The 114,385-nt window shown below is 45.9% G+C and carries 115 protein-coding genes, 1 pseudogene and 1 riboswitch (2 of these 117 cut by a window edge); of the genes and pseudogenes, 52 read left to right on the top strand and 64 right to left on the bottom strand.

The genetic code is table 11. The features are described from left to right. On the bottom strand, window positions 1-215 hold the 5' portion of the coding sequence (locus tag A3Q3_RS0110210; RefSeq protein ID WP_025223558.1) for an oxidative damage protection protein. It extends 58 nt beyond the left edge of the window; 215 of the gene's 273 nt are visible here — the first part of the coding sequence; its start codon is at window positions 213-215; the stop codon falls past the left edge of the window. A gap of 88 nt (window positions 216-303) precedes the next feature. Here A3Q3_RS0110210 and A3Q3_RS0110215 point away from each other — a divergent pair, with 88 nt between their 5' ends. Continuing rightward, on the top strand, window positions 304-705 hold the full coding sequence (locus A3Q3_RS0110215) for a diacylglycerol kinase (protein WP_020183492.1): 402 nt from the start codon (window positions 304-306) through the stop codon (window positions 703-705). Window positions 706-709: 4 nt separating this feature from the next. On the opposite strand, the gene A3Q3_RS0110220 is transcribed toward A3Q3_RS0110215, so the two are convergent. Beyond that, the gene (locus A3Q3_RS0110220) at window positions 710-1,615 is read right to left on the bottom strand and encodes a LysR family transcriptional regulator (RefSeq protein ID WP_020183493.1); all 906 of its coding nucleotides are present in this window, start codon (window positions 1,613-1,615) and stop codon (window positions 710-712) included. A gap of 105 nt (window positions 1,616-1,720) precedes the next feature. Between A3Q3_RS0110220 and A3Q3_RS0110225 the strand changes: the two genes are divergently transcribed. Further along, window positions 1,721-2,728 (top strand): zinc-binding alcohol dehydrogenase family protein, encoded by a 1,008-nt coding sequence (locus tag A3Q3_RS0110225; RefSeq protein WP_020183494.1) that lies wholly within the window; start codon window positions 1,721-1,723, stop codon window positions 2,726-2,728. A 20-nt stretch (window positions 2,729-2,748) separates the two neighbouring features. After that, window positions 2,749-3,534 (top strand): SDR family NAD(P)-dependent oxidoreductase, encoded by a 786-nt coding sequence (locus A3Q3_RS0110230; protein ID WP_020183495.1) that lies wholly within the window; start codon window positions 2,749-2,751, stop codon window positions 3,532-3,534. Window positions 3,535-3,572: 38 nt separating this feature from the next. On the opposite strand, the gene A3Q3_RS0110235 is transcribed toward A3Q3_RS0110230, so the two are convergent. The 7 genes from A3Q3_RS0110235 to A3Q3_RS0110265 form a co-directional block, all read right to left on the bottom strand. Next, window positions 3,573-5,627 (bottom strand): TonB-dependent receptor, encoded by a 2,055-nt coding sequence (locus A3Q3_RS0110235; protein WP_020183496.1) that lies wholly within the window; start codon window positions 5,625-5,627, stop codon window positions 3,573-3,575. Window positions 5,628-5,686: 59 nt separating this feature from the next. Continuing rightward, complete coding sequence (locus A3Q3_RS13880; RefSeq protein WP_020183497.1) at window positions 5,687-5,998, bottom strand: hypothetical protein; 312 nt, start codon at window positions 5,996-5,998, stop codon at window positions 5,687-5,689. 128 nt (window positions 5,999-6,126) lie between these two features. Further along, the gene (locus tag A3Q3_RS0110245; protein WP_020183498.1) at window positions 6,127-7,560 is read right to left on the bottom strand and encodes a UbiA family prenyltransferase; all 1,434 of its coding nucleotides are present in this window, start codon (window positions 7,558-7,560) and stop codon (window positions 6,127-6,129) included. Window positions 7,561-7,562: 2 nt separating this feature from the next. Beyond that, on the bottom strand, window positions 7,563-7,937 hold the full coding sequence (locus tag A3Q3_RS0110250; protein WP_020183499.1) for a hypothetical protein: 375 nt from the start codon (window positions 7,935-7,937) through the stop codon (window positions 7,563-7,565). Window positions 7,938-7,951: 14 nt separating this feature from the next. Continuing rightward, window positions 7,952-9,187 carry a glycosyltransferase family 39 protein gene (locus tag A3Q3_RS13885; RefSeq protein ID WP_157355103.1) on the bottom strand — a complete coding sequence of 412 codons (1,236 nt, stop codon included), beginning with the start codon at window positions 9,185-9,187 and terminating at the stop codon, window positions 7,952-7,954. Window positions 9,188-9,306: 119 nt separating this feature from the next. After that, the gene (locus A3Q3_RS0110260) at window positions 9,307-9,657 is read right to left on the bottom strand and encodes a DOPA 4,5-dioxygenase family protein (RefSeq protein WP_020183501.1); all 351 of its coding nucleotides are present in this window, start codon (window positions 9,655-9,657) and stop codon (window positions 9,307-9,309) included. Continuing rightward, the gene (locus A3Q3_RS0110265) at window positions 9,629-9,844 is read right to left on the bottom strand and encodes a hypothetical protein (protein ID WP_198288916.1); all 216 of its coding nucleotides are present in this window, start codon (window positions 9,842-9,844) and stop codon (window positions 9,629-9,631) included. Before A3Q3_RS0110265 ends, A3Q3_RS0110260 begins: the two co-directional genes overlap by 29 nt. Window positions 9,845-10,081: 237 nt before the next feature. On the opposite strand from A3Q3_RS0110265, the gene A3Q3_RS0110270 reads away from it, so the two are divergent. Then, on the top strand, window positions 10,082-11,104 hold the full coding sequence (locus A3Q3_RS0110270; protein ID WP_020183503.1) for a catalase family peroxidase: 1,023 nt from the start codon (window positions 10,082-10,084) through the stop codon (window positions 11,102-11,104). A 57-nt stretch (window positions 11,105-11,161) separates the two neighbouring features. On the opposite strand, the gene A3Q3_RS0110275 is transcribed toward A3Q3_RS0110270, so the two are convergent. From A3Q3_RS0110275 to dapF, 4 genes are all read right to left on the bottom strand, one after another. Further along, window positions 11,162-11,746 (bottom strand): superoxide dismutase, encoded by a 585-nt coding sequence (locus A3Q3_RS0110275; RefSeq protein WP_020183504.1) that lies wholly within the window; start codon window positions 11,744-11,746, stop codon window positions 11,162-11,164. A gap of 113 nt (window positions 11,747-11,859) precedes the next feature. Next, entirely contained in the window at window positions 11,860-12,741 is an 882-nt protein-coding gene (gene xerC, locus A3Q3_RS0110280) for a tyrosine recombinase XerC (RefSeq protein WP_020183505.1), read from the bottom strand. A 16-nt stretch (window positions 12,742-12,757) separates the two neighbouring features. Then, a complete protein-coding gene (locus A3Q3_RS0110285; RefSeq protein ID WP_020183506.1) occupies window positions 12,758-13,399 on the bottom strand; it encodes a DUF484 family protein in 642 nt (213 codons plus the stop codon). Window positions 13,400-13,435: 36 nt separating this feature from the next. Next, window positions 13,436-14,266 (bottom strand): diaminopimelate epimerase, encoded by an 831-nt coding sequence (dapF, locus tag A3Q3_RS0110290; protein WP_020183507.1) that lies wholly within the window; start codon window positions 14,264-14,266, stop codon window positions 13,436-13,438. Between the two features lie 179 nt (window positions 14,267-14,445). Between dapF and metK the strand changes: the two genes are divergently transcribed. The 5 genes from metK (at window position 14,446) to metF (ending at window position 19,855) form a co-directional block, all read left to right on the top strand. Further along, window positions 14,446-15,609 carry a methionine adenosyltransferase gene (gene metK, locus A3Q3_RS0110295; protein WP_020183508.1) on the top strand — a complete coding sequence of 388 codons (1,164 nt, stop codon included), beginning with the start codon at window positions 14,446-14,448 and terminating at the stop codon, window positions 15,607-15,609. A gap of 96 nt (window positions 15,610-15,705) precedes the next feature. Next, complete coding sequence (locus tag A3Q3_RS0110300) at window positions 15,706-16,941, top strand: HD-GYP domain-containing protein (RefSeq protein ID WP_020183509.1); 1,236 nt, start codon at window positions 15,706-15,708, stop codon at window positions 16,939-16,941. Window positions 16,942-16,993: 52 nt separating this feature from the next. Continuing rightward, a riboswitch (S-adenosyl-L-homocysteine riboswitch) is annotated at window positions 16,994-17,067 on the top strand. Between the two features lie 85 nt (window positions 17,068-17,152). Beyond that, window positions 17,153-18,562, top strand: a complete 1,410-nt coding sequence (gene ahcY, locus A3Q3_RS0110305; RefSeq protein ID WP_020183510.1) for an adenosylhomocysteinase — start codon at window positions 17,153-17,155, stop codon at window positions 18,560-18,562. Between the two features lie 75 nt (window positions 18,563-18,637). Further along, window positions 18,638-18,985: a phage holin family protein gene (locus A3Q3_RS0110310; protein ID WP_020183511.1), complete on the top strand. Its 348-nt coding sequence runs from the start codon at window positions 18,638-18,640 to the stop codon at window positions 18,983-18,985. Between the two features lie 36 nt (window positions 18,986-19,021). Continuing rightward, entirely contained in the window at window positions 19,022-19,855 is an 834-nt protein-coding gene (gene metF / locus A3Q3_RS0110315) for a methylenetetrahydrofolate reductase [NAD(P)H] (RefSeq protein WP_020183512.1), read from the top strand. A gap of 74 nt (window positions 19,856-19,929) precedes the next feature. On the opposite strand, the gene A3Q3_RS0110320 is transcribed toward metF, so the two are convergent. Genes A3Q3_RS0110320 through A3Q3_RS0110330 form a run of 3 tightly spaced genes read right to left on the bottom strand, consistent with a single transcriptional unit; the run spans window position 19,930 to window position 22,653 of the window. Then, window positions 19,930-20,403 carry a DUF494 family protein gene (locus tag A3Q3_RS0110320; protein ID WP_020183513.1) on the bottom strand — a complete coding sequence of 158 codons (474 nt, stop codon included), beginning with the start codon at window positions 20,401-20,403 and terminating at the stop codon, window positions 19,930-19,932. A gap of 54 nt (window positions 20,404-20,457) precedes the next feature. Beyond that, on the bottom strand, window positions 20,458-21,582 hold the full coding sequence (gene dprA / locus A3Q3_RS0110325; RefSeq protein WP_020183514.1) for a DNA-processing protein DprA: 1,125 nt from the start codon (window positions 21,580-21,582) through the stop codon (window positions 20,458-20,460). A 9-nt stretch (window positions 21,583-21,591) separates the two neighbouring features. Continuing rightward, window positions 21,592-22,653, bottom strand: coding sequence for a LysM peptidoglycan-binding domain-containing protein (locus A3Q3_RS0110330; protein ID WP_025223576.1), 1,062 nt, complete (start codon window positions 22,651-22,653; stop codon window positions 21,592-21,594). Between the two features lie 145 nt (window positions 22,654-22,798). Between A3Q3_RS0110330 and def the strand changes: the two genes are divergently transcribed. The 7 genes from def (at window position 22,799) to A3Q3_RS0110365 (ending at window position 30,688) form a co-directional block, all read left to right on the top strand. Continuing rightward, window positions 22,799-23,314: a peptide deformylase gene (def, locus tag A3Q3_RS0110335; protein WP_020183516.1), complete on the top strand. Its 516-nt coding sequence runs from the start codon at window positions 22,799-22,801 to the stop codon at window positions 23,312-23,314. Window positions 23,315-23,398: 84 nt separating this feature from the next. Continuing rightward, window positions 23,399-24,322 carry a methionyl-tRNA formyltransferase gene (gene fmt, locus A3Q3_RS0110340; RefSeq protein ID WP_020183517.1) on the top strand — a complete coding sequence of 308 codons (924 nt, stop codon included), beginning with the start codon at window positions 23,399-23,401 and terminating at the stop codon, window positions 24,320-24,322. An 80-nt stretch (window positions 24,323-24,402) separates the two neighbouring features. After that, complete coding sequence (htpX, locus tag A3Q3_RS0110345) at window positions 24,403-25,266, top strand: zinc metalloprotease HtpX (protein WP_020183518.1); 864 nt, start codon at window positions 24,403-24,405, stop codon at window positions 25,264-25,266. A gap of 136 nt (window positions 25,267-25,402) precedes the next feature. Next, the gene (rsmB, locus tag A3Q3_RS0110350; RefSeq protein WP_020183519.1) at window positions 25,403-26,695 is read left to right on the top strand and encodes a 16S rRNA (cytosine(967)-C(5))-methyltransferase RsmB; all 1,293 of its coding nucleotides are present in this window, start codon (window positions 25,403-25,405) and stop codon (window positions 26,693-26,695) included. Next, window positions 26,673-27,233 carry a DUF4390 domain-containing protein gene (locus A3Q3_RS0110355; RefSeq protein WP_020183520.1) on the top strand — a complete coding sequence of 187 codons (561 nt, stop codon included), beginning with the start codon at window positions 26,673-26,675 and terminating at the stop codon, window positions 27,231-27,233. The genes rsmB and A3Q3_RS0110355 overlap by 23 nt, the downstream gene beginning before the upstream one ends. Before the next feature lie 6 nt (window positions 27,234-27,239). Further along, entirely contained in the window at window positions 27,240-29,372 is a 2,133-nt protein-coding gene (locus A3Q3_RS0110360) for an ATP-binding protein (RefSeq protein ID WP_020183521.1), read from the top strand. 53 nt (window positions 29,373-29,425) lie between these two features. After that, the gene (locus A3Q3_RS0110365) at window positions 29,426-30,688 is read left to right on the top strand and encodes a sigma-54 dependent transcriptional regulator (RefSeq protein WP_020183522.1); all 1,263 of its coding nucleotides are present in this window, start codon (window positions 29,426-29,428) and stop codon (window positions 30,686-30,688) included. 4 nt (window positions 30,689-30,692) lie between these two features. Here the strand turns inward: A3Q3_RS0110365 and xth are convergent, their stop codons facing one another. Together xth and A3Q3_RS0110375 are read right to left on the bottom strand one after the other, a co-directional pair. Beyond that, window positions 30,693-31,460, bottom strand: coding sequence for an exodeoxyribonuclease III (gene xth / locus A3Q3_RS0110370; RefSeq protein ID WP_025223583.1), 768 nt, complete (start codon window positions 31,458-31,460; stop codon window positions 30,693-30,695). A gap of 135 nt (window positions 31,461-31,595) precedes the next feature. Further along, window positions 31,596-31,865 carry a hypothetical protein gene (locus A3Q3_RS0110375; RefSeq protein WP_232418407.1) on the bottom strand — a complete coding sequence of 90 codons (270 nt, stop codon included), beginning with the start codon at window positions 31,863-31,865 and terminating at the stop codon, window positions 31,596-31,598. A gap of 228 nt (window positions 31,866-32,093) precedes the next feature. On the opposite strand from A3Q3_RS0110375, the gene A3Q3_RS14180 reads away from it, so the two are divergent. Both A3Q3_RS14180 and A3Q3_RS0110385 read left to right on the top strand, forming a co-directional pair. Then, entirely contained in the window at window positions 32,094-32,813 is a 720-nt protein-coding gene (locus A3Q3_RS14180) for a phosphatase PAP2 family protein (RefSeq protein WP_020183525.1), read from the top strand. An 82-nt stretch (window positions 32,814-32,895) separates the two neighbouring features. Then, on the top strand, window positions 32,896-33,552 hold the full coding sequence (locus tag A3Q3_RS0110385) for an HAD family phosphatase (protein ID WP_025223586.1): 657 nt from the start codon (window positions 32,896-32,898) through the stop codon (window positions 33,550-33,552). On the opposite strand, the gene tmpT is transcribed toward A3Q3_RS0110385, so the two are convergent. Beyond that, window positions 33,549-34,193, bottom strand: a complete 645-nt coding sequence (tmpT, locus tag A3Q3_RS0110390) for a thiopurine S-methyltransferase (RefSeq protein ID WP_020183527.1) — start codon at window positions 34,191-34,193, stop codon at window positions 33,549-33,551. The genes A3Q3_RS0110385 and tmpT overlap by 4 nt on opposite strands. A gap of 132 nt (window positions 34,194-34,325) precedes the next feature. Between tmpT and A3Q3_RS0110395 the strand changes: the two genes are divergently transcribed. Both A3Q3_RS0110395 and A3Q3_RS0110400 read left to right on the top strand, forming a co-directional pair. Further along, window positions 34,326-34,730 (top strand): helix-turn-helix domain-containing protein, encoded by a 405-nt coding sequence (locus A3Q3_RS0110395; protein WP_020183528.1) that lies wholly within the window; start codon window positions 34,326-34,328, stop codon window positions 34,728-34,730. A 121-nt stretch (window positions 34,731-34,851) separates the two neighbouring features. Beyond that, on the top strand, window positions 34,852-35,604 hold the full coding sequence (locus A3Q3_RS0110400) for a hypothetical protein (RefSeq protein WP_020183529.1): 753 nt from the start codon (window positions 34,852-34,854) through the stop codon (window positions 35,602-35,604). Window positions 35,605-35,772: 168 nt separating this feature from the next. On the opposite strand, the gene A3Q3_RS0110405 is transcribed toward A3Q3_RS0110400, so the two are convergent. From A3Q3_RS0110405 to A3Q3_RS0110470, 14 genes are all read right to left on the bottom strand, one after another. Continuing rightward, entirely contained in the window at window positions 35,773-37,806 is a 2,034-nt protein-coding gene (locus A3Q3_RS0110405; RefSeq protein ID WP_020183530.1) for a M3 family metallopeptidase, read from the bottom strand. 135 nt (window positions 37,807-37,941) lie between these two features. Further along, entirely contained in the window at window positions 37,942-38,280 is a 339-nt protein-coding gene (locus tag A3Q3_RS0110410) for a DUF4870 domain-containing protein (protein ID WP_020183531.1), read from the bottom strand. A 48-nt stretch (window positions 38,281-38,328) separates the two neighbouring features. Further along, window positions 38,329-40,077, bottom strand: a complete 1,749-nt coding sequence (gene ptsP / locus A3Q3_RS0110415) for a phosphoenolpyruvate--protein phosphotransferase (protein WP_020183532.1) — start codon at window positions 40,075-40,077, stop codon at window positions 38,329-38,331. Further along, the gene (locus A3Q3_RS0110420) at window positions 40,078-40,347 is read right to left on the bottom strand and encodes an HPr family phosphocarrier protein (RefSeq protein WP_020183533.1); all 270 of its coding nucleotides are present in this window, start codon (window positions 40,345-40,347) and stop codon (window positions 40,078-40,080) included. 18 nt (window positions 40,348-40,365) lie between these two features. Further along, window positions 40,366-40,785: a PTS sugar transporter subunit IIA gene (locus A3Q3_RS0110425; RefSeq protein WP_020183534.1), complete on the bottom strand. Its 420-nt coding sequence runs from the start codon at window positions 40,783-40,785 to the stop codon at window positions 40,366-40,368. Between the two features lie 27 nt (window positions 40,786-40,812). After that, window positions 40,813-41,676, bottom strand: coding sequence for an RNase adapter RapZ (gene rapZ, locus A3Q3_RS0110430; RefSeq protein WP_020183535.1), 864 nt, complete (start codon window positions 41,674-41,676; stop codon window positions 40,813-40,815). Beyond that, on the bottom strand, window positions 41,677-42,627 hold the full coding sequence (gene hprK, locus A3Q3_RS0110435; RefSeq protein ID WP_020183536.1) for an HPr(Ser) kinase/phosphatase: 951 nt from the start codon (window positions 42,625-42,627) through the stop codon (window positions 41,677-41,679). A gap of 14 nt (window positions 42,628-42,641) precedes the next feature. Beyond that, window positions 42,642-42,986, bottom strand: a complete 345-nt coding sequence (gene hpf, locus A3Q3_RS0110440) for a ribosome hibernation-promoting factor, HPF/YfiA family (protein WP_020183537.1) — start codon at window positions 42,984-42,986, stop codon at window positions 42,642-42,644. Window positions 42,987-43,158: 172 nt separating this feature from the next. Continuing rightward, complete coding sequence (locus A3Q3_RS0110445) at window positions 43,159-44,703, bottom strand: RNA polymerase factor sigma-54 (protein WP_020183538.1); 1,545 nt, start codon at window positions 44,701-44,703, stop codon at window positions 43,159-43,161. A 14-nt stretch (window positions 44,704-44,717) separates the two neighbouring features. Beyond that, a complete protein-coding gene (lptB, locus tag A3Q3_RS0110450) occupies window positions 44,718-45,440 on the bottom strand; it encodes an LPS export ABC transporter ATP-binding protein (RefSeq protein WP_020183539.1) in 723 nt (240 codons plus the stop codon). A 12-nt stretch (window positions 45,441-45,452) separates the two neighbouring features. Then, a complete protein-coding gene (gene lptA, locus A3Q3_RS0110455; RefSeq protein ID WP_020183540.1) occupies window positions 45,453-46,082 on the bottom strand; it encodes a lipopolysaccharide transport periplasmic protein LptA in 630 nt (209 codons plus the stop codon). 9 nt (window positions 46,083-46,091) lie between these two features. Further along, complete coding sequence (gene lptC / locus A3Q3_RS0110460; RefSeq protein WP_020183541.1) at window positions 46,092-46,814, bottom strand: LPS export ABC transporter periplasmic protein LptC; 723 nt, start codon at window positions 46,812-46,814, stop codon at window positions 46,092-46,094. 12 nt (window positions 46,815-46,826) lie between these two features. Continuing rightward, the gene (gene kdsC / locus A3Q3_RS0110465) at window positions 46,827-47,357 is read right to left on the bottom strand and encodes a 3-deoxy-manno-octulosonate-8-phosphatase KdsC (RefSeq protein ID WP_020183542.1); all 531 of its coding nucleotides are present in this window, start codon (window positions 47,355-47,357) and stop codon (window positions 46,827-46,829) included. Beyond that, window positions 47,357-48,364 (bottom strand): SIS domain-containing protein, encoded by a 1,008-nt coding sequence (locus A3Q3_RS0110470; protein ID WP_020183543.1) that lies wholly within the window; start codon window positions 48,362-48,364, stop codon window positions 47,357-47,359. Before A3Q3_RS0110470 ends, kdsC begins: the two co-directional genes overlap by 1 nt. 185 nt (window positions 48,365-48,549) lie before the next feature. On the opposite strand from A3Q3_RS0110470, the gene A3Q3_RS0110475 reads away from it, so the two are divergent. Both A3Q3_RS0110475 and A3Q3_RS0110480 read left to right on the top strand, forming a co-directional pair. Further along, a complete protein-coding gene (locus A3Q3_RS0110475) occupies window positions 48,550-50,526 on the top strand; it encodes a monovalent cation:proton antiporter family protein (protein ID WP_020183544.1) in 1,977 nt (658 codons plus the stop codon). Window positions 50,527-50,538: 12 nt separating this feature from the next. Beyond that, window positions 50,539-51,561, top strand: a complete 1,023-nt coding sequence (locus A3Q3_RS0110480) for an FAD-binding oxidoreductase (protein WP_020183545.1) — start codon at window positions 50,539-50,541, stop codon at window positions 51,559-51,561. A 76-nt stretch (window positions 51,562-51,637) separates the two neighbouring features. Here A3Q3_RS0110480 and A3Q3_RS0110485 read toward each other — a convergent pair whose 3' ends face one another. The 10 genes and pseudogenes from A3Q3_RS0110485 to A3Q3_RS13905 form a co-directional block, all read right to left on the bottom strand. Next, a complete protein-coding gene (locus tag A3Q3_RS0110485) occupies window positions 51,638-52,318 on the bottom strand; it encodes a tetratricopeptide repeat protein (protein ID WP_020183546.1) in 681 nt (226 codons plus the stop codon). Between the two features lie 323 nt (window positions 52,319-52,641). Then, complete coding sequence (locus A3Q3_RS14185) at window positions 52,642-53,007, bottom strand: hypothetical protein (protein ID WP_020183548.1); 366 nt, start codon at window positions 53,005-53,007, stop codon at window positions 52,642-52,644. A gap of 68 nt (window positions 53,008-53,075) precedes the next feature. Further along, the gene (locus tag A3Q3_RS14425) at window positions 53,076-53,330 is read right to left on the bottom strand and encodes a hypothetical protein (RefSeq protein WP_157355107.1); all 255 of its coding nucleotides are present in this window, start codon (window positions 53,328-53,330) and stop codon (window positions 53,076-53,078) included. Window positions 53,331-53,479: 149 nt separating this feature from the next. Further along, window positions 53,480-54,289 (bottom strand): GIY-YIG nuclease family protein, encoded by an 810-nt coding sequence (locus A3Q3_RS0110500; protein ID WP_020183549.1) that lies wholly within the window; start codon window positions 54,287-54,289, stop codon window positions 53,480-53,482. Window positions 54,290-54,364: 75 nt separating this feature from the next. Beyond that, window positions 54,365-54,865 (bottom strand): hypothetical protein, encoded by a 501-nt coding sequence (locus tag A3Q3_RS13900; protein WP_020183550.1) that lies wholly within the window; start codon window positions 54,863-54,865, stop codon window positions 54,365-54,367. Between the two features lie 116 nt (window positions 54,866-54,981). Next, window positions 54,982-55,539, bottom strand: a complete 558-nt coding sequence (locus A3Q3_RS0110510; RefSeq protein WP_020183551.1) for a hypothetical protein — start codon at window positions 55,537-55,539, stop codon at window positions 54,982-54,984. A 57-nt stretch (window positions 55,540-55,596) separates the two neighbouring features. After that, window positions 55,597-55,941 (bottom strand): hypothetical protein, encoded by a 345-nt coding sequence (locus A3Q3_RS0110515; protein ID WP_020183552.1) that lies wholly within the window; start codon window positions 55,939-55,941, stop codon window positions 55,597-55,599. A gap of 116 nt (window positions 55,942-56,057) precedes the next feature. Continuing rightward, window positions 56,058-56,390 carry a hypothetical protein gene (locus A3Q3_RS0110520; RefSeq protein ID WP_025224451.1) on the bottom strand — a complete coding sequence of 111 codons (333 nt, stop codon included), beginning with the start codon at window positions 56,388-56,390 and terminating at the stop codon, window positions 56,058-56,060. A 73-nt stretch (window positions 56,391-56,463) separates the two neighbouring features. Continuing rightward, complete coding sequence (locus A3Q3_RS0110525; protein WP_020183554.1) at window positions 56,464-56,913, bottom strand: hypothetical protein; 450 nt, start codon at window positions 56,911-56,913, stop codon at window positions 56,464-56,466. Window positions 56,914-57,147: 234 nt separating this feature from the next. Further along, window positions 57,148-57,345 (bottom strand): annotated as a pseudogene (locus A3Q3_RS13905) (cyclic pyranopterin monophosphate synthase MoaC); the annotation flags it as partial. A gap of 275 nt (window positions 57,346-57,620) precedes the next feature. On the opposite strand from A3Q3_RS13905, the gene A3Q3_RS0110535 reads away from it, so the two are divergent. The 4 genes from A3Q3_RS0110535 to A3Q3_RS0110555 all read left to right on the top strand — a co-directional run bounded on the left by A3Q3_RS0110535 (window position 57,621) and on the right by A3Q3_RS0110555 (window position 61,597). Next, on the top strand, window positions 57,621-58,511 hold the full coding sequence (locus tag A3Q3_RS0110535) for a hypothetical protein (RefSeq protein ID WP_020183556.1): 891 nt from the start codon (window positions 57,621-57,623) through the stop codon (window positions 58,509-58,511). A gap of 93 nt (window positions 58,512-58,604) precedes the next feature. Next, window positions 58,605-59,324: a hypothetical protein gene (locus A3Q3_RS0110540; RefSeq protein WP_020183557.1), complete on the top strand. Its 720-nt coding sequence runs from the start codon at window positions 58,605-58,607 to the stop codon at window positions 59,322-59,324. Between the two features lie 233 nt (window positions 59,325-59,557). Continuing rightward, window positions 59,558-60,403 carry a nucleotidyltransferase domain-containing protein gene (locus tag A3Q3_RS0110545; RefSeq protein ID WP_020183558.1) on the top strand — a complete coding sequence of 282 codons (846 nt, stop codon included), beginning with the start codon at window positions 59,558-59,560 and terminating at the stop codon, window positions 60,401-60,403. Window positions 60,404-60,446: 43 nt separating this feature from the next. Beyond that, window positions 60,447-61,597, top strand: a protein-coding gene (locus A3Q3_RS0110555; RefSeq protein WP_369751682.1) for an IS3 family transposase whose coding sequence is annotated in 2 segments (ribosomal slippage) — window positions 60,447-60,684 and window positions 60,684-61,597 — 1,152 coding nt in all. Because the reading frame shifts where the segments join, the coding sequence is not laid out codon by codon here. A gap of 112 nt (window positions 61,598-61,709) precedes the next feature. On the opposite strand, the gene A3Q3_RS0110560 is transcribed toward A3Q3_RS0110555, so the two are convergent. Next, on the bottom strand, window positions 61,710-62,669 hold the full coding sequence (locus A3Q3_RS0110560) for a hypothetical protein (RefSeq protein WP_020183559.1): 960 nt from the start codon (window positions 62,667-62,669) through the stop codon (window positions 61,710-61,712). Window positions 62,670-62,820: 151 nt separating this feature from the next. On the opposite strand from A3Q3_RS0110560, the gene A3Q3_RS0110565 reads away from it, so the two are divergent. Continuing rightward, on the top strand, window positions 62,821-63,591 hold the full coding sequence (locus A3Q3_RS0110565; protein WP_020183560.1) for a hypothetical protein: 771 nt from the start codon (window positions 62,821-62,823) through the stop codon (window positions 63,589-63,591). 122 nt (window positions 63,592-63,713) lie between these two features. Here A3Q3_RS0110565 and A3Q3_RS0110570 read toward each other — a convergent pair whose 3' ends face one another. Together A3Q3_RS0110570 and moaC are read right to left on the bottom strand one after the other, a co-directional pair. Next, entirely contained in the window at window positions 63,714-64,703 is a 990-nt protein-coding gene (locus A3Q3_RS0110570) for a site-specific integrase (RefSeq protein WP_020183561.1), read from the bottom strand. A gap of 79 nt (window positions 64,704-64,782) precedes the next feature. After that, entirely contained in the window at window positions 64,783-65,259 is a 477-nt protein-coding gene (gene moaC / locus A3Q3_RS0110575; protein ID WP_020183562.1) for a cyclic pyranopterin monophosphate synthase MoaC, read from the bottom strand. Between the two features lie 113 nt (window positions 65,260-65,372). Here moaC and A3Q3_RS0110580 point away from each other — a divergent pair, with 113 nt between their 5' ends. From A3Q3_RS0110580 to ahpF, 4 genes are all read left to right on the top strand, one after another. Further along, complete coding sequence (locus tag A3Q3_RS0110580; protein ID WP_020183563.1) at window positions 65,373-66,872, top strand: M48 family metalloprotease; 1,500 nt, start codon at window positions 65,373-65,375, stop codon at window positions 66,870-66,872. 2 nt (window positions 66,873-66,874) lie between these two features. Further along, a complete protein-coding gene (soxZ, locus tag A3Q3_RS14670) occupies window positions 66,875-67,639 on the top strand; it encodes a thiosulfate oxidation carrier complex protein SoxZ (protein WP_020183564.1) in 765 nt (254 codons plus the stop codon). Between the two features lie 185 nt (window positions 67,640-67,824). Beyond that, on the top strand, window positions 67,825-68,388 hold the full coding sequence (ahpC, locus tag A3Q3_RS0110590; RefSeq protein WP_020183565.1) for an alkyl hydroperoxide reductase subunit C: 564 nt from the start codon (window positions 67,825-67,827) through the stop codon (window positions 68,386-68,388). A 142-nt stretch (window positions 68,389-68,530) separates the two neighbouring features. Beyond that, the gene (gene ahpF, locus A3Q3_RS0110595; RefSeq protein ID WP_020183566.1) at window positions 68,531-70,114 is read left to right on the top strand and encodes an alkyl hydroperoxide reductase subunit F; all 1,584 of its coding nucleotides are present in this window, start codon (window positions 68,531-68,533) and stop codon (window positions 70,112-70,114) included. A 324-nt stretch (window positions 70,115-70,438) separates the two neighbouring features. Here the strand turns inward: ahpF and A3Q3_RS13910 are convergent, their stop codons facing one another. The 4 genes from A3Q3_RS13910 to A3Q3_RS0110615 all read right to left on the bottom strand — a co-directional run bounded on the left by A3Q3_RS13910 (window position 70,439) and on the right by A3Q3_RS0110615 (window position 74,660). Next, window positions 70,439-71,074: an SEL1-like repeat protein gene (locus A3Q3_RS13910; protein WP_020183567.1), complete on the bottom strand. Its 636-nt coding sequence runs from the start codon at window positions 71,072-71,074 to the stop codon at window positions 70,439-70,441. A gap of 151 nt (window positions 71,075-71,225) precedes the next feature. Beyond that, window positions 71,226-72,872 (bottom strand): NAD(P)/FAD-dependent oxidoreductase, encoded by a 1,647-nt coding sequence (locus A3Q3_RS0110605; protein WP_020183568.1) that lies wholly within the window; start codon window positions 72,870-72,872, stop codon window positions 71,226-71,228. A gap of 63 nt (window positions 72,873-72,935) precedes the next feature. Further along, entirely contained in the window at window positions 72,936-73,541 is a 606-nt protein-coding gene (locus tag A3Q3_RS0110610; protein ID WP_020183569.1) for a DnaA ATPase domain-containing protein, read from the bottom strand. A gap of 12 nt (window positions 73,542-73,553) precedes the next feature. Next, the gene (locus A3Q3_RS0110615; RefSeq protein WP_020183570.1) at window positions 73,554-74,660 is read right to left on the bottom strand and encodes an AI-2E family transporter; all 1,107 of its coding nucleotides are present in this window, start codon (window positions 74,658-74,660) and stop codon (window positions 73,554-73,556) included. 88 nt (window positions 74,661-74,748) lie between these two features. On the opposite strand from A3Q3_RS0110615, the gene purM reads away from it, so the two are divergent. The 6 genes from purM (at window position 74,749) to A3Q3_RS0110645 (ending at window position 80,850) form a co-directional block, all read left to right on the top strand. After that, window positions 74,749-75,798, top strand: coding sequence for a phosphoribosylformylglycinamidine cyclo-ligase (purM, locus tag A3Q3_RS0110620; protein ID WP_020183571.1), 1,050 nt, complete (start codon window positions 74,749-74,751; stop codon window positions 75,796-75,798). An 82-nt stretch (window positions 75,799-75,880) separates the two neighbouring features. Beyond that, a complete protein-coding gene (locus A3Q3_RS0110625; RefSeq protein ID WP_020183572.1) occupies window positions 75,881-76,597 on the top strand; it encodes a DUF3108 domain-containing protein in 717 nt (238 codons plus the stop codon). After that, the gene (locus tag A3Q3_RS14195; RefSeq protein WP_020183573.1) at window positions 76,590-77,735 is read left to right on the top strand and encodes a DUF3108 domain-containing protein; all 1,146 of its coding nucleotides are present in this window, start codon (window positions 76,590-76,592) and stop codon (window positions 77,733-77,735) included. The genes A3Q3_RS0110625 and A3Q3_RS14195 overlap by 8 nt, the downstream gene beginning before the upstream one ends. Beyond that, complete coding sequence (locus A3Q3_RS0110635; RefSeq protein ID WP_020183574.1) at window positions 77,732-79,057, top strand: RsmB/NOP family class I SAM-dependent RNA methyltransferase; 1,326 nt, start codon at window positions 77,732-77,734, stop codon at window positions 79,055-79,057. Before A3Q3_RS14195 ends, A3Q3_RS0110635 begins: the two co-directional genes overlap by 4 nt. Window positions 79,058-79,060: 3 nt before the next feature. After that, window positions 79,061-80,302 carry a dicarboxylate/amino acid:cation symporter gene (locus A3Q3_RS0110640; RefSeq protein WP_026361879.1) on the top strand — a complete coding sequence of 414 codons (1,242 nt, stop codon included), beginning with the start codon at window positions 79,061-79,063 and terminating at the stop codon, window positions 80,300-80,302. 11 nt (window positions 80,303-80,313) lie between these two features. Beyond that, window positions 80,314-80,850, top strand: coding sequence for a GNAT family N-acetyltransferase (locus A3Q3_RS0110645; RefSeq protein ID WP_020183576.1), 537 nt, complete (start codon window positions 80,314-80,316; stop codon window positions 80,848-80,850). A 19-nt stretch (window positions 80,851-80,869) separates the two neighbouring features. Here A3Q3_RS0110645 and A3Q3_RS0110650 read toward each other — a convergent pair whose 3' ends face one another. The 3 genes from A3Q3_RS0110650 to ampD form a co-directional block, all read right to left on the bottom strand. Then, a complete protein-coding gene (locus A3Q3_RS0110650; protein ID WP_020183577.1) occupies window positions 80,870-83,977 on the bottom strand; it encodes an efflux RND transporter permease subunit in 3,108 nt (1,035 codons plus the stop codon). Between the two features lie 151 nt (window positions 83,978-84,128). Beyond that, on the bottom strand, window positions 84,129-85,214 hold the full coding sequence (locus A3Q3_RS0110655; protein ID WP_020183578.1) for an efflux RND transporter periplasmic adaptor subunit: 1,086 nt from the start codon (window positions 85,212-85,214) through the stop codon (window positions 84,129-84,131). A gap of 9 nt (window positions 85,215-85,223) precedes the next feature. Beyond that, window positions 85,224-85,787, bottom strand: a complete 564-nt coding sequence (ampD, locus tag A3Q3_RS0110660) for a 1,6-anhydro-N-acetylmuramyl-L-alanine amidase AmpD (RefSeq protein ID WP_020183579.1) — start codon at window positions 85,785-85,787, stop codon at window positions 85,224-85,226. Between the two features lie 81 nt (window positions 85,788-85,868). On the opposite strand from ampD, the gene A3Q3_RS0110665 reads away from it, so the two are divergent. Continuing rightward, window positions 85,869-86,873: a sodium:calcium antiporter gene (locus tag A3Q3_RS0110665; protein ID WP_020183580.1), complete on the top strand. Its 1,005-nt coding sequence runs from the start codon at window positions 85,869-85,871 to the stop codon at window positions 86,871-86,873. A 22-nt stretch (window positions 86,874-86,895) separates the two neighbouring features. Here A3Q3_RS0110665 and A3Q3_RS0110670 read toward each other — a convergent pair whose 3' ends face one another. The 3 genes from A3Q3_RS0110670 to A3Q3_RS0110680 are packed head-to-tail and all read right to left on the bottom strand — an operon-like array spanning window position 86,896 to window position 90,171. After that, the gene (locus tag A3Q3_RS0110670; protein ID WP_020183581.1) at window positions 86,896-88,293 is read right to left on the bottom strand and encodes a sigma-54 dependent transcriptional regulator; all 1,398 of its coding nucleotides are present in this window, start codon (window positions 88,291-88,293) and stop codon (window positions 86,896-86,898) included. Window positions 88,294-88,301: 8 nt separating this feature from the next. Next, window positions 88,302-89,930, bottom strand: a complete 1,629-nt coding sequence (locus A3Q3_RS0110675) for a nitrogen regulation protein NR(II) (protein ID WP_020183582.1) — start codon at window positions 89,928-89,930, stop codon at window positions 88,302-88,304. Between the two features lie 13 nt (window positions 89,931-89,943). Next, window positions 89,944-90,171 carry a PP0621 family protein gene (locus tag A3Q3_RS0110680; RefSeq protein WP_020183583.1) on the bottom strand — a complete coding sequence of 76 codons (228 nt, stop codon included), beginning with the start codon at window positions 90,169-90,171 and terminating at the stop codon, window positions 89,944-89,946. Window positions 90,172-90,298: 127 nt separating this feature from the next. Here A3Q3_RS0110680 and A3Q3_RS0110685 point away from each other — a divergent pair, with 127 nt between their 5' ends. The 4 genes from A3Q3_RS0110685 (at window position 90,299) to A3Q3_RS0110700 (ending at window position 92,321) form a co-directional block, all read left to right on the top strand. Further along, on the top strand, window positions 90,299-90,886 hold the full coding sequence (locus A3Q3_RS0110685) for an RNA polymerase sigma factor (protein WP_020183584.1): 588 nt from the start codon (window positions 90,299-90,301) through the stop codon (window positions 90,884-90,886). Next, window positions 90,883-91,287 carry a DUF3619 family protein gene (locus A3Q3_RS0110690; protein ID WP_020183585.1) on the top strand — a complete coding sequence of 135 codons (405 nt, stop codon included), beginning with the start codon at window positions 90,883-90,885 and terminating at the stop codon, window positions 91,285-91,287. Before A3Q3_RS0110685 ends, A3Q3_RS0110690 begins: the two co-directional genes overlap by 4 nt. Further along, on the top strand, window positions 91,260-91,832 hold the full coding sequence (locus A3Q3_RS0110695) for a DUF3106 domain-containing protein (RefSeq protein ID WP_020183586.1): 573 nt from the start codon (window positions 91,260-91,262) through the stop codon (window positions 91,830-91,832). Before A3Q3_RS0110690 ends, A3Q3_RS0110695 begins: the two co-directional genes overlap by 28 nt. Before the next feature lie 84 nt (window positions 91,833-91,916). Continuing rightward, on the top strand, window positions 91,917-92,321 hold the full coding sequence (locus A3Q3_RS0110700) for an RDD family protein (RefSeq protein WP_026361881.1): 405 nt from the start codon (window positions 91,917-91,919) through the stop codon (window positions 92,319-92,321). Window positions 92,322-92,337: 16 nt separating this feature from the next. Here A3Q3_RS0110700 and lptG read toward each other — a convergent pair whose 3' ends face one another. Together lptG and lptF are read right to left on the bottom strand one after the other, a co-directional pair. After that, window positions 92,338-93,426 (bottom strand): LPS export ABC transporter permease LptG, encoded by a 1,089-nt coding sequence (lptG, locus tag A3Q3_RS0110705; RefSeq protein ID WP_020183588.1) that lies wholly within the window; start codon window positions 93,424-93,426, stop codon window positions 92,338-92,340. An 8-nt stretch (window positions 93,427-93,434) separates the two neighbouring features. Beyond that, entirely contained in the window at window positions 93,435-94,544 is a 1,110-nt protein-coding gene (lptF, locus tag A3Q3_RS0110710) for an LPS export ABC transporter permease LptF (RefSeq protein WP_020183589.1), read from the bottom strand. Between the two features lie 83 nt (window positions 94,545-94,627). On the opposite strand from lptF, the gene A3Q3_RS0110715 reads away from it, so the two are divergent. The 3 genes from A3Q3_RS0110715 to A3Q3_RS0110725 are packed head-to-tail and all read left to right on the top strand — an operon-like array spanning window position 94,628 to window position 97,880. Beyond that, window positions 94,628-96,115 (top strand): leucyl aminopeptidase, encoded by a 1,488-nt coding sequence (locus A3Q3_RS0110715; protein ID WP_020183590.1) that lies wholly within the window; start codon window positions 94,628-94,630, stop codon window positions 96,113-96,115. A gap of 38 nt (window positions 96,116-96,153) precedes the next feature. Then, complete coding sequence (locus A3Q3_RS0110720) at window positions 96,154-96,582, top strand: DNA polymerase III subunit chi (protein WP_020183591.1); 429 nt, start codon at window positions 96,154-96,156, stop codon at window positions 96,580-96,582. A 38-nt stretch (window positions 96,583-96,620) separates the two neighbouring features. Further along, a complete protein-coding gene (locus A3Q3_RS0110725) occupies window positions 96,621-97,880 on the top strand; it encodes a hypothetical protein (protein WP_020183592.1) in 1,260 nt (419 codons plus the stop codon). 37 nt (window positions 97,881-97,917) lie between these two features. On the opposite strand, the gene gcvH is transcribed toward A3Q3_RS0110725, so the two are convergent. Further along, window positions 97,918-98,298, bottom strand: a complete 381-nt coding sequence (gene gcvH / locus A3Q3_RS0110730; RefSeq protein WP_020183593.1) for a glycine cleavage system protein GcvH — start codon at window positions 98,296-98,298, stop codon at window positions 97,918-97,920. Between the two features lie 188 nt (window positions 98,299-98,486). Here gcvH and A3Q3_RS13920 point away from each other — a divergent pair, with 188 nt between their 5' ends. Continuing rightward, the gene (locus A3Q3_RS13920) at window positions 98,487-99,575 is read left to right on the top strand and encodes a serine hydrolase (RefSeq protein ID WP_051086425.1); all 1,089 of its coding nucleotides are present in this window, start codon (window positions 98,487-98,489) and stop codon (window positions 99,573-99,575) included. A gap of 138 nt (window positions 99,576-99,713) precedes the next feature. Here A3Q3_RS13920 and topA read toward each other — a convergent pair whose 3' ends face one another. Beyond that, on the bottom strand, window positions 99,714-102,344 hold the full coding sequence (gene topA, locus A3Q3_RS0110740; RefSeq protein ID WP_020183595.1) for a type I DNA topoisomerase: 2,631 nt from the start codon (window positions 102,342-102,344) through the stop codon (window positions 99,714-99,716). Window positions 102,345-102,455: 111 nt separating this feature from the next. Then, entirely contained in the window at window positions 102,456-103,367 is a 912-nt protein-coding gene (gene ttcA / locus A3Q3_RS0110745; protein WP_020183596.1) for a tRNA 2-thiocytidine(32) synthetase TtcA, read from the bottom strand. 198 nt (window positions 103,368-103,565) lie between these two features. On the opposite strand from ttcA, the gene A3Q3_RS0110750 reads away from it, so the two are divergent. Then, complete coding sequence (locus tag A3Q3_RS0110750) at window positions 103,566-105,890, top strand: bifunctional diguanylate cyclase/phosphodiesterase (RefSeq protein WP_020183597.1); 2,325 nt, start codon at window positions 103,566-103,568, stop codon at window positions 105,888-105,890. 16 nt (window positions 105,891-105,906) lie between these two features. Here A3Q3_RS0110750 and A3Q3_RS0110755 read toward each other — a convergent pair whose 3' ends face one another. Further along, complete coding sequence (locus tag A3Q3_RS0110755) at window positions 105,907-106,677, bottom strand: pteridine reductase (protein WP_020183598.1); 771 nt, start codon at window positions 106,675-106,677, stop codon at window positions 105,907-105,909. 39 nt (window positions 106,678-106,716) lie between these two features. On the opposite strand from A3Q3_RS0110755, the gene A3Q3_RS0110760 reads away from it, so the two are divergent. Both A3Q3_RS0110760 and trmB read left to right on the top strand, forming a co-directional pair. Further along, entirely contained in the window at window positions 106,717-107,886 is a 1,170-nt protein-coding gene (locus A3Q3_RS0110760) for a class I SAM-dependent methyltransferase (RefSeq protein ID WP_020183599.1), read from the top strand. Window positions 107,887-107,899: 13 nt separating this feature from the next. Then, window positions 107,900-108,622: a tRNA (guanosine(46)-N7)-methyltransferase TrmB gene (gene trmB, locus A3Q3_RS0110765; protein ID WP_088178164.1), complete on the top strand. Its 723-nt coding sequence runs from the start codon at window positions 107,900-107,902 to the stop codon at window positions 108,620-108,622. Here the strand turns inward: trmB and yihA are convergent. Beyond that, window positions 108,581-109,222 (bottom strand): ribosome biogenesis GTP-binding protein YihA/YsxC, encoded by a 642-nt coding sequence (gene yihA / locus A3Q3_RS0110770; protein ID WP_020183601.1) that lies wholly within the window; start codon window positions 109,220-109,222, stop codon window positions 108,581-108,583. The two genes, trmB and yihA, sit on opposite strands and share 42 nt — an antisense overlap. A gap of 112 nt (window positions 109,223-109,334) precedes the next feature. Between yihA and A3Q3_RS0110775 the strand changes: the two genes are divergently transcribed. The 3 genes from A3Q3_RS0110775 to ccsB all read left to right on the top strand — a co-directional run bounded on the left by A3Q3_RS0110775 (window position 109,335) and on the right by ccsB (window position 113,226). After that, a complete protein-coding gene (locus A3Q3_RS0110775; protein WP_020183602.1) occupies window positions 109,335-109,991 on the top strand; it encodes a cytochrome c in 657 nt (218 codons plus the stop codon). Between the two features lie 161 nt (window positions 109,992-110,152). Further along, complete coding sequence (locus A3Q3_RS0110780) at window positions 110,153-112,060, top strand: cytochrome c biogenesis protein ResB (protein ID WP_026361882.1); 1,908 nt, start codon at window positions 110,153-110,155, stop codon at window positions 112,058-112,060. 20 nt (window positions 112,061-112,080) lie between these two features. After that, the gene (ccsB, locus tag A3Q3_RS0110785; RefSeq protein WP_020183604.1) at window positions 112,081-113,226 is read left to right on the top strand and encodes a c-type cytochrome biogenesis protein CcsB; all 1,146 of its coding nucleotides are present in this window, start codon (window positions 112,081-112,083) and stop codon (window positions 113,224-113,226) included. 21 nt (window positions 113,227-113,247) lie between these two features. Here the strand turns inward: ccsB and A3Q3_RS0110790 are convergent, their stop codons facing one another. After that, window positions 113,248-114,385: the 3' portion of a HAMP domain-containing sensor histidine kinase gene (locus A3Q3_RS0110790; protein WP_152604026.1), read on the bottom strand. The gene runs 593 nt beyond the window's last position; 1,138 of the gene's 1,731 nt are visible here — the last part of the coding sequence; its start codon lies beyond the right edge, outside the window; it ends in the stop codon at window positions 113,248-113,250.

Below are 114,385 nucleotides of genomic sequence, written 5' to 3' on the forward strand. Positions count from 1 at the left end.
TTTTCTGTTTGCTCGGATAAATACTTACGTGCGGAAGGGTCTGCTAAACTCAAGCGGTTCTCGTTCACCAGCATGGTTTGTTGCTTGAGCCAGGCGGCCCATGCTTCTTTGGAAACTTGCAGGTAAATACGTTTTCCAAGCTCACCCGGGTAGGGAGGGAAGTCCATTCCATCCAAATCTTTACCTAACTTAATACAATGTACTGTGCGTGCCATGTTGTGCCCTAACTGATTACGATTCATCACAAAACAATATGATAACGCATGTTAAAATAGCAGGATAACTTTTTGACCATATGATGCCATGAACGACTCAAATTCTAACTCTACCAGCCACCAAGAAAGTCCTTTTAAAGGTAAAACTGGTTTGCGCCGCTTGTTGAATGCCTTTGGTTACTCACTCGATGGCTTTAAGGCAGCTTTTAAGCATGAGGATGCATTCAGGCAAGAAGTATTTTTAGCGTGTGTGCTGATCCCACTGGCTTTGTATTTGAGCCACGAGCCATTACATCGCGCTTTGATGATCGGCAGTGTTTTTTTAGTGTTAATCGTCGAGTTGCTCAACTCTGCGGTTGAAGCGGTAGTGGATAGAGTTTCCATTGAGCGCCATGAACTGGCTAAACGTGCCAAGGATATTGGCAGCGCTGCGGTGTTCATCGCACTGCTCAATACTGTGGTGGTTTGGGGTTTGGTGTTACTAGGCTAGGTGATTAGTCGTTGGCCAAATACGCTTTAAACGCATTGTTTAAATAATCTAATAAGGCATGCGCTGCCGGCATCGTGCTCACACGTTGTGCGGTGATAAAGTGCAGTGGCACAGGCTCCGCGGCATAATCTTCTAGTGCGAGGATTAGTTTGCCAGCGCGCACATCGTCCAAGACATCGAGCTTGGATTTATAGGCAATACCTTCGCCGTCTACCGCCCATTGACGCACCATATCTCCATCGTCCGATACCTTATTGCCACTGACCGTGGCAACATATTTATCATTGGCTTGTGCAAACTGCCATTTGTTGTGCACTACATTATTCAGCATAAAACATAAGCAAGTGTGCTGTGAGAGATCCTCTGGCTGCAAAGGCTTTCCATGCTGGTTAAAATACTCTGGTGAAGCACACACCACACGGTGGTTATCCGCGACAAGAGGGATGGCATATAAGCCGGAGTCACTAGGCGTGCCGTAGCGTATCGCCACATCCACCGGCATTTTGTATAAATCGAAGATGCGGTCACTCGGCATCATCTTGATTTCCAACTTGGGGTGTAAGCGCTGAAATGCATTCATGGCACTCCGCAACATGCCGCGCCCTAAGTCTGAAGGCATGGAAATGGATAATCGGCCACTGATTTCCCCTTGTTTCAGCGCAATCGCAGACTCACCTTGTTTGATTGCTTGCAGCGCAGCCTTGGCATGTTCTAAATATAGTTGACCGGCCTGCGTCATGCTTAAACTTCTGGTAGTGCGTACAAATAGTGTCGTGTTTAAGCTTTGTTCCAAGCGTTTAATCGCTATGCTCGCTACAGCAGGACTAATTTCCAGCGATTTGCTGGCTGCTGAAAATCCCCCGTGTTCGGCAACACGTACAAAGATTTGAATGTCATCTAGTCTTACCATACGATGTGATTATCAAAAAAATATTGAAAGTAAATTCGATAATACCATGTTTATTGTTAATAATTTAAGCCGTAGAATGCACGAACATATAGGAAAGGATGCGGTATGAAAGCGGTTGGCTATTATCAAAACCGAGCAATCACAGAAGCGGATGCGCTGGTGGATTTGGAACTGCCAATGCCACATGCGGAGGGGCATGACGTATTGGTGGAAGTGAAAGCTATCTCAGTCAATCCGGTGGATACCAAAGTCAGAAAAGGCATGGCGCCAGAGAGCGGAGCTGCGAGAATATTGGGCTGGGATGCTACTGGCGTGGTGGCATCCGTAGGCAGTGAGGTCATCCAATTTAAGGCGGGTGATCGCGTCTGGTACGCAGGGTCACTTGCCAGAGCTGGTAGCAATAGTGAGTACCAATTGGTGGATGAACGCATTGTGGGCCATATGCCTAAGTCACTGAGTTTTGCAGAGGCGGCCGCTTTGCCATTGACCAGCTTAACCGCTTGGGAGCTTTTGTTTGATCGATTAGAAGTGCAACGCGCGCAGAGACCAGCATCGTTGCTGGTAATTGGTGCATCCGGTGGGGTCGGCTCAGTATTGGTACAGTTGGCTAAGCAGCTCACATCGCTGACGATTATTGCCACAGCTTCAAGGCCGGAGAGCACTGCATGGTTGCAAAGCATTGGTGCGCATCATGTCATCAATCATCATCAGAATATGCAAAGCCAGCTGGCGGCACTTGACATCACCGCCGTGGATTATGTGATTAGCCTGAATAAAACGGATCAGCACTTTGCGCAAATCGTGGAAATCATTCAACCGCAAGGCAAGTTTGCCTTAATTGATGACCCAGAATTGTTTGATGTGAGAAAACTCAAACGTAAAAGTGTGTCCTTACATTGGGAGTTGATGTTCACGCGCGCGTTGTTTAATACGCACGATTTGATCAGACAGCAAGAGATATTGAATCAGGTTGCGCAATATGTCGATCAAGGTCTCATCAAGACGACACTTAATCAACACTTAGGGCGTATCAATGCGGCGCATCTGAAACAAGCGCACGCCTTGCTAGAAAGCCAGCAAGTGATTGGCAAGATTGTATTAGAAGATTTTTAATTTAAATAAGGAAAATACGTATGGACTTACAACTTAAAGGAAAGCGCGCATTGGTCAGCGGTTCTACAGCAGGCATTGGTTATGCCATCGCCGTGGCACTGGCAAAAGAAGGTGCACACGTCATCGTCAATGGTCGTACACAGGCAGCTGTCGATAAAACGATCGAGAGTATTCGCCAAACCACAGGACAAACTGTACAAGGCTATGCTGGCGACCTAACACAGGCGAGTGTGGCCAATGCATTATTGGCGGCTTATCCCCAAGTGGATATTTTGGTCAATAATCTGGGCATTTTTGAACCCAAAGCCTTTGAAGAAATCCCGGATGAAGACTGGACACGTTTCTTTGACGTGAACGTGTTGAGTGGCGTGCGTTTGGCGCGTCAGTATTTGGCGGGGATGAAGCAAGCAAACTGGGGGCGTGTTATTTTTATCTCCAGCGAGAGTGGCGTGCAAATTCCGGCAGAGATGATTCATTACGGCATGACCAAGTCTGCACAAATCGCAGTGGCCAGAGGGTTGGCCGAAGCGGTAGCCGGTACCGGTATTACCGTGAATAGTGTATTGCCGGGCCCGACCAAATCACGCGGCGTGGAAGATTTTGTAGATGCGTTGGCGGCAGGCAAGTCGTTCGAAGCGTTTGAGCAAGAGTTTTTTGACAAGGTGCGCCCAACTTCGCTCATTAAGCGTTTTGCCACGCCGGAAGAGGTCGCTGCGATGGTGACTTATATTGCTAGTCCACTCGCGTCAGCCACTACGGGGGCTGCGCTTAGGGTAGATGGTGGTGTAATTAAGAGTGCGTTTTAAAGCGCAGAGGGCGTGATGCCCTCTGCAATGCGATGAGATTAGAAGTCTGCCCGTACGCCCATCAGTAGTGAGCGCTCACCTGCAGGTGAAATGTCTTTCAAGAACGAGGCGTGTTCGCGAATCTCTTGGTTGAGTAAATTGTTGGCCTTGGCAAATAATTCCACATGCGTTTTTACCGGTAGCTTATAGGTCAACAAGGCAGACACATTGGTGTAGCCATCCGTGGCTAACTCATTGTCTGCCGTGTTGTTTTGTTTAAATGCGTGCAAGACATCAATACGTGCGCTGAAGCTGCTAAATGCATATTGCAGGCCAGTGCCTAAACGTAATGGTGCAATGCGTGGCAGGTAGTCATTAGTATGCGTTTCTTTGGCGTGCACATAGTCACCACGCACTAGCCATTGCAGGTGATCGGTCAGTGTAAATTTTCCTTCCGCCTCTAAACCTTTAAACACGGCGGGCACTGCACGGAACTGGGCTTCTGGTAAGAACTCACCCGGTTCGACTTCGATATCGTTCCCCGTGCTGAATAGGCCGATGAAATTGCTGAAGCGTGTGTAGTAAGCGCCAATGCTAAAGCTATGCAAACTATTTTTCCAGCGTAATTGCGCATCCACGCCGTTGGAGCGTTCGACATCAAAATTGGTATTGCCTACCTCAAATTGACCGGTCGCTACGTGCGCGCCGTTGGCGTATAGCTCGAAATAACTGGGTGCACGCTCATTGTGCGAAAGATTGCTGGTCACAGACCATTGTTCATTCAAGCTATATAACCCGCCCAAAGCAAAGCTGTGCGGGTTAAAGCTATTCTCCTGCCCAGCACCAAAGTTGGCATTGGTTTTAGAATCTACCGTGGTATGGCCCAGACGACCACCAAACGTGATTTTATGTTTGGCTTCTGCAGTGCCTAGTGGTAGTTCTTCATACACATAAAGTGCTTTGTTTTGCGTGTTCACGCTGGGCACAAACGCCTCTTCGCCAAGCGCCTCAAAATTAGTGTTGCTAAATTGGTAGCCAATCACGCCGTTTAATCCAGCAATCGGCGCATGTCCCGCTTCAAAACTTCCCTCAATGCCGCGATTTTTGAAAGTGGTGCCAATCTCACCATCTTCCAGTTCGCTATGCTCATAATCGGTATGTGCCAAGCGGAACTTCACGCGGTGAACGACAGGGCCTAGGTCGGTAAACTCGCTGGCGATGTCCCAACGTTGGCTTTGCATATCAATGCGCACCGCTTCTTCCGCCACCACGCCGTAGTTATTATTGAGTGTAGAGACGGAGGCGCCGATATAGCCATTGTCAAAGGTCAATGCTGCACCCAACGCTGCGCCATCGCCATCGGCACTACTATTCACAAGCTTGCCCTTGTTTTCACGAGGCGTACCATCGGCCTCACTTTTGCGGCGGGATACAGCAAAGCCGGGAATATCCAAATCATCGGTCTTGCGATTGTATACATCGGCATGAATGGCAAATTGACCGTTACCAGCATCCACGACTGCGGCTGCATTGCGTGTGCTGTCAGCCCCTCCGAATCTTGCTTCGGCACGTCCGGTCACACCGTCTAGTTGCTCCTTGGGAATGCGATGATCAATCGCATTGACTACGCCACCCACCGCGCTACCACCGTAGAGCAAAGCAGCTGGCCCACGCACTACATCAATTTGTTCGATAATCAGCGGGTCTATTCCTACCGCATGATCAAAACTAAGGCTAGATGCATCCAATACACCAATACCATTTTGCATAATGCGTACGCGCTCGGCATCCAAACCGCGGATCACTGGCCGTGAGGCATTGGGCCCAAACTGCGTAGCGGTCACACCGGGAATACCGTTGAGCGTTTCACCTAGGGTACCCTCACGGCGTAGGCTCAGCTCACGGCCATTGAGTACAGAGACTGGCACCACTAGCTCATCTGAAGCCACCCCCAGCGGATTGCCTGTCACAGGAATACTCTCCAAATGAATGGCATTAGCGTCATCGGCGAGTGCGGCATGACTAATCAGACAACTCACAATCAGTGGTATGGATTTTAATTTTAAAGCAGTGGGTGCGACATGAGCACGCGTATAGGGTGAGTTTGGCAACATTGAAACATCCTCAAATAAATAGCAGAAAGCCAACCAATTTTGGTTGGGAGCATTAAGATTTAATTGAGATAAACAGGGGGTGCGCGGGCGCGATAAGTGGCAGGTGCAGTGGATAGATGCGGTTGGACAAATGCGACAGCAAGCTGAAACGTTGCCTGCAACAAGGGAATAGTAAATGTGTGTACCAATGTGCCAGCTGCGGATTGTGCATAGGCTAAACACTGGCTACATTGATCCGGGCTTGTGTGCTGATCGGGTAGTGTCTGTTGTGTAGTATTGCTGAAATGGCTGATTTCATGCGTAGCTGCGCCTATTTGCGTGAATGCAAATAGGACAACGAGTACGACATGAAGGACTAGCTTATGCAACATAATTGCATTTTAGCAGGAGAATGCTCAGATTCAAATAGGGAAAGTGAGAATGAATAAGGCTACCCTGAGGTAGCCTTATTCATTACAAAGTTAGAGCAGTCTAATTGCTAGCGTCAGATAACCTAGTATTAGGCGAATAATGCGGCGGCAAAAATAATGGCGGAGAGTGCAATCACCGTGAGGCTTTGCCAGTCTTTGGCGGCAAACACCACTGGGTCATCATCTACCTGACCACGGTGCGCTTTCATCCACATACGGCTGGTCCAGTAAAGAATAATGGCCGGAATCAGCCATAGCCACATGGTGTTGGGGTACATTTGGCTGGTTTCTGGGCTATTGATATACAGTGCCAAAATAAGTACCGAACCTAAGCCAGCACTTACTCCAATTGCCATCAGCACAGGTAAGTCTTCAACCGAGTAGCCACGGCCGGCTGGTTCCTTTTTATTGGCTTGTAGCGTAATCAGTAGCTCCGAGTAGCGTTTGACCATCGCCAAACTTAGGAAGATAAACATTGAGAATGCCAGCAACCAAAATGAAGGCGTAATGTTGGTGGCGGCAGCGCCGGCAATAATGCGCATGGTATATAGCCCGGCCAACATCATCACATCCACAATGACTTGCCGTTTTAAGCGGATAGAGTAAGCCAGTGTCATCACAAAATAGGCCAACAGCACTAACATAAACTGCATGGGCAATAAGTAAGCAATCGCAAAAGCCAGAGCCAGCAAAGCCGGTACCATCAATATACCTTGCCAGAGTGGAATAGTGCAGGCTGCAAAAGGACGTTTGCGCTTACGGATATGCTGTCGATCTGATTCTAGATCAAGTAAATCGTTGAGCACATAGACGGCAGAGGCACATAGGCTAAATGCCACAAACGCAAGGCCAACTTGCGCTAAGCCTTGGATAACGCTCAGTTGATGGGCCGCTAATAATGGGACGACAATGAGCAGGTTTTTAAGCCATTGGTGTACGCGTAAAGCGCGCACATAGACTAGCAGGCCGGCAGATTTGGGTTGAATATGCGCAACAACGGGTATAGTCTGTTTGGCTAATTGCTGCACTAAATGTTGCTGTGCGGAAACTACGATGGCACCGGAGGTGTGAGCCCACACTTGCATGTCTACCTGCGTATCTCCTGCGTATTCAAAGCCTTTTTCGCCAAACAATTTAACCAAGTGATCCGCTTTGCGATGACCGGAGAGATTGACTGTTTGTGAGGTGCCGATCACTTGATCGAAACAGCCTAAATGGTCGGCAATGCCATCTGCCCATACTTGTGGCGAGGCAGTCGCCAGCACCGTTGTTCTGCCCGCAGCTCGCGCATCCACTGCCAATTGCACCACTTCGTCTCGGTAAGGCAGTGTGGCCCAGTTAAATTCTACTTTTTCGGCAATGCGGTTTTTTAAATAGGCCTTGCCTTTGAGTAACCAAAAAGGCAGAAATAGCAAACCGATAGGATATTGTTTGAGCATAAGAAAAAACGCTTCATACAGTAGATCCGTTGCGATCAGCGTACCGTCGCAATCAACGCATAAAGGGTGCTTATTGTTATTCATGTTTATCCTTGTGCCATGATGGCGACGCCAAGCGCAATACATAAAGTGCCAATGACCTTAGCGGTGCTGAGCACTTCACCATTAATAAAAAATGCCAGTAGCATGGTGACCACAAAGCCCAAGCCCACAAATGGGTAGGCAAAACTCACATCAACTCTAGCCAGTACCAATAGCCAAACCGCAGCACTGGCAAAATACAGCGTCAATCCGCCAATCACATACAGGTTGCTACAAATAGACTTGAACATGGCAAGGCTATCTCCCAATTGAATGGTGGCCAGTACGTTGGGGCTGCTCATGCCTGTTTTGAGCACAATTTGTGCGATAGACGAAAGCAGAACACTGCATAGAATAAGAAGGATCAGGGTGGTGCTCATGTCGGAAAGCTTTCTCATAAAGTTGGGGTATTCAATAGAGGTGGGGAATGTCTGCGTTTAAGGATTTGCTCAATGGCATAGGCTGCAAAAATGGCAATAAACGGGTCAAGTGGCAAATGGTATCGATCCTGTGCCACGGTGAATATGGGGAGAACAAAGAAAAAAGCGCTGACCGCGAATAGCACATGGTGCCAAGGCAAGGGTTTGCGCTTGCATAGGTAATAGAAGCCCAAGAGCGCGCAGCTTATCATCAGCCACCAATATAAGGTGGATAGCAGCTTGAGTACGAGCAGGCTGGTGCTATTCAGATGCTTATATAAATCGCCGTTCCAAACAATGCCGATTGTCTCAGATTTATACGTAGTGATCGCCCGTTTCACCATCAGCTGCAAATAACTGAGCGGATTATGTGCGATGAAATCGACGGCTTGTTGCTTAAAATAACGGTCTCTTGCGACTTCATTCTCAAAGGCAATTTCGGGCAGTTCCATGTAGCCGCCATTGGATTGCGGGTTGTTGCCCATCCATAGATTGACCCCACCATTGGCTGAGACCAGTACAAACTGGTGAAATAAAGTATGGTTACGATACACCCAAGGCGCGAACAGGATGGCGGCAGTGATCACTGCGATTGCGCCATGCACAATAGCATGCCGTAGTTTTTCGCCTGAAAACCAGCTGAGCGCTGGGAATAGAGCCAACAAGGGTAGCGCAGTGGGGCGAATATACGTGGCGGCACAAATGCATGCACCCCACAGAATTGCCCGAAAGGTCGGTTGGAGTTGTTTGGAGCCCCATACATAAATAGCGGCCAGAATAAAGAAAATAAAAATAAGCTCACTGGCCAGAATGGTCGTAAACTCAATCAGGATAGGCCAACATGCAATGAAGATGGCAGTGAGGTTGGCTGCGACTTTACTTAAATAACGTGCTGCAATGGCATGTGCTAACCAGACAATGGCCGTACCAATCACAAGATTAAACAGTACGATAGGCAAGAACGATTTGCCAAACAAGAAGTAGAGTGCGGCATAGATGGCTGAAGTGCCGACTGGCCAATACACAGTAAGGTTGCCTGCCGGAAAAGCATAACCGTTGCCTGATGCAATACTATGTGCAAATGCGTTATACAGGTAAGAATCGGCGACAGGATCTACTGCCACTAAAAATGCCCATACAGCACGCACTACAAAAGCAATGATGCAGATTGACAGTATGTTAAATCGAGCAAGGCTATTGAACGCAGTCATGCAATACATGAGTCTGGAAGAGTTAATAAGAGATTAACAAATTTTTACGCCCATTTGTTGTTCTCTCGCGCAATCTATGTAGATTTTGTACGATTTCCCCCCAAATGGGGAGGGTGTGCTTACCGCAATACCTCAAGTTTAAGTGGTAGCGGGGTGCCCAGCCATTTTGCCTCTGCCGTATGTGCCAGATAATCATCTGCCAATAATGGGTGAATCAGCACAGATAGGCCTTGCCGTAAGGTGTCTATGCTGGCCATGGCGTAGTTGATGCAATCTGCGGGTATATGCAGCTCAAACATAGGTTTGGGGTGTGGCCCAATCGACATGGGAATGAGCTGGCCGCGGTAAGTCAGCTGCGGAATATCTTGGATAATCTGTTCACGCACTTGGGCTGCCAGCACTGTTTGCTGTATATCAAAGTAAACATGGGCATGAAACGTGTTAATCGCGTAAGTGGTTGTCTTTTGCATAAACTTGCTTCAACAGGGCGCGGCCCTGTATTCCTATCAGTAGACCGATGAATATTGCCAGCATGGCATACATCATGGTGAACAATACCTCATTGTAGGTTTGTCTATCAATACTATCCGCATAATTAAACAGCGCGATGATGCATAAGGCCAAACCAATCAGCGTGGCCCATGTGGCGATGAGCAAACATAGCAGGCCGAAAAACTTTTTAAGTCGACAATTGTGGATGTGATGGTAATGGGGAAGCATGGCGCAAGAACTTAACGATGCATGGCAAGATGACTTGATGAAAAGATAGTCAGCTAGTGTAGACCCATGACTAGACCATTGAACACACGCATGACACGATGTTTTGTAAAAAATTATTGATATACTTACTCATCAGCCATTGTTATCGTTTAAACATCACTCAAGGAGCCCGTCATGATCTTGCATCAAAAAGCCGTATTTAAGTTTATTGTGGCCGCATATTGTGTTTCAAGTATCAGTTTAAGTGTGGCGGGTGAGGCCATACCCGAGAGCAGCAAGCCGGTTACGGAGCAGCTAGTCAATACGCTGACTAAGTTATCTGGCGGCCCACATGCAGGCTATCGTGCTAATCATGCAAAAGGCTTGGTGGTCAAAGGCGAGTTCACGCCTGCAACATCCGCCGCTAGCGTGACGAAAGCGGTGCATTTGCAAAGTGCAGCTACGCCAGTGATTGTGCGTTTTTCCAACGCTACAGGCGTGCCTAATATCCCGGATGCCGACGGCAATGCTTTTCCCAAAGGGATTGCCATACGTTTTCAATTGGCCGATGGTAGCTATACCGATATCGTGAGTATTTCTGTCAATGCTTTTCCTGCCGCTACGCCAGAGGATTTTTTAGGCTTACTCAATGCGGTGGCCGCGTCCGGTCCAGAGGCAGCCAAACCAAGCCCGGTAGAACAGTTCTTGGGAAGCCATCCGGCAGCGTTAAAGTTCGTCACGACACCTAAACCTGCGCCAGTGAGTTTTGCCACACAAGCGTTTTATGGCGTGAATGCGTTTAAATTTACCAATGCCAAAGGCGAGGTGAGCTATGGCCGCTATCGCATAGAACCCATCAATGGACAGCAATTTTTGAGTAAGACAGAGCAAGAGAAAGCTGCACCGGATTATCTGATGCAAGAGCTCCCAGCTAGATTAATGAAAGAGGCCGCGAGTTATCGTATTTCTGTGCAGCTGGCCGATGCGGGTGACGAAGTGAACAACGCCACTGTCATTTGGCCTGATACTAGACGTGTGGTGGAGTTGGGCACGCTGACTATCCGTGCGGTGGATCCGGACGGCAAGACCTTTGAAAAAAACAATATGTTCAATCCGCTTGTATTGGTAGATGGCATTGAGCCAAGTGCCGACCCTATCTTGCTAGCGAGGCCATCGGCATACGCAGTCAGTTATGGCCGTAGGTTGAGTGGGCAATAATCAGTATGCAATAAAAAAGGCGCTACAGAGCGCCTTTTTTATCATTCACTTTACAGATTAAGCAGCAAAATTAGCAGCAGCAAAATCCCAGTTCGCTAATGAAGCTAAGAATACTTCAACGAACTTAGCACGCGCATTGCGGTAATCAATGTAATAAGCGTGTTCCCACACATCAATGGTCAATAATGCGGTATCGCCAGTCGTCAATGGTGTGCCAGCTGCGCCGGTGTTGACGATGTCTACTGAGCCATCGGCTTTTTTCACTAACCATGTCCAGCCAGAACCAAAATTGCCTACGGCTGAAGCTTGAAATGCTTTTTTGAACTCGTCAAAAGAGCCCCATTTTTTGTTGATCGCATCGGCCAATGCGCCAGTAGGTGCGCCGCCACCGTTTGGTGTTAAGCTGCTCCAAAAGAAGGTGTGGTTCCAGATTTGTGCAGAATTGTTATAGATGCCGCCGGAAGATTTTTTGATGATGTCTTCCAAGCTGCTGTTTTCAAACTCTGTGCCTTTGATCAGGTTGTTCAAATTGGTGACATAAGTTTGGTGGTGCTTACCGTAGTGAAACTCTAAAGTTTCTTCTGAAATATGCGGCGCTAAAGCATTTTTAGCATAGGGCAGTGCTGGTAGTGTATGTTCCATGGTTTTTTTCCTAACAGGTTAAAAATTATTATTGGCACGTCTGAATGGTCACGTCTTAATCATATAGATGCGCCCAATGGGTGACAGTTTCAAGGCCTAAATCAAATTTTTATTCATTTCTTTTTCGCGCGCGGGTGTGCGGCGTCATACACCTTGGTGAGATGTTGGTAATCTAAATGCGTATAGACCTGCGTGGTGCTGATGTTGGCGTGCCCAAGCATTTCTTGCACTGCACGCAAATCTCCACTGGATTGCAATACATGTGTGGCAAAGCTGTGACGTAACATATGCGGATGCACGGCAGTATGTAAGCCTTGTTTAATCGACCAGGCTTTCATGCGGTATTCAATATTACGTCCAGAAATACGTCGGCCTTGCTTGCTGATAAACACCGCTTTTTCGCTGGGGTTGCGCATGAGCATGCTGGCGCGCAGTGGCAGCCAAGTTTGAATGGCCTGCGCGGCATGTGTGCCTATGGGCACGATGCGCGTTTTATTGCCCTTACCTGTGACCAGTACCGTGCCTTCAGAAAAGTCGATATGGTCGATATTCAATCCAACCAACTCGCTCAAGCGCAGCCCGGAAGAATAAAACAACTCCAAGATGGCATGGTCACGTTGGCTTAGGACATCATCCTCTTGAATATCCACCAGTTTAGTGGCTTGCTCAATGGATAGTGCTTGCGGTAGCGTTTTGGGGGATTTCGGCGCGCGCATGCCAATCACTGGGTTATGCTTAAATTGATGGCGTTGTACTAAGTAATCAAAGAAACCGCGCCAGCTGGACAACATGCGGGCAATGCTTTTGCCGCCGAGCCCTTTGCCGTGCAATGTGGCCACGTATTTGCGCACTTGTGCTACTTGTATGCTGCTCAATGCGCTAGGCTGGCTAAGTGACAGTAACTGCTGAATGTCACGCGCATAGTTGTTGCGCGTGTTGTCGCTCAAGCCGCGCTCAAAATGTAGAAAGTCTAGGTATTGATTGAGGTAATCCAATGTTGATGAATATAGTTTAATTGATATAGCGTAATAGGGATGCGCTCACCAACTCACCTATACGAGATAAAAACAGCGTGCCCATACCTGGGTAGAAGCGGGTTGCATTGGCGCTCGGTAATACCAATACGCCAAACGTGTCTTTGCCGCGCATCGGAATAATCGCGATAGAGGCAGGCGGCTCGCTAAACCAGCCTGCAATATCCACACTGGGCATGGGGCCACAATAAGGCTGCGATAAATCTTTTGCCCAGTTTTTCAAGGCGTCGTCCGCCACGATAAAAGCGCTGATGCTATCTGCCAACAGGCTAGAGCTAGACCAAAGCTTGAGCTGGCTGTCAGGTAAGTCAAAGTAATCACGTAAATAAGCCGTCAGATGTGCGTTTAATTGCTCAAAATTGGGCGCGCCCAACAAGCCAATGGTGAGCCTGTGCACTTTGTCGGCAGTCGCTTCATTTTCTTCCGCATTCAAAATCAATTCCGTGAATTTAGATTCCAGAATGCGGATTTTGTCGCGTTGTGCCAATTGCTGGCGTTGTGCTAGCGAAATCGCGCCTTCGCCATGCGGGCTGGGCAAAAAGATTTCGGCGAGCAAATGCGCGTTGTGCTCAAAAAACTCTGGGTGCGCTTTTAAATAGGCTTTGATTTCATTTTCCATACGTGACTTTCTGGTGCTTAAGTTAAATATTATGCGTTAAATATTGATTTCGCCATCGAATACGATTTCTGCGGGGCCGGTCATCATCACAGGTTTTCCTTCACCCTCCCAAGCAATGTTGAGATTGCCGCCCCGGGTGTTGACCAGTACCGGAGAGGACAGTAAGCCAAGCTGAATGCCACTCACAGCGGCAGCACATGCACCGGTGCCGCAGGCCAAGGTTTCGCCACTGCCACGCTCATACACCCGTAAGTTGATTTCATGTGGACTTACGACTTGCATAAATCCAGCATTCACGCGTTGTGGGAAACGCGGATGCGCTTCGATTTGCGGGCCATACTCAGCCACAGGGGCTGAGTTCACATCGTTCACGACCGTCACCGCATGGGGGTTGCCCATGGAGACTGCGGATATCTGTATCTCCGCTTGTGCCAGCGCTAGCGGGTACAAGGTTTGTTGTGCAGCTGCGTCAAATGGAATTTGCGCGGGCGCAAATTTTGGTGCGCCCATGTTCACGGTCACTTGGCCATCGTCTTGCAGTTTGAGCGTGATCACACCACTGGCAGTTTCGACCGTGATTTCATGTTTTTTCGTTAAATGCTTATCCACTACAAAACGCACAAAACAACGTGCACCATTGCCGCATTGCTCTACTTCGCCACCATCGGCATTAAAAATGCGATAACGGAAATCGACATTGGGCGTAGCGGTTTTCTCTACCATCAGTAATTGATCGCAACCCACGCCAAAGTAACGATTAGCGATGTGTCGGATTTGTGCTGCAGTGAGTGAAATGGGCTGGGTATAACTGTCAATTACAACAAAATCGTTGCCAGCGCCCTGCATTTTTGTAAAGTTAAGTTTCATATTGCCGATGATAGTGCATAGTGTTGCGTGGAAGTTAGCACGCCCGTACAAAATAATTTTTATGGGGTGCGAACTTAATTTCCACTACAATACCAAATTCGTTGTCCTGATGCACTTGCTTTAGCCTTTAGTCGGTGCGTCATTTCAAACTTTTTTTATTTATATTTTCAAGGCGCATCATGACTCAATATCTTTTTACTTCCGAATCTGTTTCTGAAGGCCATCCAGACAAGCTGGCTGACCAAGTATCCGACAGCATTTTAGACGCAATTTTAGCGCAAGACCCTACCGCACGTGTCGCTGCGGAAACCCTCGCCAATACTGGTTTAGTAGTGTTGGCCGGTGAAATTACTACCACAGCCAATGTGGATTACATCAAAGTAGCACGCGATGCGATAAAACGCATTGGTTACGACAATACTGAATATGGCATTGATTACAAAGGTTGCGCCGTGCTGGTGGCGTATGACAAACAATCGCCCGACATTGCACAAGGCGTGGATAACGCTAACGACGACCCGTTAGACCAAGGTGCCGGTGACCAAGGCCTGATGTTTGGCTATGCCGTGAATGAAACACCACAATTAATGCCATTACCGATTTGGCTCAGTCACCGCATTATGGAACGCCAAGCGCAGTTGCGTAAAGATGGCCGTTTGCCATGGTTGCGTCCGGATGCCAAATCACAAGTGACTATCCAGTATGTTGATGGCAAACCACATAAAATCGATACGGTCTTGGTATCCACACAACATGCGCCAGAAATGACGCTGGAAGCCATTCGCGAAGCAACCATTGAAGAAATCATCAAGCCCATGTTGCCGCAAGAGCTGATTAAAGGCGAAATCAAATATTTGGTGAATCCAACCGGTCGATTTGTGGTGGGTGGCCCGCAAGGGGATTGCGGTTTAACTGGCCGCAAAATCATTGTGGATACTTACGGCGGCGCAGCGCCACACGGTGGCGGCGCATTCTCGGGTAAAGACCCTTCTAAGGTAGACCGTTCTGCTGCTTATGCTGGGCGCTATGTGGCTAAAAATATTGTCGCAGCGGGGTTGGCTGATAAGTGCTTGGTGCAAGTGAGCTATGCGATTGGTGTAGCACAACCGACCAGCGTGATGGTGGAGACTTATGGCACAGGCAAGGTTTCTAACGAAGTATTGACTGCGTTGGTGCGCGAGCACTTTGATTTGCGCCCGAAAGGCATCGTCAAAATGTTGGATTTACTACGCCCTATCTACGCAAAAACCGCAGCCTATGGCCATTTTGGTCGTGATGAGCCAGAGTTTACATGGGAAAGCACGGATAAAGCTGCAGCGCTTAGGGCAGCGGCTGGTTTGTAAAGAATTTACACTCTTTTTAAGTGAGATAAAGGGGGCTTTTTAGCCCTCTTTTCTTTGCATCTAAGGCTTTGTTTTTAAGTAAAAATGCTACTTACTATGCTTAAGACCATTCCTACAAATCAAGTGATCGTTGGTATGCATATCCATGCGCTCAAAGGTGCGTGGGTAGACCATCCTTTCTGGAAAACCAAGTTTATCCTGGACGATATTCAGGACTTGAAAAAGTTGCAGGCCAGTATCATCAAGGAAGTGGTCATCGATACATCCAAAGGATTGGATGTGCCTGAAGTCCATTCAGCCGAAGTCGTCAATATTGACCAAGCCGAATCGACAGTGCAGATAGAAACGGTGTCTGCAAAAGAGGCTGTGGCGACTAAGATTGAAAAAAACGCGATTGAAGTAGAGTTGCTGCAAGCGTCAAAAATAATTAAAGAATCTAAGCGTGCAGTCGCTTCCATGTTTAAAGATGTGCGATTAGGTAAAGTGGTGGATTCCACAGCGGTAATACCTTTGGTAGAAGAAATTGCGGCCTCCATTAAACGTAATGAGGGCGCACTCATTAGTCTGGTCCGGTTGAAAACACAGGATGACTATACGTATATGCATTCGGTGGCCGTTTGCGCCATGATGACAGCATTAGCAAAAGAATTGGGTTTGGGTGATACGGAAATCAGGCAAGCGGGGTTAGCTGGTTTAATGCATGACATTGGCAAAGCGGCAATACCACTGGAGGTGTTGAATAAGCCAGGGGCGCTGACAGAGCAAGAGTTTAATTTGGTCAAATTACATCCGGAAAAAGGGCATGCATTTATGCTGCATGCGCAGATAGAAGACGATGTAAGTTTAGATGTTTGCTTGCATCATCATGAAAAAATCGATGGTTCCGGTTACCCCAAGCAGCTAAAAGGCGATCAAATTAGCATATTTGCCAAGATGGGAGCGGTGTGCGATGTGTATGATGCGGTGACATCTAACCGACCTTACAAGGATGGTTGGGAACCTGGGGTCTCGCTCCAACGTATGGCACAATGGAAAAATCATTTTGACGAAACCGTATTCAAAGCCTTTGTAAAAAGCGTCGGTATTTATCCCATCGGTTCGGTAGTGCTACTTAAGTCCGGTCGTTTAGCAGTGGTGATTGATCAATCGCCAAAAACACTGTTGCAGCCGATAGTGAAAGTGTTTTTTTCTACTAAATCTAGAGCACGTATTCAAATTGAGATTGTCGATCTATCCAAACCCAGTGCCATGGATGAGATTGTGGGTCACGAGTCTGCGCATACATGGGGAATTGATGATGTGCATGAACTTTGGACGCCGGTGGACGCCTAACTTGGTAACGCTTGGGTTTTGGCAAATAATTGATTTAACGATATAATGTTGTCCTTCTGAGGAACGCTGCGAGAGCAATTCCCAAGCTCCCAGGCTCAGAGATGTTGTAAACGGCGTTCACTTTTAATCACTGTGCGAGCACGGAATATAAAGGTGAGCGTAGGCCTCCAGATTGTTTCCTTGCTCAGTTTTCATTCATTTAAGGAAGATTATGAATACTGTAGCTGACTTCAAAGACTATGTAATTGCAGACTTAAGCCTAGCAGGCTGGGGTCGCAAAGAAATTGCGATTGCCGAAACCGAAATGCCAGGCTTAATGGCGATTCGCGAAGAGTACGCAAAAGCGCAACCGCTTAAAGGTGCGCGTATTACTGGCTCATTACACATGACCATTCAAACCGCAGTGTTGATCGAAACACTGAAAGACTTAGGCGCCGATGTACGTTGGGCTTCTTGCAACATCTACTCCACACAAGACCACGCAGCAGCGGCCATTGCAGCAACAGGCACACCTGTGTTTGCGGTCAAAGGTGAATCACTAGAAGAGTATTGGGATTACACCCATCGTATTTTCGAGTGGACCGATGGTGGCTACACCAACATGATTCTGGATGACGGCGGCGATGCGACATTATTATTGCATCTTGGTACGCGTGCGGAGAAAGATTTGTCCGTAGTGGCGAATCCAACCTCAGAAGAAGAAATCTGCCTGTTCAATAGTATTAAAGCCAAGCTGAAAACAGATCCAACTTGGTATTCCACACGTTTAAGCCAAGTCAAAGGCGTGACGGAAGAGACGACGACAGGCGTACATCGTTTGTATCAAATGCATAAAGAAGGTAAGTTGGCTTTCCCTGCGATTAACGTGAATGATTCTGTCACCAAGTCTAAATTCGACAATTTATATGGCTGCCGCGAATCATTGGTCGATGGCATCAAACGTGCCACCGATGTGATGATTGCCGGTAAAGTGGCAGTGGTAGCGGGCTATGGCGACGTAGGTAAAGGTTCTGCCCAAGCATTGCGTGCTTTGTCTGCACAAGTGTGGGTGACTGAGATTGATCCAATTTGTGCGCTACAAGCGGCGATGGAAGGCTATCGCGTAGTGACCATGGATTACGCGGCTGAGCATGCCGATATTTTTGTGACGGCAACAGGTAACTACCATGTGATTACCCATGCCCATATGGCAAAAATGAAAGACCAAGCCATCGTATGTAATATTGGCCATTTCGATAATGAAATTGATGTTGCCTCACTCGAAAAATATCAGTGGGACGAAATCAAACCACAAGTAGACCATGTGATTTTCCCGGACGGCAAACGCATTATCTTGTTGGCAAAAGGACGTTTGGTTAACTTGGGTTGCGGTACAGGTCACCCAAGCTATGTGATGAGCTCCAGCTTTGCCAACCAAACTATTGCGCAGATTGAGCTATTTACGCAAACAGCCCAATATCCAGTAGGTGTGTATACCTTGCCTAAACATTTGGATGAAAAAGTGGCCGTACTACAGTTGAAAAAACTCAATGCGCAATTGACAACGTTGACCGATCAACAAGCGGCGTATATCGGCGTGGCAAAAACCGGCCCTTATAAACCAGACCACTATCGCTACTAATATCACATGTAGCTGCTAGAAAAAGTGGTGTAGTCAGTGCTACACTGGCTGCACCATTATCTTTGGGAGTGTGTGATGTTGAAGCTATTAATTGGTTGGGTGCTCAGCGGGTTAGCTTTAATGGGTGTGACGTACATCGTACCCGGTATTCAGGTAGCCAGTTTTACCACGGCGCTGATTGCGGCAGCAGTGATAGGCTTGGTCAATATGTTAATTAAGCCGATTTTGGTGGTGTTAACCTTACCTGTAACTATCCTGACGCTGGGGCTGTTTATCTTTGTGATTAACGGCATTTTATTTTGGGCTGTCGGTCATTTTCTGGATGGCTTTGTCGTCAAAACCTTAATGGCTGGCATTATCGGTGCGCTCGTTTACAGTGTGATTTCATGGATATTGAGTGCCATTGTGATCGATAAAGATTGAACAGTTTAAAGATTAAATAGATAAAGATTAGAAAAAGTGAATCAGCCTGTTGCTTATAGTTTTGAATTTTTTCCGCCCAAGACCGCGGAAGGTATTGCCAATTTGCGCGAAGCGAGAAAATCGCTTGCGCAGTTTAAGCCGGAGTTTTTCTCGGTGACTTTTGGGGCGGGTGGTTCTACGCGTGACCGCACCATGGATACCGTGTTTGAAATCCAAGACGAAGGCTATGCGGCTGCACCGCATATCTCCTGTATTTCCTCAAGCAAAGAAGAGATACGTGAGTTGCTCAGCGCGTACCAAGCCAAAGGCATTAAACGTTTGGTGACCTTGCGTGGCGATGTGCCCTCGGGCGAAGTCAGTGCGGGCGATTTTAGATACGCCAACGAGTTGGTCGCGTTTATTCGCCAAGAAACTGGCGACTGGTTTCATATCGAAGTCGCTGCATATCCTGAGTTTCATCCAGAAGCACAGTCTGCTGCCAAAGATATTGCCAACTTTAAACGCAAAGTAGAGGCGGGTGCTGATTCAGCCATTACACAATATTTTTATAATGCGGATGCCTACTTTCGTTTTTTAGAAGCCTGTGAACAAGCACATATTGATGTGCCTATTGTGCCGGGCATTATGCCAATTTATAACTACACGCAACTTGCACGCTTTTCTGGTGTGTGTGGTGCAGAAATCCCGCGCTGGTTGCGCTTACGATTGGAAGCTTATGGCGATGATATGGCTTCATTACGGGCTTACGGTGCAGATGTAGTGACTGAGATGTGCGATAAGTTGATTACATCCGGGGTAAAAAATATGCATTTTTATACCTTGAATCAAGCCGGTACCATTAGCAAAATCATTCAAAACTTGCATGGCTGATGTAGATAAGTCATTTGTTTTAGAAAATAAAAAAACCTAGCTAAGCTAGGTTTTTTTACGCATCAATTAGTTTATTACTGTAGGGTTAATCCCTTTGGGTTGAACACAGCGTCTTCAACAAACAAATAGTCTTTCTTGCGGCTATCATTCCACAGCACCATCATGGTAATCCAGCGAATCTCTTCAATGCTGATGTGTTGATTTTTGAGCGCTAGGGCGCGATCAATCACTAAATCGCGTTCATTCGGTTTAATGACACCGGCGCGCTCCAAAAAGCTTAGAAACCCAAAGCTCTCTGTATCAATTCTCTCAAGCTCATGTTCAACGTAGACGCGGAACGAAGAGGGGTTGGATAAATATTGATGGTAAGGCTGGCTGATTAAACAGCGCAATTGTTTGTACCAATCAAAAGCCCCCACAATGTCGTGATGATCAAAGCCGGCTTGTGATAGCTCTTGCGCTAGAAAGTCTTCCTCAATATCCATGGTATGGATTTGAGGCTGTGTTCCAAAATAATTTTGAAACATAAAAATTAACACTTCTAACATGTTATCTCCTCTAATAATCCATTATCATTGTGCTGGCGGTTATATGTGTTGTGATCAAACAAGACGTTGAAACTTTCCCCCATGTAGCGGCGATATTTTCCCATCTAATTCCAGTAACGTTAGCATCGTGGAAAGCGCGCTGACAGTCAAGCCGGTAGCAGTCAGCAATACATCAAAATGAATAGGATCAACCCCCATGGAATCCAGCACTGTATTGGCTTCTGGGGATGCATTAGCCCGTTCGGGTAGTGACCCGATTGGGCTAGTATTAAAGTGCGGTTGCAGCGGCAAAATCGGCTGAATTTCACTGAGAATATCTTCCGTCGATTCCACGAGTTTGGCACCTTGTTTAATCAGCTGGTGACAACCTTTGGCTACTGGTGAATGAATGGAGCCCGGAATCGCAAACACTTCCCGTCCTTGTTCTGCTGCTTGCCTAGCTGTGATGAGTGATCCACTGTCTAGATTGGCTTCAATCACTAGACAGCCTATGCTGAGTCCGCTAATAATGCGATTTCTTCTAGGAAAGTTCTGTGCCTTGGATGGCGTACCCAATGGAAATTCTGAAATGATAAGCCCGCGATTGACAATACGGTGCGCTAAATCGCGGTGTTTGGCTGGGTAAACAATATCTAGACCGGTGCCGACTACCGCAATGGTAGGTGCGTTGGCTTTGAGTGCGCCACGATGGGCCGCCCCGTCAATGCCTAATGCCATGCCACTCACAATACACAAGCCATGGCGGCTTAGGTTTTCGGCAAAGTCTTCCGCATTTTTTTCGCCTTGTGGGGTTGCATTGCGGCTACCGACCACCGCCAAACATGGCAGACTCAAGCAATCTGGCTGGCCTTTTGCGTACAATAGCGCGGGTGGGTTGGCAATCTCCAATAACGCTTTAGGGTAAATGCTATCCGCGAGAGTGATGAGGTGGTTGCCGGGTTGCGAGAGCCACTCTAATGTAGGGGCAATGGTTGCTTCATCTACGCCAGCACAGATGGCAGCAGTGATGTTGTCGCTGACGATGTGACGGAGTTGCGATCGGCTTGCGGCAAACACGTTTGCAGGCGTACCAAACTGACTAAGTAGCTGACACAGCGTGGCGCTACCCACGCCATCAATTAAACTTAAAGCAACCCACTGTGCTACGTCTGGCTCAATATGGACAGAGGCTTCTGGCACGTTTATAACTTATGGAGTATGTACCGTATCTAATGTATAAATCGCATCGGACGTTTGCATAATCAGCCCGTAGGAAACGCGATCAAACGTTCTAAATACCATCACCAAACCCACGCGCTCATCAGGCAATTGCACTTCATCGGGTTTGAGTTTGGCTTTTTTATCGACAGGTTTGGATTTGTCTTCTTTATATTCCGGATCTTTGATGATGCGGCCATGGCGGCTAACCGCCAATACGTGACCATCCTCTACACCGTCTTTACTACCCAAGTTAATGGATACCACGGTTTCTGGGCCAGCTTCTGCTACACCGCCGTAGATTCTAAGAATACGACCTTTTACTTCAGATTCTGGCGCGTGTGGAATGAAGCTTTCTTTAAAGCCTTCTGATGCCACGACTAAACGGTCTTTGGTAAAAATCTCTTCTTTGGCTTTGACAATATTACCGGAGGCTGGCTTGCCGAATTTGGTAATACGGGTGTCTCCTAGATAAATCGCTTCCGTGCCTAGTACTTCATTGGTGTCAGGGTCTTTGAGCACATCGCCAGGGCGGTAAATATTCCAAAACGTTTTATCGGCTTCTTCTAAATTATTGATATATATGCGTGTGCCTGGACTTAGAATGAGGCGGTTGTCTTGTGCGCCGATGATGCGTGGGGCAGTATCCAGCTCATCGTTCTCAATTAACAAAGGCTGACTTAAGAACGGGCCGATGATATTCGGTGGAATGGTGTAAATCGCTTCTTTTTCTAGGGGTTCTTCCACCACGCCAGGCTCTAATGTTACAGTTTGACGTAGTAATTTGAATTCCGGACTACCGTTAGATGTGTCTAGTACAACTACATCGCCTGGATAAATCAAATGCGGATTTTTAATTTCCGTACGATTCATTTTCCACACTTTTGGCCATTGCCAAGGGTCTTTTAAAAACTTGCCGGAAATGCCCCATAGCGTATCGCCTTTTTTGACGACATAACGTTCTGGGTGGTTTTTTTGTAGTGTAATTTCGTCTGCATGAACAGATAAGCATAAACAACTTAGACTCAGCAGCGTTATAATAGAACGAAACATACAGTTGACCTCGGTCAAAATGAGCGGAAAAATCCGCGAAGTTGCATTAAATTTATCACGTAATTCATTCAACAATCAAGCTTTTTTGGCAAATGCAATAGCATCCAAATGGCGGCTGTTGATATAAAGACAACACTTTTAGTTTATGGCGCTATTATCAATACTTAATTACCCAGATCCACGTCTGCATACCGTGGCAAAACCAGTGACAGTGTTTAACGCGGATTTAAAGCGTTTGGTGCAAGATATGCGTGACACCATGTACGATGCCCCCGGCATCGGATTGGCTGCAACGCAGGTGGATAGGCATATCCAATTGATTGTGATTGATACCAGTAAAGAGCAAGATGACTTGCTGGTACTCATTAATCCTAAAATTGTTGCGCAAAGCGGCACACAAACCTACGAAGAAGGCTGTTTGTCGGTGCCCGGCATTTATGAAACGGTGACGCGTGCAGAGAAAGTTACAGTTGAAGCACAAAACGTAGAGGGGGAGCGCTTCACGTTAGAAGCTGAAGGCTTGCTCAGCGTATGCGTTCAGCATGAAATGGATCACCTAAAAGGTAAAGTGTTTGTCGAATACCTTTCTCCACTGAAACGTAATCGTATTAAGAATAAAATGGTAAAACATGCGCGTGAGATCACGCGCAATAACTACTAGCTAGGCTATATCCACTACGCCTCAACGTTGGACAAGCTGATGGCCATCCGTATCAAAAAATAAGTCATCTTTAAGGTAAGCGCTATGAACATTATTTTTGCAGGCACACCGGAATTTGCAGTGCCTGCATTGGCCTCATTGATTGCTGCTGGGCATCGTATTGTGATGGTGCTCACGCAGCCGGACCGTCCTGCAGGTAGGGGTATGCAGCTGCGTGCTAGTCCAGTGAAACAGTTGGCATTGCAACATCAGCTCAATGTGTTTCAGCCTGCGTCACTTAAACCAGCAGAAGTACAGGCACAGATTGCGGCATTGCAAGCTGATGTGATGATTGTGGCGGCTTATGGGTTGATTATTCCAACGCCAGTATTGGCGATGCCATCCAAAGGTTGCTACAACATTCACGCGTCACTGCTGCCAAGATGGCGCGGCGCGGCGCCGATTCATCGTGCGATTTTGGCTGGTGATGTGGAAACCGGGGTCACCATTATGGAGGTGGTGCCTGCATTGGATGCTGGCGCGATGGTGAGTAAAGGCACAGTGCCAATTACCGAGCGCGATACCACGCAGACGTTACACGATGCCTTGAGTGAGCAAGGCGCAGCGTTGATGGTCGATGCCATGCAGACATTAGAGCAAACCGGCAAGCTTGCGGCCACACCGCAAGATGAAGCGCTAGTGACCTATGCGCACAAGCTGGAAAAAGCGGAGTCAGCCATCGATTGGACGCAAACAGCAGAGGCGTTGTCACGTCAAGTGCGTGCATTTAATCCTTTTCCCGTAGCCAGTGCACAGTTTAGAGGCGAGACGTGCCGAATCTGGTTTGCCACCTCTCGTGACGGCAAGGCTGCACCGGGCGAGATCGTTGCCTTGGGCGACTACATTAGTGTTGGCTGTGGGGATGGTTTGCTCGATATTGCTGAGTTGCAAATGCCGGGTGCAAAACGCCAATCTGCACAGCAATTTATTCAAGGACAGCATGTCAAACTAGGCGAAATGTTTAGCTAATGCTATTGAAACTCACGAAGTGGACAGCATATTAGTGCTAAGAGTAACTCGACAGTAGTTGCGGACTTAAGGAGAAAGCAATGTTTGGTAATTGGATGAAGACCTTTGCGCTGATGGCAGCGATTGTGGCGCTGTTTGGTAGCGTAGGCGCTGCCATGGGTGGGGCTGGCGGCATGATGATCGCACTATTATTGGCGGCTGCCATGAATGTATACGCCTATTGGTTTAGCGATAAAGCCGTGTTGAAAATGTATGGGGCGATGGAAGTCACGCCCGACAATACCCAATTTAGAAACTACTACAGCATGGTAAAAGAGCTGGCAGAACATGCTAGTTTGCCAATGCCTAAAGTGTATGTAATCAATGAATCGCAACCCAATGCATTTGCCACCGGCCGTAACCCGGAAAATGCAGCGGTAGCAGCCACCACCGGTATTATGCAAATATTGAGTGAACGTGAGTTGCGTGGTGTCATGGCGCACGAGCTAGCGCACGTTAAAAATCGCGATACCTTAATCTCCACAATCTCTGCGACCGTAGCGGGGGCAATCTCGTCTATAGCGCAGTTTGGCATGATGTTTGGTGGTGGCCATAACGCCAATGGCGAGCGTAATGTGAACCCGATTTTAGGCATTTTGATGATGTTTTTAGCGCCTTTGGCAGCATCATTGATTCAAATGGCGATTTCACGCGCGCGCGAATTTGAGGCAGACAGAATGGGCGCAGAGATTAGCCGCGACCCTAAATCATTGGCCAGTGCACTGCAAAAAATTCATCATTATGCGCATCAAATCCCCAATGAGACGGCAGAAGCGCACCCAGAAACCGGGCAAATGATGATTATCAATCCACTTTCTGGCGGTAGCTTGAGAGGCTTATTTAGCACCCACCCGCAAACCGAAGACAGAATTGCAAAATTGATGGCATTGGCAAATCAATATTAGTTTTTAACGGCGCGTAACAAGCTGTGTAAAAAGGCGATGGAGACATCGCCTTTTTTATTGTCAATTGCGCAATAGCGCGCCTAGCAACAAGGGAATCAAGTAAAATCAACGCTCTTTAACATGTAAAGCTTATTCTGTGTATATCGCCCAACAAATCTCAGCCAATGCGGTGCATCAAGTGTTATCTGGTAAAAATCTAACACTGGCATTGCCATTGGCGCAGCAGCGCTTTACACAGGCTACGCCACAACAGCGTGGCGCCGCGGCTGATTTAAGTTATGGCACATTGCGTTTTTATGGTGAGTTGGAGATTTATCTGAATCAGCTCTTAGATAAACCGCTGGCCGATGGGCATGTGCATGCGTTGCTGTTGGTGGCGTTGTATCAGTTATTGCATGATAAAGCGGATGATTTTACGGTGGTCAATCAAGCGGTTAAAGCGGCTAGCTATGCAAAGCCTAAATGGGCCAAAGGCTTGGTGAATGGGGTGCTGCGTAATTTCTTGCGCCAACAAACAGCGCTGATGCCAAAGGTGATGCAGCATGAGGTCGCACAGTATGCCTACCCACAATGGTGGATTAATAAGCTTAAACAACAATATCCGCAAGATTGGCAGGCCATGCTTCAGGTTGGCAATATGCATCCACCCATGACCTTGCGCGTGAACCGGCGCAAAATCACCACGGCGGACTATGTGCAATTACTAGATCGACATGGTATTCAAGCCCAACAAATAGGCAGTTTTGCTGTGAGGCTAGACCGACCGATGGCCGTGGGCGATATCCCTGGTTTTAATGAAGGTGTGGTCTCGGTGCAAGATTACGGGGCACAATTGGCGCCGCATTTATTAGATATCAGTGCTGATATGCGTGTGTTGGACGCATGTTGTGCACCGGGTGGCAAAACCGGACATGTGTTGGAGTTTGCAGATGTGCAGCTGACTGCGCTGGATAATGATGCGAGCCGTTTAGATAGGGTGGCGAGTAACTTGCAGCGTTTATCGCTGAATGCCACGTTAAAAGTGGGGGATGCAGCCAATGCCAAAGGCTGGTTTGATGGGCAGTTGTTTGACCGCATTTTAGCCGACGTGCCTTGCAGCGCATCTGGTATTGTACGGCGCCATGTGGACATTAAATGGCTTCGCCGCGAGGCAGATATTGTCTCATTCACGCAACAGCAGTCGGCAATTTTGTTGAATTTGTGGCAAATGTTAGCAAAAGGCGGCAAATTGCTTTATGTTACATGTTCGGTCTTTGATGAAGAAAATCAACAACAAATTGACGCATTTTTACGACAACATGTAGATGCAAAGCAGTTGCCGGTTCGTGTAGAAAGCAATCTTGATGAGCACATGCGATGTTTAAATGGTCAGTTAATTCCTAGCCCGTTACATGACGGATTGTTTTATGCGCTTTTGCAAAAAATTTAGTATTTTTTTTAGCCTGCTCGCCGTATCTTGGTATGCGTTTGCTGCCGCCAATAGCATCAATGTAAAAAGCGCAGAATTAACTTTTTCTGAAGACGTTATTCTTCTCAATGCCGATTTTGATATCAGCTTTGGACCATCGATTGAAGAGGCGATTAATAAGGGTGTTCCGCTCACTTTTTTAGTGGAATTTCAAATTGTAGAGCCGCACCAATATTGGTTTGATGATGAGATTGTCACTGTCAGCAAGCCCATTCAACTAAGTTACCATGCACTGACACGACAGTATTTGGTCAGCTACGATGTGCATCAAAAGTCGTTTGAATCGCTACACGAAGCGCGTCAGCAGCTAGCGGTGGTGCGAGACTGGCGTGTGGCTGTGAAAAGCCAGCTAGAAAAAAGCGAATTCTACCGGGCAGCTTTGCTGATGCGTTTGGATAAAGGCAAGTTGCCTAAAGCGATTCAAGTGGATGCGATTAGTTCTGAAAATTGGAACCTAGCATCTCCTATTTATTCTTGGCCGGTCAAAGACCTCAAGTAGGGCGCCATGCGGTTTATTATTTTCATTAGCATCGGCATGAGTTTAGTGCTGCTGTATTTGCTTTCTGTTGCAAGTTCTAATACCTCCATCTCTGGGGATTACTACAAATATCTGCTTTACATTAACATCGCGCTGGCTATTTTGTTGGTAGGGGTGATTGGTTTTCAGGTGTGGCATTTGTATAAAAATGCAAAGGCTAAGGTGGTTGGTAGCCGCCTAAACCTAAGGCTGCTCACTGCGTTTGCACTCATGGCTATTTTGCCTGGGATGGTGGTGTATTTAGTCTCGGTAAATTTTCTTACGCGCTCCATTGAATCTTGGTTTAATGTAAAAGTAGAGTCTGCGCTGGATGGCGGCCTGAGTTTAGGGCAGCGTGCTTTGGATATTATGTTGGTCGATATCGAAGAAAAAGCAGAGAACATGGCAACCAGCCTTGCGTTCCAGCCCACGCGTGCACATTACGCGGTACTGAACGATTTGCGCGAAAAGTCTGGGATTCAAGAGGCCGCGTTATTGACACCGCAAGGCGGTATTTTATCTGTCTCCAGTGGGGATCCTAGTAGCTTCTTACCGGAGCTGCCGAGTATTCCCCAGCTCAGACAGGCGCAGCGTCGTATCTACGGCAAGATTGAGCCTATCCCAGGTAAAGGCTTGTATATGCGCGTGCTCGCCCCTGTGGAATTGCAGGGGATGACCAGCGAAACGCGTATTTTGCAGTTATTGCAGCCGGTGCCGAAAGCTTTATCAAATACTGCAGAAGCGGTGCAAGAGGTTTATCAGGATTACCAAGAGCTGTCTTATAGCCGTGGCTCGCTTAAAGATGTGTTTGCACTGACCTTGACCATGGTGTTGATGCTGGCCATGCTATCTGCTTTGGCCATCGCCTTTTTGTTGAGTCGGCGTTTGTCTCAGCCCATCAGTGTGCTGGCAGAAGGTACACGTGCCATTGCCAGTGGAGATTACAGCAATGTGTTGCCACAGTTTGGTAACGATGAGCTAGGGGTGTTGGTGAAGTCATTCAACAGCATGACGCGCCAATTAGACGATGCCACTAAGGCCACCGAGCAGAACCGTATTCGGGTAGAGGCGGCGCGTGCCTACTTAGAAACCATTTTGGCGCATTTGTCCTCCGGCGTATTGGCCATTAATGCACAATTTGAACTGCGCACTTTTAATCACACCGCTACCAATATTTTGGGCATTGATTTAGTCCCCTTTGAGAATCGCGCCTTTTCGGAAATCACTGCGCAACACCCATTTTTACAAGAGTTTGTAGAGATGGTCAGCGTACATTTTGAAGACACAAAACAAAAAGAGTTAGCCAGATTAGAGCTGAATCGCCAAATTGAAGTCACCGGTAATCACGGCAAGCAATATATTCTGGTGCGTGCAACACGTTTGCCAGCCGGTACCGGAAACGGGTTTGTAGTGGTATTTGATGATGTGACGACCATGGCGCAAGCGCAGCGTGACGCAGCTTGGGCAGAGGTGGCACGTAGATTGGCACATGAAATTAAAAACCCACTCACGCCCATTCAATTGTCTGCAGAACGCTTACAGCACAAACTGCATAGTAAACTAGATGAAACAGATGCCGCCATGCTGAAGCGGGCTACAGATACCATCGTGAATCAAGTGGGCGCCATGAAATCGATGGTGAATGAGTTTAGTGAGTATGCGCGTACGCCGGCGCTGAATTTGGTCAGTGTAAAACTGAATAGTTTGATTAAAGATGTTTCGAGTTTATACGGTGAAGAACGTGTGCAACTGACGTTAACGCTTACGCCTAAACTGCCTGCGGTGATGGGGGATGCCACCATGTTAAGGCAGGTGCTGCACAACCTGATTCAAAATGCACAAGATGCGCTGGTACAACAGACGCAGCCTATTATCGAGGTCACCACAGAATTGGATGGTGATAAAGTCAAACTCACCGTGTCCGATAATGGACAAGGCTTTCCAGTGGAATTGCTGACGCATGCATTTGAGCCTTATGTCACCACCAAAGCGCATGGCACGGGGCTAGGACTTGCCATTGTCAAGAAAATGATAGAAGAGCAGCGTGGACAGATTAAAATAGAAAACAGAGAATCGGGTGGAGCTTGTATAATCATTTTATTGCCCGTTGAAAAACGCTAGCAATATCGTGAAACAAACACCACGCACAGAAGCAAGTTGAGGGAAGTATAACAATGGCATCACGTAGCATTTTGGTAGTAGATGATGAAATCGGGATTCGTGAACTCTTAAGTGATATTTTGCTGGATGAAGGGCACCATGTGCGTTTGGCAGAAAATGCGCACATTGCGCGTGAAGAGCGTCTTAAAGAACGCCCGGATTTGGTGTTGCTAGATATCTGGATGCCAGACTGCGATGGCATTAGCTTGCTAAAAGAATGGGGTAACTCTGGCTTGCTGACGATGCCAGTCGTCATGATGTCTGGACATGGCACCATTGATACTGCGGTGGAAGCTACCCGCATAGGCGCCTTTGATTTTTTAGAGAAGCCTATCGCACTGCAGAAATTACTCAAAACAGTCTCTGCTGCCTTAAAGCATGGTGAAACACTCCCACACACTGAAATGAATCTGGCCAGTTTTGGTAAGAGCATTGTCATCAATGAGTTAAAACAGCGGTTAGAGCAAATATCCCGCAGTAAAAACACCTTGCTGTTGGTAGGCAAAAAAGGCGGTAGTGTTGAGCTATGTGCACAGTTTTTACGTGCACCCGGCACGCCGTGGATAGCGTTAAATGAATATGAAAAACTAGCGACCTCGCCATTGGAAGTGCTGGATCAAGTGCGTGATGGCGTATTGTTTATAGACGAGGTCACTGCGCTCAATAAGACAGAGCAAAAAGGGCTTAGCTTGATTATTGCCAAAGCCGAAAAATTGGGTACGCGCGTGGTCTGTGCCACCACGTTTGGTATTCCGCAACTGATTGAAAATGGTGCACTGGAGCAGGGCTTACTACAAGTGCTCGCCAGCGGTGCCATTCGTGTGCCTTGCTTGAATGAGCATCGTGAAGACATTCCCGATTTGGTGAATGCCATGGCTACCCTGTTAGTCGAGACCATGAATCTAGGTTATAAATCGTTTGATATAGCCGCACTCAATGCGCTGAGAAATGCCGAGTGGCATGGCGATTTATCTGAGTTGGAAGCGGTAGTGCAAAACCTGATGTTATCTACCTTGGGTGAGGTCATCACCTTGGAAGATGTGCAACGCGTGTTAGACCAGTTTAAGCAGGCGCCGCAACATGCAGCACTTGCGCCGTTACCGATAGATTTAACGCGTTCTTTGCGTGAGGCGCGAGATGATTTCGAGCGCTTTTATTTTCAGCATCATATGAAGCTGATTCACAACAATATGAGTAAACTCGCTGAGATTTCTGGCTTGGAACGCACGCACCTTTACCGGAAGCTGAAGCAGCTAGGTATTAAAATCAAGGGCTAACAGTTTAGACGTTTAGCTCAAGCACGACTGGTGTATGGTCGCTTGGGCGCTCCAGTTTTCTCGGTGCTTTATCAATCACACATGTGGTGCACGCAGATGTTAACGGTGTGCTCACCAAAATATGATCTATCCGCATACCTAAGTTGCGCCTAAACCCGGCCATGCGGTAATCCCACCAAGTAAACTGTCCATCTTCATTGTTCAATAACCTAAAACTGTCGTGCAGGCCTAGCGAGAGCAATTGGTTAAATGCCTCTCGCTCGGGCGGGCTGACTAGTACTTGCCCTAGCCAAGCTGCCGGATCATGGCAATCCCGATCTTGCGGGGCAATGTTGTAGTCCCCCAGCACAGCTAGGTTAGCATGCTGTTTTAACTCATCGATCAACCATGCATGAAACGCTTGTAGCCAGCGTAGCTTGTATTGATATTTATCAGAATCTACGGCTTGCCCGTTGACCACATACGCACAAATCACGCGTACCCCTTGAATCGTGGCAGCAATCACACGTCTTTGTTCGTCTGCAAAGTTTGGCATATCACGCTGCACATTTTCCAACGCATGCGGGCTGAGAATCGCCACGCCGTTATAGGTTTTTTGCCCATTATGGATTGCGTTATAGCCGATTTCTTTTAAAGCCTCGTATGGAAATTTGCTGTCCTCTTGTTTGGTTTCTTGCAAACACAACGCATCTGGTTGGTTGGTATTAAGCCAATCCAGCACATGAGGCAACCGTACGTTTAAAGAGTTAACATTCCAAGTGGCGAGTTTCAAGGTGCGGTCTCGTAAAAAAATAAGGTTGATTTTAGCATGGTTGACTTCGTCAATCAGCCTGAGCCAAGCAGTGATGGGGTGGTAGAAGCCTTGTGTGATTAGGTCTTGATGCTGCTAAGTAAGTGATTGCTTCGCTTACCAGCCTTTGCCACCACGCGAGCCGTGCTTGAGTGCCGGGTCATCGTTAGCAATGCAGCGGCCTATACCAAAAAAGCTTGCACGTGTGCCACGTGGGCAGCCTTCTTCACGTGCGATTTTCTCTACCTGAGTTTTGGCCACAGCTGCTTTCTGTGCATCAACAAACTCCCAATAACCGTTTGGATGCAAAATAACTTCATCACCGTTGGCCGTTTTGGCCACGATATCTTCCGTGCTGGTTTCCTCCGCATGAGCAGCGGTGCTCAAGTTGATACAGGTGAAACAGAAAAATAAGATGAAATATTGCCGCATGGTGACCTCAAAAAATGGTTGCTAGAGAATACGTTTAGATTAAGCGAATGCATATAAAAAGTATAGGCTTAAGCGCGTGAATCGAACGGTTGCACGCTATGTATGCGGCAGATTGTCGGTGTGTCCACTATGTGCTTATAATGCCGATACTTAGAATAATATTATTTAATATGATAATGATATATGCGTAACTTTGTTGATAACCAGATTGCTTATTTCTTCAACCAATTTGTGCACCGCACGCCAGTGGTGGATGCCTTGGTTTTTCAAGTGTCGCACAATCATTTGTTTAAAGGGGCAGTGTTACTCAGCATCATTTGTTATGTCTGGTTCAAAAGCAATATTGAAGATTTAATCAGTAAGAAAAAAGGCTTTCTGCTGATTTTTATTGTGGCAGTATTTGCAGAGTTTATCGCGCGCGCGATTGCGCTACTCTCTCCCTTTAGATATAGGCCGATTTATGACCCTGAGCTCCATTTACAAGCGCCGTATAGTGTCAATGAATGGATACTGAATGGATGGAGCTCTTTTCCGAGTGATCACGCCTCTCTATTTTTCGCAATTTCATTGTCCATCTACTTTTTACACAAACGCTCTGGAATGGCTGCGCTGGCATACACTATTCTGTTTATTGCTCTGCCTAGGTTATGGCTGGGCTTTCACTTTCTGACTGACGAGTTGGTGGGTGCGGCCATTGGCTGTTTCTCTGCTTGGGTAGGCTACACCTATCTCATTCATACGCAAGCCGTAGATAAATTGGTGGCTTTCTCTGAACGAAAACCAGAGTATTTTTACCCGCTATTGATGTTGTTTGCTGGTCAACTATATGAGATGTTTGAGAGTGCGCGCGACTTTTTCCCAATTTTCCGCTGGGCCATCAAAGTACTGTTATTTCAATCCTAGTTTCTGATGACATTAGCGTAGGCATATTGTAGATAAGCGCTCGCTATACCAAACACCTGCCTTTGCGAAAAAGATAATCAACGTGATAAAAGCTGCAATATTTGATATGGATGGCCTGCTGATTGATTCAGAGCGTATCATCATGCAAGCCTGCATCCAGGCTGCAGCGCAAGTGGGGATTACTTATACGCAAGCCGAATATGTGGAACTGATTGGCCGCGCAGGGCCTGATTCCACACGCATTATGGTGGAGCAGTTAAATGGGGTGGAAAATTTTAACCTTGTGATGCAGGGGTTAGATGCGCTGTTGGCTCAACGCAATCATATGTTTCCGCTCAAGACAGGCGCACAGGCTTTGCTGGAGTACTATCAAGCCAATCAGATCATCTGCAGCGTAGCCTCTTCCTCACCCATGCATCACATTACACACCGTTTAAATCATGTGGGCGTGCTCAATCACTTTAGCCATCTTACCAGCGGGCAAGAGGTTGAACGCGGTAAGCCCAATCCTGATATTTATTTGCTGGCGGTTAACAAGCTAGGGCTAAGTCCGCAAGCATGTATTGCGTTTGAGGATAGTGAGATGGGTGCGCGCGCTGCTATTGCAGCTGGGTTAAAGGTAGTGGTAGTACCAGATTTATTGCAACCGAGCGATTACGTACGTGCACATTGCCATCAAGTGGTAGAGAGTCTGCAAGATTGGCTCAATGCGATTGCGCCGCTTAACACAATGGCCTAATGGCGCAGCGGTTTAAGCAGCCACACTTGTTCGGTGGCCGGGCATACGCCTTTTAAGCCACCATCCACTTGCTCGGTGGCTAAGAGCATTAAGTCGTAAAGATTGTGGTAATGCAGCTTTGCTTCTTCAGCACTTACAGAAAACGGCGGGCCAGCTTGTAGGCTTTGATCATACACAAAGCAAATCAGCAACTGCGGTGCATGTTGCGTAATCGCGCCTATGTGCGTGGTGTAATTGCCACGTATCTCATTCGGTAGCGCTACCAAAGCTGCACGGTCATACACCGCATCTACTTTACCCAGCATCGCAGGGGTGACTTTAAATATATCGCCTACAAATACATCTATATTCGGCGCACTGTAATGCATGATTTCACCGTGGGTGGTGATGGTGGGTATTAAATTCAGACTGTTAAATAAATCCTCAATCGCAATTTGGCTGAGTTCCGCACCTGCTACGCAGTAACCTTGCGTTAGCAGCCAAGCAATATCCACGGTTTTGCCGCACAATGGTAAAAATACACGTGCACCTTGCTGCAAATTCAGGCTAGAGAAATATTTAACCAGTAGCGGATTGGCTTCGGCTAAGTGAAAGCCAGTTTGGTTGTTTTGCCAACGTTCGTGCCAAAAGTTGTGTTCCATGCCTGCTCCATTTCATCGATAAGTGCTAGATTCTCTAATCTCAAGGCCTAAGTAGCTAGCATTTGTTTGTAAAGTCTGGTTACTATACAACTTCAAGCCAACTTTAAGTCAAGTGGAATCGTGAGGTAAAAGATGGATATTGTCGAAGTCTCTCAAAAAACAGGATTTGCCTCATCTACATTGCGATATTATGAAGAAAGGGGCTTGATACAATCCACAGGTCGCCACGGCTTGCGCAGATTGTTCGATTGCAGCGTACTGGAAAAGCTGGCGCTTATTTCTCTTGGGCGTAGCGCCGGGCTTACGTTGGACGAAATCGGTACCATGTTTACCAGCGATGGTCCCAAAATAGACCGTGCGTTACTAGCCGCCAAGGCTGATGAAATAGATAGAAAAATCCACCAGTTGACAGCTATGCGTGATGGCTTGCGTCATGCTGTCGCTTGTAAAGCTGCCACACATTTTGAGTGTCCAAAATTTCAGCGGTTGCTAGGTCTTGCTGGTAAACATCAGCTGATAGCGAAGAAAAGTGTATAGGCAAATGTATGAGCAAGTAGGGTGGGTCACTTGTTACTCACGCAGTCGGTGTTGCCAATGGTGTTACGCGTGAGTTCAAGAATCCACCCTACCTAGCTAGAACAGTGAGATAATTTTTCATATGAGCTCCAAAATTATTTTATTGATTAAGATTTTCGATAAAGAAGAGTATGCAAACTCTTTTATCAATAATGGAGAGATGTTTTGTAGGACGCTTGGGGCATATAAGCGGATTGAGGGTGATACTGAAAGAGGAGACTTATTCGAAGGTGCCACTGATTGGCATCAGCCTGACAAAGTATCCCTTACCATTTCATTTAAAGATAAAAATGGTATTGAAAAATCATTTCCAATTCAAAATCTAGCTGGCCCATTAATTATACAAGCTAACAGTTTTAATTGTTTAAATCTGTATTGCATGTATGCGGTGAAGATTCCAAAGTTCGAAAAAACATACCGTACAAAAGATGAAAGAATTAAGGCCGTTAAAGAAATAAACAAATTGCTTAAAGCTTGCTCTAAGATTAGTAACGAAGCTCTATTGCTTGGTGAATTGGCAGTTGTTATTTACAAGGTTCAAGAGTTTATAGATAAGGTTAAAGTGACAGCAAAAAAAAGTGATATGGCGTGTTCAAGCGGATTGGTTAAATATTATGATTCAGACAAATTTCATGGTAGTTTCAATGGTCTCGAAGCTGTATTTCATAAAAGAGATAATTACCAACATCAAAAAGAGTATAGATTTGTTTTTGGCCCGCATGAGACGGAAGCTGATAAAACAATATTTCTAGGGACTTTGAATGGCATGGCCTTTAAATTGCCTACCAAAAAGTTAAATGAGACATTGAAGCTACGTCTGTTAAATAAGAAGTAGGTAAAAAGTGTTAGTCTCAGGACTGATAAAAAAACTAACTTCGTCTAGGTGTCTGCTATCTTTGGATGCAACTCGATAATCTAGTGTTGAACATTTTGTCTACAGTGCTGGAGCCTTTCTTCTAGGTGGTAGGGTGGGGAGCCGTTACACACCCTACTTAGTACGAGGCTATACGCTCATCCCATTATGGCGTAATAGCGCATCCATGCTGGGTTCTCTACCACGGAAAGCCACAAAAGATTCCATGGCTGGGCGACTACCACCTTTAGCCAACACTTCGTTTTTAAAGCGAGTGCCAGCTTCGGCAGATAGCGTACCCATTTCTTCAAACAAGCTATAGGCATCTGCAGACAGTACTTCTGCCCATTTGTAGCTGTAATAACCCGCAGCGTAGCCACCGGCAAAAATATGGCTAAAGCTATTGGGGAAGCGATTCCATTTAGGTGGGCGTACCACCGCGACTTCATCACGCACTTGTTCGATTAAATCGAGCGCTGTTTGTTTACCATTGGGGTCAAAGTCGCCATGCAAGCGCATATCAAATAGTGAGAACTCAATTTGACGCACGGTTTGCATGCCGGCCTGGAAGTTTTTGGCAGCAACCATTTTGTCGAATAACTCGCGTGGTAACTGCGCGCCAGTGTCTACGTGTGCAGTCATGTGGCGTAACACATCCCACTCCCAGCAGAAGTTTTCCATAAATTGGCTGGGCAACTCAACGGCATCCCATTCCACACCTTTAATGCCAGATACGCCATACTCGTCCACTTGCGTGAGCATATGATGCAAGCCGTGACCAAACTCGTGGAACATGGTGATGACTTCATCGTGTGTGAACAGTGCTGGTTTGCCCCCAACTGGCGCGGAGAAGTTGCAGGTAAGGTAGGCCACTGGTAGTTCTACACCATTCGCTTTTTTGCGGCGGGTGATGCATTCGTCCATCCATGCCCCGCCACGTTTGTTATTGCGCGCATACAAGTCCAAATAAAAGTAGGCGATAGGTTTGTGTTGCTGATCACTGATTTCATAAAAAGCAGCATCGGCATGCCAAAGTGGCGCTTCGGCTTTGCGCACTTGTACACCAAAAATAGTCTCCGTGACTTTAAACAAGCCAGCCAATACTTTGCTTTCGGGGAAGTATTGTTTCACTTCTTGGTCTGAGAACGCGTATTTTTCTTCACGTAATTTCTCGCTCACGTAAGCCACGTCCCAAGCTTGCATGTCATCAATGCCCAGCTTTTTAGCATAGGCTAACAGTTCTTGCATGTCTTTTTCAGCGTATGGCTTTGCGCGTATAGCCAGCGTATCTAAAAAATCGGTGACTTGTTTTGGGGTGTCTGCCATTTTGGTGGCAAGAGATAGCTCGGCATAATTGTTGAAGCCCAATGTCCGTGCTTCTTCTTGCTTGAGTTTTAAAATATCGCTAATCAGCTGTGTGTTATCCCACTCCGGCTTACTTAATTCCGATGCGCGCGTGGCATATGCACGGTACAAGGTCTCGCGTAAGGCGCGGTTGTTTGAGTATTGCAATACAGGCATATAGGATGGAAAGTGCAGGCTAAATTGAAAGCCTGTTTTACCGTCTGTTTTTGCAGCTTCAGCAGCAGCTTCAATCGCGTCTTCCGGAATGCCCGCTAAATCAGCCACGTCTTCAACGATATGCTTGAAATCGTTGGTGTTATCCATGATGTTTTCTTCAAACTTGCTGCCCAGTCTAGATAACTCTTCGCTCACGATTTTAAAGCGCGCTTTTTGTTCTGCTGGGAGTTCGGCGCCGCCTAGTTTAAAGTCACGCACTTCGTGATTAATAATGGCCTGTTGAGTCGGGGTGAGTTTTGCAAAGTTTGCACCAGATTGGATGGCTTTAAATTTTGCATATAAGCGCTCATCTTGCGAGATGTCGCTGCCATAATCGGTTAACTTCGCCAAATTGTCATTATACGCTTCGCGTAATTCTGGGCTGTTCACCACTGCATTCATGTGGCCTACTTGGCTCCAAGCACGGCCAAGCTTCTCGCTATGGTCTTCTAACTTTAGTGCAAAGTTTTCCCATGTTGGCGGTTCACTAGCAGTGGCGAGCTGCTCTACCAATGCACGACCTTCGGCAATCAGGCTTTCAATGGCCGGGCTAATGTGTTCAGGTTTCACTTCATTGAATTTAGGTAAACCAGAAAAATCGAGTAATGGGTTGGCAGTCGTCACGTTGTTTCCTTAAAACGCTATATGTATCAGTAGATGGTGATTATCGCCTAAACGTTCTGCGCGTTGGATTGAAGTTTTTAATCGCGCCAATCAATTTTTATTATCAGGGCGACTAAAAACGGATTGGGCTTGCGGCTAATTCATCAAACGTAAGCAGAATGGGTAGCGATAAGTTTCACCCTTACTACTAGAGATGGCGGCAACAATGCAAAAAACAATATTCAATAACCAGATAATGCCCATTAAGACAAAGCCAATCAGTATTATCGCCAATATGCCTGCTACAAACTGAGCAATCAAAACCGTAATTTGGAAATTCAGCGCTTCTTTGGCTTGATCTGCAATAAATGCGTTGTCATCTTTTTTGAGTGCCCATACCAGCAAGCCTGGGATAAATGAGAATACGGTACCGCCCAGATGGGTGATGGTGGCAATGTTTTTGTCGTCATTATTGGGGATAGTAATTTCTGCCATGGATGTCTCCTGTGCGATAAAAATAAAAGCGTGCTTAATTGACAGACGTTAGAACTCGGCGTGCAGTTCCATCACTTGTAACTCAATCTTTTCGATTTCTCTTAAATTCAGTAATTTCTTTACCTGCTTATTCAGGCGTTCAATTTGGCTATGCAAGATTTGCTGCTTCACACTCAAAATATTGGAAGGGTGCATAGAAAGCTGGCGCATGCCCATGCCAATCAGTAGCCGAGTCAGTTTGATATCACCCGCCATTTCGCCACAGATTGAGAGGCCGATGTTGTATTTTTCGGCAGCTTGAATCGTCATTTGGATGAGTTTAAGCACAGCCGGATGCAATGGATTATATAAATGTGCCACGGCGTCATCGGTACGGTCGATGGCCAATGTGTACTGAATCAGGTCGTTGGTACCAATCGATAGAAAATCCAGTTCTCTGGCAAACGCATCGGCATTAATAGCAGCTGCAGGCACTTCAATCATGCCGCCGAGCGTGATTTGCTCATTAAACGGCGTGCCTTCTTTGCGCAGAGACTCTTTTGCACGTTCAAGCAGTATTTTGCTTTGGCGTAGCTCAGTCAAGTTAGAGAGCATGGGAATCAATATCTTAATATTGCCATAGTGCGAAGCGCGTAATAGCGCGCGGAACTGGGTATGAAATACTTGTGGCTCAGACAAACAGAAACGTACAGCACGCAAGCCAAGTGCAGGGTTTGCACAGTTAGAAACGGTGTCCGGGTTCATCTGTTTATCTGCACCCAGGTCCAGTGTACGGATCGTCACCGGCATGCCTTGCATGGCTTCTGCCACATGCTTGTAGGCAGTAAATTGCTCTTCCTCGTCCGGCATTTCGCGACGGTTCATAAACAAAAACTCGGTACGGTATAAGCCAATGCCAGTAGCGCCAGATGCTTTGACGGTAATCACGTCCTCCGGTACTTCAATATTGGCATACAGATCAATACCAGTGCCGTCCATGGTCACCGCTTTGGTGGATTTGATGCGTTGTAATTTTTGTTGCTCAAGCTGCCACTGGTCTTGCTTGAGTTCGTATTCCGCCAGTATTTCTTTGCTCGGGCTGACGATGACAACACCTAAGGTGCCATCGACAATGATGATTTCACCATCGTTAATCAGATCACGTGCGCGTTGCAGCGCTACAATGGATGGGATGTTCAGGCTACGTGCCAAAATGGCGGTATGCGAGGTAACGCCGCCTACATCGGTAATAAAAGCAGCAAATTGGTGTTGCTTAAATTGAATGGCATCTGCCGGTGAAATATCATGTGCTACTAAAATAGTCGCATTTTCCTGCTGTTGCTTTTCTTTGCTCTGGCTAGGCGATTGGCTAGGGTGACCCAACAATACCTTGATAATGCGCTCAACTACTTGCACCACATCGTGTTTACGTTCACGTAAGTACGCGTCTTCGATGGCATCAAATTGCTCAACAATGTCATCCATTTGTTGTTTGATGGCCCATTCCGCGTTGCATTGCTCGTTACGGATAATGTCTTTGGGCGCTTCGGACAGGGATTTGTCATTGAGCATGGCCAAGTGTGTGCTGATGAATGCGGCCAACTCTGCCGGTGCATTTTTGGGTAACTGCGCGCGCACCTGCTCTAAATCGTGCTTAACTGTTTGAATAGCTTCGCTAAAGCGTTTAATCTCATCGTCGATCAGATTGGGTGTGAGCTGATAGTGCACCACTTCCAGCAGTGCGTTGGAAACCAAATGAGCGCGACCAATCGCTATCCCACTGGAAACACCAACACCGTGTATGCTAAAGCTAGGCAATTACTCACCCTCTCCAAAGTAGTTGTTAATCAATGTTTTAATGGCGTTAATCGCTGCCACTTCATCCTCACCATTGGCTTCAATTTGAATAATAGTCCCTTTAGCCGCTGCAAGCATCATCACGCCCATGATGCTTTTTGCATTTACACGGCGGCCATTTTTTTCTACCCATACTTCGCTTTTAAATTGGCTGGCGGTTTGGGTAAATTTGGTAGAGGCGCGCGCATGCAGGCCAAGTTTGTTAATAATCTCTATGGATTCTTTGATCATAAATGCATGTTTTCTTGGTTATGTTTTTGGTTGGGTAAGATGGTTACAGCCTTCTTTAGTAAAGTGCACAACGCCTTCTCGTCCGCCTGAAATGGCTTTGTCTATGCACACTTCTAAAGACTCTTGCCGGTAGTTCAGTACGCGCACTAGCATCGGTAGGTTAACCCCAGCTACGCCAGCCACGCCTTCTTGGTTGACCAATTTGGTGACCATATTGCAAGGTGTTGCGCCGTAAATATCAGACAATACCAATACGCCTTGGCCTTCATCCAGCTTGGTTACCATGGCTTGCGCCGTGAAAAATAATGAGGATGGGTCATCCTGTATGGAAACCGCAAGGTATTCAAGTTGATGAGGGCGTTTGCCCATCACATGGCTTGCGCATTGAATTAAACTCTCACCTAGTGAGCCGTGCGCAATAATCAAAATTCCAATCATGTTGCAGCCTTCAAAAAAATATTTCCGTTAACTGAGCTCACGATGGCGCACGATGACTTTGTACTCTTGCTTAAAGTGTGCGCTGAGTTGCTCTACAAAATAGACCGAACGATGCTGACCACCGGTGCAACCAATACCAATCGTGAGATAGCTGCGATTGTCCTGATTAAAGCTAGGTAGCCATTTTTCTAAATATTGCTGAATATCGCCTAACATATCAACCACCATGCGTTCTTTTTCAAGAAATGCCTGAATTGGTTTATCTTTTCCGGTCAGTGGTCTTAATTCCGGATCGTAATGCGGATTGGGTAAGCTGCGTACGTCAAACACAAAATCCGCATCCAGCGGAATGCCGTGCTTAAACCCAAATGAAACAAACAGCACCACCACACTATTGTTGATGTCGCTGTTGGGCTCGGCAATCCAATCACGGATATGGTTGCGTAGCGCATTGGCACTTAAGCTGCTGGTGTCGATATGGTGACCCAAACTGGCGAGGCCCGCCAATAACTCACGTTCTTCCAGAATGCTTTCTGCAAGCGTTGCTTTTTCATTGCTGAGAGGGTGTTTGCGTCTGGTTTCAGAAAAGCGCTTTACCAAGCTTTCTAAGGTGGAGTCTAAATACAAGACGCTGACGTCGATGCCCTCGGATTTCAACTGTGTAATGGCGTTGGGTAACGCTTTTAATGCGGCGCTGCGGCTATCAATGCTGATCGCCACTTTCACTTTCTTGTTGGCTTTGCGCAGGCTGTCAGTATCTAAATGTTGCGCGATTTGTGGCAGCAAGGTTGCAGGTAAATTATCAATGCAATAAAACCCGCTGTCTTCGAGCACGCGCAAAGCGATGGTTTTGCCGGAGCCAGATAGCCCAGTGACAATAATCAGTTGCATTTATGATTTCTTGCTTTCTTTTAGCATGATTTGCTTTTGACGCTTGGTAAATTGCTGCGTTGCATTAATACCGCGTAATAATAGCATGTGATTGCGCACGGCTACCTCCACCAAAACCGCAATGTTGCGGCCTGCCGCAATGGGAATCACCACTTTGCTGATATCTACTTCCAATACGCGCTCATACTGTGTTTTAGCATTTAGGCGGTCTAGCGCAAGTGGGTTAAGCGTATCAGCCAATTCCAATTGAATCATCAAATCTAAGGGCTTGGTAGGCTTGACTGCATTATCGCCAAATAATGCCCGAATATTGAGTATGCCTAAACCGCGTACTTCTAAAAAGTCTTGCAACAGTTCTGGGCAGCGACCTTCTACCCGCTCTGGGGAAATACGATAAAAATCTACAATGTCATCGGCCACTAAGCGATGCCCGCGCGAGATCAATTCGAGCGCTAACTCGCTCTTACCAATGGCAGCATTGCCTTTAATCAGTACACCAAAGCCTTGCACCTCCATAAACACGCCGTGCAAGCTGGTCGATTCTGCGGTCGCAATGGCCAAATAGTGGCCGAGCAACTCCATCAACTGTGGGCTGGGCAGGGGGGAGGTGAACAGCGGAGTTTGCGAGCGATCAGCCGCTTTTAATAATTCCTCTGGCGCTTTTTCGCCATTGGCCACTATCACGGCGGCAAGGTCAGTCGCAAATAAATTACTGACCGCCTGTTGCATGGCAATTATGCTGAGATTGTGTAAATAGTCCATCTCAGCACAGCCTAATACCTGTACCCGGTTAGGGTGCACAAAATTTAAGTGGCCAACAAGTGCTAGGGATGGTTTGGTAACAGTACCGGAGGTGAGTATTTTATTGCCGCCTTCAAGCCCTGCTACCCATTGTAGTTTGAGCTTGCGGCGGATTTGTGTGAATAGCTCGTCAACGTTAATTTGAGCCATAGATTAAAGAAAGATTAATTAGGAAGCTGGTGTTGGTCAACATTCTGATGTTTCACAGCACCATTGGTTTTGTGATGATCGCCATGTTTCTCTTTGTGTTTTACCACTTGACGGTCCAGTTTGTCCGTCAGCATATCAATGGCGCTATACATATTCTCATCGGCACAAGCAGCGTGTAGATCGTTGCCTGGTACATGCAGTGTAGCCTCAACCTTTTGGGCGAGCTTTTCTACAGACATCGTAACCTTTACATCAATCACATGATCGAAGTGATTGCTGATTCGCGTGAGTTTACTTTGCACGTACTCACGTAACGCAGGTGTAATTTCTAAGTGATGCCCAGTTAATTGTAAATTCATGACTTGCTCCTTTTTGAAATTGCTCCAAGAAGAAAAAGCATCTCGGAACAATTTCAGTTTACTACTTTGGCGTTGGCTTGCAACTATCCAATTGCACTATTCGGTAAGAAAATTTCCTGTATGGGAATTTAGTTGAGGGAAACTTGCGCTAAATCAAATCGTTAGCGTGACCCTACAGTGATTTCCTCAAATTTGCAGGCGGGATATTGAGCGATTCACGATATTTGGCAATGGTACGGCGTGCCACCACAATGCCTTGGTTGGCCAGCGTATCCGTAATTTGATTGTCGGAAAGCGGTTTTCTGGGGTTTTCTTCGGCCACCATCTGTTTAATCAACGCACGAATCGCAGTGGCAGAACACGTGCCGCCCACATCAGTCGCTACCGAGCTACCAAAGAAATATTTAAGCTCATATACACCACGTGGAGTGAGCATATACTTATGCGTAGTCACGCGTGAAATGGTGGATTCATGCAATTCTAACTCTTCAGCAATCTCGCGCAGCACCAATGGGCGCATGGCAATATCACCATGCTCAAAAAAGTTGCGTTGTCTATCTACAATAGCTTGCGAAACGCGCAAAATAGTAGAGAAGCGCTGCTGAATGTTTTTAATCATCCATTTGGCTTCTTGCATTTGGCTCTGTAAATATTGCCCGGAATTTTCGCGGTTGCGTTTTAAAATATCCGCATATAGTTGGTTAATACGTAATTTTGGAATAACGCCATCATTCAGTGTGGCGACCCAAATGCCTTTGATCTTCTTCACAATCACATCATGTTGAATGTAATGATCGTGCGACAAAGTCACAAATTGGCTACCCGGTTTTGGGTTTTGTTGTTTGATAAGCGTCTGCGCGCCTTTTAAGGTAGCTTCATCGCAACTCAGTAGTTTGCGCAGCTTGCCAAAATCTTTGTTAGCCAATACCGGTAAATGGTCTTGAATAATGGCGATGGCTTGTTTCAGGTAGGGCGTGTCTGCATCTAGTGCATTGAGTTGCAAATACAGGCACTCTTGCAAGTTACGTGCACCTACGCCAATAGGATCCAAGTTTTGAATCAGCTTGAGCACCGTTTCAAGCTCAAGCATATCAATTTCAAGCTCGAGCGGCAGGCTATCTGCCAGCTCATCTAGCGACTGCTCAAAGTAACCATCATCATTGATACAATCAATCATAATAGAGACCAGCGTTTGGTCACGTTCAGACAGCGGCACTAATTTCAGTTGACCCACAAGGTGATCGCGCAGGCTGATGCTAACGGTGTCTTGTCTGGTAAAGTCGCCGTCATCATCGTCCGAATTGTTTTGGCGTCCACCTTCATCCCAGTTGCTGGTGCTGCCGTACTCATCAAATTCATCTTCAAACTCAGGTGCTGAGAACTCTTCTGAAGTGGGCGCTAACTCATCGTCACGTTCAGCCGTGCTCTCAGCAGGCGCGCTAATTTCAGAGGTGGTGGCGTTATCAAATACATTGGCATCTTGCTCTTGCTCAGAAGCTTCGCTAGAGGCCTGGCTGTTATCAGCGCTGGGGGCTTCTGCACTGCCGCCACCATCGTCATCACCATCGACTAACTCCAACAATGGGTTGTCTTGTAAGATGGTTTCTAGCTCTTGGTTGAGCTCCAGTGTAGACAGCTGCAATAACCGGATGGATTGTTGCAGCTGCGGGGTGAGCGCTAAGTTTTGAGAGATGCGGAGTTGTAAGTTTTGTTTCATAGCATTCAAAGTGGTTAAAGTCTAAAGTCCCGGCCTAAATACACTTCGCGTACGGCTTCATCTTTTACAATTTCATCTGGGCTACCTGAGGCAAATACAGTCCCATCGTTCACAATATAGGCACGATCACAAATGCCTAAAGTCTCACGCACATTGTGGTCTGTAATGAGAATGCCAATATTTTTACTGCTTAAAAAGCGGATAATTTTCTGAATATCCAGTACCGCAATCGGGTCAATCCCGGCAAATGGTTCATCTAACAAAATAAAGCTTGGGTTGGTGGCTAGGCAACGTGCAATTTCTACACGTCTGCGTTCACCGCCAGACAAGCTGACGGCCATGCTGTTGCGAATATGCACAATGTGCAGTTCTTGCAATAGAGATTCTAATTGTGCCTCGCGCTCTTCTTCGGTTAGGTCTTGCAGCTCTAGCACCGCCATGATGTTCTCAGTGACGGTCATTTTTCTGAAAATAGAAGGTTCTTGCGGCAAATAAGACAGCCCCATGCGCGCACGGCTATGGATAGGCAGGCGGCTTAAATCTTTGTTGTTCAGCAAAATCCGGCCAGCATCTAACGGCACTAATCCTACCATCATATAAAAGCTGGTGGTTTTGCCGGCGCCATTGGGGCCAAGTAAGCCGATGATTTCACCGCTTTGGATGTTTAACGAAATATCTTGCACTACGGTACGCGTGCTATACGATTTTCTTAAATTTTCGACGATTAATTCACTCATAAATACTCAATACTATTGATTCTCTTCTTTAGGTTGCAACCCAAGCTGAAGTGTCTTGTTGAGTCTTAAGTTATTCACTGGTACTGTGTTCGTGCTATTTTTTGCAGGGGCCGTGGCCGCAGGTTGTTTGTTTTTGGGTTGAATAATGGCTTTAACACGCCCAGTATTGCCGCCTTCGGTGTTGGATTTTACCCCGCCAATCACTTCTGCATATTCGGCATTGGCGTCGTAACTAATAAAATCACCATGCACAATGTCTTCGCCACGCTTGACCCAGGCTTTGGTATAAAGCTGTACTTTGTCCATACGGCCATCGTACTCAATACGTTGCGCACTGCCTTCCATGTATTCATCTTTGCCCTCACGTTTTTGTTTAAACGTGGTGGGGTTACCGGTGGATGTGCTGTGCTGAAAGCCCTCTTTGTCTTCGCGTACCACTAGTTTATCGGCATGGATGATCAATGTGCCTTGGGTCAAAATCACGTTGCCGGTATAGGTGCTGGTTTTTTTTGCATCATTCACAGTGACTGTATCCGCTTCCAACTCAATGGGCTTATCGCGGTCTGCCGCCTCTGACCAAGCCTGTAAAGGCAGGCACAGTAAGCCAAGTAAATATGCGCTGGTGTAAATACGTTTCAACATTGAATCTCCCTACGGTTTCTTATTCACACCCGCTGGTTTGGTACGTGCGGTGCTGGTTTTACTATTCGTTTTGCTGTTAATACGTTTGTCGATATTCGGCTTAACTGCTTGGTTTGGCTTAACTGCTTGGTTTGGCTTTGCCAAGGGGTTGTTTTTTGGCACAGGCCGTTCATAGTGCACGCGTACTTTATTCAGTAAAGTCATGGTTTGGTTTTTTTTATCAAACACCATGCCTACTGCAGTGACTTTGGTTTTAGGCGCCTGCGTAATCACGACCGGACTTTGCGTGGTGGCTAAATCCTTGTCCGGTTCTATGGTTAATTTTTCTGTAGTGAGTTGCATTTCGCCTTTGTCTGCTGTGGCTTGGCGCACTACTTTTACATTGTCTACAAACTCTACAGTTTCACCGTTACTGGAGACATACCCGCGCAAGCCCTGAATTTGCGTGTAAGGCTTATTCACGGCAAATTGTGTAAAACGCGGGCGCTGTAACACGGTGGTGTCGTCATCCGGAAAGTGGGACATCTCTGCCGCCGCCAATACATAGCGTAATTTACCGCCAACGTCGGTTTGCGTTGTAACAAAGTTATGTAGTTTATAGTCAGGATCATGTCGATTGCTGCCATCAATGCTCGGGCCTTGTTCTTGCACGGTCTGGTTAATCCAAAACGTAATCACCGCTAGCATGAATGCAAGCGTGAGAGGGAACAAAATAGCATGGCGGTTGTACATGAATCCGTGGCTTTAGCATTGAAAAAAAGGCGCCATTTGTGCCTCTAATGTATTTTGGGCCTGCATAATCAACTCACACACTTCGCGCACTGCGCCGCGACCACCTTCTTTTGTGGTGACATAGTGCGCGCGTTCCTGTACTGATTTTGGTGCGGCGGGGACGGTAATGCTGAGGCCACAACGCAACATAGGCGGCATGTCTACAACGTCATCGCCCATAAAAGCAGTTTCCTCTGGGCGTAAGTTAAGTTTGGCAATCAGCTCGTTAAATGCCACTAATTTGTCTTCTACCCCTTGGTAGAAATGTGCAACGCCCGTGCTTTCTGCGCGCTGTGTCACCACTTTAGAAGTGCGCCCGGTAATGATGGCCATTTGCACGCCGCTGTTTTTGAGCAGTTTCATGCCCAAGCCATCTTGGGAGTTGAATGTTTTGTATTCTAGGCCATCGTCACCAATGGTCAGGCCGCCATCCGTCATGACGCCATCTACATCAAAAATCACCAATTTAATTTGCTTGGCACGTTGGAGTACGTCTTGATTCATTAAACAACTTTCGCTTTGAGTAAATCGTGCATATTAAATGCGCCGACTAGTTCGCCCTGACGATTTATGACCATCAGTGCATTGATTTTAAAATTTTCCATCAGCTCGACTGCTTCAACCGCCATCTGATCCAAGTAGATGGTTTTGGGTGCCGTGTGCATGACTTGTGCGATGGTGGTATCGCTAGGTGACACGTTATTGCAGAAGGCACGGCGCAAATCCCCATCGGTAAATATGCCAACAGGGTGTTGCTGCGCATTGGTAATTGCAGTAAACCCTAGGCCTTTTTTGGTGATTTCCAATAGCGCATCGGTCAACATGGCGTTGTCTTTTACACTGGGGATAGCATCGCCCGTACGCATCACGTCTTTTACACGGGTGAGTAGTTTTCTACCCAAATTACCGCCAGGGTGGGAGCGGGCAAAATCTTCTGCGGTAAATTCACGCAAATCTAATACGCATAGCGCAAGGGCGTCACCCAAAGCCAATGCCGCTGTGGTGCTGGCCGTAGGCGATAAGCCCAATGGGCAAGCCTCTTGAGATACTTTTGCGCTTAAATGCACATGAGATTCTTTGGCTAGCGTAGACGTATCGGTGCCGGTAATGCTGATGATTTTGGCACCTAAGCGTTTGATGGTGGGCAAAATGGTGAGGATTTCTTCACTTTCGCCAGAGTTGGAGAGCGTAATCACCACATCTTCACCGGTAATCATGCCTAAATCGCCATGGCTAGCCTCGGCCGGATGCATAAAAAAAGCGGGTGTGCCGGTGCTGGCAAGTGTTGCCGCAATTTTTCGGCCGATGTGCCCGGATTTTCCCATGCCGCTCACCACAACACGACCATGGCATTGTAGAATGAGGCTAACAGCGCGCTCAAACTCTGCATCTAGGCGCCCTGCAAGCATTTCAATTTCATTCGCCTCGAGCAGCAGCACTTTTTTAGCCAAGGCTAAAGAAGGTAACTTCTCGCTGATGGCTGGCTGAATGTGTAGGTTGGGTGTTGACATAGAAGTTAGTATAACAAGGTAGTCTGCTCTGAATAAAGTAAAAAACGTAGATTCAGGGTAAAATTTTAAAAGTAGGCACATTTTTTGCCTTGCTTGCGTTTTAATCAAGGCAATTTCTAAAAATAAAAAGAAAGCGTTGTACCAGCAAAATTTGCTAGTACACCATATTGAATGTAGAGAGGCCAATGTTTAACTCACTTACCACCGTCTTGCTATTACTCATCGGCTCTGTGTTTGCCGTTGGTATCTTTCGTGCGTTGCGATTGCCTGCGATGCTGGCCTATTTTTTGGTAGGCGTCTTGCTGGGGCCATCTGCCTTTGGTTTGATTCAGAATACGGAGTCTAGCCGTCACTTTGCCGAGTTTGGTATTGTGTTTTTAATGTTTAGTATCGGCTTGGAATTTAGCTTGCCTAAGTTATACGGCATGCGTAAAACCTTGTTTGGCTTGGGCGGTTCACAAGTAGCCATTAGCATGGCCGCTGCAATGTTGATTGGGTGGCTATTTGGTCTATCGCCCGCCAGCGCATTTGTGATTGGTGGCGCACTGACCATGTCTTCTACAGCGATTGTGTCCAAAATACTGATGGAGCGGGTGGATTTAAATTCCAGACATGGTCGGTTGAGTATCGGGATTTTGCTATTCCAAGATTTGGCGGTCATCCCTATTTTGGTGTTGATTCCTACGTTGGGCTCACATACCGAAAACTGGCAAACCGTACTTGGCTTGTCGTTAATCAAGTCGGCAGTGCTGCTGTTTATACTATTTAAGTTTGGCAAAAATTTGCTTAACCATTGGTTTGATTTAGTCGCCAAACAACGCTCACGCGAGCTGTTTGTGATGAACGTATTGATGGTGACATTGTTGTTGGCTTATGCCACCAACACTGCTGGGTTATCTTACGCATTGGGCGCGTTTATTGCAGGCATGCTGATTTCTGAAACACGCTACCGTTATCAGGTGGAATCAGACATTGCCCCTTTCCGTGACATTTTGTTGGGCTTGTTCTTTATTAGTGTGGGCATGTTGCTCAATATCGCACAACTGTTCGATCATATTGGGCTAGTGCTGGTGTTGCTGACAGGCTTTGTTTTATTTAAAGCGCTGGTGATTGCAGTGCTAACCCGTTATTTTGGCTTTGAGACCGGCGTGGGCATTCGTACCGGTGTGATTCTGGCGCAAGCGGGCGAGTTCAGCTTTGTGATTCTGGCTTTGGGCTTACAAAACGGCCTGATTAACGATGCCGACTTGCAGTTGGTGCTGGGGGTATCATTGCTCTCCATGATTGTGGCACCGTTCATCATTCAATATAACGGCAAAATTGCACGTGGCTTGGTCAAAAGTTATACCCGTAACAGTAGCCAAGTGGTGGAATCTATTGGCAATGTAGGTAAAGAGCTTTCAGAGCATGTGATCATTTGTGGTTACGGGCGTAGTGGCCAATATTTAGGCCGCTTTTTAAAAGAAGAAAGTATCCCGTTCATTGCACTGGATAATGACTCCGCCCGTGTCAATGAGGCCGCAGTGGCGGGTGAGCATGTGATGTATGGCGATGCTGGTCGTAGCGTGGTGCTGGAAGCCGCTGGCGCAGCGCGCGCAAAAGCGCTGATCGTCAGTTATTCCGATACGCGAGCATCAATGAAAGTGCTACATATTGTGCACGAGCGCTACCCTAATTTGCCGGTGATTGTGCGCACCTATGACGATATCGATATGGATGCGTTTAGAGAAGCCGGCGCGACCGAAGTGGTGCCGGAAGTGCTGGAAGGCAGTTTAATGCTGGCCTCACATGCGTTGGTGTTGTTGGGCGTGCCGTTGAATCGGGTAGTTAAACGGATTCGTTTGTTCCGCGAAGAGCGCTATAAAATGTTTAAAGGCTTTTTCCGCGGTATTTCCGACTCGGATGCTGAAACCACCGTATCTCGTCAGCAACGCCTGCATTCCATTGAAATCAGCTCCAATTCGTTTGCGCATGGCATGCGCTTGGATACGATTCCATTTGAAAAACTCAAAGTCGAGCTGAAAAAAATACGTCGCCCGAATATGTTGGAAGCCATTACACCAAGGCCGGATATTGTGATTGGCGAAGGGGATGTACTGGTGTTGTTAGGCAATAACGAGAGCCTAGTAGCAACCGAAGTATTTTTGGTTTCTGGCAAGTAGAAGGGCGCGCATTTGTCTGGCAATCATGTCGTTGTTGTTGGCGGTGGCATTGTGGGCTGCACCACTGCCATGCTGCTTAGGCAACAGGGGTGGCAAGTCACAGTGGTGGAGCGTAACGTCATTGCCGCCCAAACCTCTGGTGAGGCTTCTTGGGCGGGCGCCGGTATTATCTTTCCGTTATTGCCTTGGTTTTATCAAGATGCTGTTAACGCACTTGCTATGGAAGGCGCTGGCCTGTACCCAGCATTGGCCGATCAGTTACACCGCGAAACTGGTATAGACCCAGAATGTATACGTAGTGGCATGATGATTCAACCGCCGTTTGATTTAGAGGCCGCACTGGCATGGTGTAGCGCCAATCGCGTGCAAGCTGATCTCAATGGCGAAGATCTATGGTTGCCAGAGGTGCTGCAAGTGCGCAACCCTAGATTGCTGCAAGCACTCAAAGCATGGCTAATACAGCATCAAGTTAGCCTTAAAGAACAAACGCAATTAATGCCGTTGCCAGAGCCAGAATTTGGCGAGCAGGGCGTGCTTAAACGTTGGCAAACCACAAGCGGGGAAACGCTAGAAGCCGATATTTTTATTGTCACCTCTGGCGCGTGGAGTTTCGATTTACTCAAACAGACTGCGCTGAGCCTAGAAATCAAACCCATGCGCGGACAAATGCTGCTCTACCAACTTAGCCAGCCTGTTTTAGATCATATTATTTACCGGGATGGTTTTTATATGGTGCCACGCAAAGATGGCTACCTGCTGGCGGGCAGTACGCTGGAAGATGTAGGCTTTGATACAGGCGTGACCGAAGCCATGCGTGTAGAAATGCAGGCCAAAGCAGAAGCGATATTGCCGCAACTCAAAAATGCGCCAGTGGTTAAACACTGGAGCGGCTTGCGGCCGGGTACACCGCACAATATCCCCACCATTGGGCAACACCCGCATATCAGTAATTTATATCTGAATACTGGCCATTTTCGTTATGGCGTCACCATGGCACCGGCAAGTGCGAAAAGGCTGGTAGCGTTAGTTTCTTAGATGGCTGTAAATAGTTCTTCCAACGTTTGACATAAGGGGCGCCGTTAGGCGCCCCGCTTGAATGATGGGTTGGGCATTATTGCTTGACCAGTTTAGGTGACCACGTATTAGCCTCTTGCTGGCAAGTGGTTAAATCTTTACCAGAAAGATTATTTTTAATTTGTGAGTAGGCTCTGTCTAAATAGGACACTAGTTGTGGGTCTGTATTTCCTACGTATTTTTGCGCGCGCACTGTCCAAAAACATGCCATAAGCATATCGGGTTTTCCAATTTGTCCGCCACCATACATAATTGCAAGGTTCCACATTGCTCTTGCGTGACCAAGGTCTGCAGAACGTGAATATAACTCAAAGCCTTTGTTACGGTCTTGTGGAATACCAAGACCGAGGTCATAAAGTTGTCCTAAGCTATTTGTTGCCATTGGGTGGTTTTGTGCAAAGGCAAGTTCATACCATGATTTAGCTTCTAAATAGTTTTTCTCGGCTTGATGTATGCTTCCTAAGCTGTTTTGAGCTTCCGCGTGACCTTGCTGTGCTGCCATACGATAGTATTTTTTTGCATTATCGCTGCTACTTGGGGCGCCATTGCCTGAATCATAGGCGTATCCAACTTTAAACTGAGCATCTTTATCCCCTGCATCTGCTTTAGTAATTAGTTCTTTTGTTTCAGAAGAAGTGAACCAGTCAGCTACGGAAAAGCTTGAGTAAGTGAAAAGCAACGTACTTAATAAAAAGAGCGTAAATTTTTTGTTCAACATTAAGTTATCCTTGTTTTTGATTGGCCTTTCATATGGCTATATGAAAGGCTGCCACTACAGCGAGGGCATTTAATAAAGAAATTGGAAAGAATGAAAGCATAGGCAAAAAATACCCCAGCAATTGCTTTAAACAATACTTTTATGCTCGATGATTCAATTGAGCTATAGATAAAAGCAAACAATACACCTAGGCCAAAACCTAGAAATGTGGCGATTATTTTTTTCTGAATTTTGTCACGAATTTTCATAAGTCCTAACGATAAGTTAAAGGGAAGCGTAAGCGTGTCCCAGCGGAACGAAGTGGAGCGGTTTTGAACGCTTTGTTATGTGTGGCCATTGATTTTTACCGGAATCAGGTCAAATGCTAGTTTATAGCCAATATTATTAAGGTTTTGTTCGAGTTCTTGAAGGCTAGATCTTGAGTGCTTATTTGCATCGATAACCTTTAGGCGCCACCTATCCCAATTTGAAACAATGCCATCAGATGCTTCTTTTGATGCAAGGCTTGAGTCATCAAAACCAAATTCAAAGCCACAAGAACACAACTGAATAGAAGCAGAGCCATTTTCATAATATGGTGGTTCATTGAATTCTGCACTACCGCATACAGGGCAAAGATACGCGCCATCATTATTTTGTAAGATGATAAAATGTTCGCCTAGCTGATTTACGCAGTGATGTTCTTTCATCTTTTACACATAACGTTTGAATTAAGGGGCGCCGTTAGGCGTCCCGCTTGAATGATGGGTTAGGTGTTTTAAACACCACATGCCTTGCGATAATACCGATAACCATAGAAGCCTGAAAATACTGTTGTACCTGCTGTACCCAGTAAAACAAAAAGTAAATATAACATTGCTCCCATGCTTGGTGCAGCTTCAGTTCCGCTACTGGGGGAAAGAGCACCAAAAATATAGATTAAACCTATGCTTAATGATAAAAAAATAACCCCACCAAGAAGTGCACTTGCCAACACAATACATGCCGCATGAAAAAGGCGGTATTTTTTCATAAGCTAACTCGATACCTAACGCCCGCGGTAAGCCGCACCGGAGTGCAAAGCACGGAGGGCACCAACAAGCGCAGCTTGTTGGTGTCGGCTTGACCAAAATGTTAGGCTGGTGCGCGTAGGCAGGGTATTGCACTTCACAATTAAGCCCCTCATTTAATTAATTCATCAAGATTTATATCAAAGTATTCTTTGATCGCAAGCAGGGTTGCCTCTTGGTTCTGTAGAGACGCTTTTACCTGCTGCTTTGCATACAGCCCGGCTCTCCAGAGTGCTGAATCGGGATTTTTCTTGCTCAGCCATTCGACATGACACATGTATTCGCTATTTTCAGGAACACCATCATCCCTCGTGTACACGCCTCTTGTATTGGTTTCTGATAGCACCACTCCATTTATTTTGAATGCATCTACAGGAACGGCTGCAGAAATTATTTTGCAAACACCGACGTAGCCTTTGCGTGACAAATAAACGCACGCAATATCGCCAGGGGTGAAAGATATTATTGCATCTGAGTACTTTTTGCCGCCACCTGCCGTAAGGAAGTTGAAGTTAAAGAAATCCTCTAGGTGCCGTTCATTCTTTCCTTTGTCTCCGCAATTGAAAAAGTAGATGCCATTTTTGAAGTCGAAGTCGTGCAGCTCTTTGTAGAGGGTTTTGTTTGGTCTGAAATTATTTGAAAATGCTCCTGTTGCAATATTCGATAGGTTCTTGCCAATCTTCCATATGAGCGTTTTTTCCACCAACAATGCCTGATCTTCTGTTAGATCTTTTGCAACTACGCGAATAATGGGCTCAAGATTGGCTTTGTTTATGTCGGCAATGATTTTTGATTTTTCCGTGCTGCCATTATCCTTGAGGTGAGCATACCTTCTGTTTCCTTGGCCTTTGCCATAGTAAAACTCTGTGAAATCTCTTGGGTCTATGTATACATAAACATAGTAATTATTCGATTCTTCCACCTTTGCCCCCTAGTATTAAAAGCCTAACGTTTGAATTAAGGGGCTGGCTTTAGCGCGTCCCGCTTGAATGATGGGTTAGCCCGCATGCCTAGCCTTAAGCAAGCCACGCACACCCAGTATAGCCAAAGCTGCTAAAGCAGAGAATACACAAAACAGATGTAACTCTCTGAGTGGGACAAGCTGATAAAGGGCGTTGGTTTCACTGAACGGTGAAAGTGGGGCGATATCAGAGTGCATGACACTATCTAGCACGATATGAGAGTAGCTACCTGCTGCTGCACCTAGCCAAATGGGTATTGGCTTTAAGCTTTGCCAATGAAATAAATTAGGTAGCTTTAAACGGGAGGCCAGTTTTAGGGAGAGCATGAAAATAAGGGCTGTAAGCACCATGATGATGGTAGCGCCAACATAGGTATGAAAGAACCGATGCAGCGGATATTGATGAGTAAGCATGTAATAGAGCGGCTCAATATCAATGAGTATATTGGCTGAGCAAAAAGCAAGAAAACTGACATGCTTAGGTGCAACAGTATGAAGTGCAGCACCAGGACCAAAATGAAAAGGGGTAAATGGCATCGTTGGTTTTATAGGGCTAACGTTTGACATAAGGGGCGGCGCTGTAAGCGCAGTCCCGCTTGATGGATGGGTTAGGCTTGACGGTGATACACACATTATTTTGGGTCATAACCATGCTAGTTTCCCACCTGGACAAGGCAAAACTTTGTGCTCCCGGACACCGGCAACCACGATGCTGTGTACGAGCCAGTGATTGTGACCTTAGAGTCTTTGGCTCCTGTCGGCTTGGAAATCATTCCAGTGATGGGCGTCCCACTGCGGAACAACCCATAGATTCCTTCGGTTGCTCCCGAGTAGAACAATTTGTGATCTGCAACGGCGAGAAAATACGCAGACTGGAAGCCTGCCGACACGAGCTGCTCTAGGAAGGCAATGTCTTTGCAGAAACCGTACATTGACTCTGGGACTTGACCGTTGCGTGGGTACTTCAGCTCAATCGCGCTCAAGCGCTCACCGGAAGAAGACGTTACGGCAATGTCGATTTCTCTCTTTTCAAAGTTTGCTTTCATTAGGTTGAAGTGCGAGACATTCCGTTCGAACTGCACTTTGCAGTCGACAAGCTGTGAACGTAGATAGAGCCCAAGCTCATGCTGCAGGCTGAACTCATTGTAGATTTCAATTGCTCCGGTGCCAACGGCTTGAGCAAAGGCTGCGATGTGGTCGTTGAGTCTCATGGAGCCTAACGTTTGAATTAAGGGGCACGCTTTAGCGTGTCCCGCTTGAATGATGGGTTAGCCTTTTGCATTTGGTAAAATTACTGGCACAGAAAATTTGATGCGAGAGTGTGTTGATGCCTCACCGTGAGATGCGCCTTGAGATCCTAAACCAACAGCACCTAAATAAACGCCAATGCCTCCCTTGGTGTCTTTAGAGTTTGCTTCAGCAAGTGCAATATCAAATTCGACTGTAGTAATTGGCTGACCAGTTTCATTGGTAAGAATTTTGTTGTCTTTTAAGTATCCATAGAGCTTCATAGAGCCGACACTGCCGCCGTGTTCTTGAGCTGCGTTGCTAGCATCTGCTACGCCAGCAACAATTTCGGTGAGTGCTGTTTTAATAAATTCTTGAAGATTCATTTGCAATTCCGATAAGAAGGCTAACGTTTGAATTAAGGGGCTGGCTTTAGCCAGTCCCGCTTGAATGATGGGTTAGGCATAATTTTGATTAGTATGGTTTTTGATAAACATAAAAACTATTTAATATTGCTCAACTTATCTTCTGTATTCTTTAGAAACGTTTCCACTACCTCGCAAATGTCAATGTTCATTCGCTGTGATAGCACTATTAACCACCAGACACTTTCTCCAAGCTTGTGTTTGAGTTGCGATAAGTCTTCGTCTCCAGATGGCCAGCGTCCCTGCTGGGACATAGTGAGACGACCGACTAAGCTAGCGTCAGTTAAGAAAGCCAGTGCATCTTCTTCAATAGTCCACTCACTTCCATGATGCTTTTTCTCCAACAGATGGTATTTTTCTCGAATTTTCAGCGCGAGTTCAGCTATTTCATTTAATTGCATATTTTTCATTTCCGTGTGTATCTATTAATAGCCTAACGTTGGAAATCAGCCACACCGGTACGGTGTCGGCTGCATTGACTTGTTATGCGGCTGCTTCATATGCATCTGCCAGCCGGTAAAAAACAGATAGCTCACTTGAGGAAGGGGAGCTCTGCTCTAGAAGATCAATTTGGTGCCGAACAATGTGCCATTCGTTTTCACCTTTTATTTTTCCCCGCGCGACAATTTTACTTAGATGCTCTGCCTCTGACCGGAAGAAGGAGTTGGCGTTAGCTTCAACCGCGTGTCGATAAAGCTTGTATGCTGCTAGGCGCTCCACCTTTGGAAGGTGGCTTAGGCTCATGGGAATTTCTCTTAGTCCCTGCTCCAAGCCGGCTACTAGGGCTGATGCCTTTACGCCTTTTATGGCCTCAAGCTGGTCTATGCCGTTGGTTAGAGCTTCAGCTAGTTGAGTAAGGCTGGGGGAGTTGGCGCCCTTGAATTGGATTGCCAGTTCCCTGTATGCCGAGGTGAGCTCATCAAGCTTGCTCATCTATTGTTCTCCGGTTTCTGAGAAATACTCTTATGCAGCATAACGTAAAGTAGACACCAAATCCGTCCCTAAAAATTTAGTTGGACAGGTGTCTAATCTGTTGTGAAGTAATAAATTTATCATTAAATCAATGCGCTATTCATTTTTATTACACCTGAATAATCGGTTGTTGCAATCACAAACACACCTTGTATATAGCGCAGGTTTTGTTGAGTTATCTTGGCATGGTTGTGATTACTTGGCAACCCAGTCCCCACTCTTGCCGCCATGCTTTTCCAGCAATTTGATATCGCGCATCACCATGCCTCTATCCACCGCTTTGCACATATCGTAAATCGTTAGCAACGCCACTTGTACTGCAGTCAGTGCTTCCATTTCTACGCCAGTGGGCCCCACCGTTTCACAGGTCACCTGGCAGCGGATGCTGGATTCGTTAAAAAATTGTTTTCCCCAATATTCTGAGTTTAAATTGGACGTAAATTGGACGTAACAGACCAATTTTCGTCCTTACAATTGTAGTTTATTTCCAGTTACTCCCAATTTAGTTCGTTAAAAAAATATTGTGTTAAACCAGGATGGGCTTTACCTAACACAGCTTGCAAAAGTTTAATGTCCTTAATTGTATGAAAAACACTATATGTTGTGGTTACTATTGTATAGTGGCACTAGTATAATCAGTTAGCTATTGATTTTATTAGGAGAGGTTATTGGAATCCAACTATGAAAATGAAGCTCCTTTGATGTTTTATGACTATGCAGAAGTTGCTAAACGGCCTAATTTCAGACCCGAAATTGACACTTCAAAACATAAAATTGAAAAGATAATCTCAAAAAGCATTTTCCCCGATAAGCACCCTTGTGGCAAAAAAGACTGCCATCAACCTCACAAAAATGGTTGGGTTGTCGAAACAGTAGATAATCTTGAAACCTTAGTGGGTAGTAAGTGCGGACTTGAATGGGGTGGCGATACCTTTTTGTCTCAAATTGCTGCATTAGATAAGCGAATTAAAAGAGAGTCTAAGCTTAAAATTATCTCAGAATTTATCCAAAACACAGACCTTTTAATCGAAAGGGTACATGAGATTAAAACGCGGACGAATGGAGCTCTTTGGTTAAGCAAAACAATTACTAGACTTGAGACAGAGTGCACTGAAGACATTTTTAGGAATTTAAAGCGGAGGGCTGCCAAAGGTGAGACCTCAGTAACAAAAGATGTCTTAAAAACTAAAGAAGAACGAGAGCTTGAGTCGTCCATGAATGTAGGTGTTTCATCGTCTGCTTACAAAACTTTAATAATCGGACATTTAGACGGTTTGGAAGTCCTTAATTTTGACATAAGGCAAATCCTAATCCAAAAAATCTATTCGACCGTAATCTCATTAAAACATGTAAATCCATCAACTTTATCCACTCCAGCTCTAAATAAGCTTTCGCTAGAGCTGGGTGAAATTGACACATTATTCCTGCAGGCAGAGGATATATTGGGCTATGGAAAAAAGTTTTTTTCAAATGAAAGCAACTTCAAACTTATTAAGGCACTTGATATTGAAAATAAGCATGGACATCTAACCAAAATTAACTGGATGGATAATACATAAAAAATGAAAAATTTCAGAAGACATTCCAAAGGGTCAATTACAGAGAGATTAAAAACCTCGACTATTGATTCTTTGCTATCACGAGCAAGTCATATGTCACAAGTCGGTCTATTGGCAGTCACAATTTTCATATACCTATATACAGTTGTACCAGTGTATGAAAAAGATAAATTAACTAAGGAGATAGCAAATAAAGAAAAGCAGTTGGCTATTATGAAAACCGAGCTTGATAATAACTACGAGCAGTTAAGAAGTCGCCTAATAGGTGATTACATTTATCTTGTGAGCCTTAGATGCAATGCAATCCAAACAAATATGCCTCCCCCTATAAGGAACGATAGGCAAGAAATTAGACAGCTTGGTATTACAAACATTTTTCATATAGATATTCCAAATTGTTTATCAACGCATATGAGTGCAGCAAAAGCATTAAGAAAGCTAAGGCCTGCAGATTATGAGCATTTAAAAAAGAAAGTGGCAATAGTAAGTGAAACTCTAGAGTTAAAGAGAAACCAACGTATTAAAGAGTATATTGATTATCCAAAAGTGGTTGCAAAAAATCCTAACTTACTACCAGAACTTTATGAATTTAGTTACCCGGCATCTTGGTTAAAGCAGTCAAAAGGAAAAATTAGTGATGAGGAGTACACCCGATATGAAAATGATGCAAAAGTTAAGCAAGGTTTACTCGCAATAGAGGGAAATTTTATGAAAGATATAGTAGAAGAAATTGCTAGTATACAGAACAAATCTTTTTCTAATTCTGAACAGTTACCATTCGCCGGACGCTTCCCTTTCCAATTCAACCCTTAAATGTCTTTATTATATTTTCGGTAACTCTAAATTCATCCATCCCACTAATGGCCTGAGTTTCAACATGAATTTGAAAGTTGTTTAATCGAATTTATACAAACAGATTGATTTTATAAACCATGCTGATTATTTGGTATATGGATGACGCTAGGATATTATCTGTTTTGTAATTAAGTACTTAAAATAAAATCAATTGTATTTCCTATTCACAATAAAAACTTTAGGGAAGCAAAATGTCATTTACAAAAATTCTTGAGTCACATTCTCCGCTGAATAAACGTCGACAATGCTCACTTGAAAAATTAGATATCGTTAAGAAGTTGGCTAATGAGGATGACACATTGAAGGATGATTCTCTTTCAATTTTTTGTGCTGGTTCACTTGCTAGGCTTGAAACGGGTGAGAAATCTGATTTGGATGTTTTTGTATTAGCGACTAAAGAGGAAAAGTTAGAAAGTAGATTATTTGAGTACACACTTTTTTCAAGGCTAATCAGCCTAAACGAACAATTAAAATTCCCTCCATTTAGTAATGACGGTGAGTACTTAAAGATACATTTTCTTGATGAGCTAAAGAATAGGACGGGTTCAAGGAGAGATGATGTTGAAAATTTATTCACTGTGCGGATGTTGTTAATGTTGGAAAGTAAGCCGCTGGTCAATGAGGTTTTATACAACCAACACTTAACAAGCATTATTGAACATTACTATAGGGATGGGAAAGGTAAAGCATCATTTCGACCACTATTTCTATTAAATGACCTTTTAAGATATTGGCGGACTTTATGTCTTAATTACGAGGAAAGGAGACACGAACCTCAAAGGCCATGGAGGAAGAAGAATATTAATCTTAAGTTTAGTAGGATGCTTACAGTGTTTGGTACAGTGTTGCCTTTGGTTACCTGGCCAGTAGGCAAAGTCGAAGAGCTTGTTGAGTTTTGTAACAAAACACCCATTGAAAGACTCGCTGCAGGATTAGAAAGACTTGATGACAATCAACTTCTTGATGAATGGGAAAGCATATTGGATGTATATGAGAGTTTTCTAACATGGAAGGATGAATCGCCACTAGTTTACTAGACGCCTTTGAGCCGTAATAATGGCGACCAAAGAAAGGCGACAAATGAGCGGTAAACGATATCCAGAAGAATTCAAATTAGCAGCAGTCCGTCAAATCACTGAAGGGGGGTATACAGTCTCCGATGTGGCAAAGCGACTTGATGTGACTGTTGACAGCCTCTATGCGTGGGTGAAGAAGTTCGGACCCGACGCAGCAACCCACCAAACCAAACATGCGGAACAAGCTGAACTCAACCGGCTACGTAAAGAGCTGAAACGTGTCACAGAAGAGCGTGATCTATTAAAAAAAGCCGCGGCATACTTCGCAAAGCAGTCCGAGTAAGGTATGCCTTTATCAAAGATCATCAGGACTGTTGGCCGACAAGATGGCTGTGTAGGATGCTAGAGGTGCATCCCAGCGGCTTCTATACCTGGTTAAAACATCCGCACTCAATTCGCCATAAGAACGATCAACGCCAAACAGGCTTGATTAAGCAATGTTGGCTAGAGTCCGGTGGCGTATATGGCTATCGTAAAGTACATAGTGATATGCGTGCACTGGGTGAGCGTATTGGGGTTAACCGCGTCTATCGCTTGATGCATGCACACGGCTTAAAAGCGCAGGTGGGCTACCGTAAGCCTAGGCATTATGGTGGCAAGCCTTATATAACCAGTCCCAACACGTTAAATAGGCAATTCAATCCCACATTGCCAGACCAATCATGGGTAACAGATATTACTTATATCCGTACCCATGAGGGCTGGCTCTATCTTGCTGTGGTCATGGATTTGTTCTCACGACGCATTGTGGGTTGGTCCATGCAATCGCGCATTACTAAAGAGCTGGTGTTGGATGCATTGCTGATGGCGGTATGGCGCAGGAAACCTAAACATAAAGTGCTGATACATTCTGACCAAGGTAGCCAATACACCAGCGAGGATTGGGATATATTCTTGAAGGCACATAACCTTGAGTCCAGCATGAGTAGACGCGGAAATTGCCACGATAATGCTGTGGCTGAAAGCTTCTTTCAATTATTAAAACGGGAAAGGATCAAACGCAAAATATACAATCATCGCGATGATGCAAGGCAGGATATTTTTGATTACATCGAGTTGTTCTACAACTCAAAACGACGTCATAATTCCAATAACTTGCTATCTCCGATAGACTACGAAAACCAATTCAAGAAAACGGCTGAAGAGTGTCTATAAAATTAGTGGCGATTCATACATCGTTTTATAAAGAAACTCAGGGATAATGTGAGAGTTTTTGAGTTCTGCTTCAGATTTACATAGCGAACAAATCATGATTTGCTTATTTGAACTAGGCTAAAGTTAAGTCTATAGGTAATGTAAAGCGAGCGTTAGAATTTATGTCATCAGCATAGCTATCCCAATTACCGCGCACAACTCGTCTAGATATGTAATGAGCTGACATGTTAATAAAAGCTTTTGATACCGTTGCTAAATCTTCTGTGAGTTGAGTAAGGGCAGCCGTTCTGTCTGCACCATAAGACAAATATATAGCATCTCTGTAGTTTGCTTTACCACGATACCTGAATGCCTCTAAAAGGAAGTTCACATACGCTGGTGATAACTTGTCATCTCGAAGTGCTCTAGCAGCTTTAGTTCTAAAGTTTGTAACACCCAAAGCCCTAAATTGTGCCGTGTCTCTCACTTTCTCTTCTATTTCTTCCTGCCTATATTTTGCTGTTCCATTTAAATACGATAGAGCTCCACCAAGAGCTTCAGCAGTATTTCTAGGAGACTCATTCAAGTCAAAATTATTACCAGCTCTTAGTCTGGTAATTTGTGAATCAATATTTGCAGTTGTTAAATCTTTAATGCTGAAATGAAAAGGGCTAACTACAAAACCTCTATCAACAATTGCCGATTGGAACATCTTTGCAGTATCACTGTGGCTCTGTGGGTCAGCCCCATTAGTTGCAGCAATCATTGCTTTACTTGCATAGTAAATTGAGTAATACCAAGATACTATTGCAGACCTTACGCAAGAGTATGGTTCATCTAAATCACTGAGCTTGGCTAATGAAGCAGCATTGTGCAGCGCCATTAGTAGACATTCAAATGCTAAAGTATCAGCCTCTTCATTAGGTGCACGTCTTGCCTGACCTGCATAAAATGCTCGCAAAGAATTGTTTTCAAACGCGTTAGTGTCCACCAGAATGGCTAGAGCTCTCATCCAATTAGTAGTGCCTTGGAATGCAAACCTTGCGATTGGTAGCTCATATTGGTCGTATAAGCGGTCAATTAACCAAGACATTAAGAGCTCCTAAACTTTTCAAAAGCATAGCTTAGTTGAGGTGTGCATTTAGGTCTACCCTGTAACTGGCACAAAGTATCAATTCACATCCGAAAATTATGATATAACTTTCTCATCGTTGATTTGTTCGCTGTTGCAGGGGGAGCTTGGTATGGAACTTCATTCTTTTGATGAGCACTGTTTAGACTTACTTGAAGCCTTGCCAAACGGACACGCTAGGAATTACTTTAGGTCAGCTATCAATCACCTCAGACTCGGTGAGAAGCTTTACCCTGTTGACAGCTCAATGGGTGTATTCAGATACATAACCGCCGAAGAGGAAGCAGCTTCAGGATTGATGCAATGTCTCAAAGATAAGGGATATACAAATGCTCATAATCTAGACCCTTGGAGACACCAACATAAGCATGCTGTAATTCCAATGTTTTCTGCAATTTCTGGATATTTACAGACGATGACTACAGACCTTGGAATAGTAATTGACCTTTCAATCAAGGAGCTTAACAAAGTAAAGAGTGTTGCTTTAAGTGTGACTCAAACGATTAACGGCAACAAAATGACATACGAGCCAATTCCACCACTAAATTTTACTTTTACCAGTGAAGGGAAGCGACTATCTTACAAAAAGTACTTAGATGAGTTTGCAAGCTCTAAAGGTGTTAAAGATGTTGTTAAACATATTCAGCAAACAGCTAATCAGCGGAATAAAATACTATACGCCAGCCCTGTAGGGTATCCGTCTCAAGTTGAAGTTGAGCCTTACTTCTTCACTTCCTATCAAAGCAGAGTATTCAGCATGCTTAGGGCTTACTTATTAATTGTGCCTTATAACGAGAAACTGCCATTTGTTCAGGATGTCTTGGATGCATTTTTGAGTATGCTAGGAAAAATCAAACTAGATGACATACACACTGAGATTTAGTAAGAGCCTAACTCAGGAAAGGAATATTTTGCTATCTCTAAAACCATGCTTCAAAAATTAAAGGTATGAATTAAGAAAAGACATCACATGAAAATTGAAAGAGTATTTTAGAAGCCAATCTTTTAACCAAGTTTTTTTGCGATTTCTTCAACATTAATATGAGTATATCTCTTGAGCATAGATAGGGTTTTATGCCCAGATATTGCAGATAACTCAATGAGATTAGAAACTTTCCCCATCAAGTTAGTTATAGATGTATGCCTTAAGTCATGAAAATGAAAATCTTCAATTTCAGCTCGCTTTGTGGCTTTCATGAAGTATGCCGCGACACAAAAATCATTAATTGGAAAAACTCGCCCATCAATGCTCTTCGGTAGGTCTTGTAATATTTTGACTGCATATTTCGATAAGGGTACATATCGACTTTCTCCATTTTTGGAGTCAGCAATAAATGCAATTTGTTTTGTGTAGTCGATATTCGACCATCTCAATGAAAGCATTTCTCCTCTTCTCATGGCTGTTTCTAATGCAAACTCGACTAATGGTTTCATCCAAATATTTCTACGGTTCTTTTGAGTGGCGGTTAATGCTTCAAGCAAATATTCTTTTTCACTTGGACTAAGTATTCTTGAACGCCCTGCAGGGGAAGGGGGTTTTCTGACCAGAGAAACTGGGTTATCAATATTAATGTTCCACTCTCGTCTTGCGTGATTAATAATGCTTGAAAAATAGCTTAGCTCTCTAATTACTGTTCCAGCAGAGACAGACTTAAGTCTTTCATCTCTGTAATCTGCTATCTTGGATGGTGATAGAGAAGTCATGGACAATTTTGCTATAGATTTTCTACAGATTGCATTTAATCTGATAGTGTCCTCAGTATTACTTTTCATGCTGGGAGTAACTTCACGTATATATTTTTGAATGATTTCTTTGAAAGTTGTTTTTTCAGCAATTGAAATATTGGTATAGCTTCCCTTATCGATGTCTCTTTCAATTTGCCTAGCCCATTTCTCAGCATCACTTTTAATTAAAAAAGTTTTTGCTATCGTGGGTATACCTTTTCGAACAACTCTTGCCTGCCATTTACCATTTCTATTTCTGATTGAAGCCATTTCTAATCCTTTGATTGGACAGAAATTGGACAAAACTTTAAATTTAACTTTTACCGAAGCATGTGATGTTAGTAGTTACTTACCCAGCAACCCAGTCCCCGCTTTTGCCGCCATGCTTTTCCAGCAATTTGATATCGCGCATCACCATGCCTCTATCCACCGCTTTGCACATATCGTAAATCGTTAGCAACGCCACTTGTACTGCAGTCAGTGCTTCCATTTCTACGCCAGTGGGCCCCACCGTTTCACAGGTCACCTGGCAGCGGATGCTGGATTCGGCTTGCAATACATCAAAATGTACTTTCACGCTGGTGAGGGCAATGGGGTGGCACAGTGGAATTAAGTCAGATGTTTTTTTACTGGCTTGAATCGCGGCAATGCGTGCAATGCCTAGCACATCGCCTTTTTTAGCATCGCCTTGGGTAATGAGTTGTAGCGTGGCCGGTAGCATGGAGATGTCTCCGCTAGCCACCGCAATACGTTTGGTAGAAGCTTTGTCGCCAATATCTACCATATGGGCTTGCCCCTGTGCATTCAGGTGCGTTAACTTGCTCATGGATTACCTTCTATTTTGAAATGTGCGTGAACTTGCTGATTAAAGTCATTATCATAATAACAATGAGTAGATATATTTCAAATACAAGATTACGCCATACGGCTTGGGTATGCATGTTAGCGGCGGGGTTGACCGCCCCAGCAGTACAGGCGGCAGAGCAAAGCAAGCAACCCACACTTACAGGCAAGCCTTATCAGCCGCCTAGTACGCTGGATACCAACTTGCCACGTGATTACACTAGCGACCTGCCAGACTTGGGTGATGTTTCGCAAACTGTGCTTTCGCCGCAAGATGAGCAGCGGATTGCTGATCAAATCATGCGCGAGGTGTATGTGAGTGATGAGGTACTGCAAGATTCTGAAATCACCGACTACTTGCAGGCCTTAGGCAATAAACTGGCCGCAGCCAGCCCAGATAAAAGACAAGTATTTAACTTTTTTGTGGTGAATGACAACAGCATTAATGCGTTTGCGATGCCGGGCGGTGTGATTGGTGTGCACACTGGTTTGTTTATCGCTGCCAATAACGAATCGGAACTGGCCAGTGTGCTTGGGCATGAGATTGGGCATGTGACACAACGTCACCTAGCGCGTATGCTGGCCTCGCAAAAGTACGATACCTTTAAAAATATTGCAGCCACTGCGCTGGCTTTACTGGTGGCGAGATCAAATCCGCAATTGGCGACGGGTGCCATGGTGACTGCCTCTGCGTCTACGATGCAACGTCAATTGGACTATACACGCGAACATGAGCGTGAAGCTGATAGGGTGGGCTTAGCCATTTTAGATGGCGCTGGGTTTGATGTGCGTGCGATGCCTGCTTTTTTTACCACCATGCAACGTGGTACACGCTTTGTGGAGGGCAGTGCGCCTAGCTTTTTACGTACGCACCCGTTAACCGCTGAACGTATTGCCGATGTCTCGAATCGTGTACAGAACTTGTCTTACAAGCAAGCAAAAGATAGTCTGGATTTTTATCTGGCGCGTGCAAAAATTCGTGCAGGCTTGGGGTTTCCCCAATCCGCGATTGACGAGTTTGAAGAGAATATTCGTGAGCGGCGCTTTAATAGCGAGGTAGCCGAGCACTATGGTTTAGCCTATGCCTATCTGCGCAAAAACGATGGCGTGAACAGCGCGCGCGAAATGCAATGGTTAAAAACCAATGCGCCAGCGCACCCCAATTTTGAAACCTTAGCCGCAGCCATTGAGATAAACAATAAGCAGCTGGCAAAAGCACAAGCTATTTATGCACAAGCACTCATTAAGTATCCGCAGCATCGTGCGTTGGTGTATGGTTATGCAGATAGCTATTTGGAGAGCAGGCAGCCCGATAAAGCAGTAAAGTTGATTAACGAAAAGCTGCGTTTATTTCCGAATGATGCGCATTTTTACGATATGCTGGCCAAAGCCTACACCATGAAAGGCCAAGTGCTGTTAAAGCATCAGGCTCAAGCCGAGGCGTATTATCGTCAATATGATGTGAACCGTGCCGTGGAGCAAATGGAGCTTGCCGCTAAAGCAAAAGATGGCAATTTTTATGAACGCTCTATTGTGGAAGCAAGGCTCAAAGAGCTGCGCCGTCAACAAAATATTGAAAAAGAGGCAAAAGGATAACCATGCAACGTCGTACGTTTCTGCAATCACTGTTTGGTTTAATGCTCTTGCCCGTGAATGCCATTGCCGCAGCTTGGAATAAGGCTGCTTTTGAAGCGAGCACGTTACAGCAAGCCACAGCAGGGCTTTCTATTCAGACGGAAGTACCCAGTGACCAGATATCACTGCTTGCGCCCGATAAAGCTGAAAATGGTGCCGTGGTGCAAATCGAAATGGTAAGTCGTATTCCTAACACCGAAGCACTGGCATTGTTTGTGGCTGACAACCCCACCCCGCTGATTGCTAATGTGATGTTTGCCGCTGGTACGCAGCCCAAGTTGGTCACACGGATTAAAATGGCGCAAACTTCACAAGTAAAAGTGGTGGCCAAAGTAGGTGATCGCTATTTCACGACAAGCAAGCAAGTAATTGTGCTAGAAGATGGCTGTGGCGGAACGGACACCGATGCAAAGTTTGAACCTAGCATGAAAATGCGCGCTAGGCTGGTGGGGGAGGTGACAGAAGTGAAGCTGATTATTGTGCACCCCATGACCACCGGGCGCAGTAAGAATGCCGCAGGAGAAATCATCCCAGCGCATTTTATGCAAACCATCACGGCCACCTTACATGACAAAGTGGTGCTTGAAGCGCATTGCAGTACAGCGATATCCAAAAACCCCTATTTTACGTTTTATGTGACGGGTGCCAAACTAGGTGACCAAATCATGGTGAAATGGCAGGATAATATGGGATATGCAGGTCAGGGGCAGATAGCGGTCGCTGTTTAACTCACTAGCCGAGCTTGGGCAGTTCGAGCTTCGGGGGTGTAAAACTGTCATATCGAGCAGCGTACATTTGTTATGCATAAATTAAATTTATCACACCAATTAATACAATCAATTTTACTTAACTATCACGCATCATTACAATGCGTACATAGATTTTATAAACCACTAGAAAAAAGGAAATAACCATGTCACTGATCAACACACAAGTACAACCATTTAAAGCGCAAGCGTTTCATAACGGTAAATTTATTGAAGTGACGGAAGCTAGCCTAAAAGGCAAATGGTCTGTGATTATTTTTATGCCTGCAGCGTTTACATTTAACTGCCCTACAGAAGTAGAAGATGCAGCGGACAACTATGCTGAATTCCAAAAAGCGGGTGCAGAAGTATACATTGTTACAACCGATACACACTTCTCACACAAAGTGTGGCATGAGACTTCACCAGCTGTGGGCAAAGCAAAATTCCCACTGGTAGGTGACCCTACACACCAATTAACACGTGCATTTGACGTGCATATTGAAGAAGAGGGTTTGGCACTACGTGGTACGTTTGTGATTAACCCAGAAGGCGTGATTAAAACACTGGAAATCCATAGCAATGAAATCGCACGTGATGTAAAAGAAACATTACGTAAATTAAAAGCAGCGCAATTTACAGCTAGCCATCCAGGTCAAGTATGCCCGGCTAAATGGCAAGAAGGCGCACAAACATTAACGCCATCATTAGATTTGGTTGGTAAGATTTAAGCGACTGCCTGTAAGTGAGTAATCACGGCCACTTTAAGACACAATCTTAGAGCGGCGGCAAAAGAGAAGGGCATTATTCAAAAGATAATGCCTTTTATTTTCCACGCACCTTTTACGGTGTTATTGATTGAAGAGAGTCATCATGGCATTAGAAAACAATATTAAAACGCAATTACAAGGTTATTTGCAGATGCTACGCGAGCCAATTGAATTGGTCGCATCATTAGACGATAGCGCTGGCGCAAAAGAAATGCAGGAGCTGTTGGAAGAGATTGCCAGCATGTCTGACAAAATTACGCTGGTGCATGAAGCAGATGCGCGCAAGCCCTCATTTGCCGTACGTCGTGCTGCCAACCACAAAGATGCGGCGAAAGCGGTAGGCGTTCGTTTTGCTGGTATCCCGATGGGGCACGAGTTTACCTCGCTAGTGTTGGCGTTGTTGCATACTGGCGGGCACCCGATGAAACTGGAGCAAGAAAAAATTGACCAGATTGCAGCGATTGAAGGCGAGTTCCATTTTGAGACTTATATCTCATTAAGCTGCCATAACTGTCCGGATGTGGTGCAAGCGTTGAATATGATGTCTGTGATTAACCCGCATATCACCCATGTGATGATTGATGGCGCTTTATATCAGGATGAAGTCAAAGCAAAAGACATTATGTCTGTACCCACCATCTTTTTAAATGGTGAGGTATTTGGTGCTGGCCGTATGGAGCTTGAGGAGATTTTGGCCAAAGTTGACACTGGCGCGGTAGCACGTGCGGCGAAAAAATTAGATGCAAAAGCCCCTTATGATGTATTGGTCGTGGGTGGTGGTCCAGCCGGTTCGTCAGCAGCGATTTACTCTGCGCGTAAAGGCTTTAGAACTGCCATTGTGGCAGAACGCTTTGGCGGACAAGTGATGGATACGCTTGGCATTGAAAACTTTATCTCTGTCAAAGAGACCGAGGGGCCAAAACTGGTGGCTGCGTTGGAAGAACATGTGAAATCGTATGATATTGAGATCATTAACTTGCAACGTGCCAATGCCCTGAGCGAGCCAGGTAAAGACGGTAATAAAAATCACGATTTGATTGAGCTGAAATTAGACAGCGGTGCTACGCTCAAAAGTAAATCGGTGATCTTGGCGACCGGCGCGCGCTGGCGCGAGCTGAATGTGCCAGGTGAAAAAGAGTACCGTGGTAAAGGTGTAGCATACTGCCCGCACTGTGATGGTCCTTTGTTCAAAGGTAAGCCTGTAGCTGTGGTGGGTGGGGGTAACTCTGGTGTAGAAGCTGCGATTGATTTGGCTAATTTTGTCGGCCACGTTACGTTATTGCAGTTTGATACGACATTGAAGGCCGATGCGGTATTGCAGAAAAAATTGCATACACTCCCTAATGTCACGGTGATTACCAGCGCCCAAACCACAGAAGTGACGGGCGACGGCACTAAAATGAATGGCTTGACCTATACCGACCGCGTCACGGGTGAATCCAAACATTTGGCGTTGGATGGCGTGTTTGTGCAAATTGGCTTAGTGCCCAATACCGATTGGTTAAAAGGCACAATCAATTTGAGTAAGTTTGGTGAGATTGAAGTCAATCACCATAATGCAACCTCATTGCCGGGCGTATTTGCTGCGGGCGATGTGACAACCACACCATATAAACAAATCATCATTGCCATGGGCGAAGGCTCTAAAGCGGCACTTGGTGCGTTTGATTACATGATTAGGCAGTAGTTAAGAAGTAGTAAAGCAGTAGTGAAGTAAGCGTAAGCGTTAAGTTCCAAAGAAAAAGGGTGGCGTGATGCCACCCTTTTTTACGCCTAATCTATGCTTAAGTTGAACCGCCTGTCAGTAATACCCAAGCAATGAGTACCGAAACAAATTAAAACCATGTGATTTACTTCCCAATTGCAACATATTCTCTTTTGCACTGTGATACAACTGCATTTGCTCAATAGAACGTGAGAACTGATGCTGGTTTAGAGACTCTGAATTTATAGAATGATGTCTTTGACGTGGTGAGTAAAAGCTGGAAGGGGTAAAGACAAAGGCGGCAATCTACTCATTATTGTGACTTAATTGAGATTGAGCTTTATTGTGACCTTGATTGGCAGCAAGTAAATACCACTTTAGTGATTCAGTAAGGTCCTTTTTTACGCCCTGTCCATACTTAAATGCACCTCCTAGCTCATAGCTGGCCTGTGAGATAAACGAAGGTAAATCGGTATCATATTTGCCTGAGTAAACAAGCTGTGCTCTTGGATGGTCGAATTTATCCCCACGCACCCAACTTTTACTTTCTCGCAGAAAGACCCTCATGCCAGCACCATGGGCTGCACCACCATGTTCTATAGCAACTAAAATACATTCATCGCTAGCCGCCGCCATTATAAGTCTCAATGATGCTTCATTTCCAGAAGGAGAACAGCTTGAAGAAAATGGGCCACCTCTATCTGAAATGCCTAGATAAAGCTTACCTGATTGAAGTTGCTCTTTTTCTTCTTTAGCTAAGGCGTTTAGATTCCAATCACCATGACTATTTGCGTAGACCAGCCCAATAACGTCTGGCGGCAAATCTAATATACGATCAATCTGCGTGAAATTAGCTTGATAACAAGCATCCAATTCGCCTGCTTGCGAATAACCACTCATGAATACAAGACATAAAAAAAGATTCTTAAATACATGTAACATAAAATATAAGCCTTATATTTGATTTACACCGAGGGTAGTCGCTGTCATCTTAAAATCAGCAAACATGTCAGTCTATTTCGGTGGCCTTATCACAGGACAGTGTGACTGCTAAGACTTTAGTATGCTTGAGTAAACAACTTAAAGAAACAAGTCAACTCATCAAACTCAGCACCACCGCTTCTGCCACTTTAATCCCGTCCACCCCGGCAGATAAAATACCGCCGGCATAGCCTGCGCCTTCACCACATGGGAAAAGGCCCTTGGTGTTGATGCTTTGCAGCGTGTCGTCATCACGTTTAATACGAATAGGTGACGAAGTGCGTGTTTCCACACCTGTGAGTACAGCATCGGGAAAGTCAAAGTCTTTGATCTGCTTGGCAAACGCTGGAATGGCTTCGCGCATGGCGGTAATTGCAAATTCTGGCAGCGCGGTATCTAAATTGGTCAGGTGCACGCCAGGTGTGTAAGACGGCATCACTTCGCCCAATTGGGTGGATGGACGGTTTGCCAAGAAGTCACCAATCAGTTGTCCTGGCGCTTTGTAGTTGCTGCCCCCCATTACATAGGCATTGCTTTCCAACTGACGTTGCAACGCCATGCCAGCTAACGGGCCATAGGGGCTTGATTCTGGCGGGAAATCTATCTCTGGTGTAATACCCACCACAATACCAGCGTTAGCATTACGCTCGTTGCGGCTGTACTGGCTCATGCCATTGGTAACCACACGTTCTGGCTCTGAGGCTGCCGCAACCACGGTGCCACCGGGGCACATGCAAAAACTATAGACACTACGTCCATTTTTGGCGTGATGCACTAGCTTATAATCGGCTGCGCCCACCTTGTTAAGTAAGTCGGAGCTCAAGCTCTTGCCATAGCGTGCTTTATCAATGAGTGATTGCGGATGCTCCATGCGGAAGCCAATAGAGAACGGCTTGGCTTCAATATAAATACCACGCTTGTGTAGCATCTCAAACGTATCACGGGCGCTGTGTCCCACAGCCAGCACAACGTGTTGGGTACTAATGGTTTCGCCACTATGGAGTGTCAGTCCCTGCACTTGTCCGCGTTCAATATGAATGTCGTCTACGCGGCTTTCAAAACGAATCTCCCCACCCAGCGCAATAATGCTGCGACGCATTTCTTCTACCATTCCCACCAATCGGAAGGTGCCAATATGCGGATGGCTCACATATAAAATCTCTTCCGGCGCCCCAGCTTTCACAAACTCTTGAATGACCTTGCGCCCATAGTGCTTAGGGTCTTTGATTTGGCTATAGAGCTTGCCGTCAGAGAATGTACCAGCGCCACCTTCGCCAAATTGCACGTTAGATTCAGGATTTAGCACACTTTTGCGCCACAAACCCCAAGTGTCTTGCGTGCGTTTGCGTACCTCTTTGCCGCGCTCCAATACAATAGGCTTAAACCCGGCTTGTGCAAGAATGAGGGTAGCAAAGATACCGGCAGGGCCAAAGCCAATCACCACGGGGCGGGGCGTGTTGACATGGCTGTCTTTGGTAATCGCTTTGTATTCTGTATCTGGCGCAGGTTTGATGTGCGGGTCTTTTTTAAACTTGGCCAGAATTTTGGCTTCGTTTTTAACTTGTACATCTAAGTTATACACATACAAAATCGCATGCGATTTACGTGCATCTACGCCGCGTTTGAAAATAGAAAATTGGATTAAATCAGAAGCCGGGATATCCAAGCGTTTAAGCAGCGCAGCTTTGATTTGATCGTCTTGGTGTTTGAGCGTATCGGCTTGCTCAATAGGGAGTTTAATTTCTGTAATACGTAGCATGGTTAACCTTGAGGATAGTAGTTATCTATCAAAACGACATTTTACTACAGGGCATGCAATCAGCTAAATACCTAAATCCAGTTGTAATAGTTTTTTAAGCATGGGGATGGTCACCGGTTTTTTTTCAGTCAATGACCATTCATCTAAAGCGTCTAGCACTGTCATCAGTGTGGGTAAATCACGTCTTAAATAGCGTAGGCAGTAATCGACTACTTCATCCGGTAGCCGCATGCCACGTTCTTGCGCATGCGATTTCAGTGCTTGCGCTTTTTCTTCATCGGTGAGGGGGTGTAATTGGTACACCAGTCCCCACGCCAATCGGGTGGCTAAGTCATCGCGCAATCCCATTTGTGTGGGTGCGTATAGCCCAGCCGTAATCAAGGTTTCGCCTTGCTCTTTAAGTTGATTGTAGCGGTTAAATAGTGCGATCTGCGCTGTCTCGCTTAACAAGTGCACATCGTCCGCAATATGCGCGCCGAGTGTTTGTGCTGCTGCAAGTAAATGCGATTTTCCGCTACCGGGCTCGCCCCAGATATACACAAATCGACTAGGTGCCGTGCCTTGAATGGCTGCATATAGATTGCTGATGGCTTCTTGATTATTGCCCGCCACAAAGTTGTGCAGGCTAGGCGGCGCTGGGGGTTGAATATCCAGTAATAGTTGCTTCATGGTCGTTGCAACTTATTTTAGATAGGCATCGCTATTCAGGTAATTGTCTTTGGTGTGACGCAAACCGACAGCAATCGCTGCGCTGACAGGTAGCGCCAACAATACACCGGCAAAGCCAAACAGCTGACCACCAGCCAATAAAGCCAAAATCACAATCACCGGATGCAGACCGATACGCTCACCCACCAGCAGCGGTGTTAGGAAAAAGCTCTCAATAAACTGGCCTAATCCAAACACAATCAATACCGGTACAACTTCTGCAAAAGAGCTGAACTGCAAAATGGCCAATAGCACGGCCAAAATAAATGCAAGTGCAAACCCTAAATAAGGCACAAAACTGAGTAAGCCAGCAATCAAGCCAATGGAAAGTGCCATGTCTAAGCCGACCAGCCATAAACTGATGCTATAAAATACGCAAAGCGCCAACATGACAGACAGTTGCCCACGCAAAAATTCGGCCACCACTTGGTCGACCTCTTTAGCAATGGTGGTGACGCCATCAATCCAATCGCGCGGAATCAATTCACCTACATGGGAGACCAGTTCATCCCAATCGCGTAATAAATAAAAGAACACGATAGGGAATAAAAATAAATTAGCCAGCAAGCCAATAAAAGCCAAGCCTTGCGTGCCTGCCGTTTTTAATATTTCGCTGACGATATCTCCAGTGGTTTTCCAGTTTTTGGTGATGATATCTTGCAAATGGGAGCTGTCTATCGCCATGCTAATGCCTAGTTTAGACTGTAGCCAAGGCTCTACAGAATGACGTAGGTTATCCACCATCACGGGTAAGCGTTCTACAATGAGTAACGATTGTTTTTGCAATAGAGGGACTAAAATTAAAAACAAGATAACGATCGCAAGCAAGAATCCCAATAACACTAAGGTGGTGGCGATGGTACGCCCCATGGAATACTTGCCCACTTTTGTGTCACTTAGCCAGTCCACCAGCGGGTCGCAAATATAGGCTAAGACAGCTGCAATCAGGAATGGCGTCAGAATCGGGCTAAGCAAATAAACCACAAAAGCGATGAGCCCCATAAACACTAACCAACGGTAGTCACGTTTGTGTGGCGCGTTTTTGCTATTTTCTGCGTTGTTTTTTGGTTGATTAGCCATAGTGAGTTAAAATTACGTTTTTAAAATTATACTGACATTAACTTAGTTTAATTCAAAGTTCCCGCAATAAATTGAATCGAGACGCATTTTGAGCACACCATCAGACCAAAACACCTCTATTACCTACCGCGATGCCGGCGTAGATATTGAAGCAGGCGATGCTTTAGTAGAGCAAATCAAGCCCTTTGCCAAGCGCACCATGCGCCCGGAAGTATTGGGCGGTATTGGCGGGTTTGGCTCTTTGTTTGCGGTACCCAAAAAATTTAAAGAGCCGATTTTGGTGTCTGGCACAGATGGCGTGGGTACTAAACTTAAATTGGCATTTGAGTTAAATAAGCACGATACAGTTGGTATTGATTTGGTTGCCATGAGTGTCAATGATATTTTGGTGCAAGGGGCTGAGCCATTATTTTTCCTCGATTACTTTGCTTGCGGCAAACTAGAAGTCGGTACAGCAGCCTCTGTGATTAAAGGTATTGCACAAGGCTGTGAGCAAGCAGGTTGTGCTTTGGTGGGTGGTGAGACTGCAGAAATGCCAGGCATGTACCCGGCCGGTGAATATGACTTAGCCGGTTTTGCCGTAGGCTGTGTGGATAAAGCCAACTTGATTGATGGCAGTACGATTGCCGAAGGGGACGTGGTGTTGGGCTTAGCTTCAAGCGGCGCGCACTCCAATGGCTATTCATTGATTCGTAAACTGATTGAAAAATCCGGCATTGATTTCGAGTCGGATTTTCATGGCAAACCATTTAAAGATGTGGTGATGGCGCCGACTAAGATCTATGTGAAATCCTTGCTAGCCTTGTTGGAAGCGATGCCGGTGAAGGGCATGGCGCATATCACCGGTGGTGGTATTACGGAGAACGTGCCGCGCGTATTACCGGAAGGTTTAACGGCAGAAATTCAAGCCAGTAGCTGGACGCTGCCACCATTATTCCAATGGTTAAAAGCGCAAGGCAATATTGCAGATATTGAAATGTATAAAACCTTTAACTGCGGCATTGGCATGGTAGTAGTGCTTGCACCTGCTGATGCAGAAAAAGCTACGGAAATTCTGACTAAGGCTGGAGAGACTGTGTATTCGATAGGCCGCATTCGCGCGCAGCACGTGGGTGAAGCACCGACATTAGTAGTTTAATCGGATGATGGTGTAGCTTGTTGTCTAAATCGCTGACCATGCGTTATCCATGTTCATCATGCTAAGAGTTGAGAGTGATTAAATGAATAATGGAAATTTATATATCGCAAAACAAATGCGTATCTGGGTGTGTGTCATGGCGGTGTTGGTTGGCACGGTGCAAGCTGCGTATGCGGCGCCCAAATCGGTCAAGCTGGTTTACGAAGTAAAACGTGATGGGCAGAGTTTTGGTCATGTGACAGAAACCTATACCCAAAGTGGCAAGCAATACAAACTAGAATCCATCACCAAAGGTAGCGGCGTCTATGCCTTACTGGGCGAGCGCAAGTTGCTAAGCCAAGGTGATGTGACCAAAGAGGGGTTGCGTCCCAAACACTTTGAATCGCTACAAAGTACCAATGCTAAGAAAACGCTGATCAATGATTTTGACTGGCAAGCACGTATGTTAAGCATGCAAGTTAAGGGTAACAAAGAGCAGGTCGCATTGGTGCCTGGCACACAAGATTTGCTAAGCGTGATGTATCAATTTATGTTTAAGCCGCCAGTAGTGGGCCAGCTGAAACTGCCGGTTACCACTGGTAAGCGTTTAAGAACGCATCAATATCAAGTGAGTGCGCAGAGCGCAAAACTGGTCACGCCCGCTGGGGAATTTAAAGTATTGGAGCTGACTGAAATAGATGATGCCGATGCGAAGAAGATTTATCTAGCCACAGAGAAATACGCGTTGCCCGTCAAAATTGTGGTGCAGGACGATGGTGCGACTATTGAGCAACTGTTGACGAAAATGACTATTGAGTAAATTGAACTGGCATAGCATCAAGGCTTGGTGGTTTGATCCAACGACAAAGCGACTTGGATATGCTGTTCTGCTCTCTACGCTACTACATTTTTTATTCATAGACCAGTCTGGCTGGGTAACGCTATCTAAATTTCCCAGCCCATTTCAGTCGATAGATGCCGAGCTAGTGGCGTTGCCTCCTCACCCAGTTGCTGCGCAGCAACAGTCGGAAACTGCACTCAATGAGCAGACGCAGGCTGAACCAGCAGTGAAAGAACTGCCAGAAGCAGTGACAGAAAATGTAGCAGAACCTGTGCCGGAATCTACCACTTATGCGCCAGCATCTTCTGAACCGCTGGTGGATGAAGCTGTGGTTGAAGTAGCGTCGTCAGAAGTAATAGCGCCGGAGGCAGCAGGTGCTGAAGCAGAGCAAGCGCTCACTTTGCCGGATACGACTGCTGATGTGAAGAAGCCTCAGCCTTTTACCATGGTTGAAACAGATTTTGATGTGTTGGTGAATCACAGTCCAGAGCGGGTGGGGACGGCTAAAATTCGCTACGCTAAAAGCAATGATCAACGCTATGAACTGACTTGGAGTGTCAGTCTGACAGGGTTAATTAGTCTGGTCTATCCGGATTTATTGCAAACCAGCCAAGGTAAAGTGACCGAGGCTGGATTATTGCCAGATTATTACCTATACAAATTTGGTGCGCGTGAAGAAAAATCCTATCAGGCCAGTTTTAATTGGGTAGATAAAGAGGTGGCGCTACAAAGCACCAAAGGTACCAAAAAAGTACCTATTGCCGACAACGTAAAAGCAGGGCATATACAAGATTTTTTGAGTTTTATGTACCAATTTATGTTTGCACCGCCATTGGAGGATATGCAAATGTATTTAACCAATGGCAGAAAATTAAGTCTGTACGACTATGGATTTGAAGGCGAGGAATTACTGGAACTGAAATTTGGCACGGTAAACACTTACCATATTCAGCATGCCAAAGCAGATTCCGAAGATAAAACAGAATTATGGCTGGCCATGGATTATCAATATGTGCCAGTAAAAATTAGAAAAACCGAAAAAGATGGTACTGTGATTGAGCAGATTGCGACCAGATTGAAATTTGAAACGATAGAAAACGAAACCCTTTTACCATGACCCCGAATTTATTGCGCCAAGCGGCGATGTTACTCACCAATTTGCTGGATTTTAACAGCCCGGCCGATGCCAAGTTAGGCGAATTTTTTCGCAACCACCGTGAGTTAGGCACTAAAGAGCGCGCCTTTGTCGCCGAGAGTGTGTATGGCGTCTTGCGCCGCCTGCGTTATTTGAGTGTGGTTGCGGCTAACGAGGAAAATGACCCCGATGATGCACGTAAATTGATTTTGGCGTGGTTGTTGCGCGTACAAGGCAAAAGCCTGCGCGAGTTGGACGACATATTGACCGAACAGCAAAAAGAGTGGGCAATTGCGATTAAAGCGAAATCTACCGACAATTTGCCACTTGCCGTACAGGCCGATGTGCGCGATTGGTTCTGGGATAAATTGGTAGCACAATATGGCGAGACTGAAGCTTTGACCATTTGCCGTAGCATGTTTGAGCAAGCCAGCTTGGATTTGCGCGTGAATACCATTAAGGCGACACGTGAAGAGGTGCTGGCAAAAATGCAGGCCGAAAATACCGTGAAAGATAATGTGATTGCGACGACGCCATACTCTCCCATTGGTATTCGTATGGGTGCCAAATTGAATATCAACCGCCATGTCTTGTTTACCGAGGGCAAGATTGAAGTGCAGGATGAAGGTAGCCAATTACTGAGTTATTTGGTCTCGCCTAAGCGCGGCATGATGGTGGCCGATTTTTGCGCGGGTGCTGGTGGTAAAACCTTAGCCATCGGCGCATTGATGAAAAATACAGGGCGTTTATATGCGTTCGATGTGTCAGAAAAGCGTTTGCATAACTTGGGCCAACGCCTAAAACGTTCAGGCTTGTCTAATTTGCATGCCCAAGTCATTAGTAGTGAGCAGGATCCTAAGCTCAAACGCTTGAATGGTAAGTTTGATCGCGTGCTGGTGGATGCACCGTGTAGTGGGTTGGGTACATTGCGTCGTAATCCAGATTTGAAATGGCGCCAAACCGAGCAAGATGTGCTGGAGCTGACGCAAAAGCAATCGGCTATTTTGGCCCGTGCCGCTAAGTTAACTAAGGCGGGTGGACGTTTGATCTACGCCACTTGTAGCCTATTGCGTGATGAGAATGAAGCGATTGTGGAAGCGTTTATAGAGGCGAACCCAGAGTTTAGCTTGATACCCGCTAACGAGGTGTTAGCGCATTACCATATTGCACTGGATACTGGCCAATATTTGAAATTACTGCCACACCTTCATCAAACCGATGGCTTTTTTGCCGCCGTGTTTGAAAAACGTGCCGCCAATCCAGAAACAAAAGCCGATACTCAAGCAGATAAGGCGAGTGACTAAGCCATGCGATTCCCCAGCCTCAATATGCAAATTCTGTTGGGTGCATTATTGGGTGTTGGGGTAGGGGTCTATTTTCATGGCTTGGGTGCGCAGCACCCTACTGTGAGCACAGGCTTATATCTGTCTAATTTGGTTGGTACGCTGTTTATCGACTTACTCAAAATGGTATTGGTGCCGTTGGTGTTCTGTAGTATTGCGGTGGGTATTGCTAATTTACGCAAGCATCAGCAAATTCATAAGGTGTGGGTCAGCACACTGCTGTTTTTTACGTTCACTATGATGATTGCCATTACGTTGGGCATGGCAGCTAGTCTGTATTTCAAACCAGGTGCCGGCTTGCATATCGATATGTTTGCCAATGCGATGCAAAGCTTCGAGGCGAAGCAGATGCCTTTGTCCGAGTTCTTTACCCAATTTTTGCATGGCTTATTTGTCAATCCGTTTAAAGCGCTGGCCGATGCAAATGTGCTGGCAGTAGTGATGTTTGCGCTGATGCTAGGGGTTGCATTGATAATGGGTGGCGAGCGCTATCAACATCTGCTCAAATTGCTGGAAGAAGCGCTAGAAATCACCATGCACATTGTTGGTTGGGTCATGCGCCTTGCGCCATTTGGCATAGCTGCTTTATTAATCAAACTGGTCAGCACGCAAGATTTTGCCATGCTCTCTACATTACTCACTTTTGTGTTAGTGGTAGTTAGTACCACCTTACTGCATGGCGTGGTGATTTTGCCCGGCATCATGTATGCAGTGACAAGGAAATCGCCCTTATGGTTTTGGCGTGGCGCGCGTGAGGCATTGATTACTGCATTTGCGACCAGTTCCAGCTCTGCCACCTTGCCGGTAACCATGCGCTGCACCACGCAGCATTTGCATGTGAAGCCTGAAATTGCTGGATTTGTAGTGCCACTGGGTGCGACCATAAATATGGATGGCACCGCATTATATGAAGCAGCAGCAGCGTTATTTATTGCCAATTTGGTGGGGGTGGAATTAACGTTTGCACAGCAACTGGTTGTGTTTTTCACCGCTATGCTGGCTTCCGTGGGGGCGCCTGGCATTCCCAGTGCAGGCATGGTCACCATGGTCATGGTATTGCAGTCGGTCGGTTTGCCTGCGGAAGCCATCGCCATCCTGCTACCCATTGATCGTTTACTCGATACATTGCGCACAACGGTGAATGTAGAAGGCGATATGATTACCAGTGTGGTGGTGCAAAAAATGACAGCAGAAAAAATCACATAGTAGGCATCGTTATGTTAGAAATAAGACGTGCGCAGCTGGCAGATGCAGAGGCTGTTGCCCAATTAATTAATAGTGCTTATCGAGGAGAGTCCAGCCGCGCGGGGTGGACTACCGAAGCAGATTTAGTGGATGGATTACGGACGACTGCGCAAGAAATCGTGCATCTCATTCAGCAGCCCGATTTATTTATATTGGTGGGAGAGTTGGACCAACAGCTAGTTGCGACTATTTGTTGTGAGTGTATCCAAGATGCCGGCCAACAAAAAGCCAAATTAGGCATGATCGCGGTTAAACCCAACATACAGAATCAAGGTATAGGCAAGCAAATCATTCAGGCTGCAGAAGCGCATGCGTCTGCGCAATGGTCAATCCAAGCTTATTGTATGACGGTAGTGACTGTGCGAGATGCACTCATTGCATTCTATAGGCGGCAAGGGTATCAGCCTACGGGTATAGTGCACCCGTTTCCTGAAGCCCCGGACTTGTGGCAACCAAGAGTTCACGGGCTTCAGTTTGAGTATTTTGAAAAATCTATCTTACCAACCTAAGGCATTGCGCTAGTACGTTTTATGCAAAACGCTTGAATTTGGCCAAGCCACCCATCATCAGTGAGTAAGCGGCGGGCACCACAACTAAGGTCAATAATGTGGATGAAATCATCCCACCAATAATGGCGATCGAAAGCGGTTTGTTGGTTTCTGAGCCAGCCCCCAAGCCAATCGCTGCCGGTAATAATGCCAAAATAATAGTCAGTGATGTCATCAATACTGGGCGTAAACGCACTGGACAGGCCGTACTTAACGCTTCTTGCACACTGGCACCTTCTGCACGTAATTGGTTGGTAAGGTCTACCAATAAAATAGAGTTTTTAGCTACCAAACCAATCAGCAATACCAAACCAATCATAGAGAAAATATTGAGCGAATTGCCTGTTACTAGTAAGGCAATCAGCCCGCCAATAATGGCTAGCGGTTGCGCCAGCATGATAATGAGCGGCTGCAGAAATGAGTTGAACTGACTGGCCAATACCATGTACAACAACACAAATGCCAACACGAAGACAAATTGGAGATTTTGCATGGTTTTGCCTAGCTCTTCGGCTTGGCCGGTATATTTGAGATGGTAGCTGACCGGTATTAACTTACGCGCCGTGTCATTGACAATAGTGACCGCATCACCCAGCGATACATTGGGGTTGGCGTAAAAATTCACCGCATATTGCAAATCATAGCGCCCAATCACAGCAGCGCCCAAGGTTGGCTTAAAGCGCGCCACTGCATCAATTCGCACCAGTTCACCATTGGCGCTGCGCAAGTAAATTTTGCTTAAATCTGCGGTCTGCTGTAACTCGCCATCAGTCGTTTTTAGACGTATATCATAGCGTTGACCATCGCTGATTTTGTCGTTGTATTTGGCTACGTTAATGCCACCCACATATAAACTCACGGCGGTGGCAATTTCGTTGGCATCCAAGCCCAGTGTGGCTGCACGTACGCGGTCAATGTCAATTTCTACCTGTGGTAAATCCAGCTGTACATCCACATCTACTTTGCCAATACTGCCATTGGCACTTAGCGTACGTTGCAGGTTTTCAGAGAGTTTGCCTAACTCTTGTAGATTAGTACCAGTCAGGTTGAATTGCAATTTCTCAGAGCGCTGGCCACGTACAATCCCACTGGCACCGGGAATCGCACGTACGCCAGGAATCTCATCCATCTCCGCTTTAATTTCACGCGTGAGCTGTTGTTGGCTTTTACTACGTAATTCCTTGGGTTTTAGGCGCACATTGATGTTGCCTTGATTGACCTGACCGCGTGAGCCAGCGCCAATGGTTGAGAAGTAACTATCAATCTGGTCGGTATGCCGTGCTAGCACGTCTTCCAGTAACTTCATGCGTGAGTCGGTGTAATCCAAACTAGAACCCAGCGGTGTTTTTACGGTAACGGTAAAGCTGCCTTCATCGGTTTCCGGCACAAAGTCTTTTTTAACGTACTTGAGGGTATAAAAGCCGGAAGCGCATACAAATATTACAGTCACAATCATCACCAGACCACGGTGCAATAAGGTGTAATGCAGAATTTTCTTGTACGCTTCATCAAGACTGCTCAATACACGCCCAAAGAATCGATACAGCGCATTTTCTTTGTGCGTCACGCTTAAATAACGTGAGCACAGCATGGGTGTAAGTGTGAGCGACACAAATAAAGAGACCAGCACGCCAAATGTGACCACCACGGCAAAGGATTTAAAGAACATACCCATGATGCCGTCCATAAAAATCACAGGGGCAAAAATACACACCAGCGAGAACGAGGACGCAAGCACCGCAAAAATCACTTCATTGGTACCAGCAAGCGTGGTTTCCCTGCGATAAGCATCGACCGCACGCGGGTCATTCAAGTTGAGGCCTTGCTGGCCTATGCCTGCTTCGCCAGACATGTGGCGCAGAATACTTTCACGCACCACAATCGCGTCATCCACCACCACGCCAATCAACAGCAATAGTGCCAGTAGGGTCATGCTATTAAAGGTATAGCCAGAAAAATACATTACGGCAATCGCGCCTAGCAATGACACTGGAATTTCTAAACAAATCATCACGGTAGAACTAAAAGAACGCATAAAAATCAGCACAATCAGCGCAGCAAACAGCGTGCCTTCCACTAAGTGTTCTTTGAGCGAGGCCACCAGTTGATTAATGAAAATCGAGTCATTGGTAGAAATTTCCAGTGACAGACCTGGCGGCAAATTCGGGCGTACCTCAGTCTCTAATTTCTTAATCACATCATTGATAATTTCCACGGTGTTGGCGTTAGCAATTTTCACCATGCCCACACCTACTGTAGGCTTGCCGTTGTAGCGTGCAACTTGGCGGTTGTCGGTAATGCCGTCTTCAATTTCGGCAATGTCTTTCAGGTAAATAGGGATGCTGTTTTTAGTAGTGACGACCAGGTTGGCCAGTTCTTTGGTGGTGTGAAACTCCAAGTCTAACTTCAGCAACTGCTCGGCCTGTTGGCTGACCAAAAATCCACCAGGTAATTGCACGTGCTCACGTTTAAACGCATCGACCAAATCTGTGGCGGTCAGCTTGTAGGCAGCCATGCGCTCGGGGGAGACATTGACGCGAATCACACGATCACGACGACCACCCAAACGCACCTCACCCACGCCATTGATGGTTTCAAATTTTTTCTTCAGCACGTTATTGGCATACAGATTCAGCTGCTGAATGGTGCGGTCACCACTCAATGCCAGCCATATCACTGGTGAAGCGTTCGTGTCTACTTTCTGCACCACTGGTGGGTCGGTATCAGTGGGCAAGTTTTTGAGTACCTGATTGACCTTGGCTTGTACTTCGTTGTACGCCACGTCCACATTTTTTTCGATATTAAACGTAATGCTGATACTGGAAACGCCAGGTGATGAGGCTGATTGAATATGCTCGATGCCAGGCGTGGTGTTGATGGATGATTCAATGACGCTGGTAATGGAAGTATCTACCACATCCGGATCGGCACCACGTAAGGTAGTCGTGATCATGATGACCGGAAAATCAATCGAAGGGATGCGGTCTACGCCGATGCGGTTGTATGCGATGATGCCAAATAGCACAATGACGCCGGATAGCATCCAGGCAAGTACGTGTCGTTTAATCGATAGTTCAGGCAAGCTCATTTAAAAATCCAAATGTCGTCATCATGCTGGGTTCATCACAAAAAAACTGCGCCTTACCTCATTAAACATAGGCGTTGGCGCAATTGTTTGATTGCGCCTTGCTTTATATAAGGCTTTGAATTTTTAGTGGTTATTATTTGTTGAAAAAACGTTATTTGCTAATCGTTACTGGTGTTTTATCGGTTAAAAAGCCTGCACCGTCTACCACAATCGTTGCATCGGGTTGCAAGCCATCAATCAATTCAATCAGACCATTTTTTTTGTACCCTGTTTTAACCACGGCTTGGTAAGCAATGCCATCGCGTACCACATAGACCACTTCGCCTGCTGGGCGCAGCACTAAGCTTTGTTCGGGAATCATCAGCGCTGCGGATTCTTCACCAAGCACCACGCTTCCATTGACGGTTGCGCCAGGTTGCCAGCCCGGTTCGTTCACAACATCAGCAATCACATCTATAGTGCGGCTACCTTCTGCAATCAAAGGTTTTAGTTCATGGATGACCGTTTCTACCGTTTTGCTACTGCTAGGCGTGGTTAAGCGTACTTTTAACCCTGGTTTGAGCTTGGCACCGATATGTTCCGGAAAAGGCAAATGGGCGCGCAATTTTTGTCTGGAGATAATTTGCATGATGGGGTCGCCCACGCGCAAATAATCACCATCACTCACCACTCTGGTTTCTACTGTACCGTTCACCGGGGAGACAACCCGTGTTTTACTGCTATTGTGGTTGATGCTGCCCACTCTGGCTTTGGCGGCTTCCAGCTGTTGCTTCAATACATTTTGCTGTGCTTTGTCATTATCCACCGCTGTTTGCGCAATAAAATTTTTATCTACCAACGCTTGGTTACGCGCCACAATTTTGGCTTGATTTTCCAGCAATGCCTGAATGCGATTAATTTCTGCTTGCGCCTCATTGCGCTGCATGGCGAAGTCGGCTGCATCTATCGTCGCCAGCAATTGACCTTGTGTCACATGCTCGCCCGGGCCAACGTGTACTTTGACGACGCGTCCTGCTACTTCTGCAGCCACGGTGGGATCAATCAAACCTTCTAGCGTACCAACGGTATCTTCTGTAAGTTCGATAGCTTGTTTTTTGATGGTAGTGACCGTCACCAAGGTCGGTTTCATGCCATTTTTATCGGCTGCTTTTTCTTGCTGGGTGCTGTCCTGATTGCTGCATGCGCTAGACAGGATGACGATGGAGGCCAGTATCAGGCGCGAATAAAATGTGTGCATATGGATGATTTAAATTTTTATTAAAGTATTTACTTTGTCCCAGTCAAAATAAGGGCCGGGGTCTGTTTTACGTCCCGGCGCAATATCTGCATGGCCTACCACATGTTGAATGGGATAACGTGCTATCAGTGCTTGGATCAATTGTACCAGTGTTGCGTATTGTTCCGCCTCAAATGGTGTAATGTCGCTGCCTTCAAGCTCTATTCCGACAGAGAAATCATTACAACGTTCCCTGTTCTGCCAAGTAGATGCACCAGCATGCCACGCCCGTGCCAAACAAGAGACGAACTGCATCAGGCTTCCATCGCGGCGAATAAAGAAATGAGAAGAGACTTTGAGTGCCTGAATCTCAGCATAGTAGGGGTGTTCATCAGGGTTTAGTTGGTTGGTAAACAGCTCAATCACACCGGTACCACCGTATTCAAACGGCGGTAGGCTGATGTTATGAATGACAATCATGTCAATCGCACACTCTGGACGCGCATCAAAATTGGGTGAGAGAATGTGCTGTATGCCATCATCGTCATCTTCACGAACGATCCAACCAGCTTGGTCAATTTCCAGTGCTTTCATGCAGCTCACTCTATTGAAATGTTATGACATCCGTTTAATACGTTAAAATACAGCACAATTTAAAATTTAAGGTCAATTGCCATGGTTTTTTTACAGTTATTTCTCATGCTCATTGTCATTTTAATCGCTGCCGAGGTGTTTACCAATGCGCTTGAACATTTAGGCGAGAAGTTGGGCATTTCCGAAGGGGTGACCGGTTCCATTTTTGCTGCCGTGGGCACCGCATTGCCGGAGACCAGTGTACCTTTGTTGGCTATCTTTGCCGGCACATCCAATATGGAAACCAATCATGAGATTGGTGTGGGGGCGATTTTGGGCGCACCTTTAATGCTGGCCACTCTCTCTTTGTTTTTAATGGGGATGTCTGTATATAAAAGCAGAACCGCGACCGGCCATTTGCGTCCGGAACGTACGGGTTTGGTACGTGATTTAAACTATTTTATCGTTGCCTTTTTACTGGCAGCCGTTGCGCTTTATATTCCACACGAGAAAGATCTGTTCCGCTACATGCTAGGCTTTGGCATGGTGATGATTTATGTGGTGTATGTATGGCAAACCATTCGCGCCTCTAAGGGCTTGGTAGCAGAAGGGCACGCCACCGAGGCCGAGAGCGATATGTTTTTATGCAAAGTTGGATTGCCTAACAACATGGTGGTGATCGTCCTGCAATTATTGTTAGGTCTGTTATTACTACTAGCTGGTGCAAAAGGCTTTATCAACGGGGTAGAGTCTGCGGCCGAGATTCTTGGTATTTCTGCATTATTGCTGTCTTTGTTGATTATCCCAATTGCGACTGAGTTGCCGGAAAAAGTGAACAGTATTTTATGGATACGCAAGGGTAAAGATACGCTGGCATTTGGCAACATTACCGGTGCCATGGTGTTTCAGGGCACATTGCTACCGGCCATTGGTATTATGCTCACGCCATGGGTGCCGCGTAAAGAAGTGCTGATTGGGATTGTGTTAACGCTATTGGCGGCCGTTTGGTTGCGTATCATGGCAAGCCGCAAAGGTGGCTTACGTGTTTGGCATTTGATGCTCAATGGTGCTTTGTACGTGACGTATTTATTTATTGTATTGAGCTAACCTGCAGCGTAGTGTGAGGCAGTTAAGACAATTCGTCTTCTGCCTCGCCGTCTTCCTCTTCTCCATCCTTGGCTAAGCCTAGTTTAGACAAGCGGTAGCGTAATGTACGGAAACTGATCCCCAATAGTTTGGCGGCAGCCGTTTTGTTGTTGTTGGATTTTTCCAACGCTTTCAAAATAGCATTCTTTTCAATGTCTTCCAGATAATCTGACAGGCTGATGTCGAGTGATTTTCCAGGCTCAAACCCTACTTTTTCGGTAGCGCGCATTTTCAATTCGTTGCCCATGGATAAATCATCCACGGTAATCTTTTCGCCGTCACATAAAGCCAAGGCACGCTCCAGCATGTTTTCCAGCTCGCGCACATTACCGGCATAGTGCAGATTTTGAATGAAGGTATTAGCGCCCGCATCCACTGCTGGTACGTCTGCCCCTTGTGCGGCGCATAGCTTATGCAATAGCTTGTGCATCAACTCAGGGATGTCTTCTGGTCGATCACGCAAGGCAGGCATTTTGAGCTGGATGACATTAAGGCGGTAATACAAGTCTTGTCTAAACTCACCTTTTTCCATCATCTCATTCAGGTTTTTGTGCGTGGCCGAGATAATGCGTACATCGACCGACTCTTCGGCAGTGCCGCCTACCGTACGTACTTTTTTCTCTTGAATGGCGCGTAGCAATTTTACTTGCATGGCCAATGGTAAATCGGCAACTTCATCCAGAAATAATGTGCCGCCGTTAGCCGCTTGGAACAGACCTATGGTGTCTTGTGCGGCACCGGTAAATGCACCTTTTTTGTAACCAAAAAATTCGCTTTCCATCAGATTTTCCGGAATGGCGCCGCAGTTGACGGCAATAAACGATTTGTCTCGGCGGGAACTGTTGCTGTGAATCAGGCGTGCAGCCAGCTCTTTACCGCTACCGGATTCGCCGCTGATGTAGACCGGTGCTTGGCTTCTGGCCAGTTTGCTAATCATTGTCCGTACATACTGCATCGCGGGCGATACGCCAATGAGATCGACAGTATTGGTGGTTTCCGATTTAGTCGAGCTGGATAATTTAAGCGCAGACTCCACTAAGGGTCGGAGTTGGCTGAGTGAGATAGGTTTAGTTAAATAGTCAAACGCGCCTGCTTTTAACGCCGACACTGCATTTTCTGCGCTGCCGTAGGCGGTAATCACAGCCACTGGTAGACCGGTGTGGTTGCTGGCAATGTACTCGACCAGCTCTAATCCCAGCCCGTCTGGTAAGCGCATGTCCGTCAGGCACAAGTCATATTCTTTTTGGCCAAGCATATGCTTGGCATCGGTGATGTTGCTAGCACTGTCTGCTTGGATATTCATGCGTTCCAGCGTGAGTACTACCAATTCACGGATATCGGTTTCGTCATCTACAACTAAGCAGCTATGAGGTTGTGCCATGATGTTTATTACACCTTATTAATATTGAGCGTAAACACAGTGCCTGTATTCGCTGTAGTAAAGTCAAGTTTAGCGCCATTGGCTTCGGCAAGCTCTCTGGCAATATACAATCCTAATCCTGTACCGCTTTTTTCTGTCGTCATAAATGGCTCAAATAAATGCGATTGTATGCTCGGCGCAATGCCTTCACCATCATCAATGATTTGAATATTGACAAATTGCGATTGTCGACCGGATTTAATGGCTAATACTAAGCTCCCTTTGTTTTTTTGGCAGTGCCGCCAACCATTCTTACATAAATTCCACAAAATTTGATTGATATGGCGGCGGTCAAAGAAAATGGCAGGGTCATCTTTGCCAAGTTTCAGTGTAAATGTCGCCGGATCAATTTTCTCCACGGCGCAGAATTGCTGGTAAAACTCGGTGATGAAGTGCTGCAGCTGAATGCTCTCTTGGTTGGTGCGGTCGCGTCGGTTGAGTTCCAGTACATCCTTGATGATTTGATCCAAACGCTGCACATTGTCGCTGATGATTTGCAACATTCTCAATGTGGTTGGATCAGAATTGTCTTCTTGCAGTAATTGATTGGCATGGCTAATTGCGCTGAGTGGATTACGAATTTCATGTGCGATATTGGCAGTGAGCCGGCCAAGTGCTGCCAGCTTCACTTGGTGTGCTTGTGTTTGTACCTGCGACCAGTCCTCTACAAAAATAATCGCACCACTGGCCCTTGATTGCGAGGTTGGTAAAAAACGTATGCCTAAATCCCGATGTGGCAGAGAAAACTTGATCGCATCCGCTTGTTTGTTTTCTTGGCCCTTGTTCTCTTGTTCTGCGGCAGCCCATTCGGTCAGAAGTATGGACAGCGCAGGGGTGAGTGCAGAGAGTGGTTTTTTCTGCGCAATCGCATCAGACAAATCTGCATCTGAAAGACCGGTAAGCGCAGTGAACTGTTGATTGTAATGGTTTAGCTGTTGTGCCTCTCCCACTACCAGCACGCCATTCGGCATTTCTTGGGTAATCAGTGCGTTGATTTTAGCTAAGTTAGCAATGTCCACGCCGCGCTCTGAGGCCAAGCGTTCGCTGGTTTGCATGCGTCTGGCCAGTGTATGCGCCAACCAAGCGGTAGCAAAACACGCTACTGAGAGTAACACCGCATTGGTGTAATTGCCATTGAGTGATTCATCGAGATTTAAATTGTAGGTTTGCTCCAATAACACCCCAATACTGGCGATGGACGCGTAAAACAAGGCATAACGCCCCTCACTGATTAGGCTGGCAAATACAATGGTGATGATAAGCAATAAACCAACACCGGTTTGGTTTTGGCCAAACAAGTGCATCATCAGTAATATAAAGCCGATATCAATAATGACTTGCGTGGTGAGACTGATTTGGAAGCCAGTTTTCTTTAGCCAGTTCAGCACAACAAAAATCACGCTCAATACAAAATAAATCAGCAGAACTTTGGTAGTGAAGATTGGCTGCTCTAGGCTGAGGCCACCGCCACGCATGAGTATTTGCGTGAACAGTAACACTGAGGCAACCGTTAGCCGATAAAAATTAAATAGTTTGAGATTGCGTCGTTTGGACGAAGTGAGCCAATCGTTAAAGCTGGGAAGCGTTTCTAATTGCATATGGATTTAAACGCTAGTGTTTACAAGGCTGTTGTTTGCAAACGGTTTTTGCATCAAGCTGCGTGCTTTCACTTTCTGGGATATGTGTTCCACACAAAACGCATTGCACGATGCGCTCTTCGCCAGACTGCGTAGACTGCTTTGATTGCGGATGTTGGCTATTCCCTAAAAAGGCCGAGAACCGTTTGATGATCACGTACAACAGTACAGTCAACACAATTAAAAACAAAATTCTAGCCATGGCATATCCCTAATCGAATGTAATGATTGTAACGAAAACCTTACAATAGAACAAAAACTAAAACTGATATACTAACGAACATTGCAATTAGCGAACATTGTATTTAGTCCTCACACAACCAATCCCCATGGCGAGCTCCCAAGAATTATCTGATTTTCTGCGCGATGTAGAGCGCCGTGCCTATAAGCAGACGGTGTATGCCGTGCGCGACGAGCACGCAGCACTAGACATTGTGCAAGATGCCATGCTTAAATTAGCTGAAAAATACGCAGCCAAGCCGTTAGAAGAATACCCCATGTTGTTTCAGCGTATCTTGCAGAACACCATGCGCGATTTTTGGCGTAGACAAAAAGTACGTAATTTGTGGACTACGTTACTCTCCTCTTTTGGGAGTCAAGAAGACGGTGAAGAACGTGATCCATTAGAAACGATTGATGTTGAAGACGACACGGATAATCCGGTAGAGCAGTTGCAGCGTAGCCAGACCATTGCCATCATTGAAAAAGCGTTAGAAAAGCTTCCACCACGTCAACGCGAAGCCTTTGTGCTACGTTATTGGGAAGATATGGATGTTGCAGAAACAGCGGAAGTCATGGGCTGTTCTCAAGGCAGTGTAAAAACACACTGCTCGCGTGCCGTGCATGCGCTAGCGCAGATGCTGGAAAAGCAAGGGTTAGGAGCAAGAGTTATTATCAATTTAGGAGTAGAGTCATGAGCCAAATTCAAGACAATACAGATCATTCACCGTCAGAAGAGATGCAAGGCAAAGCGATAGCAGGCTTGTTAAATAGCCGTGCGCAGCAGCTAAGCATGCGTACGCTCAAGCGATTGGAAGAAGCGCGCATGGCTGCTGTACAGCAGCATGCCAGCCAGTTGTCCGGGTATTCTGTGCACCAGAATGGCACGCTCTCGACTTGGTTCTCATGGTCGCAACATCCAAGACTCATTAGCGCAGGTGTGCTGTGTGCAGCTTTAATCGTCGGGCTGACATTGACGCAACACATGAATCGACAAATTGAAAATAGCGATGCGTTTTTATTGGGATCGGAATTGCCACCGGAAGCGTTTGTAGATAGGGGATTTGAACCATGGCTCAATGCCAAAGTAGAACTTTAACTATTCAACATAACCAATTAAAACAAAATAAAGCACACATCGTCGTTGGGTTGTTTGTCTCATGGTTATTGTTATCGCTGATTGCGTTTCAACACGCGCATGCTAATGATGAAGGCAAAACCTATGTGGCGATGGGTGATATTGGTGCGATTAAAACCAATATCGCGGACAGTTCCGGCGCTAGCAAAGCGACATGGGCACAATTGACCCCAGAACAAAAGAAGGTACTGGCGCCGCTAGGCGCTGAGTGGGATACCTTGCGCCCTTGGCAACGTGAGAAAATGCTAGACATCGCACGTGATTATCCCAAAATGGATACGCAAAAACAGGAGCGGGTACAGAAGCGTTTGGTGAGTTGGAGCCGTATGACACCGTATGAGCGTGAAAATGCACGTAAACGTTACCAGCAGTTCTATAATTTGAGCCCGGAAAAAAAGGATGAGCTCAGACAGAAGTGGGCAGAGCACCAAAAACTACCGGAGGCGCAACGGGAAAAGTTACGGCAAGGCTCATCTGAAATCGAATACGACCCAGAGTTTGATTAGTCCAAGTGATAACGCTAGGCGATAAAACCCGCATCATGCGGGTTTTTCTATTCACACTATATAATTTTTGATATACAACTCAATATGCAATTAATTCTGAAAAGACTCATGGCCTGCGTATATGAGCTCCTTATCCTTCTAGCGCTATGGATGCTACTGACGTGGCTGTTTGTCAGTGCTTTCGGTGATGCTACACATGGCCTAAAACATCTGTTATTACAGGCTTTGTTATGGCTAATGACCGGATTGTATTTTGTAGTTTGCTGGGTAAAAACTGGGCAAACACTGGCCATGCAGGCCTGGAAAATGAAGGTCGTAGGGTCGGACGGTCAGTTATTGACCTTGCAGCAAGCCAGTGTCCGGTATCTTTTGGCTAGTCTATTGACGATGGCATTTGGTGTTGGTTTGCTCTATATGTTGTTCAATCAAAAGCGCTTATTTTTGCATGACCGCATATTACATACGCAATTTGTGCTGCTAAATAAATAGCTAGCAGACTGCAAGGTTAACGGTGTTCTATCCACACAATCATGGCGAGGCCCGCCGCCAAAAATAGTAGTGTGGGCGTAATGGCGCTGACCATTGGTGACCAGTCATTCAGTACGCCCAAATGCACAAACACGCGGTTCATGATTTGATACAGCACACCCAATAAAATACCAATAAAGATTTTGGTGCTGGTGCCGCCGGCGCGTTGCTGCAAAAAGCCAAATGGCAATGCCAAGATAACCATGACCACGCAAGCCAACGGGTAGGTCATTTTTGCCCACAAGGCGACTTCGTAGCGCGTGGTTTTTTGATTATTACGGCTTAAATGCTGGATGAACGAATACAGGTTCCACGCCGACATTTTTTCTGGCAACACCAGTAACACGTTGAGTAGTTCTGGGCGAATGAGAGACTTCCAATTGGCTTTGTCAAAAAATGCGGTTTGTACCGAATTTTCTTCAAGCTTCTTTTGATAATTAAACTGCGTTTGTGTGACTTCCTTTAAGCCCCATTTGTCGTCTCTGTAACTTCCTTGCTTGGCATTGCTGATGCTACGTAACCTAAATTTCTCATCAAATTCATAGATATGCACATTGAGCAGAGTCGCATCTGGCAACACAGTTTCTACGTTGACAAAACTTTTGCCGTCTTTAATCCATAGGCCTGACTTAAAGTCTTGTGCCACAACAGAGTCGGTCGCTTTAATGCGCATGCGCTGCGCCATTTTTTCGCTAATCGGCGCAATGAGTTCACCGACTAAAAAAGTGATGACAGTAAACAATAGGCCAATTTTAATCAGTGTATAGCCAATTTGCTGTAATGATAAGCCGCTGACACGCATGACAATGAGTTCGGAGTTGCCACCCAAAGTGCCTAGGCTATACATCATGCCAAGCAGTACCGCGACTGGCACTACTTCGTAAATATGGCCTGGTACGCTCAGCAATACAAACACCAGCATATTGTTAATGCCGTAATTGCCGCGCCCAAGACTATCAAGCTCTTGGATCAAGTCAAAGAATGAAAACATGGCGAGTAGCCCGAGCATAATCATCAAAATGCTGAAGCTGGTTTCTTGCCAAAAATAACGGTTAAAAATATTCATGACATTAATTAATGGGCAGAGCTAAGCGCGCGCTTTTTAAACCATTGTGGTAATAATGGCAATAAATGGTTGCGACGATAGAATAAATAAAAAGTGAGTGCCAGAAATATGAGATGCACTGGCCATAATCCAACAATGTGCGAGATTCTGTCTTGTGTAATCCAGGCTTGGAAAATACTCAGTATGTTGTTGTATACAATAAAAATCAGCAGCGCAAACATAATGTTCAATGAGCGACCGGCGCGTGGATCTACAAAGCTCAGTGGTATGGCAAGCAATACTAAAATAAACGCAGAAATCGGGATCGCTAATCGCCACTGCAATTCTGCTTTGTCGGCAGATTTATTGTCGGTGAGCAGAGATTGCGTGGACTTGCCTTGGGTGGTGTTGGGTTCCGGTGCCGATTCTTTGGTTTCGATACGGATGGCATAGCGTTCAAATTCTGTGGTGGAGACTTCTGCGCTATTAAGCTTGCTTTCGTAGCGGCGGCCTTTTTCCAGCACTAAAAAGTTATCTCCATTTTTGTCTTTTTCGCGGTTGCCTGAGGCTGCTACAATGACCCCGGTTTTTTGATGCTGTGTGGTTTGCGCAAAAATGTTTTTAACTTCAAATCCAAGCTTATCAAAGCTCTCGACAAAATAGATACGGTCACCATTGCGCGATTCTTTAAACACTCCAGGGCTGACCGAAGACAGCTCATCGCGGTTTTTAAGCTGCACACGATACTCTTCCGCTTTTTGCGTGGCCCATGGCATAACCAGTAAGCTAAGCAGCGTAATAATTAAAATGACAGGCAGTGCAAAGCTGAGTATGGGGCGCACCCATTGGTTAAGCCCCAACCCGGCGCTAAACCAGATCACCATTTCGGAATCGCGATGCCAGCGCGTGAGTGTAAGCAATACAGCCAGAAAAATGGCCAATGAGAGAATCATCGGCAAGAATTTAATCATGTTAAACCCAAGCAAAGTGCCAATCGCGTCGTTAGGGATAAAGCCCTTGGCTACAGAGCGCACCAAGAATCCGGCACGTTGCGCAATCACAATGCCTAGGAGAATCAAGAAAATGCCACCGGCTGTGCTAATCAGCTCTAACGACAATGATTTTTTAAATATTTTCAATTTGAACGCCGCGCTTTGAATTCAAGTCAAAACGCTAGATAATTAAGGTTGATGATGAATAATTTAATGGATTAAGGATAGATATGGAATTTAGCATAAAAAACGGGAATCCTGAAAAACTGCGTACGGATTGTTTGGTAGTGGGGGTGTTTGAAGGGCGTAAATTATCCGACAGTGCAAAGCAGGTGGACGAAGCCGCTAACCAGGCGATTAGCACAGTGCTGAAATCCGGAGATATGGAAGGCAAGCTGGCGTCTACGCTGGTGTTGCATCAAGTACCCAATGTGGTGGCTACCCGTGTGTTGCTAGTGGGCTTGGGTAAAGCGGCAGAGTTTACAGAGCGTCATTATCGCCAAGCGGTACGTGCTGCCGTTAAGGCGTTGCCTAAAGGCGTACAAAATGTGGGTTTCACTTTAACCGAGCTCAGCATTAAAAAATCAGACATTCAAGCCAAAGTGGCGCATTTGGTAGAGACCGTGCTGGACGCGACCTATATAGTGAATGCCATTAAAGAGAAAAAGCCACAAGAGCACGCGTTGGATAAAGTGATTGTGCAGGTAGAGAAAGCGGAAACTACAGCTGCTGAACATGCCGTGAATAGCGGGCTGGGCATTGCCAAAGGTGTGCGCCTAGCCAAAGATTTAGGTAACCTGCCCCCGAATATTTGTACGCCTACCTACTTGGGTGAGCAGGCCAAAAAACTGGCCAAAGACTATGGCTTTAAAGTAGAAGTATTGGATAAAGCGCAAATCGAAAAATTGGGCATGGGCTCATTTTTGGGTGTGGCGCAGGGTAGTTTAGAGCCGCCAAAATTAATTGTATTGCAGCATCTCAAAGGTAAAAAGAGCGAGAAGCCAGTGGCGCTAGTGGGCAAAGGCATCACCTTTGATACCGGTGGCATTTCACTCAAGCCAGGTGCGGAGATGGATGAGATGAAATATGACATGTGTGGCGCTGCCAGCGTGTTGGGTACGTTTAAAGCGATTGGCGAGCTGGATTTGCCGTTGAATGTAGTCGGTATTATCCCGACTTGCGACAATATGCCGAGCGGCAATGCATTGAAGCCGGGTGATGTGCTCACCAGTATGGCTGGCCTGACCATTGAAGTATTGAATACCGATGCCGAAGGACGCCTGATTTTATGTGATGCATTGACCTATGCTGAGCGTTTTGAGCCAAGCGCAGTGGTGGATATTGCTACATTGACTGGCGCTTGTGTGATTGCATTAGGTAACCATGCTAGCGGTTTATTTAGCAACAATGATGGCCTTGCCAAAGAACTATTGGACGCAGGCGAGAAATCGTATGACCGTGCATGGCATATGCCGCTTTGGGATGACTACCAAAGCCAGTTGGACAGTAACTTTGCCGACATGGCAAATATTGGTGGACGTGCCGGCGGTAGCATTACTGCGGCGTGTTTCTTATCACGTTTTGCCAAAAAGTACGATTGGGCGCATTTGGATATTGCTGGTACCGCATGGAAATCAGGTAAAGAAAAAGGCGGCACCGGCCGTCCAGTACCTTTGCTGACGACTTTTTTGATGCAACGAGCACACAAAACAAAATAACCGCGTACGCAAAATAAATCATATAGGCAGGTAAGTGAATGACGAGTATCGGGTTTTATTTTAATGTGGCGGATAAGCCCTTGCTCGTCAATCAACTGGTGCAAAAAGCGTTACGGCAACACCGTCAAGTCACGTTATTTACGGCCGATGAAGCGACCGCAAATGTGTTAAGTGATCAAGTATGGCAGTTTGAGCCAACGGCTTTTAATGCTAATGTGCTGGCAAACCATGCACTGGCACAAGCCACGCCAGTATTGTTGGAGTGGCAAGCACAGCGGGTGCAACAAGATGACCTATTAATCAATTTACAACCCATGCAGTTGACGATGTTCAGCCGCTTCAAACATTTATTCGAGTTGGTGGGATTGGATGAGCTGGATAAAGCTGAGGCACGTAAGCGCTTTGCCTTTTACCGTGACCGTGGATACGACATTAAATCAGTTGATATGTTGAAAAAATCCATATAAATTGAGTACATTCAATGAAGTGTGTAAGAAAGTAATGTGTGGATACTCAAGAGATTCCCGTCTTAACGGAAGTGTATAAAACCAAATCGGTCAAATCAGTGCCAGATGTGATTGAGGTCACGCCAGAACTGCGTCAAATGATTGCGAATGAGCTGAGGCCGCTCATTACACAAGAGGTGATTGAGACACTTACCCCTATATTAGAAGCGCGGATTACAGAAACACTTAGCCAGCAATTGTTGGCAATCTTATCAGCACAACTCAACACACAAGCAACGGCAATTACACATCAGGTGTCTGATGATGTGACGGCAGAGGTCACCAGACAAGTGGCCGAGCAGCTGCAGCAAGAGGTGATTTTGCCTATGCAAGCTACGTTATCGTCTAGCTTAAGTGAGCAACAACACGCCAGAGTTGCTTTCGAGCACACGCTCACTGAAAAGCTACAACACGACCATGACGAGTATGCACAAGCCTTGACGACGCAATCGCAAACATTGTTAGCGTCTGCAGAAGATGCGTTAAGCCATAAAGTGACGGAGCTGGGTGAGGCAGAAATTCTGCGTGTTGAAGCAGCCTCACGTGCGCAGATTGTCGCGCTGCAAGAAGAGGCCACGGCTAAGCTGAAAACGCAGATTGCAGATAGCGAAACAGCTTCAGAAGATATTTTTAAATATGCCGTGAATGCCTATTCAGAGCAAACACAAACTCGGTTATTTGAAGAGATTGCTGCGCAACAAGAAAAATTCACGCAAGCGCTTGAGCAGTATGTGCAGCAAGCGCAGTCTGAGATGCAAACGACATTGATGGCTGTTGTACAAACGCATGTAGGCACATTCATGCAAGAAGAGGTTTCACAGCATCGACAAAGCGCCATCAGTGAAATCAATGTGTTTTACCAAGATAAACTGGCTGAGTCGCAAGAAAGTGCCTCACAGCTAGCGCAGACTTTAGGGCAGGAGTTAGTGCAAACGCTATCGACCTATGCCAATACGCTGACTGAAGACGCCAATCAGCATTTGAAAGTTTCTCAAGAAACACTGATTGCCGAGGCATCTGAGCGTATCCGCATACAGGTAGAGCAAGAGCTAAGACACAGTGCTGATACGGTGCGCCAAGATTTTAACCATGCCTTAAATGCAGATTTGCCTGAGATTCAATTGCTATTGTCACAACAGGTAGAGCGCATGCTGGATGTGGAGTTGCCAGTGTTTGAAAAAGCGTTGTTGGTCAAAGCAGAGGAAGAGCTGGTCAGCATGTTGGCGCGCGTCACACTGACCCTGCCAAAACAGGGTTAATTCAAAACGGCCTGCGCACTAGGCCGTTTATAAATCGTTAAGCGTCAACCAGTGCTTTGTAAGCGGTCGCCGAGAGTAATGTGCTGGCTTGCGTGGCATCGCTGGTCTCGAACTTAAAAATCCAATGCGTATATGGCTTGTCGTTCAGATTTTCTGGCGATTGCAGTACGCTTTCATTGATTTCAATGACTTTGCCATCTAATGGCGCATGTAGATCCGAGCCTGTTTTGACGGACTCCACCAAGCCGCAAGGTTTGCCTGCGCTAATCGCTGTGCCTACCTTGGGTGGATCAACAAACACCACATCACCCAGCATGTCTTGCGCATAATCGCTAATGCCAGCCAGCCAAGAGCCATCGGGTTGTGCTTGTGTCCACATATGTTCGTTGGTGTATAGCAAATGATCAGGAAATTTCATGAATTTATTTTTCAAATGAACGGTCTGATAATTTTGCCATAAAGCAACCTACATAAACATAGCGTTGCTAAAAAACAAAAAACACTCATTACTTAATAATAATTTTACAAATCACATGTAAAGTATTGACAATAAATGAATTTTGATTAAAATTAGACTCAAGTTGATTGACTGTATACGGTGCCGTAATGAAATATTTTCTCAAACATTTAACGTTGCTATACATGGTGGTTGGGCTAGCGCTCACACCGTTACAAGGTGAGGCTGCAAGTAAAAAGCACCGTAAAGCTTCTACAGTCTCTTCTGTAAAGCATAAAGTATCATCCAAATCTTCGCGTGCTAAAGTGCAACGCGTTACCCGCTACAAAGCTTCACGCGTGAATGTGAAGTTACGTAAGTCTTATTCTATTAATCAGGCCTATGCGTATGCGCCTGACAATTACGATGGTATTAGCCCGCTGAATTTAGCTTCAGCCAAAGCATTGGTCATTAATCAGAATACCAATGAAGTGATTTATGCCAAGAATACCAATGCGCCAACGCCGATTGCTTCTGTTACCAAACTGATGACGGCAATGGTGGTATTAGATTCTGGTGCTAATTTACTGGAAGAAGTGGCCGTTACCAATGAGGATGTCGATTACTTAAAAGGCACTTCTTCAAGATTGCCTATTGGTACACGCTTGAGTCGCCATGAGCTGATGCACCTTGCCTTGATTGCTTCTGAGAACCGCGCTGCCTCTGCGCTCGCTTCTACTTACCCAGCGGGTCGCGCACAGTTTATTCGTGACATGAACCAGAAAGCCATGAGCTTGGGCATGGTCAATACACATTTTTCTGACTCAACCGGTTTGGATAGCAGTAATGTCTCTACGGCTGAGGACTTAGCGAAAATGGTCAATGCGGCTTACCATTATGATGAGATTCGTAATATCAGTACGATGTCCTCTTACGATGTGAATTTGTCCAGCCGCTTAGCGCATTTTAACAATACCAATAGTTTGGTACGCAATAGTGATTGGGTGATTGGTCTATCTAAAACTGGATTTATCAACGAGGCAGGGCGCTGTTTGGTCATGCAGGCGCAATTGGCAGGTGAGCCGGTGATTATCGTGCTACTGGATTCTTATGGAAAATATTCCAGAATTGGTGATGCAAACCGTGTGAGAAAATGGATTGAGCATAATACCGAAGCAAAACCTACGCAGGCGCAAGATGCGGATGTGGTGCCCGTGACTTTAGGTCAAACAGCTACTATCTCAACCGATATTAACTAGAGAGATTTATTGGCGGGCGACTTTCATTTAAGTATGGTTGATTAAACTAAGCTAGGGATATCTCTATAAAAAGACCCATAAAAAAACACGCTTAATAGCGTGTTTTTTTATGGGTGAAAGTGATGTGCTAGCGAACAGTTAAGCTGCTGCGCCCGGTTTCTTAGTGGAAAATTTCTTAGTCGCGGTTTTCTTAGCACTGGCTTTTTTTGCGGTTGATTTTTTAGCAGCCCCTGCTTTTATGATTGTTGCAGTTTCTGTTTTGGTGGTTTTAGCCGCCGTTGTTTTCTTAGCCGTCGTCTTTTTGGTACCGGTTTTCTTCGCAGGTGCTTCTTTAGCCGCTTTTTCTGTCAGCAGCGCTAATGCTTCTTCCAAGGTTAACTCTTCTGGTGTAACGCTCTTAGGCAGTGTGGCACGTACTTTGGCATGCTGTACATATGGACCATAACGTCCTGCATATACTTCAATACGCCCCTCTCCACTTGGATGTGGGCCTAAGTCAGCGATAGGTGCAGGGCCAGTGTTGGCCGCTGCAAGCAATGTCACAGCACCGGCTAAATCAATACTAAATACGCTTTCTGATTTTGGAATAGATTTGAATTTGCCATCATGGTTCACGTAAGGGCCAAAGCGACCAATGTTAGCGACAATCTTTTTACCCGTCTCCGGATGTTGTCCTAGATCACGTGGTAATGACAGAAGCATATTGGCAATATCAATATTGACGTTGGCGAGTGGCACCTCTTTAGGAATGCTGACGCGTTTTGGTTTTTTCTTTTCACCTTCGACTGCAACGCCCACTTGTAAATAAGGGCCATAAGGGCCATTCATTAAGTAAATCTCTTTGCCTGATTCAGCATCCGTACCAATAGTCACAGGATCAGAGCCTGCTTGTGCGGCACCATTCATGCTGCGTTTATAATCACATTTCGGTTCTGCGTTGTAGCCGGTACAGCCAATAAATGTACCAAATCGGCTAAGCTGCTTTTGCAACTGTCTGCCACATTTTGGGCAAAGCTCATCAATTAGCTCATTGCCCGGTCTGTCTACATCGGCTTTATTGATGATTTGTTGGTTGAATCCTTGCCAGAATTTATCCATGACCGGAATCCAGTCACGATTGCCTTCGGCAATTTCATCTAGCTCATTTTCTAGTTTGGCCGTAAAGTCGTAATCCACATATTGCGTAAAGTGTTCAGTCAAAAACTTGTTCACCACACGACCCACATCGGTGGGCGTAAAGCGTTTTTTATCCAGCAATACATATTCACGGTCTTGTAATGTGCTGATAATACTGGCGTAAGTGGAAGGGCGGCCTATGCCATACTCTTCAAGCGCTTTCACCAAGCTGGCCTCTGAGTAGCGGGGTGGTGGCTCGGTAAAATGTTGATCGCCATAGATTTTTTCGACGTTGAGTACTTCACCAGTTTCAAGATGCGGTAATTTGGCTTCACTTTCTTCTTCAGCGTCATCGGTGCCTTCCATGTACACCGCAATAAAGCCAGGGAACACTAAGGTTTGGCCAGATGCACGGAATAATGTGGCATCGGTACCCACGGATAGGTCTACGCTCACTGCATCATACTTGGCCTGTGTCATTTGGCATGCCAACGTACGTTTCCAAATCATTTCGTACAATTTGAATTGTTCATCATTCAAGTATTGACGCACACTAGCTGGGCTGCGGAAGATATCAGTGGGGCGAATCGCCTCATGCGCCTCTTGTGCATTTTTGGCTTTGGTTTTGTACATGATGGGCGATTTTGGTAAGTAATCCGCCTCAAAATTTTTCTTCACATAATCACGGATTTGCATCACCGCTTCTGCAGCTAAGCTGAAAGAGTCAGTACGCATATAAGTAATTAAACCTACAGTGCCACTGCCTACATCAATACCCTCATATAGTTGCTGTGCAATACGCATGGCGCGGCTAGTGGTAAAGCCCAATTTGCGCACCGCCTCTTGTTGCAGTGTAGATGTGGTGAAAGGTGCGGCAGGGCTACGGCTACGTTGTTTTTTCTCGACACGGCTGACCGTGGTTTTACCAGCAGAGGCGATGAGTAATTTGCCCACAATATCTGCTTGTTGGTCATGATTGATAACGCTGAACTGCTCGATTTTTTCGCCATTTAGCTGAATCAACTTAGCATTAAAGCGGTGTGCGTGCTTAAGCGCATCCAAGTGAATAGACCAATATTCTTGCGAGGTAAACGCTTCAATTTCTAGCTCGCGCTCCACTATTAAACGCAAGGCTGGACTTTGTACGCGGCCTGCAGATAATCCACGGCGGATTTTTTTCCATAGCAATGGCGATAAATTAAAACCCACCAAATAATCCAATGCACGGCGTGCTTGTTGCGCATTGACCAAGTTCATGGCGATATCGCGTGGATGATCAATCGCATATTTCACGGCCGTTTGTGTGATCTCGTTAAATTCCACACGTTTGAGCAGCTTGTTCTTGAGTAATTTTTTATCTGCCAATATCTCTGCGATATGCCATGAAATGGCTTCCCCTTCGCGGTCCGGGTCGGTTGCCAGGTAGATGCTGTCTGCAACTTTTACCGCTTTGGCAATGGCGTCTACGTGTTTGCTATTTCGGTCGATGATGTCATATTTCATCGCAAATTGTTGTGTAGGATCCACCGCCCCATTTTTTGGAATGAGGTCGCGCACATGGCCATAAGAGGCCAGTACTTCAAAATCGCTGCCTAAGTATTTTTTGAGCGTTTTTGCTTTGGAGGGAGATTCAACAATGAGCAGTTTAGACATTTAAACCTAGGGTGTAAGGGTTGTGGTAGATAATAGCAAGCTAACTGCCGGATAGACAACATCAGGCGGGTATAAAGTCTATAAAAACCAATGAAGCGATAAAAAAATTAATTAAGATTGTATCTTTCTAGCAAATTCAATGCGTTTGCCGTCATCAGTCGCAATGTTTAGGGCAGCGCCTTCGTTGGCAATATCGCCAAATAGCGGGTCTTCGTCCTCTGGCTTGGCTTGGCTCAGGTTTTTAAAATCATACAAATCAAAATCGGTGAGGTGCGATGGCTCTACATTACCAATCGCACGGAAAATATTGTTGATGCGACCAGGTTGCTCACGCTCCCAAAGGTTAAGCATGTCTTTGACTTTTTGGCGTTGTAGATTTTCTTGGCTGCCACATAAATCACAAGGAATAATTGGGAACTCCATTTGGCGTGCATAGCTCGCAATGTCTTTTTCAGCGCAATAAGCGAGCGGGCGAATCACCATAAACTGGCCGCGGTTAGTCGCAAGTTTAGGCGGCATGGCTTTCATTTTTGCACCAAAAAACATATTTAAGAACAGCGTTTCTACAATGTCATCACGGTGATGGCCTAGCGCAATTTTGGTTGCACCCAGCTGCTGCGCAGTGGTATAGATAATGCCGCGACGTAAGCGCGAGCAAAGGCTGCAGGTGGTTTTGCCCTCGGGAATCTTTTCTTTGACGATAGAGTAAGTGTCCGCTTCCACGATGCGGTACTCAACGCCTAGTTTTTCAAAATACGCAGGCAGAATATCTGCTGGAAACCCAGGTTGTTTCTGATCCAAATTCATGGCAATCAGCTTGAAGTTGATCGGTGCGCGCTCTTGCAGTGCTAGCAGAATCATCAACATGGCGTGACTGTCTTTGCCACCGCTCATACAGACCAGCACGGTGTCGCCTTCCTCAATCATGTTGTAATCGCCAATGGCCTTGCCGGTGGCGCTGATGAGGCTGTTGCGTAACTTAATAAAGTTATTGGAGTGGTTGTCTGGTAAGTGTTTAATCATGTGCGCTAATTATTACTGTAGTTACTCATTATAACGTGCGGAGGCGTTAATAGAGCTTTTGAGGGCTATATTTTACGCTGTTGTGGGTGTTTAAAGCTTAACAAGTGCTTGAATTGCCTCAAATATTTAAAAATTAACAATCATTTACTTTTGATTCTGAATAAGCAAGCGTTTAATGGGCAGTTAAATTGCGTAGTAATGATGGTAGGGGTTGGCAATATTCACTCAACGCACGCCATGGGTTTGTGTGGCGACTTTAAGAATAAAAATATTATGGTGAGTTGGAAGGCGTACTTAACACTAGGCGCATTGGCTACTTTATTGATACCGTTCTCGGCTCAGTTTGGTATGCGCGATACCTTGTATTTTACGATTGTTTTCTATAGCTTACTTTGCGCTGGCTGGGGCGTAAACCATTATCAGCCAAAAGTGCGTAGCCCGTGGATCTATTATGTAGTTGCTATCGCATCACAATGTCTTGGTGCGTTGATTCAAGCCAATAGCGACGCGAGCGGTGCATTTGGTACACACATTTCAATTGCGGATGGCTTTCTCTTGCTAGGTCACCTGTGCATGGTTGTTGCGCTTTGGCAATTTGCCAGCAAACGGCATCGAGAATTTCCAAAGTACGGATGCTTCCAAGGCTGGATTTTGGCCACCAGTTTGATTCTGATCGGTTGGCAGTTTCTATTTTTACCTACCATTGTCCGCTACGGATTTTCGATTGATCGCCCGCAGATTTTTAGAATGGTGTACCCCACCCTGTCTTATGTGGAAATTGGCATGTTGCTTTGGGTGTGGATCAGTAGCCATGCCAATCAATCAAAAGCATTTATTTTACTGGTCATGGCGACATTTTTTTTTGCCGCTGGGGAGTCTTTATTTCACGGAACCAGCCATAGCCTAGCTGTGCCCAATGATTTGAATTTAATGCTGTGGTTATTTGCTTATGTCATGTACGGTGCAGTAGCGCTGCACCCGGAAATGAAGCAATTGGCGGTGCCCAAGCGGAGCGAGGAAAGCAGCCATGTCAGCAATGTGCTAAGCCTGTTATTGCCTTTGGTGTTATTGCTCCCGGTCACATTGCTCATTATTTACTTTAAGGCGCTACATCCGGCCACTATTGGCATATTGGGTGGTTTCTTTTTAGTCATTGTGGTTGGCTGGTATCAGCTGAGCACCTCCATGCAAAACATCATCCATGTGAAACGGCAATTAGAACAACAAAATAGAACGGACTACCTCACGGGTATCCCGAATCGTAACCATATGGAACATGTGGTCGGCGCTAGTCTTTATCAGGCAGGTAAGCGCCATTATGGTGAAAACGGATTGCTGTTGATTGATATTGACGGCTTTAAATCGATTAATAATATTTTTGGATTTGGTATAGGAGATGCGATTCTCAAGCACATTGCAAGGCACCTGTACGCTGAGAGTGTGAAGCGCGAGCACCACTTTGCCAGGGTGGATGGTGATGAATTTACACTGCTGATGCTGAATGTAGACAATAGATGTGCGATTGAGGCGCAGGCGTGGCAGATTCATCGCTTGTTGGATGACCCGATTAACATTGATGGCGTGACGGTGAAGGTGACATGTAGCATTGGTGTGTCGATTCACTATGCACTCAAGCAAGCAAACTTTGCCACCATGCTCAAAGAAAGCGAGCGCGCCTTGGTGTGGGCAAAAGAGAATCAGTCCCAAGTGGAGATTTACGATAAACGTAAAGATATTGTTGAAGATAAAAGCTGGGTGTTAACCGAGTTTCGTCATGCGATTGCTGCGCATCAGCTAGAGGTGTTCTACCAGCCTAAAATTCAGGTTGATAGCCAAACCGTGATGGGGGTAGAAGCGCTGATTCGCTGGCATCATCCTGAACGGGGATTGGTCATGCCATGTGTATTTATGCAGCAAATCGAGGCGACAGACCTCATTCATCATCTGTTTACATTGGTGCTCAATGACACCACCAAGCAATGGCCGGCTTGGCAAGCGCAAGGATTGTGTATCAGCATTGCACTGAACGTGACAGCGAGAGATCTGATTAATTTTGATTTGGTCCATGAAATTAAAACAGCGCTTGAACAAAATCACATGCCGGCAAATTATCTAGAAATTGAAATTACTGAATCGAGTGCGCTTTCTGATCCGGCACGTGTCAAACATGTGTTGTCAGGTTTAATGGCATTGGGGATTAAAATCAGTATTGACGACTACGGCACCGGCTATAGCTCCCTGCTGTATTTGCAGCAGCTTCCATTGCATTTTCTTAAAATTGACCAGCAGTTTGTGCGGGAGATGCGCCATGATCAGGCCAGTGCGGCAATAGTGCGATCTACCCTAGAGTTAGCAAAAAATCTCAATATAGAGGTCATTGCCGAAGGGGTGGATGACGTTTGGGTCTATCAGCAACTCAAAGCATTGGGTTGCTATGGTGTGCAGGGGTTTCTATTTTCGCAAGCAGTGGCCGCTGCAAGGGTAGTGGAAGTTGTACAAGTCATTCAGGCTGCAGAGGTTTAAGCGGATGCAGGGATGTTTACAAGTTTAAACTTCGTCCGCCATCCACAGCTAATACGTGGCCGGTGACAAAAGGCGCATCATAAATTAAAAATTTAACGGCTTTGGCAATGTCGCTAGGGTTGCCAATACGTTTTAATAAAGTCTGAGAGATCACGCGCTGCCGATACACTTCATCAAACTGCGGATTATTTTCGGGCCATTGTACTGGGCCAGGTGCGACTGCATTGACGCGCACCTCTGGGCTCAACTCCAAGGCTAATGATTTGGTTAAGGTCACCAACCCTGCCTTGGCTACGCTGTATACCACATAGCCTTTTTTCGGGCGCTCAATGTGCATGTCGGTAATGTTCACAATGGTGCCACCCTGTTTGCGTAACTCCGGCGCTGCTGCTTGTGCAAGAAACATCGGTGCTTTGAGATTGCTACCAATTAAATCCAACCAGTTTTCCTCATTAATCTGACCGATTTCCGTGGCATAGTAACTGGAGGCATTGTTAATCAATACATCTAGCCGGCCAAAATGACGGATAGTCTCACTGACTAGGCTGGAAACAATTGCGGCGTTGAGTAAATCGCCCTGAATAATTGCGGCACTGTTAGGGCGCTGTAGATTAAACTCTGCTTGTAGTGCACGTGCCTCGGCCTGGCTTTGATTGTAGTGAATCATTAACAGCGCACCTTGAGCATGCAGTTCGCGGCAAATGGCTGCGCCAACGCGTTTGGCGCCACCGGTAATCAACACCACTTTGCTTGTTAAATCCACTTGGTTTTCTAAATTAGAATGCACGGTTTACTCACTTCTTAATCACTCACATTATAATAGGGAATGGCTTCTCTACCTATTCCGCCCGCGCAGGCGCAAACACAAAGCGCACAACTGCAATCACGCATTCGCAATACGATCCACGCACAGAATGATTGGATAGATTTTGCTACCTTCATGCACATGGCGTTGTATACACCTAACCTAGGATATTACAGCGGCAGCGCTAAGAAGTTCGGCATTGGTGGAGATTTTGTGACTGCACCGGAAATTTCTCCTTTATTTGCACGTGCACTTGCTAAGCAAGTTGCACAAGTGCTGACAGCTACACAGGGCGATGTACTGGAGTTAGGTGCTGGCACTGGTAAATTAGCAGCCGATTTGCTGCTGGCCTTACATGCGCTACAGGTACTGCCTCAGCGGTATTGTATTCTTGAAGTAAGTGACTACTTGCGTGAGTTGCAGCGTAAAAACTTGCAACTCTGGTTGCCAGAAACGCTGTTCAATCGTGTGGTGTGGTTAGATGCTTTGCCTAATCAAATACGCGGTATGGTAATAGGGAATGAAGTGCTAGATGCGATTCCCGTGCATTTGGTAGGTAAGCAAGCTGGCGTCTTAATAGAGCGCGGCGTCAGTTGGCAAGATGATTTAGGTCAGCAAAGTCACTTGGTTTGGCAAGATCAACCATTAACAATGGGCGCGCTATTTGAAACGGTGACCAAGCTGGATTTTCCCGACAATTACATGACTGAAGTAGCGCCAGCCGCAACGGGTTTGATGCTCAGCATCGCTGATCGATTGGAACATGGTGTCATTTGCTGGGTAGACTACGGTTTTGGTGCACGTGAGTACTATCACCCACAACGCAGTACAGGCACATTGATGTGCCACTACCAGCATTATGCGCATAGCGACCCACTGATTTATTTGGGGTTGCAAGACATTACCGCGCACGTTGATTTTACAGCGATAGCCGAAGCGGCTGTCTCGCGGCAGTTGGCTGTCATGGGTTATGTCAATCAAGCCAATTTTTTAATTAACTGCGGCATATTGGACTTACTTGCCGAAGTTTCTCCCAGTGATATGGCCGCTTATGCGCCGATGGTGTCTGCAGTGCAAAAACTGCTCTCGCCTGCAGAAATGGGAGAGTTATTTAAAGTGATGCTGCTAGGTAAGGGTATGCAGATGCCGTTAATAGGTGCCACACAAGGCGATAAAAGGCACATGCTCTAGTATAATGTGCGCCATGACGCAAACACCCAATATCCCCAACACCCCTGAATCCACAGAAGAACAGGCATCGTATCGCCGCATCCGTAGCTTTGTGCTGCGCCAAGGGCGGCTGACCAAAGGTCAAGAGCGTGCGCTGGAAACAGGCTGGCCAGTTTTTGGCATTGATTACACGCCGCAGCCGCTGGATTTAGCGCAAACGTTTCAACGTGAGCACTCCCCTAAAATTCTAGAGATTGGTTTTGGCATGGGTGAGAGCTCGGCCAAAATTGCACAAACCCTGCCGGAGCGTGATTTTTTGGCCGTAGAGGTGCATACACCTGGCGTGGGGAGTTTGCTTAAACTGATTCAAGAGCAGGCCATTGCTAATATTCGTATCGTGCAACACGATGCAGTTGAAGTGCTACAAAATATGCTGGCTGAGCAAAGCTTGGATGGTGTGCATATCTTTTTTCCAGATCCATGGCATAAAAAGCGCCATCACAAACGCCGCTTAATTCAGGCTGAGTTTGTTAAGCTACTGTGCAGTAAGTTGAAAGTGGGTGCTTACATTCATGTGGCAACAGACTGGCAAGAGTACGCAGAGTGGGTATTGGAAGTGCTAAACGCAGAGCCGATGTTGAAAAACACGGCGGAAAGTTACGCAGAAAAACCTAGTTACCGGCCTTTGACCAAATTTGAAAATCGTGGCATTCGATTAGGCCACGGGGTTTGGGATTTGATTTTCAGACGCATCTGAATTGTCTGAAAAAAACCAGTGCCCCAATACTTTTTCAGCTTCTTCCACGCCCTGTTTTTTCAGGCTGGAGAATAATTGCACGGTGATATTGTCCCCCCAGCCTTCTTTGAGCTCTTTACGCACCTTGTTCAAGGTAAGCGTTGCTTCGCTGCGGGATAATTTGTCTGATTTTGTTAATAGCACATGCACGGGCCTTCCGCTTGGGGAAAACCAATCCAACATTTGACGGTCTAGTGGCGTGAGTGGATGGCGGCTATCCATGACTAGTACTAATCCAGCTAGGCTGCTACGCTCACTTAAATAGCGCGATAATACGCTTTGCCAGTGGTTGCGCATGGCTTCTGGTACTTTGGCATAACCATAGCCGGGTAAATCCACCAAATGCTTATCGTTGCCTAGCGTGAAAAAATTGATCAGTTGTGTGCGGCCAGGTTGCTTACTCACAAACGCCAAACGGTTGTGGTTGGCCAGTGTGTTTAACGCGCTCGATTTTCCTGCATTAGACCGGCCAGCAAATGCCACCTCTATACCACTTGCGGGAGGTAAGTCGCGTAAGTGATGTGCGGAAATAAAAAAAGCAGCGTTTTGAAAAATAGGCATGATAGATAAGCATTGTTTTAAGGCCGAATGCTATCACGAACAAGGGATTTTTGATAAAATATTCAATTAATTAAAACAGTTATGCTATTCAGAATAATCGAGAAAGTTAGCAATGAAAAATTTATTCAAGTTAGGTTGGGTAATCAGTGGGATGTTAGTGGCAGTAATGGCGGTTGCGGCAGAGAAGGCAGCAGTCAAGCCAGAAGCTAAAGCAGAAGCGGTTCCAGTTGCGGTAGAGAAAAAAACAGCAGATCAAATTGTGCAAAACGTATGTGCGGCATGTCATGCGCCAGACGGTAACAGCGTGATTACGTTGAATCCAAAATTAGCGGGTCAGCATCCGGAATACTTATTTAAGCAGTTGAATAACTTTAAAGAAGGTAGCCGTGCTAACGCGGTCATGTCTGGCATGGTGGCTAATTTATCGCCAGAAGATATGCAAAGTTTAGCGCAATACTTCTCTCAACAGACCATTACATTAGCGAAAGCAAAATCGAATGGTAAGGGTTCCTTGGGTGAGAAGATTTACCGTGGTGGTATTGCCAAAACCAATGTGCCAGCCTGTGCGGCTTGTCATGGTGCCAATGGTGCCGGTTTGCCAAAACAGTTTCCACGTCTAGCCAGTCAACATGCAGATTATACTTACCAACAACTGAAAACTTTCCGTACCGGTGAGCGTGCCAATGCGCCGATGATGATGGTCATTGCTGCAAAAATGACAGATGCAGAAATGCAGGCAGTTGCCGATTACATACAAGGCTTGCGTTAATCGGCGCAAAATATAAGGTGGCTACGCCACCTTTATTTTTATAAATACTTTCTATAAACATTTATTCTGTCTTGTAGTCCAATCCAAACTTCATTCGTTAAATTTCTATCTTGAAACCGCCCAATACTATTCCTTCCAAGCTGTATGAGTTGCTAAGTTCTATGCGATTCGCCGTGAGTATGCTCAGCGTACTGGGCATTGCTTCTATCATCGGTACCGTGCTTAAGCAAAATGAGCCGTATGAAAATTACATCATCAAGTTTGGCCAGTTTTGGTTTGAAGCCTTTGAAAAACTAGGTTTATACGATGTCTATCACGCAGCATGGTTTTTGCTGATTCTATTGTTTTTGGTGATTTCCACCAGTCTATGCATTTATCGCAATACACCGCTGATGCTCAAGGAATGGAAAACATACAAAGAACATGCGGCAGAAAAGTCATTACGTGCATTTAGTCATCAAGCCAGTTATGCCGTGCAAGTGTCTACTGAGCAGGTACAAACCAAGCTGGCGGATTATCTGGGCGGGCAAGGCTTTACCTATAAGCTTAAACTGCAAGACAACGGGGATGTGTTGATCGCAGCAAAAGCCGGAACACACCAACGTTTGGGCTATATTTTTACCCATGCCGCCATCGTGATTATTTGTTTTGGCGGGATTTTGGATGGTAACCTGCCGTTCAAAATCCAGGAGATGTTAGGCCATAAAAAGATCGAAGTGCTGGATATCCCGGAAAGCCAAGTGCCGGCAGTCAGTCGCTTGAGTATAAGTAACCCATCCTTTCGCGCAAATATGACGTTGCCGGAAGGCGTGAGTGATGATGTAGCATTTGTGCGTGTACGCGATGGATATTTGGTGCAAGAGCTGCCGTTTCGGGTGGCATTAAAAGATTTTCGTATTGAACACTATGCCACTGGGCAGCCTAAGTCATTTGAGAGTGATATTGTCATTACTGACCCTGAACTCGCAGCGCCATTGGAAAAAACCATTAGCGTCAATCATCCGCTTATCTATAAAGGCATTGCCATCTATCAGTCGGATTTTCAAGATGGTGGATCTGAGCTCAAGTTTAAAGTGTGGGATCTTGCAGCTAATAAGCTGGTGAGCGGGCACATTGATGGTGTGGTAGCTAAAAAAGGCACCTTAGGCACGGGCGACCAAGCGATAGCCGTGGAGTTTAATGAGTTCCGCAAATTTAATATCATGAACTTATCGCCAGATGGTAAAGGCAAGCCGCGCAACGTAGGCCCCAATACTACTTATAAATTGCGTGATCAAAGCGGGCAGGCACGTGAATATGTCACCTATATGCAGCCGCTAAAGTTAGATGGTAAAACCTATTTTGTATCCGGTATGCGTGAAACAGTACAAGAAGATTTCCGTTATTTGCGCATTCCGGCCGACGAAGATTTCAGCATTGATGGGTTTATGCAGTTGCGTCAAGCCATGCGTGACCCAGCCAAACAGTTGGAGATTGCCAGACATTTAAGTAAGCAATCGCCCACTGCTGACCCTAAGTTGCAACAGCAATTTGAGCAAAGTGTGCAACGTTTGCTTAGCACGTTTGCCAGTGGCGGCTTTACCCAGCTATCCCAAGTGATTGAAAAGGCCGTGCCAGAAGCTGAGCGTCAAAAGGCTGCAGATACTTATTTTAAATTGTTGAATGCAAGTGCGTTAGAAGCGTATAACCTTAACCTTGCTGCACAAGGTAAGCCAGCCATGCCATTGAATCCACAGACCTTGGCTTTTTTGCAAGACGCATTGAATGCAATGAATGATTTATTTTATTACGGTACGCCGTATTATTTTCAGTTGGATGATTTTAAGCATAAAGAAGCCAGTGGTTTGCAGCTGACCAAATCTCCCGGTCAAAAATGGGTGTATTTGGGCTCTGCGCTGCTGGTGTTAGGTATTTTTTCGATGTTTTATATACGTGAACGTCGTGTGTGGTTGCTGATCAAAGCCAATACACAAGAGGTATTATTCGCCATGTCTTCGAATCGTAAAAACTTAGACTTCGATCAGGAATTTGATCGTACCCAACAGCAGTTAGGTCAGTTATTGTCTTAATATAGACAAAAGGAAATATCATGAATACACAGACTTATGATTTTAAACAAAAAGCCATTTGGCAGACCTTGCGCGTACAGGATTGGCTGTATGCGTTGGTGTTGATGGCCGGTGCTATTTTTGCCTATAGTCGCTACTCGCAATATATGGATGCCTATGAACTTGGCTTCTTGTTTGGTGCAGCGGCCACGTTTAGCTATTTAGGCTGGCGCTGGAAAGGCCTGGCTAAACTGGTGATAGGCATCGCTGTGTTAAGTCTGTTTGCCATTAATTTGTATCATGGTAGCCAAGCCCGCGCTGGTGAAAGTTTCTTTCTTAAGTACTTAATTTCAAGTCAGTCCGCAGTCATGTGGATGAATGTGTTGTTTATTTTGGCCATGTTGACTTACTGGTTTGCATTGTTCAAGCGTAGTGAGTTTATAGGGCGCGTGGCATCTGCACTCACTTGGGCTGCGGTGCTGTTTGGTTTTGTTGGGCTAATGGTGCGCTGGTACGAGTCTTATCTGATTGCGCCTGATGTAGGCCATATTCCTATCAGCAACTTGTATGAAGTCTTTATTTTATTCTGCTTGATTACCGCATTATTGTATTTGCATTACGAATCTAAATTCAATACCAAGCAGTTAGGTGGTTTTGTGTTGCTGATTATCAATGCTGGTGTAGGGTTTATTTTATGGTACAGGTTTGACCGTGGTGCAGATGCCATTCAGCCGTTGGTTCCTGCATTGCAAAGTTATTGGATGAAAATCCATGTGCCGGCTAACTTTATTGGCTATGGGTCGTTCTCATTGGCCGCTATGGTCGCTGCTGCCTATTTATTGGCAAAACGCGGTATCTTAGCAACGCGTTTGCCAAGCTTAGATGTGCTGGATGATGTGATGTACAAAGCCATTGCAGTGGGCTTTGCTTTTTTCACCATCGCCACTATTTTGGGCGCCATGTGGGCAGCTGAAGCGTGGGGTGGTTATTGGTCTTGGGATCCTAAAGAAACCTGGGCGCTCATTGTGTGGTTAAACTACGCGGCTTGGTTGCATTTGCGTATGGTCAAAGGCCTTCGCGGTCCGGTATTGGCATGGTGGGCATTAGTCGGTCTCATCGTGACTACCTTTGCGTTCTTAGGCGTCAATATGTTCCTAAGTGGTTTGCATTCGTACGGCGAACTCTAGGGTTGCGATTAAAAATAGGGTTTAATGATTCGCGGTAGTGTTATCTGTTGATAATGCTACCGTAAACTTAACCGCACCATTCAGATTGCTGCTTAAACTAAGCGTGTAACCCGCCTGCCTCGCGTCCTGCGCTGCATGGTACAAACCAACCCCTAAGCCATTTTGTGATTGAATGTGCTTTTTAAATAATTCAGCAGCGGTTTGTTGCGGCATGGCTTTACCGGTATCCGTCACTTCAATGCAATACTGGTTAGATGAGAGTTCAGTAACTTCTACTTTGATGAGCGTATTGGGCTCATATTTGGTTTTCTCAATGGCATTCCCTAGCAAGTTATCCAGCACGCTGTCCAGCACCTCTGCATTGATATCGTGCTTGGGTAAATGTGACGCCACAAACTCCACTTGCGGCTGTGTATAGCGCAACCGTAGATTTTTCCACCATGCAGATATTTTCTCTTGCCGCTTTTTCTCTTCACTTGGCGCTTTGAGCTTGTCTAGCGTTGAGGCAATACGCTGATTGAGCACCGGTAGCTGCTTTTTAATTAGCTTGAGTAAAGCGTCGGTGTCGGACTCATGCGTTTGCTCAGCTGCCGTCACCAAGGTGCCCACCGATTGCAGAATATTTTTAATATCATGCGTCAGGCGCGAGCCTGTCTCATAAAAGGCCTGCATGTAAGTGTTTTGGCGCAAGGTCTCTTCACGGCGTTTGGCTTCGTAGAATTCGCCCATAATTTGGGTGAGTAGCTTCACGTGCACATACAGCGCGGGTGACATTTGCCAACGCGTATGCAGGGTCATGTAAAAGTCTTTAAAGTTAAAGTCAGTAGAGTAATTGGTGTGATGACCAAGCTTGCCTTGCGTTTCATCTGCCAGCCAAGAAATGCCGGAAACCCATTCCAGTTTCATCATCTCGTTCATGGCGGCCTGGGTAAAGCCGTTGGGTGTGGATTCATGTTCGGCAAGGGTGGCAATGTTTTTAACCCATTGCTCAAAAGGCATGCCGATACTTAATAAGTAGCGCGACATCAGCAACTCTACGCCAGAAAATTTGGTGCTGGGGCGCCATAAATAGCTTAAGCCAAATAAAATCACAGACAGGCCGGATATCGTATAAAACATCACTTGTATGTAATTGACGTTTTGCAACGTACCAATCGCA

Origin of the sequence: Methylotenera sp. 1P/1 (genome assembly GCF_000384355.1) — a bacterium.
Taxonomy (GTDB): Bacteria; Pseudomonadota; Gammaproteobacteria; order Burkholderiales; family Methylophilaceae; genus Methylophilus.

Bases quoted from the DNA above. Each gene is read 5' to 3' on its own strand.
- A3Q3_RS0110215 (WP_020183492.1), top strand. From the start codon at position 304: ATGAACGACTCAAATTCTAACTCTACCAGCCACCAAGAAAGTCCTTTT.
- A3Q3_RS0110220 (WP_020183493.1), bottom strand. From the start codon at position 1,615: ATGGTAAGACTAGATGACATTCAAATCTTTGTACGTGTTGCCGAACAC.
- A3Q3_RS0110225 (WP_020183494.1), top strand. From the start codon at position 1,721: ATGAAAGCGGTTGGCTATTATCAAAACCGAGCAATCACAGAAGCGGAT.
- A3Q3_RS0110230 (WP_020183495.1), top strand. From the start codon at position 2,749: ATGGACTTACAACTTAAAGGAAAGCGCGCATTGGTCAGCGGTTCTACA.
- A3Q3_RS0110235 (WP_020183496.1), bottom strand. From the start codon at position 5,627: ATGTTGCCAAACTCACCCTATACGCGTGCTCATGTCGCACCCACTGCT.
- A3Q3_RS13880 (WP_020183497.1), bottom strand. From the start codon at position 5,998: ATGTTGCATAAGCTAGTCCTTCATGTCGTACTCGTTGTCCTATTTGCA.
- A3Q3_RS0110245 (WP_020183498.1), bottom strand. From the start codon at position 7,560: ATGAATAACAATAAGCACCCTTTATGCGTTGATTGCGACGGTACGCTG.
- A3Q3_RS0110250 (WP_020183499.1), bottom strand. From the start codon at position 7,937: ATGAGCACCACCCTGATCCTTCTTATTCTATGCAGTGTTCTGCTTTCG.
- A3Q3_RS13885 (WP_157355103.1), bottom strand. From the start codon at position 9,187: ATGACTGCGTTCAATAGCCTTGCTCGATTTAACATACTGTCAATCTGC.
- A3Q3_RS0110260 (WP_020183501.1), bottom strand. From the start codon at position 9,657: ATGCAAAAGACAACCACTTACGCGATTAACACGTTTCATGCCCATGTT.
- A3Q3_RS0110270 (WP_020183503.1), top strand. From the start codon at position 10,082: ATGATCTTGCATCAAAAAGCCGTATTTAAGTTTATTGTGGCCGCATAT.
- A3Q3_RS0110275 (WP_020183504.1), bottom strand. From the start codon at position 11,746: ATGGAACATACACTACCAGCACTGCCCTATGCTAAAAATGCTTTAGCG.
- A3Q3_RS0110285 (WP_020183506.1), bottom strand. From the start codon at position 13,399: ATGGAAAATGAAATCAAAGCCTATTTAAAAGCGCACCCAGAGTTTTTT.
- dapF (WP_020183507.1), bottom strand. From the start codon at position 14,266: ATGAAACTTAACTTTACAAAAATGCAGGGCGCTGGCAACGATTTTGTT.
- metK (WP_020183508.1), top strand. From the start codon at position 14,446: ATGACTCAATATCTTTTTACTTCCGAATCTGTTTCTGAAGGCCATCCA.
- A3Q3_RS0110300 (WP_020183509.1), top strand. From the start codon at position 15,706: ATGCTTAAGACCATTCCTACAAATCAAGTGATCGTTGGTATGCATATC.
- ahcY (WP_020183510.1), top strand. From the start codon at position 17,153: ATGAATACTGTAGCTGACTTCAAAGACTATGTAATTGCAGACTTAAGC.
- A3Q3_RS0110310 (WP_020183511.1), top strand. From the start codon at position 18,638: ATGTTGAAGCTATTAATTGGTTGGGTGCTCAGCGGGTTAGCTTTAATG.
- A3Q3_RS0110320 (WP_020183513.1), bottom strand. From the start codon at position 20,403: ATGTTAGAAGTGTTAATTTTTATGTTTCAAAATTATTTTGGAACACAG.
- A3Q3_RS0110330 (WP_025223576.1), bottom strand. From the start codon at position 22,653: ATGTTTCGTTCTATTATAACGCTGCTGAGTCTAAGTTGTTTATGCTTA.
- def (WP_020183516.1), top strand. From the start codon at position 22,799: ATGGCGCTATTATCAATACTTAATTACCCAGATCCACGTCTGCATACC.
- fmt (WP_020183517.1), top strand. From the start codon at position 23,399: ATGAACATTATTTTTGCAGGCACACCGGAATTTGCAGTGCCTGCATTG.
- htpX (WP_020183518.1), top strand. From the start codon at position 24,403: ATGTTTGGTAATTGGATGAAGACCTTTGCGCTGATGGCAGCGATTGTG.
- A3Q3_RS0110355 (WP_020183520.1), top strand. From the start codon at position 26,673: ATGCGCTTTTGCAAAAAATTTAGTATTTTTTTTAGCCTGCTCGCCGTA.
- A3Q3_RS0110360 (WP_020183521.1), top strand. From the start codon at position 27,240: ATGCGGTTTATTATTTTCATTAGCATCGGCATGAGTTTAGTGCTGCTG.
- A3Q3_RS0110365 (WP_020183522.1), top strand. From the start codon at position 29,426: ATGGCATCACGTAGCATTTTGGTAGTAGATGATGAAATCGGGATTCGT.
- A3Q3_RS14180 (WP_020183525.1), top strand. From the start codon at position 32,094: ATGCGTAACTTTGTTGATAACCAGATTGCTTATTTCTTCAACCAATTT.
- tmpT (WP_020183527.1), bottom strand. From the start codon at position 34,193: ATGGAACACAACTTTTGGCACGAACGTTGGCAAAACAACCAAACTGGC.
- A3Q3_RS0110395 (WP_020183528.1), top strand. From the start codon at position 34,326: ATGGATATTGTCGAAGTCTCTCAAAAAACAGGATTTGCCTCATCTACA.
- A3Q3_RS0110400 (WP_020183529.1), top strand. From the start codon at position 34,852: ATGAGCTCCAAAATTATTTTATTGATTAAGATTTTCGATAAAGAAGAG.
- A3Q3_RS0110410 (WP_020183531.1), bottom strand. From the start codon at position 38,280: ATGGCAGAAATTACTATCCCCAATAATGACGACAAAAACATTGCCACC.
- A3Q3_RS0110420 (WP_020183533.1), bottom strand. From the start codon at position 40,347: ATGATCAAAGAATCCATAGAGATTATTAACAAACTTGGCCTGCATGCG.
- A3Q3_RS0110425 (WP_020183534.1), bottom strand. From the start codon at position 40,785: ATGATTGGAATTTTGATTATTGCGCACGGCTCACTAGGTGAGAGTTTA.
- rapZ (WP_020183535.1), bottom strand. From the start codon at position 41,676: ATGCAACTGATTATTGTCACTGGGCTATCTGGCTCCGGCAAAACCATC.
- hprK (WP_020183536.1), bottom strand. From the start codon at position 42,627: ATGGCTCAAATTAACGTTGACGAGCTATTCACACAAATCCGCCGCAAG.
- hpf (WP_020183537.1), bottom strand. From the start codon at position 42,986: ATGAATTTACAATTAACTGGGCATCACTTAGAAATTACACCTGCGTTA.
- A3Q3_RS0110445 (WP_020183538.1), bottom strand. From the start codon at position 44,703: ATGAAACAAAACTTACAACTCCGCATCTCTCAAAACTTAGCGCTCACC.
- lptB (WP_020183539.1), bottom strand. From the start codon at position 45,440: ATGAGTGAATTAATCGTCGAAAATTTAAGAAAATCGTATAGCACGCGT.
- lptA (WP_020183540.1), bottom strand. From the start codon at position 46,082: ATGTTGAAACGTATTTACACCAGCGCATATTTACTTGGCTTACTGTGC.
- lptC (WP_020183541.1), bottom strand. From the start codon at position 46,814: ATGTACAACCGCCATGCTATTTTGTTCCCTCTCACGCTTGCATTCATG.
- kdsC (WP_020183542.1), bottom strand. From the start codon at position 47,357: ATGAATCAAGACGTACTCCAACGTGCCAAGCAAATTAAATTGGTGATT.
- A3Q3_RS0110470 (WP_020183543.1), bottom strand. From the start codon at position 48,364: ATGTCAACACCCAACCTACACATTCAGCCAGCCATCAGCGAGAAGTTA.
- A3Q3_RS0110475 (WP_020183544.1), top strand. From the start codon at position 48,550: ATGTTTAACTCACTTACCACCGTCTTGCTATTACTCATCGGCTCTGTG.
- A3Q3_RS0110485 (WP_020183546.1), bottom strand. From the start codon at position 52,318: ATGTTGAACAAAAAATTTACGCTCTTTTTATTAAGTACGTTGCTTTTC.
- A3Q3_RS14185 (WP_020183548.1), bottom strand. From the start codon at position 53,007: ATGAAAGAACATCACTGCGTAAATCAGCTAGGCGAACATTTTATCATC.
- A3Q3_RS14425 (WP_157355107.1), bottom strand. From the start codon at position 53,330: ATGAAAAAATACCGCCTTTTTCATGCGGCATGTATTGTGTTGGCAAGT.
- A3Q3_RS13900 (WP_020183550.1), bottom strand. From the start codon at position 54,865: ATGCCATTTACCCCTTTTCATTTTGGTCCTGGTGCTGCACTTCATACT.
- A3Q3_RS0110510 (WP_020183551.1), bottom strand. From the start codon at position 55,539: ATGAGACTCAACGACCACATCGCAGCCTTTGCTCAAGCCGTTGGCACC.
- A3Q3_RS0110515 (WP_020183552.1), bottom strand. From the start codon at position 55,941: ATGAATCTTCAAGAATTTATTAAAACAGCACTCACCGAAATTGTTGCT.
- A3Q3_RS0110520 (WP_025224451.1), bottom strand. From the start codon at position 56,390: ATGAAAAATATGCAATTAAATGAAATAGCTGAACTCGCGCTGAAAATT.
- A3Q3_RS0110525 (WP_020183554.1), bottom strand. From the start codon at position 56,913: ATGAGCAAGCTTGATGAGCTCACCTCGGCATACAGGGAACTGGCAATC.
- A3Q3_RS0110540 (WP_020183557.1), top strand. From the start codon at position 58,605: ATGTCACAAGTCGGTCTATTGGCAGTCACAATTTTCATATACCTATAT.
- A3Q3_RS0110545 (WP_020183558.1), top strand. From the start codon at position 59,558: ATGTCATTTACAAAAATTCTTGAGTCACATTCTCCGCTGAATAAACGT.
- A3Q3_RS0110560 (WP_020183559.1), bottom strand. From the start codon at position 62,669: ATGTCTTGGTTAATTGACCGCTTATACGACCAATATGAGCTACCAATC.
- A3Q3_RS0110565 (WP_020183560.1), top strand. From the start codon at position 62,821: ATGGAACTTCATTCTTTTGATGAGCACTGTTTAGACTTACTTGAAGCC.
- A3Q3_RS0110570 (WP_020183561.1), bottom strand. From the start codon at position 64,703: ATGGCTTCAATCAGAAATAGAAATGGTAAATGGCAGGCAAGAGTTGTT.
- moaC (WP_020183562.1), bottom strand. From the start codon at position 65,259: ATGAGCAAGTTAACGCACCTGAATGCACAGGGGCAAGCCCATATGGTA.
- A3Q3_RS0110580 (WP_020183563.1), top strand. From the start codon at position 65,373: ATGTTAGCGGCGGGGTTGACCGCCCCAGCAGTACAGGCGGCAGAGCAA.
- soxZ (WP_020183564.1), top strand. From the start codon at position 66,875: ATGCAACGTCGTACGTTTCTGCAATCACTGTTTGGTTTAATGCTCTTG.
- ahpC (WP_020183565.1), top strand. From the start codon at position 67,825: ATGTCACTGATCAACACACAAGTACAACCATTTAAAGCGCAAGCGTTT.
- ahpF (WP_020183566.1), top strand. From the start codon at position 68,531: ATGGCATTAGAAAACAATATTAAAACGCAATTACAAGGTTATTTGCAG.
- A3Q3_RS13910 (WP_020183567.1), bottom strand. From the start codon at position 71,074: ATGTTACATGTATTTAAGAATCTTTTTTTATGTCTTGTATTCATGAGT.
- A3Q3_RS0110605 (WP_020183568.1), bottom strand. From the start codon at position 72,872: ATGCTACGTATTACAGAAATTAAACTCCCTATTGAGCAAGCCGATACG.
- A3Q3_RS0110610 (WP_020183569.1), bottom strand. From the start codon at position 73,541: ATGAAGCAACTATTACTGGATATTCAACCCCCAGCGCCGCCTAGCCTG.
- A3Q3_RS0110615 (WP_020183570.1), bottom strand. From the start codon at position 74,660: ATGGCTAATCAACCAAAAAACAACGCAGAAAATAGCAAAAACGCGCCA.
- A3Q3_RS0110625 (WP_020183572.1), top strand. From the start codon at position 75,881: ATGAATAATGGAAATTTATATATCGCAAAACAAATGCGTATCTGGGTG.
- A3Q3_RS0110635 (WP_020183574.1), top strand. From the start codon at position 77,732: ATGACCCCGAATTTATTGCGCCAAGCGGCGATGTTACTCACCAATTTG.
- A3Q3_RS0110640 (WP_026361879.1), top strand. From the start codon at position 79,061: ATGCGATTCCCCAGCCTCAATATGCAAATTCTGTTGGGTGCATTATTG.
- A3Q3_RS0110645 (WP_020183576.1), top strand. From the start codon at position 80,314: ATGTTAGAAATAAGACGTGCGCAGCTGGCAGATGCAGAGGCTGTTGCC.
- A3Q3_RS0110650 (WP_020183577.1), bottom strand. From the start codon at position 83,977: ATGAGCTTGCCTGAACTATCGATTAAACGACACGTACTTGCCTGGATG.
- A3Q3_RS0110655 (WP_020183578.1), bottom strand. From the start codon at position 85,214: ATGCACACATTTTATTCGCGCCTGATACTGGCCTCCATCGTCATCCTG.
- ampD (WP_020183579.1), bottom strand. From the start codon at position 85,787: ATGAAAGCACTGGAAATTGACCAAGCTGGTTGGATCGTTCGTGAAGAT.
- A3Q3_RS0110665 (WP_020183580.1), top strand. From the start codon at position 85,869: ATGGTTTTTTTACAGTTATTTCTCATGCTCATTGTCATTTTAATCGCT.
- A3Q3_RS0110670 (WP_020183581.1), bottom strand. From the start codon at position 88,293: ATGGCACAACCTCATAGCTGCTTAGTTGTAGATGACGAAACCGATATC.
- A3Q3_RS0110675 (WP_020183582.1), bottom strand. From the start codon at position 89,930: ATGCAATTAGAAACGCTTCCCAGCTTTAACGATTGGCTCACTTCGTCC.
- A3Q3_RS0110680 (WP_020183583.1), bottom strand. From the start codon at position 90,171: ATGGCTAGAATTTTGTTTTTAATTGTGTTGACTGTACTGTTGTACGTG.
- A3Q3_RS0110685 (WP_020183584.1), top strand. From the start codon at position 90,299: ATGGCGAGCTCCCAAGAATTATCTGATTTTCTGCGCGATGTAGAGCGC.
- A3Q3_RS0110690 (WP_020183585.1), top strand. From the start codon at position 90,883: ATGAGCCAAATTCAAGACAATACAGATCATTCACCGTCAGAAGAGATG.
- A3Q3_RS0110695 (WP_020183586.1), top strand. From the start codon at position 91,260: ATGGCTCAATGCCAAAGTAGAACTTTAACTATTCAACATAACCAATTA.
- A3Q3_RS0110700 (WP_026361881.1), top strand. From the start codon at position 91,917: ATGCAATTAATTCTGAAAAGACTCATGGCCTGCGTATATGAGCTCCTT.
- lptG (WP_020183588.1), bottom strand. From the start codon at position 93,426: ATGAATATTTTTAACCGTTATTTTTGGCAAGAAACCAGCTTCAGCATT.
- A3Q3_RS0110715 (WP_020183590.1), top strand. From the start codon at position 94,628: ATGGAATTTAGCATAAAAAACGGGAATCCTGAAAAACTGCGTACGGAT.
- A3Q3_RS0110720 (WP_020183591.1), top strand. From the start codon at position 96,154: ATGACGAGTATCGGGTTTTATTTTAATGTGGCGGATAAGCCCTTGCTC.
- gcvH (WP_020183593.1), bottom strand. From the start codon at position 98,298: ATGAAATTTCCTGATCATTTGCTATACACCAACGAACATATGTGGACA.
- A3Q3_RS13920 (WP_051086425.1), top strand. From the start codon at position 98,487: ATGAAATATTTTCTCAAACATTTAACGTTGCTATACATGGTGGTTGGG.
- topA (WP_020183595.1), bottom strand. From the start codon at position 102,344: ATGTCTAAACTGCTCATTGTTGAATCTCCCTCCAAAGCAAAAACGCTC.
- ttcA (WP_020183596.1), bottom strand. From the start codon at position 103,367: ATGATTAAACACTTACCAGACAACCACTCCAATAACTTTATTAAGTTA.
- A3Q3_RS0110750 (WP_020183597.1), top strand. From the start codon at position 103,566: ATGATGGTAGGGGTTGGCAATATTCACTCAACGCACGCCATGGGTTTG.
- A3Q3_RS0110760 (WP_020183599.1), top strand. From the start codon at position 106,717: ATGGCTTCTCTACCTATTCCGCCCGCGCAGGCGCAAACACAAAGCGCA.
- trmB (WP_088178164.1), top strand. From the start codon at position 107,900: ATGACGCAAACACCCAATATCCCCAACACCCCTGAATCCACAGAAGAA.
- yihA (WP_020183601.1), bottom strand. From the start codon at position 109,222: ATGCCTATTTTTCAAAACGCTGCTTTTTTTATTTCCGCACATCACTTA.
- A3Q3_RS0110775 (WP_020183602.1), top strand. From the start codon at position 109,335: ATGAAAAATTTATTCAAGTTAGGTTGGGTAATCAGTGGGATGTTAGTG.
- A3Q3_RS0110780 (WP_026361882.1), top strand. From the start codon at position 110,153: ATGCGATTCGCCGTGAGTATGCTCAGCGTACTGGGCATTGCTTCTATC.
- ccsB (WP_020183604.1), top strand. From the start codon at position 112,081: ATGAATACACAGACTTATGATTTTAAACAAAAAGCCATTTGGCAGACC.